93 protein-coding genes, 1 other RNA gene and 4 pseudogenes (2 of these 98 only partly in view) are annotated in these 115,343 nt (G+C 40.2%); 22 read left to right on the top strand and 76 right to left on the bottom strand.

Features of this window, described 5'->3' with window-relative positions; all coding sequences use genetic code 11:
- The 15 genes from MP622_RS01310 to paaA all read right to left on the bottom strand — a co-directional run.
- A protein-coding gene (locus MP622_RS01310) for a hypothetical protein (protein ID WP_243792136.1) crosses the window boundary here: on the bottom strand, positions 1 to 320 show its start. It extends 499 nt beyond the left edge of the window; 320 of the gene's 819 nt are visible here — the first part of the coding sequence; the start codon lies at positions 318 to 320; its stop codon lies off the left edge, out of view.
- Positions 321 to 651: 331 nt separating this feature from the next.
- Positions 652 to 990 (bottom strand): DUF805 domain-containing protein, encoded by a 339-nt coding sequence (locus MP622_RS01305; RefSeq protein WP_243792135.1) that lies wholly within the window; start codon positions 988 to 990, stop codon positions 652 to 654.
- 3 nt (positions 991 to 993) lie between these two features.
- Positions 994 to 1,263 carry a hypothetical protein gene (locus tag MP622_RS01300; RefSeq protein ID WP_243792133.1) on the bottom strand — a complete coding sequence of 90 codons (270 nt, stop codon included), beginning with the start codon at positions 1,261 to 1,263 and terminating at the stop codon, positions 994 to 996.
- 313 nt (positions 1,264 to 1,576) lie between these two features.
- Entirely contained in the window at positions 1,577 to 2,179 is a 603-nt protein-coding gene (locus MP622_RS01295; protein WP_243792132.1) for a gamma carbonic anhydrase family protein, read from the bottom strand.
- 35 nt (positions 2,180 to 2,214) lie between these two features.
- On the bottom strand, positions 2,215 to 3,156 hold the full coding sequence (locus MP622_RS01290) for a PaaX family transcriptional regulator C-terminal domain-containing protein (RefSeq protein WP_016167088.1): 942 nt from the start codon (positions 3,154 to 3,156) through the stop codon (positions 2,215 to 2,217).
- Between the two features lie 65 nt (positions 3,157 to 3,221).
- Positions 3,222 to 4,514: a phenylacetate--CoA ligase PaaK gene (gene paaK, locus MP622_RS01285; RefSeq protein WP_016167089.1), complete on the bottom strand. Its 1,293-nt coding sequence runs from the start codon at positions 4,512 to 4,514 to the stop codon at positions 3,222 to 3,224.
- A gap of 59 nt (positions 4,515 to 4,573) precedes the next feature.
- Positions 4,574 to 5,785 (bottom strand): 3-oxoadipyl-CoA thiolase, encoded by a 1,212-nt coding sequence (pcaF, locus tag MP622_RS01280; RefSeq protein ID WP_243792130.1) that lies wholly within the window; start codon positions 5,783 to 5,785, stop codon positions 4,574 to 4,576.
- Between the two features lie 13 nt (positions 5,786 to 5,798).
- On the bottom strand, positions 5,799 to 7,355 hold the full coding sequence (locus MP622_RS01275) for a 3-hydroxyacyl-CoA dehydrogenase (RefSeq protein WP_243792128.1): 1,557 nt from the start codon (positions 7,353 to 7,355) through the stop codon (positions 5,799 to 5,801).
- A 3-nt stretch (positions 7,356 to 7,358) separates the two neighbouring features.
- Entirely contained in the window at positions 7,359 to 8,150 is a 792-nt protein-coding gene (gene paaG / locus MP622_RS01270; RefSeq protein WP_016167092.1) for a 2-(1,2-epoxy-1,2-dihydrophenyl)acetyl-CoA isomerase PaaG, read from the bottom strand.
- Positions 8,150 to 8,920 (bottom strand): enoyl-CoA hydratase-related protein, encoded by a 771-nt coding sequence (locus MP622_RS01265; RefSeq protein WP_116760248.1) that lies wholly within the window; start codon positions 8,918 to 8,920, stop codon positions 8,150 to 8,152. The genes paaG and MP622_RS01265 overlap by 1 nt, the downstream gene beginning before the upstream one ends.
- Before the next feature lie 22 nt (positions 8,921 to 8,942).
- Positions 8,943 to 10,001: a 1,2-phenylacetyl-CoA epoxidase subunit PaaE gene (paaE, locus tag MP622_RS01260; RefSeq protein ID WP_243792126.1), complete on the bottom strand. Its 1,059-nt coding sequence runs from the start codon at positions 9,999 to 10,001 to the stop codon at positions 8,943 to 8,945.
- A 67-nt stretch (positions 10,002 to 10,068) separates the two neighbouring features.
- Positions 10,069 to 10,569: a 1,2-phenylacetyl-CoA epoxidase subunit PaaD gene (gene paaD / locus MP622_RS01255; RefSeq protein WP_243792125.1), complete on the bottom strand. Its 501-nt coding sequence runs from the start codon at positions 10,567 to 10,569 to the stop codon at positions 10,069 to 10,071.
- 25 nt (positions 10,570 to 10,594) lie between these two features.
- A complete protein-coding gene (gene paaC / locus MP622_RS01250; RefSeq protein ID WP_243792123.1) occupies positions 10,595 to 11,350 on the bottom strand; it encodes a 1,2-phenylacetyl-CoA epoxidase subunit PaaC in 756 nt (251 codons plus the stop codon).
- A gap of 17 nt (positions 11,351 to 11,367) precedes the next feature.
- Positions 11,368 to 11,658: a 1,2-phenylacetyl-CoA epoxidase subunit PaaB gene (gene paaB / locus MP622_RS01245; protein WP_016167097.1), complete on the bottom strand. Its 291-nt coding sequence runs from the start codon at positions 11,656 to 11,658 to the stop codon at positions 11,368 to 11,370.
- Between the two features lie 30 nt (positions 11,659 to 11,688).
- Complete coding sequence (gene paaA / locus MP622_RS01240) at positions 11,689 to 12,633, bottom strand: 1,2-phenylacetyl-CoA epoxidase subunit PaaA (protein WP_243792121.1); 945 nt, start codon at positions 12,631 to 12,633, stop codon at positions 11,689 to 11,691.
- Positions 12,634 to 12,918: 285 nt separating this feature from the next.
- Here paaA and paaZ point away from each other — a divergent pair, with 285 nt between their 5' ends.
- The 4 genes from paaZ to MP622_RS01220 all read left to right on the top strand — a co-directional run bounded on the left by paaZ (position 12,919) and on the right by MP622_RS01220 (position 18,835).
- Positions 12,919 to 15,003: a phenylacetic acid degradation bifunctional protein PaaZ gene (gene paaZ, locus MP622_RS01235; RefSeq protein ID WP_243793425.1), complete on the top strand. Its 2,085-nt coding sequence runs from the start codon at positions 12,919 to 12,921 to the stop codon at positions 15,001 to 15,003.
- Between the two features lie 192 nt (positions 15,004 to 15,195).
- Positions 15,196 to 16,638: an MFS transporter gene (locus tag MP622_RS01230; protein ID WP_243792119.1), complete on the top strand. Its 1,443-nt coding sequence runs from the start codon at positions 15,196 to 15,198 to the stop codon at positions 16,636 to 16,638.
- A gap of 1,127 nt (positions 16,639 to 17,765) precedes the next feature.
- Positions 17,766 to 18,062, top strand: a complete 297-nt coding sequence (locus MP622_RS01225) for a helix-turn-helix transcriptional regulator (protein ID WP_243792117.1) — start codon at positions 17,766 to 17,768, stop codon at positions 18,060 to 18,062.
- Positions 18,063 to 18,283: 221 nt separating this feature from the next.
- Positions 18,284 to 18,835, top strand: a complete 552-nt coding sequence (locus MP622_RS01220; RefSeq protein WP_243792116.1) for a GNAT family N-acetyltransferase — start codon at positions 18,284 to 18,286, stop codon at positions 18,833 to 18,835.
- A 70-nt stretch (positions 18,836 to 18,905) separates the two neighbouring features.
- Here the strand turns inward: MP622_RS01220 and pobA are convergent, their stop codons facing one another.
- Positions 18,906 to 20,120, bottom strand: coding sequence for a 4-hydroxybenzoate 3-monooxygenase (gene pobA, locus MP622_RS01215; RefSeq protein WP_104441594.1), 1,215 nt, complete (start codon positions 20,118 to 20,120; stop codon positions 18,906 to 18,908).
- A 132-nt stretch (positions 20,121 to 20,252) separates the two neighbouring features.
- Here pobA and MP622_RS01210 point away from each other — a divergent pair, with 132 nt between their 5' ends.
- Entirely contained in the window at positions 20,253 to 21,077 is an 825-nt protein-coding gene (locus MP622_RS01210) for an IclR family transcriptional regulator (RefSeq protein WP_243793424.1), read from the top strand.
- A gap of 161 nt (positions 21,078 to 21,238) precedes the next feature.
- Here MP622_RS01210 and MP622_RS01205 read toward each other — a convergent pair whose 3' ends face one another.
- The gene (locus tag MP622_RS01205) at positions 21,239 to 21,835 is read right to left on the bottom strand and encodes a hypothetical protein (RefSeq protein ID WP_243792114.1); all 597 of its coding nucleotides are present in this window, start codon (positions 21,833 to 21,835) and stop codon (positions 21,239 to 21,241) included.
- Between the two features lie 369 nt (positions 21,836 to 22,204).
- On the opposite strand from MP622_RS01205, the gene MP622_RS01200 reads away from it, so the two are divergent.
- The gene (locus MP622_RS01200) at positions 22,205 to 23,074 is read left to right on the top strand and encodes an IS982 family transposase (RefSeq protein ID WP_243792112.1); all 870 of its coding nucleotides are present in this window, start codon (positions 22,205 to 22,207) and stop codon (positions 23,072 to 23,074) included.
- Positions 23,075 to 23,147: 73 nt separating this feature from the next.
- Positions 23,148 to 23,300 (top strand): annotated as a pseudogene (locus MP622_RS01195) (IS982 family transposase); the annotation flags it as partial.
- Positions 23,301 to 23,586: 286 nt separating this feature from the next.
- Here the strand turns inward: MP622_RS01195 and MP622_RS01190 are convergent.
- The 4 genes from MP622_RS01190 to dsdC all read right to left on the bottom strand — a co-directional run bounded on the left by MP622_RS01190 (position 23,587) and on the right by dsdC (position 28,955).
- Entirely contained in the window at positions 23,587 to 24,084 is a 498-nt protein-coding gene (locus MP622_RS01190; protein WP_243792111.1) for a hypothetical protein, read from the bottom strand.
- Complete coding sequence (locus MP622_RS01185; protein WP_243792109.1) at positions 24,081 to 24,911, bottom strand: triacylglycerol lipase; 831 nt, start codon at positions 24,909 to 24,911, stop codon at positions 24,081 to 24,083. Before MP622_RS01185 ends, MP622_RS01190 begins: the two co-directional genes overlap by 4 nt.
- 2 nt (positions 24,912 to 24,913) lie before the next feature.
- The gene (locus tag MP622_RS01180; protein ID WP_243792107.1) at positions 24,914 to 27,667 is read right to left on the bottom strand and encodes a type VI secretion system Vgr family protein; all 2,754 of its coding nucleotides are present in this window, start codon (positions 27,665 to 27,667) and stop codon (positions 24,914 to 24,916) included.
- A 376-nt stretch (positions 27,668 to 28,043) separates the two neighbouring features.
- Complete coding sequence (gene dsdC / locus MP622_RS01175; protein WP_243792105.1) at positions 28,044 to 28,955, bottom strand: DNA-binding transcriptional regulator DsdC; 912 nt, start codon at positions 28,953 to 28,955, stop codon at positions 28,044 to 28,046.
- Between the two features lie 246 nt (positions 28,956 to 29,201).
- Here dsdC and MP622_RS01170 point away from each other — a divergent pair, with 246 nt between their 5' ends.
- Positions 29,202 to 30,536, top strand: a complete 1,335-nt coding sequence (locus MP622_RS01170) for a D-serine ammonia-lyase (RefSeq protein WP_243792103.1) — start codon at positions 29,202 to 29,204, stop codon at positions 30,534 to 30,536.
- Between the two features lie 80 nt (positions 30,537 to 30,616).
- Here MP622_RS01170 and MP622_RS01165 read toward each other — a convergent pair whose 3' ends face one another.
- Positions 30,617 to 30,790 carry a hypothetical protein gene (locus tag MP622_RS01165; protein WP_243792101.1) on the bottom strand — a complete coding sequence of 58 codons (174 nt, stop codon included), beginning with the start codon at positions 30,788 to 30,790 and terminating at the stop codon, positions 30,617 to 30,619.
- 60 nt (positions 30,791 to 30,850) lie between these two features.
- On the opposite strand from MP622_RS01165, the gene MP622_RS01160 reads away from it, so the two are divergent.
- Both MP622_RS01160 and MP622_RS01155 read left to right on the top strand, forming a co-directional pair.
- Entirely contained in the window at positions 30,851 to 32,374 is a 1,524-nt protein-coding gene (locus tag MP622_RS01160) for a cryptochrome/photolyase family protein (protein WP_243792099.1), read from the top strand.
- A 4-nt stretch (positions 32,375 to 32,378) separates the two neighbouring features.
- A complete protein-coding gene (locus MP622_RS01155; RefSeq protein WP_347881056.1) occupies positions 32,379 to 32,519 on the top strand; it encodes a DUF2256 domain-containing protein in 141 nt (46 codons plus the stop codon).
- Between the two features lie 82 nt (positions 32,520 to 32,601).
- Here the strand turns inward: MP622_RS01155 and MP622_RS01150 are convergent, their stop codons facing one another.
- On the bottom strand, positions 32,602 to 32,865 hold the full coding sequence (locus tag MP622_RS01150; protein ID WP_243792097.1) for a TIGR03643 family protein: 264 nt from the start codon (positions 32,863 to 32,865) through the stop codon (positions 32,602 to 32,604).
- Positions 32,866 to 33,111: 246 nt separating this feature from the next.
- Between MP622_RS01150 and MP622_RS01145 the strand changes: the two genes are divergently transcribed.
- From MP622_RS01145 to MP622_RS01135, 3 genes are read left to right on the top strand one after another with little or no spacing between them, the layout of a single operon-like run.
- On the top strand, positions 33,112 to 33,681 hold the full coding sequence (locus MP622_RS01145) for a nuclear transport factor 2 family protein (protein ID WP_044740858.1): 570 nt from the start codon (positions 33,112 to 33,114) through the stop codon (positions 33,679 to 33,681).
- Positions 33,654 to 34,154: a chalcone isomerase family protein gene (locus tag MP622_RS01140; RefSeq protein ID WP_104441585.1), complete on the top strand. Its 501-nt coding sequence runs from the start codon at positions 33,654 to 33,656 to the stop codon at positions 34,152 to 34,154. The genes MP622_RS01145 and MP622_RS01140 overlap by 28 nt, the downstream gene beginning before the upstream one ends.
- A gap of 19 nt (positions 34,155 to 34,173) precedes the next feature.
- On the top strand, positions 34,174 to 34,869 hold the full coding sequence (locus MP622_RS01135) for a response regulator transcription factor (RefSeq protein WP_243792095.1): 696 nt from the start codon (positions 34,174 to 34,176) through the stop codon (positions 34,867 to 34,869).
- On the opposite strand, the gene MP622_RS01130 is transcribed toward MP622_RS01135, so the two are convergent.
- The 17 genes from MP622_RS01130 to MP622_RS01050 all read right to left on the bottom strand — a co-directional run bounded on the left by MP622_RS01130 (position 34,866) and on the right by MP622_RS01050 (position 56,374).
- Entirely contained in the window at positions 34,866 to 36,194 is a 1,329-nt protein-coding gene (locus tag MP622_RS01130) for a HAMP domain-containing sensor histidine kinase (RefSeq protein WP_243792093.1), read from the bottom strand. The two genes, MP622_RS01135 and MP622_RS01130, sit on opposite strands and share 4 nt — an antisense overlap.
- Before the next feature lie 33 nt (positions 36,195 to 36,227).
- Complete coding sequence (locus MP622_RS01125) at positions 36,228 to 37,277, bottom strand: cyclopropane-fatty-acyl-phospholipid synthase family protein (RefSeq protein ID WP_104442340.1); 1,050 nt, start codon at positions 37,275 to 37,277, stop codon at positions 36,228 to 36,230.
- An 8-nt stretch (positions 37,278 to 37,285) separates the two neighbouring features.
- A complete protein-coding gene (locus tag MP622_RS01120; protein WP_243792091.1) occupies positions 37,286 to 38,065 on the bottom strand; it encodes a DUF1295 domain-containing protein in 780 nt (259 codons plus the stop codon).
- Between the two features lie 27 nt (positions 38,066 to 38,092).
- The gene (locus MP622_RS01115; RefSeq protein WP_044740864.1) at positions 38,093 to 39,292 is read right to left on the bottom strand and encodes a cyclopropane-fatty-acyl-phospholipid synthase family protein; all 1,200 of its coding nucleotides are present in this window, start codon (positions 39,290 to 39,292) and stop codon (positions 38,093 to 38,095) included.
- A gap of 6 nt (positions 39,293 to 39,298) precedes the next feature.
- Positions 39,299 to 40,084 (bottom strand): DUF1365 domain-containing protein, encoded by a 786-nt coding sequence (locus MP622_RS01110; RefSeq protein WP_044740865.1) that lies wholly within the window; start codon positions 40,082 to 40,084, stop codon positions 39,299 to 39,301.
- Positions 40,085 to 40,099: 15 nt separating this feature from the next.
- Positions 40,100 to 41,368, bottom strand: coding sequence for an NAD(P)-binding protein (locus MP622_RS01105; RefSeq protein ID WP_243792089.1), 1,269 nt, complete (start codon positions 41,366 to 41,368; stop codon positions 40,100 to 40,102).
- On the bottom strand, positions 41,365 to 42,348 hold the full coding sequence (locus MP622_RS01100) for an acyl-CoA desaturase (protein ID WP_243792087.1): 984 nt from the start codon (positions 42,346 to 42,348) through the stop codon (positions 41,365 to 41,367). Before MP622_RS01100 ends, MP622_RS01105 begins: the two co-directional genes overlap by 4 nt.
- Before the next feature lie 124 nt (positions 42,349 to 42,472).
- A complete protein-coding gene (locus MP622_RS01095) occupies positions 42,473 to 43,033 on the bottom strand; it encodes a lipocalin family protein (RefSeq protein WP_243792086.1) in 561 nt (186 codons plus the stop codon).
- A gap of 434 nt (positions 43,034 to 43,467) precedes the next feature.
- The gene (locus MP622_RS01090; RefSeq protein ID WP_243792084.1) at positions 43,468 to 45,657 is read right to left on the bottom strand and encodes a TonB-dependent receptor; all 2,190 of its coding nucleotides are present in this window, start codon (positions 45,655 to 45,657) and stop codon (positions 43,468 to 43,470) included.
- Positions 45,658 to 45,865: 208 nt separating this feature from the next.
- The gene (locus MP622_RS01085) at positions 45,866 to 46,456 is read right to left on the bottom strand and encodes a GNAT family N-acetyltransferase (protein WP_243792083.1); all 591 of its coding nucleotides are present in this window, start codon (positions 46,454 to 46,456) and stop codon (positions 45,866 to 45,868) included.
- Positions 46,457 to 46,489: 33 nt separating this feature from the next.
- Positions 46,490 to 47,107 carry an RraA family protein gene (locus tag MP622_RS01080; RefSeq protein WP_243792081.1) on the bottom strand — a complete coding sequence of 206 codons (618 nt, stop codon included), beginning with the start codon at positions 47,105 to 47,107 and terminating at the stop codon, positions 46,490 to 46,492.
- A gap of 17 nt (positions 47,108 to 47,124) precedes the next feature.
- A complete protein-coding gene (locus MP622_RS01075; RefSeq protein WP_243792080.1) occupies positions 47,125 to 47,913 on the bottom strand; it encodes a (2Fe-2S)-binding protein in 789 nt (262 codons plus the stop codon).
- A 15-nt stretch (positions 47,914 to 47,928) separates the two neighbouring features.
- A complete protein-coding gene (locus MP622_RS01070) occupies positions 47,929 to 49,857 on the bottom strand; it encodes an IucA/IucC family protein (protein ID WP_243792078.1) in 1,929 nt (642 codons plus the stop codon).
- 2 nt (positions 49,858 to 49,859) lie between these two features.
- Positions 49,860 to 51,710 (bottom strand): IucA/IucC family protein, encoded by a 1,851-nt coding sequence (locus tag MP622_RS01065; protein ID WP_243792076.1) that lies wholly within the window; start codon positions 51,708 to 51,710, stop codon positions 49,860 to 49,862.
- Positions 51,711 to 51,733: 23 nt separating this feature from the next.
- Complete coding sequence (locus MP622_RS01060) at positions 51,734 to 53,170, bottom strand: DHA2 family efflux MFS transporter permease subunit (protein WP_243792074.1); 1,437 nt, start codon at positions 53,168 to 53,170, stop codon at positions 51,734 to 51,736.
- A gap of 14 nt (positions 53,171 to 53,184) precedes the next feature.
- Positions 53,185 to 54,591 (bottom strand): SidA/IucD/PvdA family monooxygenase, encoded by a 1,407-nt coding sequence (locus MP622_RS01055; protein ID WP_243792072.1) that lies wholly within the window; start codon positions 54,589 to 54,591, stop codon positions 53,185 to 53,187.
- The gene (locus tag MP622_RS01050; RefSeq protein ID WP_243792071.1) at positions 54,584 to 56,374 is read right to left on the bottom strand and encodes an IucA/IucC family protein; all 1,791 of its coding nucleotides are present in this window, start codon (positions 56,372 to 56,374) and stop codon (positions 54,584 to 54,586) included. Before MP622_RS01050 ends, MP622_RS01055 begins: the two co-directional genes overlap by 8 nt.
- Before the next feature lie 953 nt (positions 56,375 to 57,327).
- Between MP622_RS01050 and MP622_RS01045 the strand changes: the two genes are divergently transcribed.
- Positions 57,328 to 57,978 (top strand): hypothetical protein, encoded by a 651-nt coding sequence (locus MP622_RS01045; protein WP_243792069.1) that lies wholly within the window; start codon positions 57,328 to 57,330, stop codon positions 57,976 to 57,978.
- Positions 57,979 to 58,115: 137 nt separating this feature from the next.
- On the opposite strand, the gene MP622_RS01040 is transcribed toward MP622_RS01045, so the two are convergent.
- The 9 genes and pseudogenes from MP622_RS01040 to MP622_RS01000 all read right to left on the bottom strand — a co-directional run bounded on the left by MP622_RS01040 (position 58,116) and on the right by MP622_RS01000 (position 76,887).
- A complete protein-coding gene (locus MP622_RS01040) occupies positions 58,116 to 59,306 on the bottom strand; it encodes an HlyD family type I secretion periplasmic adaptor subunit (protein WP_243792068.1) in 1,191 nt (396 codons plus the stop codon).
- Positions 59,303 to 61,432: a type I secretion system permease/ATPase gene (locus tag MP622_RS01035; RefSeq protein ID WP_243792066.1), complete on the bottom strand. Its 2,130-nt coding sequence runs from the start codon at positions 61,430 to 61,432 to the stop codon at positions 59,303 to 59,305. Before MP622_RS01035 ends, MP622_RS01040 begins: the two co-directional genes overlap by 4 nt.
- Positions 61,429 to 62,958 carry a TolC family protein gene (locus MP622_RS01030; protein WP_243792064.1) on the bottom strand — a complete coding sequence of 510 codons (1,530 nt, stop codon included), beginning with the start codon at positions 62,956 to 62,958 and terminating at the stop codon, positions 61,429 to 61,431. Before MP622_RS01030 ends, MP622_RS01035 begins: the two co-directional genes overlap by 4 nt.
- A gap of 150 nt (positions 62,959 to 63,108) precedes the next feature.
- Positions 63,109 to 71,928 carry a BapA prefix-like domain-containing protein gene (locus MP622_RS01025; RefSeq protein WP_243792062.1) on the bottom strand — a complete coding sequence of 2,940 codons (8,820 nt, stop codon included), beginning with the start codon at positions 71,926 to 71,928 and terminating at the stop codon, positions 63,109 to 63,111.
- A gap of 42 nt (positions 71,929 to 71,970) precedes the next feature.
- Complete coding sequence (locus MP622_RS01020; protein WP_243792060.1) at positions 71,971 to 72,822, bottom strand: OmpA family protein; 852 nt, start codon at positions 72,820 to 72,822, stop codon at positions 71,971 to 71,973.
- Positions 72,823 to 73,013: 191 nt separating this feature from the next.
- Complete coding sequence (locus MP622_RS01015; protein WP_044738208.1) at positions 73,014 to 73,196, bottom strand: hypothetical protein; 183 nt, start codon at positions 73,194 to 73,196, stop codon at positions 73,014 to 73,016.
- Between the two features lie 402 nt (positions 73,197 to 73,598).
- The gene (locus MP622_RS01010) at positions 73,599 to 74,363 is read right to left on the bottom strand and encodes a DUF6502 family protein (RefSeq protein ID WP_228155363.1); all 765 of its coding nucleotides are present in this window, start codon (positions 74,361 to 74,363) and stop codon (positions 73,599 to 73,601) included.
- A 735-nt stretch (positions 74,364 to 75,098) separates the two neighbouring features.
- A pseudogene (locus tag MP622_RS01005) lies at positions 75,099 to 75,982 on the bottom strand (IS481 family transposase); the annotation flags it as partial.
- A 77-nt stretch (positions 75,983 to 76,059) separates the two neighbouring features.
- Positions 76,060 to 76,887 carry a hypothetical protein gene (locus MP622_RS01000; protein WP_044738210.1) on the bottom strand — a complete coding sequence of 276 codons (828 nt, stop codon included), beginning with the start codon at positions 76,885 to 76,887 and terminating at the stop codon, positions 76,060 to 76,062.
- Between the two features lie 309 nt (positions 76,888 to 77,196).
- Here MP622_RS01000 and MP622_RS00995 point away from each other — a divergent pair.
- A pseudogene (locus MP622_RS00995) lies at positions 77,197 to 77,343 on the top strand (IS982 family transposase); the annotation flags it as partial.
- On the opposite strand, the pseudogene MP622_RS00990 reads toward MP622_RS00995, so the two are convergent.
- From MP622_RS00990 to ssrA, 12 genes and pseudogenes are all read right to left on the bottom strand, one after another.
- Positions 77,343 to 77,791 (bottom strand): annotated as a pseudogene (locus tag MP622_RS00990) (Arm DNA-binding domain-containing protein); the annotation flags it as partial. The pseudogenes MP622_RS00995 and MP622_RS00990 overlap by 1 nt on opposite strands.
- 400 nt (positions 77,792 to 78,191) lie before the next feature.
- Positions 78,192 to 78,416 carry a hypothetical protein gene (locus tag MP622_RS00985; RefSeq protein WP_168158544.1) on the bottom strand — a complete coding sequence of 75 codons (225 nt, stop codon included), beginning with the start codon at positions 78,414 to 78,416 and terminating at the stop codon, positions 78,192 to 78,194.
- Positions 78,417 to 78,613: 197 nt separating this feature from the next.
- Complete coding sequence (locus MP622_RS00980) at positions 78,614 to 80,452, bottom strand: DUF262 domain-containing protein (protein WP_168158545.1); 1,839 nt, start codon at positions 80,450 to 80,452, stop codon at positions 78,614 to 78,616.
- Between the two features lie 58 nt (positions 80,453 to 80,510).
- The gene (locus tag MP622_RS00975; RefSeq protein ID WP_168158546.1) at positions 80,511 to 85,439 is read right to left on the bottom strand and encodes a type ISP restriction/modification enzyme; all 4,929 of its coding nucleotides are present in this window, start codon (positions 85,437 to 85,439) and stop codon (positions 80,511 to 80,513) included.
- Between the two features lie 566 nt (positions 85,440 to 86,005).
- The gene (locus tag MP622_RS00970; protein ID WP_168158547.1) at positions 86,006 to 87,193 is read right to left on the bottom strand and encodes a hypothetical protein; all 1,188 of its coding nucleotides are present in this window, start codon (positions 87,191 to 87,193) and stop codon (positions 86,006 to 86,008) included.
- 73 nt (positions 87,194 to 87,266) lie between these two features.
- Entirely contained in the window at positions 87,267 to 87,536 is a 270-nt protein-coding gene (locus MP622_RS00965; protein ID WP_168158548.1) for a hypothetical protein, read from the bottom strand.
- Complete coding sequence (locus MP622_RS00960) at positions 87,520 to 87,765, bottom strand: hypothetical protein (RefSeq protein ID WP_168158549.1); 246 nt, start codon at positions 87,763 to 87,765, stop codon at positions 87,520 to 87,522. The genes MP622_RS00965 and MP622_RS00960 overlap by 17 nt, the downstream gene beginning before the upstream one ends.
- A gap of 10 nt (positions 87,766 to 87,775) precedes the next feature.
- Positions 87,776 to 87,949: a hypothetical protein gene (locus MP622_RS00955; RefSeq protein WP_168158550.1), complete on the bottom strand. Its 174-nt coding sequence runs from the start codon at positions 87,947 to 87,949 to the stop codon at positions 87,776 to 87,778.
- Between the two features lie 13 nt (positions 87,950 to 87,962).
- Positions 87,963 to 88,163, bottom strand: coding sequence for a transcriptional regulator (locus MP622_RS00950; protein WP_171525599.1), 201 nt, complete (start codon positions 88,161 to 88,163; stop codon positions 87,963 to 87,965).
- Between the two features lie 146 nt (positions 88,164 to 88,309).
- Entirely contained in the window at positions 88,310 to 89,119 is an 810-nt protein-coding gene (locus tag MP622_RS00945; protein WP_168158551.1) for a hypothetical protein, read from the bottom strand.
- On the bottom strand, positions 89,116 to 90,504 hold the full coding sequence (locus MP622_RS00940) for a tyrosine-type recombinase/integrase (RefSeq protein ID WP_168158552.1): 1,389 nt from the start codon (positions 90,502 to 90,504) through the stop codon (positions 89,116 to 89,118). The genes MP622_RS00945 and MP622_RS00940 overlap by 4 nt, the downstream gene beginning before the upstream one ends.
- A 185-nt stretch (positions 90,505 to 90,689) precedes the next feature.
- Positions 90,690 to 91,049, bottom strand: a transfer-messenger RNA (tmRNA) gene (gene ssrA / locus MP622_RS00935).
- Between the two features lie 129 nt (positions 91,050 to 91,178).
- Here ssrA and glpK point away from each other — a divergent pair.
- A complete protein-coding gene (gene glpK, locus MP622_RS00930) occupies positions 91,179 to 92,663 on the top strand; it encodes a glycerol kinase GlpK (protein WP_243792058.1) in 1,485 nt (494 codons plus the stop codon).
- Between the two features lie 46 nt (positions 92,664 to 92,709).
- Here the strand turns inward: glpK and MP622_RS00925 are convergent, their stop codons facing one another.
- From MP622_RS00925 to MP622_RS00915, 3 genes are all read right to left on the bottom strand, one after another.
- Positions 92,710 to 94,233 (bottom strand): DHA2 family efflux MFS transporter permease subunit, encoded by a 1,524-nt coding sequence (locus tag MP622_RS00925; protein ID WP_151505314.1) that lies wholly within the window; start codon positions 94,231 to 94,233, stop codon positions 92,710 to 92,712.
- A gap of 6 nt (positions 94,234 to 94,239) precedes the next feature.
- On the bottom strand, positions 94,240 to 95,373 hold the full coding sequence (locus tag MP622_RS00920; RefSeq protein WP_044738219.1) for an HlyD family efflux transporter periplasmic adaptor subunit: 1,134 nt from the start codon (positions 95,371 to 95,373) through the stop codon (positions 94,240 to 94,242).
- Between the two features lie 274 nt (positions 95,374 to 95,647).
- Positions 95,648 to 96,145, bottom strand: coding sequence for a thioesterase family protein (locus MP622_RS00915; protein WP_016167246.1), 498 nt, complete (start codon positions 96,143 to 96,145; stop codon positions 95,648 to 95,650).
- 108 nt (positions 96,146 to 96,253) lie between these two features.
- Between MP622_RS00915 and hemB the strand changes: the two genes are divergently transcribed.
- Both hemB and thiO read left to right on the top strand, forming a co-directional pair.
- Positions 96,254 to 97,267: a porphobilinogen synthase gene (gene hemB, locus MP622_RS00910; protein ID WP_243792056.1), complete on the top strand. Its 1,014-nt coding sequence runs from the start codon at positions 96,254 to 96,256 to the stop codon at positions 97,265 to 97,267.
- A 16-nt stretch (positions 97,268 to 97,283) separates the two neighbouring features.
- Positions 97,284 to 98,402: a glycine oxidase ThiO gene (gene thiO, locus MP622_RS00905; protein WP_243792054.1), complete on the top strand. Its 1,119-nt coding sequence runs from the start codon at positions 97,284 to 97,286 to the stop codon at positions 98,400 to 98,402.
- Between the two features lie 15 nt (positions 98,403 to 98,417).
- Here the strand turns inward: thiO and MP622_RS00900 are convergent, their stop codons facing one another.
- Complete coding sequence (locus tag MP622_RS00900) at positions 98,418 to 99,314, bottom strand: TIGR01777 family oxidoreductase (RefSeq protein ID WP_243792053.1); 897 nt, start codon at positions 99,312 to 99,314, stop codon at positions 98,418 to 98,420.
- A gap of 67 nt (positions 99,315 to 99,381) precedes the next feature.
- Positions 99,382 to 99,828, bottom strand: coding sequence for an ABZJ_00895 family protein (locus MP622_RS00895; RefSeq protein ID WP_243792051.1), 447 nt, complete (start codon positions 99,826 to 99,828; stop codon positions 99,382 to 99,384).
- Between the two features lie 307 nt (positions 99,829 to 100,135).
- On the opposite strand from MP622_RS00895, the gene MP622_RS00890 reads away from it, so the two are divergent.
- The 3 genes from MP622_RS00890 (at position 100,136) to MP622_RS00880 (ending at position 105,471) form a co-directional block, all read left to right on the top strand.
- On the top strand, positions 100,136 to 100,513 hold the full coding sequence (locus MP622_RS00890) for a VOC family protein (protein WP_016167251.1): 378 nt from the start codon (positions 100,136 to 100,138) through the stop codon (positions 100,511 to 100,513).
- A gap of 98 nt (positions 100,514 to 100,611) precedes the next feature.
- Entirely contained in the window at positions 100,612 to 101,865 is a 1,254-nt protein-coding gene (locus MP622_RS00885; RefSeq protein ID WP_151505321.1) for an exonuclease SbcCD subunit D, read from the top strand.
- Positions 101,866 to 101,874: 9 nt separating this feature from the next.
- A complete protein-coding gene (locus tag MP622_RS00880; RefSeq protein ID WP_243792049.1) occupies positions 101,875 to 105,471 on the top strand; it encodes an SbcC/MukB-like Walker B domain-containing protein in 3,597 nt (1,198 codons plus the stop codon).
- A gap of 111 nt (positions 105,472 to 105,582) precedes the next feature.
- Here MP622_RS00880 and fur read toward each other — a convergent pair whose 3' ends face one another.
- Positions 105,583 to 106,020, bottom strand: a complete 438-nt coding sequence (fur, locus tag MP622_RS00875) for a ferric iron uptake transcriptional regulator (protein ID WP_016167254.1) — start codon at positions 106,018 to 106,020, stop codon at positions 105,583 to 105,585.
- Positions 106,021 to 106,134: 114 nt separating this feature from the next.
- On the opposite strand from fur, the gene bamE reads away from it, so the two are divergent.
- Positions 106,135 to 106,533 carry an outer membrane protein assembly factor BamE gene (gene bamE / locus MP622_RS00870; protein WP_016167255.1) on the top strand — a complete coding sequence of 133 codons (399 nt, stop codon included), beginning with the start codon at positions 106,135 to 106,137 and terminating at the stop codon, positions 106,531 to 106,533.
- Between the two features lie 45 nt (positions 106,534 to 106,578).
- Here the strand turns inward: bamE and MP622_RS00865 are convergent, their stop codons facing one another.
- From MP622_RS00865 to MP622_RS00825, 9 genes are all read right to left on the bottom strand, one after another.
- Positions 106,579 to 106,899, bottom strand: coding sequence for an RnfH family protein (locus tag MP622_RS00865; RefSeq protein WP_171285002.1), 321 nt, complete (start codon positions 106,897 to 106,899; stop codon positions 106,579 to 106,581).
- 2 nt (positions 106,900 to 106,901) lie between these two features.
- Positions 106,902 to 107,984, bottom strand: a complete 1,083-nt coding sequence (locus MP622_RS00860) for a hypothetical protein (RefSeq protein WP_243792047.1) — start codon at positions 107,982 to 107,984, stop codon at positions 106,902 to 106,904.
- A gap of 174 nt (positions 107,985 to 108,158) precedes the next feature.
- The gene (locus MP622_RS00855; protein ID WP_044738243.1) at positions 108,159 to 108,614 is read right to left on the bottom strand and encodes a bacteriohemerythrin; all 456 of its coding nucleotides are present in this window, start codon (positions 108,612 to 108,614) and stop codon (positions 108,159 to 108,161) included.
- 262 nt (positions 108,615 to 108,876) lie between these two features.
- Positions 108,877 to 109,725, bottom strand: coding sequence for a class II glutamine amidotransferase (locus tag MP622_RS00850; protein ID WP_243792045.1), 849 nt, complete (start codon positions 109,723 to 109,725; stop codon positions 108,877 to 108,879).
- Positions 109,726 to 109,824: 99 nt separating this feature from the next.
- The gene (locus tag MP622_RS00845) at positions 109,825 to 110,607 is read right to left on the bottom strand and encodes a GNAT family N-acetyltransferase (protein ID WP_243792043.1); all 783 of its coding nucleotides are present in this window, start codon (positions 110,605 to 110,607) and stop codon (positions 109,825 to 109,827) included.
- A 145-nt stretch (positions 110,608 to 110,752) separates the two neighbouring features.
- Entirely contained in the window at positions 110,753 to 111,652 is a 900-nt protein-coding gene (gene argB / locus MP622_RS00840) for an acetylglutamate kinase (RefSeq protein ID WP_104441502.1), read from the bottom strand.
- 12 nt (positions 111,653 to 111,664) lie between these two features.
- Positions 111,665 to 113,089 carry a phosphomannomutase/phosphoglucomutase gene (locus MP622_RS00835; RefSeq protein WP_243792042.1) on the bottom strand — a complete coding sequence of 475 codons (1,425 nt, stop codon included), beginning with the start codon at positions 113,087 to 113,089 and terminating at the stop codon, positions 111,665 to 111,667.
- 206 nt (positions 113,090 to 113,295) lie between these two features.
- Positions 113,296 to 113,748, bottom strand: coding sequence for a dUTP diphosphatase (dut, locus tag MP622_RS00830; protein WP_044738232.1), 453 nt, complete (start codon positions 113,746 to 113,748; stop codon positions 113,296 to 113,298).
- Between the two features lie 35 nt (positions 113,749 to 113,783).
- Positions 113,784 to 115,343, bottom strand: the 3' portion of a protein-coding gene (locus tag MP622_RS00825) for a UvrD-helicase domain-containing protein (RefSeq protein WP_016167264.1). It continues 480 nt past the right edge of the window; the window shows 1,560 of its 2,040 coding nt (coding positions 481-2,040); the start codon falls outside the window, past its right edge; it ends in the stop codon at positions 113,784 to 113,786.

Below are 115,343 nucleotides of genomic sequence, written 5' to 3'. Positions count from 1 at the left end.
TGCGAAAAACTATAACTCAGTTCAAGATTATCTTTAGCAGTTCTTACAGGGAATTCTTTATCATTAATTTCTAATGAATCCCAATCTCCATCAAATACCTCTATTAAAGTTACAGCCTCAAACTCTTTATCTGAACGCTCACGTACATATCCTTTAATGACTCTTCCAACAGGTGGTTTCCTCGGATCGTGCTCTACTGTTAAAGGAATATTATATTTGTCTAATGAACTCACTAAAGAATTTAAATTTTCTAATGATAATTTCTCATTTTGTTTATCTAACAAAGTCGTAGCAACTATTGATTTAAGATATCTAGGCATAAGCTTTCTTTCTAATTGTCAAATGAAAAGTAATATTTACCTTAACAGCTAATCTATTACTTAATCGAACAATATAATTTTTTATTCAAAATTTGATTACAAGGCTAGTAATATTAGTGTCACTCATTCATTAAGGACACTCGGAAGTACCCTCTAGTGACCAAAGGATTTTTGTTACTTTTGATCCTTCAAAAGTAAGTTAAAGCACATATAAGAATTAATAACTAAAAATTCACTTATCCTCTTACAGAACAATGTTCTTCATCCCAAAGGGAGAAGGAGCTTCTGAGAGTAGTTTTAAAGTCGCATTATCTTAAATTTGCTAATCAAACTACTTCGCTGGCTCTCCCCACTGGTTCGATTCAGGCTTGGTTTCCATTACAGCCCAAATTAACAATGGAATAAGACCAATAATGGTAAGCGCCAAAAGCATCCACCAACCTGAACGATTCACATCATGCAAGCGACGTGCCCCGACCGCGAGGGTTGGTAAAAAGAAGAACAATGAAAGTAAGCTAGAAATAGCATCGATACCACCTTCACTCACCCCCATAATACCTAGACTTAAACCAAGGATGAGTCCAATTAAAATTTGGAATAAATAGAAGTACCAATATTCTTTACGACGTGCGCGACCTGAAAAATTGACATAATTTTTTAAACATTTCATTGCTCAATCGAAGAAACCAAAGTTTTCTTCGGTTTGTAGTTGTTCTGCATGCTGATTATTTGTTTTTTTAAAAACAGGCTGACGCGCATATGCTTGCACATAAATACTAACCGCCTGATTTAAATCATTCACAGCAAAATCGACATTTTGACCACGTGCAGGTGAAGTATGGTCTTTCCATTCCGAACCCAAAAAGCTGTAGCGCTTTCCATCGTTCCCGTGAATCACACCCTCATTAATCTGGAAGTTAAAATCTACTAATGTACCTTTCATTATAAAGTTCCAATTGATATTCAATATTTTATTGTTGGAAATATCATCATACTGGAACATTTTATTTTATAAAGCAAATTCCTGTAATCCGCTCTAAAATGCCCTACTGGCGATTTTTAAAGACTGTATCCATTCAACTTTTTAACACATCCAATCGATATGAAAAGTTGTCTTCCCCCAAACACAGAACAAGACGATTTTCGCGATCTAAAATTTGAAGTGTTGAAGAATATTAAATATAACAATTTGGAAAAATAGATAATTAAACAATGTTATGGCTCCACGTGAAGCCATATATTCCGAAGTCTCAGCTTTAAACTGCTTTGCTCTTAATTACATGGTCAGTATTAAAATGTGTATGCGTTAAACGCGTTGCTGAGTTTTCCGTTAAGGGTTCAACCTCTTGTAGACTATTTAAACAGCGTAGAGTCAAATCCATATATTGCTGTGTACCCTTAAATTTCCACGCAATTTCTTTTTCATCCAAGCTACGAATCATGCGTGCAGGACTACCGACCACCAAGGAATTTGCTGGAATTTCGGCTTTGGCTTTCACCGTACTATTGGCACCGACAATGGTATTTTCGCCAATAATAGCTTCATCCAAAATTACGCTGTTCATGCCAATTAAGACATTTTTAGCAATACGGCAACCGTGCAAAATTGCGCCATGTCCAATATGACCAAACTCTTCCACCACGGTCACATTATTTGGGAAACCATGAATAATGCAGGAATCCTGCACATTGGCATTTTTATGAATATGAATGCCGCCAAAGTCTGCGCGCAAGGCAGCAAAAGGACCAATATAAGCCCCTTCTTCAACAATTACATCCCCAATTAAAACTGCTGTGGGATGCACATAAGCTTTGGGGCTAACCACTGGAATGACGCCATCGATGGCATAACACGGCATAGTTTGTTCCTTAAACTGTAGGGCTATATTTGAGCTTAGTAACTCGGCTCTTCCTGCTTTAAGCCACCAAAACGCTTATAAAATTGTGGATGTGCAGGTGGCATTGAACCTTCTGACGTCCGTGCGATGTCGAGGAAGAATTCATCCCCTGCCAGCACCACGGTTTGATAGAGATTACTGCTTAAATTACGTGAATTGAGCGACAGCCAATTCGATGGCAATAATTCAAAAGGTAAATTCGGATCTTTCAATAAAATTCGACGATATTGATGAATCAATAAAATTCGAATTTGAAACGCTTGCATCGGATCGAGTTCATCTTCGCTTTCGACCAGATTAAAGAATTCTCTGAAATCACTGATGAACTTTTCATAACGCTGATGCAGTTCTTGTACTGGCCAATTGATTTCGACCATGCGCTTCACAGTTGGATAAGATTCTTGCCATAACTGTAAAGCTTCAGCTTTAAAGATCACCACTTGATCGGTCATTTTTAAGCTAAGCAACAGATTTTGTAATTTGAGATGATCACAACCTGGATAGGCCATGACATTGGTGGCAATGTTGGCAAAACCGAGCCATTCCAACTCTTTTTTCAAGGTGACTTTATTTTCCAGCTCCACCGAACTGAGTAAGACCAAATCCCATTTTTGGTCCCACTCTTGTTGGGTGAAACTATAAATTTTCTGGTCTGCCATAATAAAGCGTTGGCGACTGCTTTCCGTGACACGGTAGTAACTGGTACGTCCAATTTTCTCGGAAATCAGCCAACCATTTTGGACAAGGCGAAATACGGCTGTACGAACTGAACGCTCGTTAAAACCAAACACATCCATTAACTGAATTAAGCTGGCAAGACTAATAATGCCACCACGGTGAAAAATACAGTCACCAAAGATGGTCATAATCAGAGAGGTACCGCTCAGTGCTTCGTTGCTAATGAAATCATCAATAACTTGTTTTAATTTTAGATTCATTTCGTTCAACTATTACCTTGTCAGATCGGAATGATAAATCATGTGATCTATCATTCAACTAAAACTTATGCCGATTTTCGAATATCAAAGACGCGTTGCGCTTTCCCCTCAGAACGTGGCAAGCTGCCTTCTGGTAAAATTTCAACCATCACTGAAATACCCACCATGGTCTTAATTTGGGCTTTCAATAAGGCTGCAATTTGTGGGGTTAAGGTTTCACTCACATCTCTACGCATTTCAGCACGAATATGCAAAGTATCCAAGTGTCCTTTTTTGCAAATTTGAATTTGGTAGTTCGGTACCAATTGTGGAATATGTAAAATTTGCTCTTCAATTTGTGAAGGAAACACATTTACCCCACGAATGATCATCATGTCATCGCTACGACCCACAATTTTATCCATACGGCGCATAGGACGTGCAGTCCCTGGCAATAAACGGGTCAAGTCACGGGTACGGTAGCGAATTACAGGCATGCCTTCTTTGGTAATGGTCGTGAACACTAACTCGCCCAACTCACCATCAGGGAGTACTTCACCTGTTTCAGGGTGAATGATTTCTGGATAGAAATGATCTTCCCAAATGGTTGGACCGTCTTTGGTTTCTAGACATTCCATTGCAACACCCGGACCCATCACTTCAGATAAACCATAAATGTCCAAGGCATTAATACCGAGACGATCTTCAATCTCACGACGCATTTCATTGGTCCATGGCTCTGCACCAAAGATGCCTGTTTTGATTGAACAGTCTTTTGCTGTACCAAATTTCTTTTCTAGCGCTTCAATAATGTTTAAGCAGTACGATGGTGTCACCATCAATGCTGTCGGCTTAAAGTCATGAATCAATTGTGCTTGACGCTCAGTTTGACCACCTGACATTGGAATTACGGTTGCACCCAAGCGTTCTACGCCATAATGCGCACCTAAACCGCCTGTAAACAAACCGTAGCCATAAGACACTTGAATGGTATCTTTATTCGACAAGCCCGCTGCACGTAATGAACGCGCCACAACATCTGACCAGACATTAATATCATTTTGGGTATAACCCACTACAGTTGGCTGACCTGTGGTACCCGATGATGCATGAATACGGATAATCTGTTCTTGTGGTACTGCGAACATGCCAAACGGGTAGTTATCACGTAAATCTTTTTTGGTGGTAAATGGAAACTTTGCCAAGTCTTCTAAAGATTTGAAATCATCAGGATGTACCCCTGCTTCATCAAATTTCTTTTTATAGACTGGGCTATTTTGATAGGCGTGTTGCAGTGTCTTTTTCATGCGCTCCAATTGCACACTACGTAATTCATCTACTGATACCGTTTCGATTTTTTCCATTGCATTGTTATTCATATTCTGTCTCCTAATACAGTCATCCTGACTGTGGGGTATTCCGTTTTTGGATTATTTCCTTAATCCACATTTTCTATAATCAGTGCGACACCCTGTCCTACACCAACACACATCGTACACAGTGCGTATTTTCCATTACGGCGCTTGAGTTCTTTCATCGCAGTAATCACCAAACGTGTTCCGCTCATCCCCAATGGATGACCCAGTGCAATCGCACCGCCATTTGGATTGACACGCTGATCATCATCTTGCAAACCCAGTTCGCGCATCACGGCAAGTGACTGCGCTGCAAAGGCTTCATTCAATTCAATCACATCCATTTGATCAAGACTTAAGCCGGTTTGCTTCAATACTTTTTGTACCGCAGGCACAGGACCAATGCCCATGTATTTGGCTTCAACCCCAGCTTGTGCAATTGCCACCACTTTCGCCAGTGGTTTTAAGCCATGTTTAGATGCAAATTCTTGACTACCCAATAACATACAAGCCGCGCCATCATTGACACCTGAGGCATTGCCTGCAGTCACCGAACCGCCTTCTTTACGGAAAGGCGCTTTTAAAGCTGCCAAGGTCTCAACTGTAGTCTCCGCACGCGGATGTTCATCGGTATCGATGGTAATGCTGTTTTTCTTACGGTCTTGAATGGTCACTGGCAAAATTTCTTCTGCCAACACACCATTTTGCTGTGCCACTGCGTTTTTTTGCTGACTACGGTAGGCAAATAAGTCTTGATCATCACGACTAACTTGATACTTTTCCGCCACATGTTCAGCCGTTTCAGGCATGCTATCAACACCAAAATTCGCTTTGAATTTTGGATTGATAAAACGCCAGCCAATGGTGGTATCGAAGATTTCAGGGGTACGACTAAAAGCTGTGGTTGCTTTCGATTGTACAAATGGTGCACGGCTCATCGACTCCACACCACCTGCCAATACAAACTGCACTTCACCCGATTTAATCGCACGTGCCGCCAGTCCTACCGCATCTAAACCAGAGGCACATAAACGGTTTACGGTAATGGCTGGAACTGAATCGGGTAAACCCGCCAATAAGGATGCCATACGTGCGACATTACGGTTGTCTTCACCGGCTTGGTTGGCACAACCTAAAATCACCTCATCCAGTTCATTCCAAGGCAAATGCGGATGTTGATTTTTCAAATATTGAATCGGCAAGGCAGCCAAGTCATCGGCACGAATGCCACTTAAACCACCAGCATAGCGACCAATCGGTGTACGAATACCGTCTAAAATATAAACTTGTTCCATTTGTCTGCTTCCTTTAGCCTGCAATAAGAAATTGTTGTGATTGCGGGCTGTTTTGCACCTGTCCTCGTGCAGTTTTCTTCGCTAAATATATACTTGGTCTATAGCGTTCTTCACCATAAACACGATACAGATTTTTTATAATTTTTAAAATAGTGTTATATCCTATTTTTTCCGCCCACTGAAATGGACCTTGCGGATAGTTCACACCATATTTCATTGCAGAATCAATATCTTGCTCAGATGCAATGCCATGTAAAACTGCTTCACATGCTTCATTCAGCAGCATGGAAATAGTTCGTAACACATAAAGTCCTGCATGATCCTGTGTCCAAAGTGGTATCACATCCATACCAATGAACAAAATATCAACCATCGATTGATCATCACTTGTACACGCAGATGAAGCCACTATAGGAATCGCTTTGGCTTGCACCCAATCTGCATGCCAATCCATTAACACGACTTTCTGATCTGCATAATCCAGATCAACCGACTCGCCTAAGGAAAGCCGAATTGAAACTTCACCGACTAAGATCTCATCTTGCACGCCTTCTACAAACTTCACCTCAAGGTGCGAGGCATGTGCCAAACGCTGAATCAAGCCTGAAGAATGTTTCCAATCGCCTTTGACCGTGACCGCCAATTTCTCAACCGATTTGGCATAACGTACAGGCAATTCAAACTGTGGGCTTGGCGTTGCTTGCGCATAATCGTAAAAACCTTGTTTGGTTTTACGCCCCAAACAGCCTGCATCGACCAATTCTTTTTGAATGAGTGATGGACGATAACGCGGCTCATAAAAGAATTCTTGATAGACACTTTGTGTGACCGAAAAATTGACATCCTGACCAATTAAATCAGTCAATTCACATGGCCCCATGGCAAATCGACCACATTCACGCAGGATAAAATCTAATTGTTCAGGGCGTATGACATTTTCCTGTAACGCACGGAAGGCTTCCGCATAATATGGACGCGCCACACGATTCACAATAAAACCTGGGGTTGATTTTGCCAAGACTGGCACTTTTTTCCATGACTTCATCAATTCCAACAAAGCATCTGCAATTGCTGCTGAACTTTTTAAACCGCGGATAATTTCCACCAGTTTCATCACGGGTGCAGGGTTAAAGAAATGCAACCCCACTACGCGCTCTGGATGTGGAATCGCAGCAGCAATGGCTGTAATCGAAATTGAAGAGGTATTCGATGCAAAAATTGTTTCTTTAGAGCACACTTCGGCCAACTGTTGAAATAAGCTTTGCTTGACTTCTTTCTTTTCCACAATCGCTTCTATAATCAGTTGTGCGGATGCTAACTGTGACAATTCCTGTGCAATGCTTAAATTGGCAAAGGTACTGTCATACAGCTCCTGCGTCATTTTTCCTGCTTGCACACGTTTCGTGAGTTGCGCAGCAAGTTGCTGTAACGCAGCTTCAGTTTTACTGACATCTACATCATACACAAAGGTTGGATGTCCATGCATCGCAGCCAATTGGGCGATACCAATTCCCATGGTACCCGCACCAATTACAGCGACAGGCACCTGCTGTAAATTGATCTTATCCATGTTTTAGCAACCTTTATATTCTGGAGTACGCTTTTGCATAAAGGCTTGTACGCCTTCACGGTAGTCACTTGAACGGCCTGCCAAACGCTGTAAATCACGTTCTAGAATCAACTGATCATCTAAATTATTGTGTGCAGCCGCATGAATGGCTTTCTTAATCAGGGATAAACCATAAGTTGGTTGTTTCGCCAAATGTTCAGCCAGTTTCTGTGATTCAGCTTTCAAGGCATCATCTTCAACCACTTGCCAAATCATGCCCAATTGCACGGCTTGTTCCGCAGGAATTTTATCGCCCAACATGGCTAAGCCCATTGCCTGCGCACGACCCACCAAACGTGGTAGGAACCATGTTCCACCAGAATCTGGAACCAAACCTAAACGGCAGAAAGCTTGGATAAATGACGCTGATTTTGCAGCAACCACCAAGTCACAGGCCAAAGCAATGTTGGCACCCGCGCCTGCGGCTACACCATTCACGGCGCAAATCACTGGTTTTGGCATTTCCGTAATCAGTTTGATCAGCGGGTTATAATATTTTTCAATCGACAAGCCTAAATCGGGTGCATCTGCATTTGGGTCAACCACACGGTCATTTAGGTCCTGTCCTGCACAGAAACCACGACCTTCTGCCGAAATTACCACTGCACGAATATTGCTGTCTTTAGACCATGCTTTGAGTACGCTCGATACTTCTTTGTGCATGGTTTCATTAAAGCTGTTAAGTTGTTGTGGACGGTTAAAAGTGAGATAGCCCACTGCATTTTTTTCTTCAACAATTACGGTTTGGTATTCCATTACACACCTCTAAATTCTGGTTTTCTTTTCTCTAAAAATGCATTGATGCCTTCTTGACGATCTTGCGTTGCTGCCAACCAAACAAAATGCTGACGTTCTAGCTTTAAACCTTGGCTTAAGGTCACTTCATGAATCGATTTCAAAGATTGTTTAATCACACGAATCGCCAATGGTGCCTGTTTGGCAATTTTTTCCGCCAATTCCACGGCATATTGCACGGTTAAACCGACTGGACACACTTGGCTGGTAATGCCATGTTGCAATGCGGTTTGCGCAGAAATCATTTCACCTGTCATCGCCCAACGCATGGTGAGTTGCTGACCAACCAAACGTGCTAAACGCTGCGTACCGCCTGCGCCTGGCAACATACCTAAGCCAATTTCTGGCAAGGCAAATTGTGCATTTTCACCTGCAAGCACAATGTCACCATGTAGTGCTAGCTCGAAGCCAGCACCAAAAGCATAACCATTGATCGCCATAATCAGCGGTTTCGAAAATTCATCGATGCGTTTCCACAACTGTGGACGCAAATCTTGCTGAATACTGACCACATCTAGCTTAGACAATTCATTCAGGTCTGCACCTGCGGCAAAACATTGTGAATTACCTGTAATCACTACCACTTTGACCGATGAATCTGCTTCTAGCTGTTGTAGGCAGTCTGCAATTTCTTGCAAGGTGGCATTGTTTAAGGCATTGCGTTTTTCAGGTCGGTTCAGTTCAATCAGGATTACGCCCGATTTTGGAGAACTGGTTTTAATGTATTCCATCTTGCCGCTCCTAGATTCAGGCTTATTCGTCAAAGCTCAAACGAACATTGGCTGAAGTTGGCAATGCCTGACAGCTCAACACATAACCTTTTTCCACTTCATCTTGTTCAAGGCTATAGTTGATCGCCATTTCGACCTGACCTTCCAGCACCTTACATTTACAGGTTGCACAAACACCGCCTTTACATGCATATGGCAAGTCCGCACCTGCACGCAGCGCTGCATCTAAAATGCTGTCATCTTGTTTAGACACTTCAATGATCAGTTCACGACCATCGAGAATAATGTTGACCTTTTCTTCGCTACGGCTTTCGATTTGCTGTGCCGTTGCTCGTGGTGCCATGCCAGTATTGAAGCGTTCAGTGTGAATTTTGCTGCGCTCAATACCAAATGTTGGCAGTACTGTTTCTACAGCGGTCATCATTTCTTCTGGACCGCAGGCAAAACAATGATCAGTATCTACCTGAATCAATTGAGCCTTGAACAGTTGCTGTAATTTTTCTGCATCAATACGACCATTAAAAATTTCACTGTCGTTCATTTCGCGAGAAAAGATATTGATCAGTTGCAAACGCTCTTTAAAACGGTCTTTCAAATCCATGATTTGTTCTGCAAACATGGTTTGTTTCCAAGAACGGTTGCCATAGACCAAAGTAAACTGTGCATCCGCTTGGCGGTTTAAGACCGATTTCACAATCGATAAGATTGGGGTAATGCCGCTGCCCGCAGCAAAACCAAGATAGTTTTGACCACCGACTTTCGCGGCTTTCTGGAAGAACACGCCTTGTGGTGGCATCACTTCAAGCACATCGCCTGCTTTTAAGTGATCATTCGCCCACGTTGAAAATTGACCCTGATCAATTTTCTTAATCGCAATGCTCATGTCTTCTGCCACATCACTACAAATGGAGTAGCAACGACGCAATTCACCTTCATCCGTCATATGACGAATCGTTAAGTGTTGTCCTGGTTGATATTCAAATGCAGCGAACTGCTCAGGTGCCAAATCAAATGCAATGCAAATTGCCTGTTCAGTTTGTGGCTGAATGGATTTAATCGTTAATGGTACAAATTGGCTCATCTAAAATTCCCTCTTTCTTTTCGATTTTTCAATGTGTGAGACATGGGTTCTTTGCAAATGTTCTGAATTAAATGCACTTGAAATAATCGAAAGGTTCTAAGCAGTCTTGGCAACGATATAAGGCTTTACATGCTGTCGAACTGAATTCACTTAATAATTTGGTGTGCTGACTGTGGCAACGCGGACACTGAATACCATCGGTCAAAGCGACATGCGTACCACAACTGTGAGCATTCCCCTGCGGTGGTGCAATGCCATATTGCTGCAATTTTTCTTTACCCACTTCACTCATCCAATCCGTGGTCCACACTTCAGAAAGATCCACCACCACTTTTACTGGGGTTAAACCTTTGGCTTCAAAAGCTTGCGTAATATCTGCCGTGAGCACATCCGTCGCGGGGCAACCGCTATAGGTGGGTGTAAGTCGCACGACAATTTCATTCTGCGCGTTGAGTTCAACACCACGAATCATGCCTAAATCAAGCACAGATAAGACTGGAATTTCAGGATCAGATACCTGAGCCAAAACACTCCAGCATTCATCTGCGACATGTCGAATTAAATTCATACGACTCACTCCCTGTGATTTCGTCTTACCAATCCATATTTGGATATGAACGTTGCATATATTGCATTTCTGCGAGGATGTAACCTAAGTGTTCCGTGTGCAGTCCTTGTTTTGCACCACTACGGTAAGCACCTGTTTCTGGCAGACTGAGTTGCATACGAGCCAATTCTGATTGCACAGTCTCAAGCCATTGATCTTTTAAAATTTCAAGATTTGGAATCAGACCTGTATCCACCAACTGCATTTCAGCAGCGCTGAGTTGGAACAATTCTTGAGTAAAACGCCATAACTGGTTTAAACCATTTTGAGTTTTTTCATGCGCTTCGGCAGTGCCCAAGCTCAAACGCTCCATCCATGTGGTCGAGAAACGTAAGTGATATTTCACTTCTTTTAAAGATTTGAGTGCAAATGCAGAAACATCGGCATGACTGCTGTTGGTTAAAGCTGCTAACAACAATGCATGGTAATGATCCATGAACCATTGACGCACAATGGTTTGTGCAAAATCACCATTCGGCTGTTCAGCCAACAATAAATTACGGTATTCACGTTCTGTTCTGAAATACGCCAGTTGATCTTCATCGCGACCTAAACCTTCAATCTGACCAGCAAGGCTTAAGGCTGTGCGTGCCTGACCTAACAAATCCAGACCAATATTGGCTAAAGCAATATCGAGTTCTAACTCTGGCGCATGTCCACACCATTCAGCCAAACGGTGTGACAGAATTAGTTGGCTATCGCCCACATGTAACAGAAATTCTGCTAAAACTTGCTTACTCATCGTTTTTCTCCCTTCCCTTACATGTGCTCAATGCCATCTGGAATGTTGTAAAACGTTGGGTGGCGATACACCTTGTCTAAAGATGGGTCAAAAAATTCTGGTTTTTCATCGGGTTGAGAAGAAGTAATCAGTTCAGATTTTACGACCCAAATACTGATGCCTTCATTGCGACGTGTATACACATCACGTGCATTTTGTAGTGCCACTTCATCATCAGATGCACGCAAGCTACCCACATGACGATGACTTAAACCTTGTTTGCTGCGAATGAACACTTCGTAAAGTGACCAGTTATTCTTGTTATCCATGACCTTATTTCCCTTCATCTCTGATCTGAATTAAGCAACTTTCTGTGCTTGCTGCTGTTCTTGCTGTTTCTTGGCATACACTGCGGCAGATTCACGTACCCATGCACCGCCTTCCCATGCTTTACGACGTGCTTCAATACGCTCGTGGTTACATGGACCTTTACCAGCAATCACGTCAAAGAATTCATTCCAATCCACTTCACCAAATTCGTAGTGACCTGTGTCTTCGTTGAATTTCAAATCTGGATCTGGAACGGTAAGACCAAGCTGTTGAACTTGTGGAACAGTGTTATCGACAAACTTTTGACGCAAAGCATCGTTACTGAATAACTTGATTTTCCACTGCATGCTTTGCGCACTGTTTGGAGAATTATCATCACTTGGACCAAACATCATGAGGGCTGGCCACCAGAAACGGTTCACGGCATCTTGTGCCATTTGCTTTTGTTCTTCAGTGCCGTTTGCCAATTGCATCATGGCTTCAAAACCTTGGCGCTGATGGAAACTTTCTTCTTTACAGATACGCACCATAGCACGCGCATAAGGACCATAAGAGGTACGGCAAAGCGCAACCTGATTCACAATGGCAGCACCATCCACCAACCAGCCAATCGCTGCTACATCTGCCCAAGTGAGTGTTGGATAGTTAAAAATCGATGAATATTTCATACGCCCTGCAATGAGCTTATCCATCATGTCATCACGGTCTGCACCTAAAGTTTCGGCGGCACTATAGAGGTACAACGCATGTCCTGCTTCATCTTGGACTTTTGCCAATAACACCGCTTTGCGTTTTAAGGTTGGTGCACGTGTAATCCAGTTACCTTCTGGCAACATACCCACAACTTCAGAGTGTCCATGTTGACCAATTTGACGAATTAAAGTTTTGCGGTAGGCATCTGGCATCCAATCCTTTGGCTCAATTGAAATGTCCTTTTCAATACGCTGATCAAAAGCTTGTTGTTGGTTATTCATTTTTCCCTCACTTATCCCAAGTGTCGTTACAGTTAAATTAAAACGATACACAAATAAAATCAATATTAATTTTAAGGTATCATTTAATTAAATTTTACACTTAAGCTTAAGGGATTGTTTTTAATAAATTTAGTTTAAATTAAATTTTAGTTTGATTTTTTTACATACGAATTACGATTGACTTTCAGACGTTTTAATACCAAATTATGAAACATCAAAACTAAAATACAGTTAAAAACGTATCATAAAAGGAGTTTTACCATGCTAGAGTTAGACAACAACTCAATGGAGCAACACGATACAACTGAAGAGCACCAAGCTCAGCCCCTTAAAACCCTAAGTTCTTTGGTATATGGACAAGAATATTCTTCTCAGGCGGAATTACGTACGGTTTATCATGCCATTACAGGTGAAGCGATTTATCAAGTGAGTAGCCATGGCATTAACACCAAAGCCATTGTGGATTATGCGAAAAAGCAAGGTGCAGCCATTGCGACGTGGACTTTCCACCAACGTGCCAATGCCCTAAAACAAGTGGCGCAATATTTATTAGAACGTAAAGAACACTATTACGAACTGGCTAAATCAACGGGCTGTACCCGTAAAGATGCATGGATTGATGTTGAAGGCGGGATTGGAACCCTATTTGCTTACTCAAGCCTTGTACGTCGTGAACTGAGTGATGAAACTGTGCTAGTAGAAGATGCATGGATTCCATTATCAAAACACGGCAATTTCGGTGCCAAACATATTCTAACCTCTAAAGCGGGTGTGGCATTGCATATTGATGCCTTCAACTTCCCAACCTGGGGCATGTTAGAAAAAATTGCACCAACGTTATTGGCGGGTGTGCCATGTATTGTGAAACCTGCAACTGAAGGTGCTGAGCTTACCCATGCAGTGGTGAAAGACATATTGGCAAGTGGCTTTCTACCGGCGGGTTCACTACAGTTAATTTGCGGTCAAATTTATGATTTAATTGAACATTTAAATCCACAAGATACCGTAACTTTCACAGGTTCAGCAGCCACAGGGCAAAGCCTACGTGCAAATCCACACTTAAATCACTATTCAATTCCATTCTGTATGGAAGCCGATTCTGTTAACAGTGCGATTTTGACTGAACACGCCAACGACGAAACCATTGATTTGTTTGTGCGTGAAGTGTTCCGTGAAATGACCACCAAAGCAGGACAAAAATGTACGGCGATCCGTCGAGCCTTTGTTCCCGCAGCTTTACTCGAAACCGTACAAACGCGTTTAGTGGCTAAGCTACAAAAAGTCGTGGTGGGCGACCCTGAAATTGAGGGCGTGACCATGGGTGCTTTGGCGAGTGTGAAGCAGAAATTCAGTGTCGCTGAAAAAGTAGAACAACTGAGCCAAGATGCTAAAGTTGTAATTGGTGGACATTTACGTCAAGACTACACGATTCAAGCGAAAAACCCTGAAAAAGGTGCTTTTTATCCACCAACTTTATTGGTGTGTGAACAACCAACTGAAGCGAAGCATATTCACGAAGTAGAAGCCTTTGGTCCAGTTTCAACCCTGATGCCGTATCAAAATCTTGCTGAATTGGCAGATTTAGTGGCACGTGGTGAAGGCAGCTTGGTGGCTTCTGTAGTGCGCAATGTCGATGAAAATATCGAAGCATTGATTACTAAAATTGCACCATGGCATGGCCGTGTACACATTTTGGATGCTGAAAGCGCGAAAGAAAGTACAGGTCACGGTTCGCCACTTCCATACTTGGTACATGGTGGCCCAGGACGTGCGGGTGGTGGTGAAGAACTTGGTGGTTTACGTGCCGTCAAGCATTATATGCAACGTACCGCTTTACAAGGTTCACCAAATGCCATGACCCAAGTCGGTCATAGCTGGACAGCAGGTGCACAAGTGTTTGAAGACCGCGTACACCCATTCAAAAAAGACTTTGATGAACTCCGCGTGGGTGAACGTTTACTTACAGCACGTCGTACCGTGACTGAAGCAGACATCGTCAACTTTGCCTGCCTAAGTGGCGACCACTTCTATGCACACATGGATAAGATTGCAGCGGCAGATTCTCTGTTTGGTGATCGCGTGGCACATGGTTATTTCATTGTCTCTGCCGCTGCTGGTCTGTTTGTAGATGCCGCAGCAGGTCCAGTCATTGCCAATTATGGTATGGATAATCTGCGTTTTGTAGAACCCGTAAAAATTGGCGATACCATTCAAGTCGAATTGACCTGTAAGCAAAAAACACCAAAACCACTACGTGATCCAGAGCAAAAACCGCATGGTGTGGTGGTTTGGGACATTAAAGTCAAGAACCAACGTAATGAATTGGTGGCAACCTATGACATTTTGACCTTGGTTGAACGGGCGGCCTAAGTCTGACGTATAACAAAAGAGAATCATATGATTCTCTTTTTTTTATAATAAAAAATAAATGTATCTTTTTATCACAAAGTGATTGACCCCACCTGATTTAAGCCGTAGATTAAAAATAAGACGATACATAATAAAAACAAAAATAAATATAGAAGTATCAAATAATCTCAAACAGTCAGCACAGGAAGTTGCATGATGAACGATAAATCCATCGATATAGAACTGGTTGAAAGGACGATTCAACCAGAAGCACAAAATTTTGAACACAATCCAGTTTCAGAACATTCACCTACGCATGATGAAACGGTGCAAACTCCTAGTAGCGCCTACCATTGGTATGTGGTGGTCATTTGTATGGTGGCCTACATTCTTTCCTTTGTAGATCGTCAAATTTTATCCTTGATGATTGAACCGATTAAACATGACCTGATGCTGAGCGATACCCAATTCAGCTTGTTGCAAGGTTTAGCATTTTCATTGTTCTATGCGGTTATGGGTGTACCGATTGCGGCCCTTGCCGACAAAAAATCACGGATTAAAATTATTGCGATTGGGATTGCCTTCTGGAGTTTTGCTACGGCAGCTTGCGGTCTAAGCAAGAATTTTCTACAAATGTTCTTGTCCCGCCTTGGTGTCGGTGCGGGTGAAGCGGCGCTTTCGCCAGCGTTTTATTCGATTGTTGCCGATCTATTTCCTAAAGAAAAACTCGGTCGTGCCCTTGGTCTATATGCAATTGGTGCATTTATTGGTTCAGGGCTTGCCTTCCTGATTGGGGGGTACGTGATTGGTTTACTTAAAAATGTAAACTTGGTGACCCTACCGCTGATTGGTGAAATTAAAACTTGGCAACTGACTTTTATGATTGTCGGTTTACCCGGGGTATTGTTGGCGTTATTGATGATTTTGACGGTTCGTGAGCCTGAGCGTAAGGGTTTAAAAATTGGTCAAGATGGTCAAGTGGTAAAAGCCTCTTTCAAAAACTCAATTGCCTTTATCAAAACCCATAAAAAGACCTTCTTCTGTCATTTCATCGGTTTCTCTTTTTACACCATGATGCTGTACGCACTACTCGGTTGGGCACCTGCGTTCTATATGCGTAATCATGGTTTAGATGCCAGCCAAACAGGTTATATCCTCGGGATAATCATTTTGGTTGCCAATACTTCTGGCGCATTATTCTGCGGTTGGCTGATTGACTGGTTCTCTAAACGTGGTTATAGCGATGCAGCGATTCGTAGCGGCATGATCGGCTGTGCAGCCCTTATTATTCCAAGCGTCTTGTTTACCCAAGTGGATAACATTTACCTGTCGTTTGCGCTGATTTTTGTGGCGATGTTCTTCTCGACATTTCCGATTCCAGCATCTGCAGCAGCAACACAAATGCTCACGCCAAACCAGTTACGTGCCCAAGTCTCAGCCAAGTTCCTTTTGGTGTCAAACTTAATTGCTTTAGGCATTGGAACTACGGCTGTTGCTTTAATAACCGACAAATATTTCCAAAATACCGTGATGGTAGGTAATTCAATTTCGATTGTAAATGCCGTAGCGGGCGTACTCGGGACATTCTTATTGTACAAAGGCTGCCAATATTACCGTGACAGTATTCAAGTGGAAAAAGCAGCTGAACACTTATAATCATTTCACATTTTCGAATCCGTTCTAGCGAAAGGTTCTCCTTTCGCTTTTTTATTTACGCACGATAAGACGCCTTGGATCAGTCTATTTTCAACCTATCATTGAGCAGGAATCACTTCTACACCCGTTTACTTTATAAGATGCATACTCTTATTCTAATAAACACTAGATCTCACAAACCAAAGAACAGAGAGTCGTATCTAACTTGGACACTTTAAATAGGAATAACAATTCAATTTCGTATAACCGCGATTATATTAAATTGGGGTGAAATTAGTCTCTAATGAACGAAAATTTTCCAAACCCATCTAAAAATATTGCCAACGCTATTAGGAAATAAATAACCTATAACAAAACAGGAAATTACTGTAAAAATCACAATTTTAACTGAGCTAATCGTAAGGCTAAGATATAGAGATGAAAAAATCGCTAGTCCTAGACCCAAGATAATCCCACCTACAGAGTAGTACAATGCTGTAATGAAACGTTCAGAATTATCCATTATTACCTCAAATTTTAATTATTTTAAAACAAGATAATACGGCTTTTCTGGAGCAAGTAATAGAAGACTCAATTTCCTATAGGAAAACCGTGAAACATCCATTGTATGCCCCACAAAATAGTTAGGATTAAAATTACTAAAAAAGATGATTTCTAATTTCTTCATTTTTTAAATTGTCTAAAATTAACATAATGCAAGTTATACCTAATTAATTTTCTTATTTCATATAATTCAATGTCTTAATTTATTTAATAAACCCCAACACAGATGTATTGGGATTTTTAAATAGTTTATCATGTTCCATGATTACTTATTAAACAAAGTTCCATGGTTTTGTGTAGTCTCATTTACCCCTAAAAGATAAAAAATTGTCCAGATGAAATAAGAATAGATGTCCAAGTAGTTATTGATTTTGCAATAAGATATCAAGCATATTCCATCTCAGCTTTATTCGCGCTTCCTGATGATTTTTAAATAGATGTAAATGATCTACTGTTGATTGATCTCGATTCCCATCTTCAAAACTGTATCTTCAGGATATTGATTGGCAGCATTTTGCGGTAAAAATCTAGTATCTTAAATGATTTCTAACATACTGGATTTTAAATTCTTATCAGATGCTGACATGGATATACATCAACAGAATTCACAGCGTATTCGTGAACTACGTCTAGCACGTGGTTATACTTTGGAAGAACTGGCGAATGGACTCGAAGTTTCACTGGTCAGTTTATTTGGTGGCGTGGAATTCCCTACATCCTTTAAGCCACTGTTACGCCATGCCGAGCAACCCATTTGGCAAGATCCTGAATCTGGCTATATTCGGCGTAGCATTAGCCCACTGGGTTTGAAAATCTCAGTACAACTGGTTGAAGTGCATTTTCCCGCACATGTGCATCACCTACGACGTCACGCAACGTGATCATGCCATGCAACAGCAAATCTGGATCATCACGGGGCAATTAGAGATTCAATTGGGTGAACAAACTGATCAACTGCATTAGGGCGATTGTCTTGCCTTAATGCAGTTGATCATCCCATTATTTTTATCAATCCAAATGTAGAGCCTTATCGTTATGTTTTAGCGATTGAAGATAGAAAAATCCCATACAATATGCGCCTTACACTTGCTTGGAACCTGTGATGTCACAAAGTGAAGCCTCTTTAACCGAGTTTAAACTGATTGAATGCAATGAAACCGAGCATGCCGTTGCTATTTTAGAGATTCTGAATGAGGCGATACTAAATTCCACCGCCCTGTATGACTATCAGCCACGCACATTAAAAAATATGCAAACGTGGTTTGCGACCAAACGAGAGCAGAATTTTCCTATACTCGGCATTATCAACCCGACTGGAAAATTACTCGGTTTTGCAACATGGGGAAGTTTTAGAGCCTTTCCTGCTTATAAATATACGGTTGAGCACAGTGTGTACATTCACCATGAGCATCGCGGTTGTGGGCTGAGTAAAATCCTGATGCAGACACTCATTGAAAAAGCACAACAGCAACAATTGCACGTCATGGTGGGCTGTATCGATGCCGACAATGCTGCCAGCATTCAATTACACCAAAAACTCGGTTTTACCCATTCAGGTACGATTCAACAGGCAGGATTTAAATTTGGTCGCTGGTTAGATGCCGCATTTTACCAACTAACGCTTACGACCCCACTACACCCTCAGGATGGTTAAACTCAATTCCATCTGTTTAAAAATAAAAAAGAGAGCACAATGCTCTCTTTTTTAGAATAGAAAAAATGGTTTAACTAGCTTGCTGAAATTCACTTAAATGCTTAATTTCATAGGGTAAACCGACATAATTTTCTGCCAAAGTGGTTTGTCCTGCCAATGAACCGAGGATATAACTCAATTCAGCCTGTTTAATCTTATGATCAAACTCACTTTCGGTTTCAAAACGATGCAATAAATGCGTCATCCACCAAGAAAAACGTTCTGCTTTCCACACCCGTTGCAAACATTTTTCCGAATATTCATCGATGCCCTGCTCGGAGCCATCTAAATAATACTGAATGAAGGCACTGGATAAATAGGCAATATCTGATGCTGCCAGATTCAAACCTTTCGCGCCTGTCGGTGGGACAATATGCGCCGCATCGCCAGCCAAGAACAGTTTTCCAAAGCGCATCGGTTCAGTTACAAAGCTACGCAGTGGTGCAATACTTTTCTCAATCGATGGACCTGTGATTAATTTTTCTCGACTTTCAGGGTCTAGGCGGTTTTTCAATTCATCCCAAAACTGTTCATCTGACCAATTGTCGACATGATCGGTTAATGGCACTTGCAAATAGTAACGACTGCGCGTTTCTGAACGCATACTGCACAAGGCAAAGCCACGTTCCGACTGCACATAAATCAACTCATCTGCAACAGGTGGTACATCTGCCAACACACCTAACCAGCCAAAAGGATAGACTTTTTCAAAGGTTTTAATCTTGTCTTCAGGCACACTGGCACGACACACGCCATGAAAACCATCACAGCCTGCAATAAAATCACACTCAATTTGATACGACTGGTTTTGATATTGAAAAGTCACTTTCGGCTGCGTATAAAAGTCATCAATCTGCACATTCTGTGCTTCATAATATGAGCTCAAACCCGCTTGCTCACGGGCATGCATTAAATCTTTAGTCACTTCGGTCTGACCATACACGGTCACTTGCTTACCGCCTGTCAGTGCAGCTAAATCCAGTCGATGCTTTTGTCCTTGAGTCAGAATTTCAATGCCTGAATGCGGTAAACCATGCGCCTTGAGGTTTTGATCGACACCAGCTTCGGTCAACAAATCTACCGAAACCTGTTCCAAAATTCCTGCGCGGATACGCGATGACACATAGTCAGCGCTGCGCTGTTCAATAATAATATGATCAATGCCTGCTTTATAAAGTAACTGTCCGAGTAACAGCCCTGCGGGACCTGAACCAATAATTGCCACTTTGGTTTTTACAATTTCCATGCTGTTCATCCTTGTTCGTTCCTTGTTTCAGATTACGCTGGGATGTTTTTTTGAGCTATATCGCCATATTGAAATTGGCCGTATACCATTAGAGTTGTCCGAATATCGGACAAAAACAATTCATTTTTCAGGATAAGCAGTATGGAAGCTGAGCGGAACAAGGTTATACATCCACATTCACAAGACGTGATACTTCAAGCCGACTACATTGCAGGTTTAGCCAAGGGCTTGCATATTTTGGAGGCCTTCGGAGTCGATCGACAGCGCCTGAACGTGACCCAAGTGGCTGAACGCACAGGCATAAGTCGTACTGCAGCTAGACGACATTTAAAAACTCTGAAATTTTTAGGTTATCTGGAAACCGATGAACATTATTTTTGGCTAACCCCGCGAGTGTTGCGTTTTTCCAGCGCTTATTTAAGTTCGGCACATCTGCCTAAAGTGGTACAATCTTTACTGAATTTACTCTGTGCACAGACATCGCTCACCTTTTCCATGGTGGTTTTAGATGAACATGAAGTGGTGCCCATTGCCAGAAGCTATTTACCACAACAAGATCAGTTTCGGGTCAATCCGTATGGCATGCATTTGGGCAATCGCCTGCCTGCCCATGCCACGTCGACAGGTAAAGTTTTACTAGCCGCTTTATCGAAAGAGGAGCAACAGACTTGGGTAGAAAAGTATGGATTAAAGCGTTTAACTCCTTTAACAATTACCGATAGAAATCAATTCTATGCCGACCTCGAGAAAGTGACTTTATCGGATTATTGCCTGTCTAAAGAAGAACATGAGTTAGGTATTATTGCGCTTGCCGTGCCCGTGTTAAACGCACAAGGTCAGACTATTGCTGCCATTAATTGTATGTCGCAAAGCAACCGCACGAGTGAAGAGTATTTAATTCAGCAAGTTTTACCGTTGTTGAGACATGCGGCAAATGAATTGCGTAGCTTAATTTAAAACCTCCTCAGACTTAAACCCTACTCAGACATCTAAATGTTGGATATTTAATCCAGAATATGTACTAAATGAATAGCAACTATATATTCAGCATAAAAAAGCCATGATAATTACATGGCTTTTTTTCAATTTTAAGAGATAAAAATAGGTGCTATATTCGCTTATTTCACAGGAATCATAAGATGTTGATAAGGGGTTCCTGACCACATGATATAAGGAACTGTGGTATCAGGTTGTGCACTTTTTGGATACATATCATAAAAACTTTGTGATGCACCCACAATCATGACATGTGGACCTGTTTGCAGCCAATGATTGTTTGCGGTCGGTTTGGTGGCATAAGGGTCGACATTGCTCGCATCAGTCCCGCCCATAAGCATGTACATAAAACCAATTTTACCTTCTACTGGTTTTTTATGACCAATCCAAGCTTCGGCCCATGCAAGTGCAGCGGGGTCCATACACATCGGATCTGGGCCAGGTGTTGCAGGGTTATCGGGCATGCAGGTAAAATTATTGTGTCCTTTATGCAAAACACGCATTTTTCCATTGGCATCCATCGCAACAATTGTCGCTTTTGCACTGACATTCATTGGTGCTGCACTCATAGCACTCATCATCGCTTTTTTATCATCGACTGAATGCGAGCTATGCATTGTCATGTCCATACCAGAACTGTTGTAATCATCCATAGCAAATGTCATGGGGGACAATAAAGAAATACATCCAGCAGTTATTAAAAACTTGAGGAAATTCATGGCATATCCTCCGATTTTGAGGTTAAGTGTGTAATATAAACTTCCGTTCTACACTACACCTGCCATAGCTTAAAAAAATGGAATGAAACTCAAGATTATCATTCTTATCAAGTCTATTTTTTAACCAAAACAAGGCAAAGTCAATATCATGGACACCTTATATTACAAAACATAAAATTAGATAAAAATCAGTACTATAATGCTTCACTCAATTCATTATGTGTTTCTTTTGCTTTATATAATTTTCGGAATTTTGTATGACTAACAATACTACTATAACCCGAATCTCGGATAAGCAATTGACTTGAAAAAGAGAAAGACTAGAGCCATCAGTTGAGTTACCACACCAAACTAACAACTCTAGTCCTTATGATTGATAGTACCCAATTATTCTGCATAATTAATGATTTCTTTCTAAAATTTGAATCAATCTATTGGAATTTCTTAAAGCAGAACTTTCGATGCTCAAGAGTTCACCCTGCTCAGCTCAGTATTTCTGAAATTACCTTTATTGCAATTTGGTATAAGTGCTCTCATTTCAATAATTTCAAAGCATTCTTTACAGCGTTAAAATATAACAATAGCCATCTATTTAAACATCTACCGTGTTATCAACGCATGATTCATCTGATGAATACATATCAACTGGCTTTACATGCCCTACATTTTGCTTTGATGAAAGATCAGCAAAGCAATTATTTATGGATTGATTCAACCATATTACCTGTCTGTAAAAATCAGCGAATACAACGTCATAAGTCTTTATCGGCTATTGCAACACGTGGAAAAAGCTCAATGGGTTGGTTCTTTGGCTGTAAGCTGCATTTGCTGATGAATCAATCAGGTGGAATAGTAAATACGATTTTATCCAATGGACATACAGCAGATATCAAAATGGTGGAGCAACTCGTCAAAGGAATGACTGCAAAATTGTATGCTGATCGTGGCTATATTAGTCATAAGCTTAAGCGCAGGCTTAAAGATCAAGATATTGATTTGATGACCTATCATCGTAAAAACATGCAAGCGATTAAATTATCAAAAGCGGATAACTACCACTTAAAACAACGTAATAAAATAGAAACATTATTCAGCTTGCTAAAAGGGACATACAACTTAGTCACGAGCAAAGCACGGAGTATTACAGGTTATTTGACAGGCATTTATGCTTCTCTGTGCGCTTATCAACTTTGTCATCAAAATAAGCCAATTATTCGTATTATGGAAATATCGCCTTAAGCAGGATTCGGGTTACTATACAAACAAGCCAATGATTCATCTTGTGAAAACATCGGCTTAAGCAGGATTCGAGCTATTTAGCCTGTTAAAAGGGAAGTTTCATTTGGTGACGAGTAAAGCTAGAAGTATTGAAGGATAATTAGCTGGGATTTATGCTTCTTTATGTGCTTACCAATTATGCCATCGAAACAAGCCAATTATTCGAGTAATGCAATTATTGGATTAAACAGGATTAGGGTTAATTAACAAATTAGGCCAAACTCATACCCAAGTTGTCACATAAATTTGAGTGACTTAGAAACGTTCTATCTTTAAAAGCTTTATGCGACAAAGCCCACTTAAACTATAAATTGAATCTTCACGAAATATTTTTAATGAAAAGCCATTGAATGGCATAAACCTCAGGTTGTAAGTTAAAATTTTTCAGCAATAACTTTAAACAATTATCTTAAAAAAAATAAATATTACACGATATTTTTATTAAAAAGATAAAATCACCCTAACTTAATAATCTACTTTCCTTTGTCAATAGATTGAATAATAGAATTTTTTGATATTATTATATTATCAGCTACTATTTTACTTTTTTTCAAAAGCCCCCCAAAAATAATTTTGCAAGAAAGATCTTTAATTAGCAATTTCTCAACTTGTTGTTTTTCTGCGCATGTATTCATTGACTCATCTTCACAAACTTTGAAATATCCTGATGAAATATATTTACCATTTTCAATTCGCCCCTCATCTATAGCGACTGAGCCGACAATCGAATAATTTTGAATTCCATCACACTTTAAATGTGAATACTTATATTTTTCTCTTTGATAAAAATTACTTAGATTTATTTTTGTTGTCACATCAAATTTAAATACATCACCGCTTAGCCCATCCAAATGAGAGTAAGTTAGATTAATTAGACTCAAGTCATTAACAACGATTTCCTTATCATTCTTATCTAAAGGGCTACACGCGGATAAGAAAATACCTGTTAATATTAATAGGAAAAATTTCATTTTATTTTTTCTAACTCTCTCGATAAAACATCTTGGGCACTTGAATTACCAATAATTTTTTCTTGCATCATCAGTCTAAAATCAGCATGGCTATAATTTGTCACATGATAATAAGAGCTATTAGTACTTGGATAAGCACTCCATTGCCCTCCAGAATCTGCAATCAAATCATTATTCCATTCATAACTTTTAGGATCACAACTTACACTAATCCACCATCTAAATACTGGTTTTGGCCTACTATAATAAATACTAGTTCTTGAGCCAATTCCTATTTTTGACAATATCACACCAACAGGGTCAATTGTAATTAGCAAATTTACTTTACATATATTTTTCTTATATAATGCCTCAGCCAAACCAGCTGCATTCCACCCTCCAAGACTATGCCCAATAATATTGACTTGTGTTTGTGGATTAACTTTTAAAAAAGATTCTATATCCTTAAATGCATTTAATTTTTTACTTTTATTTGTATTTACAGTTATTTCTTGATCTGCTGATATGTATGCTTCTTCATAGCCATAATATTTAACGACTGCATTTTTACTATTTCCTTTTATTTTTGAAAAGTGATTATTAACATAATTTCCAACAACAAATGTTGGCCCAATAGGTCTAAACTCCCCCCAACCAACAGGAATATCTCCTGGAGTAAACACATACTTATCCGCAGCGCCACCAATAAAAATGGTTAAACTATGTGTATAGATTGGAATATGTACAGGGATCACAGATGGTGTCTGGCTCACTTTTCCTTGTGCTTTTTTTAACAAATCATTAGCTTTCTCTTTAATTTCTTTACTTACATCAACTCTATTAGACATTTTTAAACCACCACATGTATTTTATATTGTTTATTAGGTTCATGCGTCTCTAATTTGACTAAGCCTGTTCTATCTAATTTTCCACGTGCAATTTCTTTCTCAGTTTCATCGAAAATAATATACTCTGTTCCATGCGCTAATTTATTCCCTTGCTTATCCATAACATCAAACCATAAACCATATTTTTGTATTTCATTTTCAGGCAAATATGGTAGTGGACAATTGACGCTACTCCCTCCCTTAAACACATGCTGCCCCGCCTTCACTTCAAACTTGCCACTGGTCGTTGGAAAAATACCCGAATCATCTATTTTAAGTTGCGAACCACCTGCGGTAATCACAATCTCTTTCGGACTGGTAATTTCAATACGGTCTTCTGTAGAAACAATCTGAATGTTTTGTTTAGCTAAAATACTCAAGGCATCGCTTTGCGCCTGCATTTCAAACTTCCCTTTGGCAGCAACTTGCTTAATGCCCCCCTGTGCTGCAAATAAACTGGCTTTACCACTGACATGTGTAATCAAATTCTTTTGCGTACTCAAGTTAATGCTGTCACCTGCAAATTGGTTAATTTGTCCATCAGCCGAGACATGAATGTCTGCATTTGTGCTTAAACCAATCCCATCTGGCGAGTTTAAAAGTAATAGCGCCTTTTCAAATTTTGCAATCTGTTCTTGGATTTGATCTGCAAATTCTTTGAGTTGTTCAACCGATTCGATTTCATCCGTCTTTTGGTTTTTGGCAATATCACTCAAGGCTTTACTGTTGGTCTGACTACCCTCAAGTTGCTTTTTGGCAAGCTCTGAATCAAGGTGATCACCTTTTGCTTGGTCTTGTTTGTAAGTTGAGATGAGTAGGCCTTGTCCTGCACGTACTGCTCCCCATTGGTCAGTCCTTAATTCAAATCCTTCACCACGGTCTTCACTTTCTTCGGTGGCTTTGGGATGACTCAGTTTACCTAAATTGAGTTGACTTGCCGCATGGCTGCTTTGCAACTGGGCACTAATTTGACCCGTGGTATCGTCAAATCTCAGTTGGTTAAATCCGCCCCCATCGACTTCTTTAGAACGGATACCACTGAGCTTTTTGGTATCAGGCAGTTGTCCTGCATTATCGAATTTTGTAGGAGAACGCTGTGCTTCATGAAGACGTCCCACCACGAAAGGACGATCTATGTCTCCTTGAAAGAAGTCAATGACTACAATTTCCCCAATTCGTGGCAAGAAACGTGCCCCGTAGCCTTCACCTGCCCATGGGGTTAATACATCCACCCAAGCAGAGTCCGTATCGTTATCATTGCTGCCCGCACCACCATCATGTGTATGGTCTTCATTTCTTGTGAATAAAAAGCGAACTTTGATGCGCCCCCATTCATCGACATGGATTTCTTCACCATTCGGTCCAACCACCTGAGCACGTTGCGGGTGGGCAGCTGGGCGATGCTGCTCGGGATGATAAGCGGGGACAGTTTTAATATGTCGACGTTGTAAGCTCAGCAGATTGCCTTGGCGCTGTTCACTTGCAATGCTGCTCAGTGTAGACGTGAATTGCCAGTGACTTTGTTGGAGAAGTTGCTCCAATTGCTGGTTTAAATCTTTAGGTAGGTTATTTTGGCTATAAAAGGTTTTTTCGGTAATGAGAAATTCTTTGTCTACACCACTGTGTTGATTAATTTCAGGATGATCTTGCAGTTCAAACCAGTAACCCACATGAGCATCTCGCACCGTAGACTGTGCACAGAAATGCTTGGCTTGTGCATTGTAGTAGTCCGATAGCTGCTGGTTAAATTGTTCTAGTTGTGGATTGCCCGATGCTGTTGCACCATCCTCCCCATTCAGGTCTTGCATCCATGCGGGTGAAAAATGCCATGATTGCTCTAGCCCTAAACTTGCAACATCATATTGCTCACTCTGCTGATGTTTGCTTTGCACGCTGCCTGCACCATCATCTTGTGTCAGTGCATCAGCTTGCCAGCGCTGAACATGCACTGCTGTGGGCTGTAACTGGCGTTGTGCCTGCCAATCGATAATGCTATCTGCGGCTTGAACAGCACTACTCTGATGAAAGCGGATAAAACGTCGTGGCAGGGCTTGGTAGTGCTGGTTATCGTCAATTAAGCGTAGCTTTTGTGCTTGAATCGGTTGGTGAATTTGGGCAAGCAGTGTTTGTGCTTCATCAATCAGCCAACTCATCCCTTCACTTCTGAGTAGACGTGTCAGAAAGTCATAATCACTTTCATTGCTTTGCATGATGAAAGGTCGAATGTCGTACTCTCGGCTCAGCCCTGCTAAATCAAGGCTCAGGCTTGCCGCAAATAGCGGACTTTTTTGTTGCCACTCTTGGAACAGTATGTTGACCACATCCACCACATTTTTATTCATAAACACACGACTGTTACGGCGTTGTTTCCATAATGTGGTCGGGTCTTCAAGTGTGAGGCGATATAAGGTCAGTGCACCATCGCTTGCTCCAGCTTGAGCTTGGGTTATGATGCCTGTGATACGGCTCAATTGGCCTGTGTCAGTCACTTGGTCTATAGCGACCTGACAGCCAATAAACTGTTTTAGTGGAATAAATGCATGTGTCGACAAGCAAATTAAACTGGCGGTTAAGCCTTGATTTAAGCCATGCGTCCCGTCTATTCGCTGTAAATAGACCTGCTGATTCAGCAACGCATTGGCAAACTGGATATGCAATACACGTTTTTGTGTAGTGAATCCCAGCTGTTCTAAAGCAGCATAAATATGATTCAACATAATGTTTTTAATAAATATAAAGTGGATGTCGTAATTATAAAGTTTGCCGTATAGTATAAAAATTTAGCGTTTTTGACCAGCGCTAAGCTGAATTTTATGACACTTTATGACGTAAATTGACAATATGGAAAGAAAATTATGCAGTATTGTTGATGCTATAGATGCATGATTTTATAAATAAAAATGCGATAAATATTTAACTAAAAAATATTGAATATCAATAAAAATCAAAAATATATAGTTAATTTTTTCTTAAACTTCTCTCCAACTCCTAAGAGACTTTACAAACTGCGCTGATGAACAGAATATTCAATCTAATTCAGGCTTTTATGTTTATATCATTATTCCACTTCGACCTCATTGAGTTATTCAAGAATTAGGTTTGAACTTTTAACCATCGAATAAAAGCATCAACTTTCGGTAATCGTGGATTCTTTCCAGAAATGGTGTAGTAATGCTGCTCACAAGCTAAAAACATTTCAGAAAATGGCATAATCAACGCCCCACTTTCAAGGTCTTGTTGCACCAAACGCTTTCTGCCCATACAAATGCCCAAATGTTGTTTTGCTGCAAGTAATGCCAAATCCGAACGGTCAAACAGCATCCCCTTCGATAAACCCAATTCCACAGAAAAATGAGTCGCCCAGCTCTGCCATTCATCCATACTAGTCTCATTGTTCCATGCTTGGCTATCGTGCAATAACGTGCAATGCTGTAACTGTTGTAACTTCCCAGTTAAATTCATCTTTTCAGCATATTGCGGGCTACATACAGGAACAATTTGTTCATCCATCAAGTAATCATAATTTAAATGTTGTGATGGTTGATGACCAAAATACAGCGCCAGATCAATACCTGTGCGTTGAAAATTCACCATCTCATTGCCTGTTAAAATTGACAGTTCAATTAATGGATATTGTTGAATAAAATCCTGTAATTTAGGAATCAGCCAACATTGGGTAATAGAAGGTCGTGCATAGATAGTGAGAGAACCCGCCAAAGCCTGATTTTGAATTGCTTTTATTTCTGTACTTAAATGATCGAAAGATAATTGTAAAGCTGCCAGTAATCTATGCCCTGCATGACTCAAGGCTAGCTTACGATGCAAACGTTCAAATAATTGGATATTGAGTTCTTTTTCAAGCAGATTGATTTGATGGCTGACAGCACTCGGTGTCAAACATAACTCAGCGGCTGCCATAGCAAATGATTCGTGTCTTGCAGCAACTTCAAAAGTATAAAGTTTGGATAACTGAAAACCTGTTAGATTGTTATAGGACGTACTCATTTGTTTTATCTCTATTCATGGCTCTCATCTTGATATTGAAATTAAGCACAAGCTTTTACTTAAAATCAATTCATCTAAACAAGTTCTATTCAACACTAAAGTGCATTACAGATGAATTATTTTCACGTATAAATTAAATATCATCATTTGACCCAGTGTAGTAAATGCATTGAAATAAGCTCACAGTCGTTGTCTTGCCACTAAATATTTCTGTTTTTAGCCTGCAAAACCTATATGAGCCATTACATGAATCCTCAACAGATCCAGCAACTCACTCAACAGTACCCCATTGTTAAAACATTGATCGAACTGAAAGAAACCATTTGGTTTAATCCTGATTTCACAACATTAGAAGAAGGGTTACCTTATGTTGGACTCAATCAGGCAGACATTTATGATGCACGTGACCGTTTAGCTCGCTTTGCGCCCTATCTAATGGCTGCATTTCCAGAAACAACCGCAAACAATGGAATCATCGAATCTGAGCTGATATCAATTCCAGAGATGCAACAACAGTTAGAAGCACAATTCGGACAAAAAATTGAAGGAACCCTCTGGCTTAAAAAAGACAGCCATTTACCCATTTCTGGTTCTATTAAAGCCCGCGGGGGAATTTATGAAGTGCTCTATTTTGCTGAAAAAATAGCACTGGATGCAGGTTTACTAACCTTGCAAGATGACTATGCCAAATTAAACTCCCCTGAATTTAAAAAGTTTTTTAGTCAATATCGTATTGCGGTAGGGTCTACTGGAAATCTAGGACTATCCATTGGCATCATGAGTGCGCAACTGGGTTTTAATGTGACAGTCCATATGTCGGCAGATGCTCGGCAATGGAAAAAAGATAAATTACGTGCGCATGGCGTCACTGTTGTCGAATACGCAGAAGATTATGGTGTTGCGGTTGAAGCAGGACGTAAAGCGGCACTCGCAGATCCAAACTGCTATTTTATTGATGATGAGAACTCTAAAAACTTGTTTTTAGGTTATGCCGTTGCAGGGGAACGCTTAAAGCAGCAATTACAACAACGTGATATTCAAGTCGATCAAGAACACCCTTTATTTGTCTACTTACCTTGTGGTGTCGGTGGTGGCCCTGGTGGTGTAGCTTTTGGTTTGAAAATGGCATTTGGCGATCATGTCCATTGTTTTTTTGCCGAACCCACACATTCTCCCTGTATGTTATTGGGCATTGCCACGGGCTTGCATGATCAAATTTCGGTACAAGAGATTGGGATCGACAACATGACCGATGCAGATGGACTCGCTGTTGGTCGTGCTTCAGGTTTTGTTGGTCGCGCCATGCAGCGATTATTAGACGGTCTTTACACTTTAGATGATCAGACCCTTTATCAATTGTTGGGTTTGCTGAACCAAACCGAAAAACTGCAACTCGAACCTTCAGCTCTAGCTGGCATGTTGGGGCCTGTGCTCATTTCCAAACATCCTGAATATGCGGCAATGCATCATTTAACGCCACAACAACTAAAAAACGCCCATCATATTGTTTGGGGTACGGGTGGTGGTATGGTGCCCGAAGAAGAAATGTCCCAGTATTTGGCTAAGGCTGCTCAGCCCTAATATGTTGTCTTTCTAACTCCATTTAAAGATAAAGAAACACGCTGTTAGCCCCTATGCTGAAAGCGTGTTTTGATATGCTGTTAAAAGCAAGTTCGATTCAGCACTTCCGTTTCTTTTTCTTGGTATGGAAAATTACATCTATCCTTGATGATATTTAACGCTTTTTCTCTGTCTGGCACATCAATAACCGTTGTGATGATTACATTCAACAGATGCCCATAATGATCTAAAGGTTTTTCATCCAAACGTTTCACATAAAATTGATCTTTAAAAGTTTAGACTGCATTTAACATAACCTTATATATTAAAAAAATATGCGTTTTGGTTTAATTCTAGGTGATCAATTAAATCACCAACTGGCAACACTCAAGTATTTGAACCGTGAAGAAGACATCATTCTTATGGCTGAAGTACTTGAAGAAACAACTTATGTTGCCCATCATCCGCAAAAAATAGCGCTGATTTTTAGTGCCATGCGCCACTTTGCCAAGGAACTTCAAGCAGCAGGTTGGAAAGTTCGTTATCACCCATTCAAACGGGATAGCGAAATCAAAAAAATAATTGATTTCATCCAGAGTCAACAACAGTTATTTCCTGTATCTACACTGGTCGTCACCCAATGTGGTGAATATCGTTTACAGCATGAAATTGAGACGTCATGGGGCAACACGCTACAACTACCCGTTGTGTGTTTGGAAGATGATCGTTTCTTTTGTCGCTTAGAACAATTTAATCAATGGGCAAACAAATATAAAACGCTGAGAATGGAGTATTTTTATCGAGAAATGCGTAAGCAAACGCAATATTTAATGCATGAACAACAGCCTGTGGGTGGGCAATGGAATTTTGATCAAGCCAACCGTAAAGCATGGCTAGGCAAACCACCTTTGCCTAACCCATTAACATTTGAACATGACCAAATTGACTTGAACGTTATTCAACTCGTTAAAGCAGAATTTTCTCAGCATATTGGTAATATTGAGCAGTTTCACTGGGCAACCACTCGTCAAAATGCGCTGCTTGCTTTAAATCATTTTATTTCTGATCGCTTGCCCTACTTTGGCGACTATCAAGATGCCATGATTTATGGATCAGATTTTATGTTCCATAGTCTGCTTTCCCCATATTTAAATTGTGGCTTGTTATTGCCCAAAGAAGTCTGTGATGCTGCCCAAACAGCTTATTACAATGGTCACGCACCCTTGAATGCAGTAGAGGGTTTTATTCGACAGATTCTTGGGTGGCGAGAATATGTTCGGGGAATTTACTGGTTATATATGCCTCAATATAGCCACCAGAACACACTCGAAAATATAACGCCTTTACCGCAATATTACTGGACGGGTCAAACCAAAATGGCCTGTATGGCAGAGTGTTTTCGGAGTACCTTTAAACATGCCTATGCGCATCATATTCAGCGTTTGATGATTACGGGGAACTTTGCACTTTTAGCAGGTATACGCCCACAGGAAATCTGTGAATGGTATCTAGCCGTATATGCCGATGCATATGAATGGGTCGAATTACCCAACACTTTAGGTATGGTGACGCATGCCGATGGTGGCTTAATGGCAAGTAAACCCTATGCAGCGTCGGGCAACTATATTCATAAAATGTCAGATTACTGCCAGCACTGTAGCTATAACGTTAAGACCAAAACCGAACCAGACAGTTGCCCATTTAACAGTCTTTACTGGTATTTTATGCTCAAGCATGAAGCCATTTTTCGTCACAATCCACGTATGGCAATCATTTATAAACAACTGGATCGTTTGCAAGATAAACCTAAGCTCATTGCCCATGCCCAATCATTACTTCATCAATTAGATCAATTGTAAGAACATGAAAAAACAGCATTTACCAGATAAAATATGCATGTATTGCAAACGCCCTTTTACATGGCGAAAAAAATGGCAGCGTTGCTGGGATGAAGTCAAATATTGTTCAAAAAGATGTAAACGACAAGCTCGGTTAACTCGATGAATAAATCTAGTCATAGCATTACAATAGACTGACCTATATTTTGTTCGAACAAATTTAATTTTTCGATAGCCACGACTTATCGCTATGCATGCTTATACTGACGTGAACAATAAGCCCTACTAATATCTGGTGATCGTAATTGTTGGTGTTTGCTCTTACGACCTGCCATACGTTTGCGCCATAATTTAAAACTGCCAGATTTTAAATTCTGCCGCATTAGACGAATGACCGCAGACTCATCTAATCCGTACTCACGTTGGATTGCTTCAAAAGGTGTTCTATCCTCCCAAGCCATTTCAATGATTCTGGACAACTCTTGCTCAATGAATGTGTTGGTAATATTCATAATACTCTCTTGGATAAAATTCTAAGCTAAAACTATTTTTAGGATGATATTCAAACCTAAATGCTCATGTACTCATGCTCACTTGTATTGAATTAGCGGCTTTCTGTTTGTTGTTAATCTTAAAAAAAATAACATGAATTTTTTGTGATTTTTTTAGTTTTATAACGTGGAGTTGCTAGAAAAAGCTATTCACATTCGCTTCACACCAGCTTTCTTACATTAAATAAAAACCAAGGAAATAGTGTGATGAAAATTTTGACGACACTAATCACCACGACTATCGCAGTTTTCAGTCTAACTGCCTGTAAAAGTCTTCCAAGTTATAGCAGTGACTACAGTCAAGCAGATCAGAAGATAAAAGGCATTCCCTTCAATGATGAACAAGCCCACGATATAGGCTCACGTTTTGTCGCTGCCTTCAATACTTTGGGTACATCCAACTTTGTTACTCAAGCAAGTAGCCTGTATGCAGATCAATTGTATATTAATGATACGTTATCTCAGTTTTCCAATAAGCAAGAGCTGATCAAGCATTTTAAAGGTATGAATAATCGCGTCAGCAACGTCAGCGTCAAACTGATCAGCGCAACCCATCATCAAGATTCAGCCTACATTCATTGGTATATGGCTTACGACTTTAAAATGTTTGGGCGGACTAAAACCATGGCGTCGTATGGAATTAGCGAGATCAAGATCAATTCAAACCAACAAATCATTTTTCAGCAAGATTACTGGGACCCTGCCAACGGTCTATATCGTTCACTCCCTGTTTTTGGAGGTGCATACAAATGGGTATTACCATTCAAAAAATCCTGATTGGCTTGATCGGTGCAACTACATGTATGGTCAACCTTTCCACAAGTGCAGCCAGTCTGGAAAAATGTAACAGCGCACCTCTGGTTGTAACCAAAAAAAATGTGGGTACAGTGAGCTATTTCGCGGTCAACTGCCAAAAGCCGTGGGACAACCAGACCATCCGCTTAGATTTTAACTATAGCCACGACATTCCAGAATGGGCGTTTAAGCAGGCTGCGACCTATTTTTTAAAGAAAAATGTTACGGGCTTTACTGAAAAATCAGAATTAAATCAAATTACCCAACTCTACCGACCTGTTAAAGTCGGAGATCACTATAGTCTGGTTTATCAACATGAAAATCAAAAGCTTGAGCTAAAACTTAATCAAAAAAAGCTAGGAGAAATTCGTGATGCGAATGCCAATCAATATTTTAAAATCTGGTTTGGCAGTGCTCCATTTAATGCTAAATTAAAGCAACAACTATTAAATTAATTGGCATTCTTTTAAGCATATGAGTAATCACTTTATTCTGATGGTCGAGGATCATTTCGAATTGGCAGCAACTGTCTGCGAGTTTTTGGAAGCCCATGACTATGTAATCGATCATGCTCGAAATTTGGATGCTGCAAAAACTTTGCTCAAGTCACAACACTATAATTTATTATTATTAGATATTAATTTACCTGATGGTTCTGGTTATGAGTTGTGCGAATGGCTTCGTCATCAGCAAAATCTGGATATTCCTGTACTCATGCTTACAGCACGTGACACACTAGATGACAAACTTAAAGGCTTTGCATCAGGTACTGATGATTATCTGGTTAAACCTTTCGATTTTAATGAATTGGTCATGCGCATTCGTGCCTTGATTAAACGTGCTTTGGGTGAGGTCACCCATCATAAGTTGCAAATTCATGATCTTGTATTAGATAGTGCCACGCAAACTGTATCCCGTGCTGGACAAGCTATTGAGCTCCCTCCAATTCAGTTCAAACTACTTAAAATCTTAATGCGTAACTCGCCCAAGGTGATTACTAAACAAGAAATTATGATTGAACTATGGGGTGATGAAGAACCAGAAAGTGATGCTTTACGTAGTCATATTTACAACCTACGCAAAATGATTGATAAACCTTTCCCGCAAAAACTACTGCATACTGTTTCAGGTGTAGGTGTAAAAATTTCGTTGGAATCCCAAGATTACTAGTAAAAATAAACCACAACCACCAAACCTGTATTTGCTGCCAAATTAAGTTCAGGATGAATAGACATATAATATTCGCGATCGAACAGTTCCACTCGCCAACCCAACTGTTTACAGAGTTTTTCAACCAATTGTAAACCGATACCATGTCCTTTTATTTCGAAGCCAAGTGCTGTGCTCTTCAATTCTTGCACCTTGGCATCATTTGGTAAATTGATTCCAATGCCATTATCCGCAATCAGCAGACTATGCTTTTGTTGAATAATCTGAATTTCTGAACCTTGCGAATAATTCAATGCATTTCGGAGAATATTACTCAGCACCATTTTAGTCATAGAAGGGTACAAGTTTCTAAGCTGCTCAGATGTATCCTGCTGCACATAAATTTGCATCCCCTTACTTAGACTGACTGCATGCAAAGAATCTACCAAATCATCAATAATTTCAGACAATAACATCTGCTCCGAAGCAATATGCTGAGTGGTGTTTCGTGCAATCGCCAATAGAGTGTCGACCAGAAGCTGCATATCATCAATGGTGTTATTTAAGCGGGTAAATACTTTATCTTGTCCATATCGAGCCTGACAAAGCTGTACATTACCTTTTAAAATTGTCAGTGGCGTGCGTAATTCATGACTAACATCACCAGTAAATTCGCGTTCACGCTGAATAAATTCACTCAAGACATCATGATATTTTTCGAGTGCCTGCTTCAGATATTCCGCTTCCATATTGCCGTTGGTGTAAATATCTTGAAAGGGAGATGCTTGAGTCTTTTGATGTGCCCAATCTATATGTTCTAAAGCGTTTGCAAGCCGAGTAATAGGTGAGAAATAACGTCTAGCACGACGGTTTGACCACCATAAAAAACTGTAAAGAATAAACAGGCTGAACATGAGGGGAGCTAATCCAAATAACCAGACCAACTTATTGACATTACTTTCACCAAAGACCAGCAAAACGTGTTGACCGTTTTTTTCGCCATATACCGTCATACGCTCTTTGCCATCCACCCAAATACGATTGACTCCTATATTTAAGTGCATGTTCTGAAACTGTTGAGGTGGTGTACGAGTATTCCAGCGATAACCATAAAGGTTTTTGGTATCAGGCAAATCGGCGTCAGGATCGCGTGCCACACGCGACCAATAATGCTCCATTTCTTGTTCTAATGCCGTCTTTAATAAGGAACCTTTAATGATCCAAGCACTACAGCCTATCCCGACCACAATTGACAAGGCAATCAGCCCAATTTGCAACCAATAATAACGATTGAAAATTTCAGTTAAGGCATGCTTTTGAAAACTATGTGTCTGGGATTTCTGCATATCTTTTCCTTAGGTATGATCAGCAGCGGTGAGTTAAGGGGTCTTTTTATAAAATAAGAAATGACCAATCACCCACTCTTGCCCTTGTTCAAAACCAAACAGTTCCGCGCATGCCATGAAAAATATTCTCCAGCGTTGCCACCAAGCGTCCGCCTCTTTGCCATAGGTTTGCTCAAAGATCGGTTTAAGTTGCTCTTGATGTGCATCCATATTATCCAGCCAAGCATTTGCAGTACGTTCATAATGCTGACCAGACCATTGCCAATGCTGTTTGAGTTCTAAATGCTCTTGAAAATGTAAAAAGGTAGAGACCGAAGGCATCAGTCCGCCTGTAAAAAAGTATTTTGACATCCAGTCATATTCAGATTTTATCTCAAACGGATAATGTAAAAAACGATGACAGAATATATGACACCACAATAAACCTTCAGGCTTGAGCCAACCATTAATTTTTTCAAATAAGCGCTGATAATTTCGTACATGCTCAAACATTTCAACAGAAACTACCCGATCAAAATGATTTGGCTCAAGTTCCAAAATATTCACATCGCAGGTTAAGACTTCAATATTCTGAAAGCCACGAATTCTTGCCTGCTCTAAAATATGTTCACGCTGCGTTTTTGAATTTGAAACAGCGGTAATATGCGCATTTGGGTAACGCTCAGCCATCCATAAGCTGAATGATCCCCAACCGCAGCCTAACTCTAATATGCTTTGACCATCTTGCAACTTTGCTCGCTCACCGTAGAGTTGCAAAGCAAACTCTTCAGCTTGATCTAAAGTGGTCGTTTCATGCGCAAAATAACATGCACTATATTTCAGCCGCTTACCTAATACTGCCTGAAAAAATTGGGTCGGCAACTCATAATGCTGCTCATTGGCTTTCTCGGTTTCAATGGCGATTTCACTCTGCTTGAGCATATTCAGCACATCCATATAACGCTGTGCTGCCTGTTCAGGATCATAACGACCCTCTTGAATCAAACGCTTTTTGCTTAAGCTACGGATAGCAGCCCGAATGGCTTGGTCTGGAATTAAACCACTTTCAACCAGTTTTAATGATTTTTGAATTATATAATCCATGTGCGTACCTACTTTTTGGGTTTCCACGGAATGAACATTGAAGTCCGCTGTTGATAATCGAGATAATTCTGCCCACGATTTTTAAGTGCTTGTTGCTCGCTAAACGGAATACCCGTGATGTAATACAAAAATAGCCACATCAACACAGGATATACCCAGAGCAAGTGGAGTCCAGCTGCCACCCCTAAAATAGGATAGGCAAACCAATGAATCCATTCAAAAAAATAGTTGGGATGGCGTGAATAACGCCACAGTCCTTGATCCATGGTTAAACCACGATGTTGGGGCTGTTGTTTAAAACGATAGAGCTGCTGGTCAGCAATCGTCTCCCCCACAAACGCGAGGACTAAAATAAGTGCAGCAACAGCCAAAAATACGGGATAGCTAACACTCCAATCCTGTTGAGGCGTTGTTAATAAAGCCCACATTGGCAGGTAAAACAAAACAACTAAACCCGCCTGAAAAATAAAAAACAGTAAAAAACCAAAGTGCTGAAATTTCCCCATAGCACGACGCATATTGGCATAACGCGTATCTTCGTGCTGTTCGGCAAGATAACGTCGTAACAAATGCGCGCTCAATCGAATAAACCAAACACCACTCAAAATGCCAATGAACAGACGGATAGACATCGGAGCTAGATCAACAAAAACAGCTGTCAACATGATATTTAAAGCAAGACAGCCACTCCAAGCAACATCCACAATGCCTACACGGCGGTTGAATGTTGCCCAAACCCAACAACACAACATAATCGCAAGGTTCAAGATTACGAGCTTAACGAGCATCCTCTTCCCCTTTCTCGATTTGCCAAATTAATGACTGCTGGCTTCAAACAGCATATGTACATCGCTAATTACGCCTTCTTTGAAGCCGCCTTCGCAATAACATAAATAAAAGTCCCACATCCGAATAAAGTTTTCATCAAAACCTAACTGTAAAACCTGCTCTTTCGCATTGAGAAAGCGCTCACGCCAATGATGGATAGTCTGGGCATAGCTGAGGCCAATGTCATCAAGCTGTTTCAATCTTAACTTTTGTTGCGACGCTCTCTCTGTCAACACGCTTATGCACGGAATAAAGCTACCAGGGAAAATATAGCGTTTAATAAAATCAACTGTTCGCAGCGCTTTTTGATAGCGCGCATCTTCAATGGTGATGGCTTGAATCAGTGCCAGCCCCTGTGGCTTAAGTAAATCACGACATTTTTTAAAATAGGTGGGAAGATACTGTTCACCTACAGCCTCAATCATCTCAATTGACACCAATTTGTCATACTTACCTTCTAACAAACGATAGTCTTTCAATTGCACATCAACTCGATGACTTAAACCTGCTGCATGCACACGAGCCACAGCTTCATCAAATTGCGCTTGAGAAATAGTGATGGTGGTGACTTTACAGCCATAATGTTGAGCCGCATAAATTGCAAAACCGCCCCAACCGCTTCCAATCTCGACCAAATGATCTAAAGGTTTTAGTTGTAGTTTTTGACAGATCAATTCTTTTTTAAAATCGGAGGCAGCTTCCAAAGACATATCTACAGATTCGAAGACTGCGCTGGAATACATCATGGATTGATCGAGAAAAAGTTTAAAAAAATCGTTACTGAGATCATAGTGTTCTGCAATGTTTTTACGGCTGCCACTCAGGGTATTGCTCCGAGTTCTGTACCAGTTTTTCAGTATAAACTGGCTCAGTTGCGCCACGGCATTTTGATTAATCTTATCCAACACTTCACGATTTCGAGCCAAAATCTGTATCAGTTCGACCAGATCATCACTTTTCCAGTCTCCACGAATATAGCTTTCGGCAGCACCTAATACGCCTTGTTTGAATATCAACTGCATGACATCCGGATTGTGTACCTCAATCACAGCATGCAAATCTGAAGCCTCTCCAACAGTACCATTCCATATGCCACGAAAAGTAATTTGTCCATGACGTAGTCTGAGTAGGCTTCTAAGTAAAAATGGCAATGAAGCTTGCTCACCATAACGTAATGTTTTCATCATGAGGGATTAATCCTTATTCTTTTTCGGATGCCGATAAAATGGAACCTTTTTCAACCATAACCTCAAGGCTTGTACATAAATAGAAGCCATCATTTTTAAAGGTTCTAGACTATATCTCAGAGCATAATAATGTTGTTGTGAAGGAAATGTGATGGGATTCAAACGAAAGCGCATCGTGGCATCAAATATCTGTTTTTGTTGTTCAAAGAGTTGCATGTGAATCACATTCAGTGAGTCTGAAAAGTTAAACCGCCAGCGATAATCAAGTTCCATCGGCATAAATGGCGAAACATGAAATGATTTTTCAAAATTGAACTCATACCCCTTAAAATCACCATGGACTTGTTGTGGCTGGCGACAATCATGCAGATACACCTTGCGTTCATTCCATGGGGTATTGGTGATTTCACTGAGAATAAAAATCGGCTGCTGATGCTGTTGATCAAAAATAAAATAGAAAACTACGGAATTAAACCGAATGCCCAAACAACGTGGCAAAGCCAGAATGCGTATTTGTGAAGTTGGAGATAACATGACATTCGCATATTGCAATACGGCTTTTTGGACCTTTTGTCTAAAACTGCCATGATAGTCTGTTAAAAAGTCGGCACTATACAGATTCAGAATATTCCAGTGCTGAGCGGACCAAAAAGGTGATTTATGGGTAAAACTTTCTAACTGATCTGGATCAAACCATAAATAGCTCAATTTAGATTCAAAACTATGTGCTTTAGGTGCATATCGCCGATGTCGGATGCATGCCTCAGCAATAGCCAGCGGAGTATTCAACATCTGTAAGCTCCTTTATTAATGAGCATAACTGGTCAAATAATCAACCACACGCGCAGCACTACGTGCACCATCTTCATGAAAGCCCCACCCCCAATAAGCCCCACAATACGCAGTACGATTTAGCCCCTGTAATTCATGCCACCGCCCTTGAGCCTGAATCGCTTTTTCATCAAATACAGGATGACGATAATGTCGTTGCACCAGTATTTTGGCAGGATCAATCTTCATATTCGGATTTAAAGTGGCAAAGATTTGAGTTTTACATTTCAAATTTTGCAAATTATTCATCCAGTACGTAAAACCATAATGAGTAGTCGATGAATCTAGCGCTGATTGATCTTTTGGTGTCACATGTACATGCCAGCTTGCCCATTGCGAGCGTTGTTTTGGCATAATTGAAGTATCATGATGAACCACCATATGATTATCTTGATAAGTAAAACTTCCTAAAATTTCTCGTTCTAAATCCGTCGGATTTTCTAATAATGCAAGCGTATCATCGCCATGACTGGCAAATATCACCCAGTCAAAAGTATGTAAACCTGCTTCTGTTTGAACCTGTACGTGGTCAGGATAACGTCGAACCTGCTGTACCGCTAAGTTTTCCCACTGAATTGTGGGGCATTGCTGTTGAATTGCCTGAATATAGCGATTTGAACCCTGTTTGACAGTTTGCCATTGTGGTCTCTCTTTTAACTGAAGCATACGATGATGCTGGAAAAAACTGACCACAAACTTATAAGGAATCTGCCCGACCTGATCGACTGGAGCTGACCATAAAGCTCCACACATTGGATATAAATGTTCATGGCGAAAAGCTTCTGAATAACCATGTTGGTCTAAATAGCTTTCAATACTCATCTCGGCGTCATAGTCACTTACCGATAAGTCTTTATTTTCTTGGTAAAAACGAAGTAAATCGGCCAACATATGTCGAAAGTTTTTATTGAAAAAATTTTGCGGACGCGTGAGCAATGACCATTTTTTTGACGGATTGTATTGTAAGCCTGTGACACAGTTATTGACCGAAAAGCTCATATCACTGGCTTGTGCCTCTACTGCGAGTTTTGCCAGCATCTCACTAAACAATGGATAGTTGTAATCATTAAATACGATAAAGCCACTATCTACAGCGATACTCTGCCCCTCAATTTGAAAATGATGCGTATCGGTATGCCCACCAAAATAATGATTTTTTTCAAAGATTGTGACTTGATGCTGTGCCGATAATTTCCACGCTGCATATATACCTGAAATACCCGAGCCGATAACCGCAATCTTCATAAACAATCTTCCTTTTTTAATTTTTTTGTCTCAAGCTGAAGTAATGTGTTATTACGGCGACTTGCAGTATAAATTCGTGCTGGCACTGGCTTTAAAGCCCAAACCAAGCCTAACCATGACAGGATTTTTAATACGTAGTAAGTCACATCAATTTGCCACCAATAAAATCCCTGTCGGGTACTTCCTGCATAATAATGATGGTTGTTATGCCACCCCTCGCCAAGGGTAATAATCGAAAGAAAAAAATTGTTACGGCTCTGATCTGTCGTGTCAAAATCTCGTGAACCATATAGATGTGCAAGAGAGTTAATACAGAGTGTGGCATGAATCAATAATACTGTTGAAATGACAAAACCCCAGACCAATAATTGAGGTCCTGTAGTTTCAAGCTGTGGATATGCGACAGCCAACCATTCTCCCAACCCATAAATGGCGACTGCCGTGAGTAATACGACAGGGAGACTGAAACGATCCAACCAGACCAATTCTGGATATTTCAACCAATCTTTCACCACTTCTTTACGAATTTTGAAATTGTGATCATTCAAAAACCAACCAATATGGCTATACCAAAAACCCTGCGTTGAAGAATGCGGGTCTTGTTCCGTATCGGTAAACCGATGGTGATAACGATGATGGGCGGCCCACCATAAAGGCCCACGTTGCGCACTCATGGTTCCAATCAAAATAAAAATGAACTGGACAATACGAGAAGTTTGGAAGGTTTTGTGCGATAAATAGCGATGAAAAAATGCCGTGATTGCAAACATTCGAATCAGATAAAACCCCAGCATAAACAGCACTGCGAATTTCGATACTCCCACCCAAAACACGGCAAAAACTGCAAGATGCAATAGAATGAAAGGCGAGATACGCAACCATTGAATTTTTGAGTCTTTGGATGGACTGTCTGGCTGCACTGTTTGGGTTTTTACATCACCCGACCAGCTATCCATCCAGCGTAGAAAAAATTTGGACATTGTTTCTTCCGCATTTTGAGTTTTTATATTTGCTTTTCATTTTATGGAACACGATATGAAATTTATGTGAAGTTCACTCCTAAGTTTCATCGTGGACCAGAAAAATCACAGTGCATTGAATGGGTTAATTTTGATGTGCTGTTCTAACTAATTTAGTCACATCATACCCATATTGACGGGCTGTTTGTAAGTAAGATTGGTAGATTGACTCATCTATTTTCGGATCACGTGACAGTATCCATAAGTATTTATGACTAGGACCGCCCACCAGTGCAACCTTATACTCAGGATCTACTCGAAGTACCCAGTAATCCCCTTGAGTAAAAGGAATCCATCTTAGTCCTGTAGGCAAAAAACTGACCTTTAACTGACTATTTCCTGCATTTTGCGGATAAGCCACCCCTTGAGACGAAATGGTTTCACCTGTTTTGGTACGACAGCTATTCAATACGCCCACGGTCTTATCTAAATTTAGGGAGTAGTTAGCAGTCGTGTCACTGGCACAATTACGTTGAAAGTACATTGGAAAATGTGCGATTTCATACCATTTACCAACATATTTATTAATATCAATCTGAGGGACGGCTTGCGGTTTTGGGTTTTCGGCCTGAACGGCTAATGATGAGAATAAACCGATACTAACAATCGCAGCATGACTCAGAAAGCTTTTTAAGAAATTTTGCATTGCTTAACCTATCTGTAATGTTTCATGCAAAATACATGACTCCGTTGTGAACAGAACGTGAATTCATAAAGACAACCCTGCTACAAAATAATGTTTAGGCAATTGATTATTTTTAACTGGGTAATAAAACCACTTCTAAAAACTGTAGTGGATATTTAGCAACTAAAGCGTATGCAAAAGTAAAAGAATACAAAACCGAATGCTTTGCAGTAAAAGCAATTCGATAATCTATAAGAAGTTGGGTAAATGAAAGATGAACGAGGGAGTTTGCTGTGAGCTGACGATAAAGTTCGTCATCAGTGCAGAACGGTTGGTATGACTGAACCTTTTATTCGATTCGTTGCTCCTCTTGTCGTGGATGTATGTACTATCAGTTGGCTTGAGCAGTTTTTTAAAAGTACCCGTAAATCATTACGGGCACTTTTGCATTCAAATCAATATTTAAAAGTATAACTTAACGCAAAGGTTCGTCCTTCCGCAGGAATTGCCAGAAGTGAATTGGCATTCGTCACTGCAGCTTGTTGAGCAAATACGGTTTTATATTGCTTACCCCATACGTTATAAACCCCGAAATCGACTCGACCTTTTGCCACAGGGAAATGCGCCAACACATCCATGGTGGTATACCCCTTGATCTCTGCCGCGCTGTTACTATCTGTAATTCCAACTGCTTTTAACGCCAGATCATCTTTATAAGCTTTGTCTGTCCCTTTAATGGCTAACATTTGAGCGCGTACACCATAACCTTCAGCATTGCTCCATTCTGCAAATAAAGTGCCTTTCATTGGTGAAACTGCAAAAGCATTTAACTCATGCCAATTATCCGCTGCATCTTTGTACTGACCACGGGTATAACCCAAAGTTCCCCCCACTTTATAGTTCTCCATAAATGGATAACTCACAGTGGCTTCTGCACCATAAATGCGTTGATCGGTATCGACTACATTGACAGATCGGTCAGAGTTAAATTGCACGACTTTATCAGAAGTATTGTAAAAGCCTGTTAAACCTAAATTTAAACCTGAATCTTGATTTAAACGCCAACCCAATTCATAGCTATTGACCGTAATTGGCTCAATACCCGAAGTCGTTAAGGTATATGCTGCGACATCACGTAATACGCGTTGTACATCTGGATAGCTATAGCCTTGAGAGAAATTAGCATAAAGTTGTTGTGCATCTGTCAGTTTGTAAACAGTCCCTAAATTGAACAGAAATTTATCTGAATCTGTCGAATCCGCTGCCATTAAGGTATAAGGCTTACGTGCTGTTAAATAACTGTCAGTATCGGCTTGGACATATTGATAACGTACACCTGCCTGAATGTTAAGGCGATCAGTTAAAGCATAATCCCCTTGTAAAAAAGTCCCGATATTCTGAATTTGAGTATCTGGGCCTGAACCTTGTGTTTCGCCTGTTGGGGTATAAACTAAACCTGTGTTGCTTGGCAGATAAAAGTCTGCCCACTGATGATCTTTTTCCCAGTCATAGTCCAAACCATAAGTCAGTTTTAACTCACGATCTGCCACTTTCAAATCGGATTGTAAGGTCGAGCGAATGCCCGCATAGTCCACATTGGACTGGCTTTGTTTAACACTCACACCATCTTTCGAGTAGCCATAAGGGACAAATCTAGATTTTTCATTTCGATAGTAGGCTTCTACATTTAGTATTTGCCCTAAAAAATCCTGATTTTGATATTGCGTATTAAAAGCATAGCGTTCAGTGAATGGTTGTTTATCTAGGCTCCATCCCTTAATTGCTTTTAAAGAAGGTTCTGTTTTTGTCTGTAAATAAGAATAATCAGGACCATATTCAGTATCTTGTTCATCTTTATAATATTGCGCACCAAAACTTAAACTTTGGCTATCCGTCAAATTAAAATTCAGTCGTCCATTTACATCAATGGTATCAGTATCCATCGTGCTGCCCTGCCACGGGCTTAATGAAATACGATCTCCTCGACCATCAAACTGTGAACCACGGCTGGTATAGTCTACGCCCAGAAAACCATCTACTTTGTCATGGGCAAAAGAGGCGGTCTGTCCAACTTGATAAGCCAGACTATCACTACGGAAATTATCAGCGGCAGTCACACCCAATTTGGTCTGAAAACTGACAGGGTCAGATTTATCTGCTCGTTTAGTAATAATGTTAATAATACCGCCTGTTGCGCCAGAACCATAAATGCTGGTCGCACCCGAAACGACTTCAATATGATCAATCATATTCGGGCTAATACTGTTCAGTTGACGCGCGACATCACGTGATCCTGTTTGAGATACCCCATCAATCATCACCAATACATTACGGCCACGCATGGTTTGACCATAGTTACTGCTTGTTCCGCTACTTGGTGCAAGTGAAGGTACCAGTTGCGCTAAAATATCGGCAACTTTACGACCTGTGCCTGCCTGTTGTGCAATTTCATCTGCTGAAATGGTTTGAACGGTCCCCGCAATTTCCGCAATACTTTTTGGTGTTCGTGTTGCCGTCATCACCAGCGTGGGAAGCTTCGCTTCGGCATTTTGTGTTTCAGCCCCTATCGCAACGGAATCATTTGCATAAAGTTGGGTGCAAATTGCTGTTGTAAGCAAGCAAAGACTAAAGTGTGACAAGCGCATTTTTATTTCCAAATAGTAAGTATTAATATTGGTGCAAATAGTAATCATTATTATTACTATTGTAAAAACTTTTATTCCAATTTTTTATTTTTTTATGGATTTTAATGGCTATGTCTAAATACAGTTGTGGGACTAAGTTTTGTTAAAAATGCAAGCTAAACAATGTCTTCCCAATGGAAGACATTTCTAAAATACCTATTATTTTTTTCTATGAACGAGCTAATGCTCCACACCTTTCATAAAATTTATCTCTAAAACAATGATATAAAATGGCTGTTTTTTCTAACATATGAATTTTTTTCTGGGCTTCAAAAGCAATCTCGTGGGCGACATATTCATAAGATTTCACACTCTCATCGGGCTCCCCTACAATTTTCTCTGCTGGAGAATGCTCAAAAATAAAATAACTCATCATGCGCATTACAGCTTTAAAATGTCCTTTTCCCACCACACTTTCTTCGCCCAATAAGATATGCCACCCTAAATCATGCTCTGATGCAGGATAATATAAGGACAACCGATCCCGTTTAGCCTCGTATATTTCTAAATAGCCCACATCCTGACCTTCAATTTGAATCATATATAAACGTTGATGGTCATCAATCAGCATCTTCTCAAAATAAACAGCCAGCTCTAGTTCGGGTTTGTTCAGTTGCCACTGCGGGATGACATGAGGTGTATGCATCCATTTATAAAGCAATGGAAAATCTTCAGGTAAAACCACTGCGCGCAGCGCATAGGCAATCCCTTTTTCTGCATAAGAAAAATAATGAGGAAGACTTGAGGATAATGTTTGCATAGAAGTCCTTTATTTTTTGTCTTAGACCGATATTTAAATGCTGTGATAATACTGTTCAGTTGGATGCTGACTAAAAAACTGCTCTCTTTTTTGTTGTTCCAAAAGTTCCATTTGTTGGAATTTTTCTGAATGGAGTACAGCCACCTCAGGTTTTAAAATGAAAACGCCATCTGCATCAGCAACGATCAAATCGCCTGTTGAAATGATTGAATCAAAATATTGAATATCTTGATCAAAGTCGACCAGACTTTCTCCTTCTGCTCGGGTGGTTAAACAACTCACCGCTTGAGCAAATACGGGAACTTTCATGGCACGTAAAGCACAAATATCAGTGACTGCACCAAGAACAATGATGGCAGCCAATTCATGGTAAATCGCTGCACGATGACGTTGTTCTCCCCAACAAGCACGGTAACCCAGTTTCCGCGCATCAATCACCAGTACGTCACCTGCTTTGCTTTCTAACAGTGCATTGCGTAGCCGCATGGCATTCATGGAGTTTAAAGTGACTGTTCGCACTCTTCCTACAACATGTTGAACTGAATTAACTGCATGAATTTTAGGTAAATAACCCGTATCTAAAACATGCCCAATGGTTGAGCTGGCAATATTGGCATACTGTGTAAATAAACGATTTAATTGATCTGACATGGACTTTGATCTCTTTCTTAATCCTTTTTAGCTAGAGGACAACTGCTGCAATATTCACGTTTGGATTCGGGGAGTTGAAAATAAAAACAGCACTTTTTCCTTAGGTAAGTTCCACTGTTTAACTTTCGTTTTTGTTCTAACAAAAGAAATGGATTTTGTTTTAAGCCAAAATATTCAACTGGTAAATCTGATAAAAATTGGCGTTGCTGCAAAATTTTTGTCAAAGTCTGTTGAGATGCATTTTGTTTCTGCATCAGGTCATAGAACTGTAAAATTCTGAGCGCTGTGTTTTCCCAAAGCAAAAACTTCTGTACTTTGGCAACTTTACTCATGACCTCAAATACTTGACTTAAATCATCAAAAATCCTCAGCATGGTTGCTTGATACGTTTGCTGTTGCGTCCACCACGTATCCTTTTTTAAAAAAGTGGGTTTAATATTTAAATGGCGGTCCCAATACCACGTTGCTGTTATTTGCACTGAAAGCGCAGACAATTCCCAAGGTAAACTCACCTGTTCCGTTAACAATGCGTATAAATAAGGAAATAACAGCGGAACTGCCCAATATTTCATAAACATTGAACCTGAACAGGTTAAGTTAACAGCCTGTATACGTGTTGAAAATTCAGTCAGTACAATTAAACACTGCTCAGGATCTAATAGATCGGCAAAACTATCTGCATCGTGCATATGCAAATTGATTTGAATATTGAGCCTTTCAGCCAAAACATGCTTGGCTTGAGAAAGCCCCAATGATTCAAATTCAGGCTCCGAGACAACATTTACGACAGAGATATGGGAACGCACGTTCTGCTGACCTGTTCAATCATTCTTTTCAGCAGTCTGCAACTTCTTGAAGAAATTACAGGTTTGGCCCATACGGCTAGGCATGCTTCCAGTTCGGTTCTCTTGCTCAAGTAAAGGGCGAATAAGCTGTTTATATGGCCAATGCTCTTCTTCAAATAAAATATGCTGTAAGGCTGAACGGGCTTCATCACTGAATGGCACGACATTTAGAACCTCCTGCAACGCTTGAGCCAAAATCTGCCATAACTCGAAGGCATTGAGCTGATAATATTCAGCAACTGACTCCAATATGCTGGCTAAATTAACTTGTATCCCTAAGGTTTGTAGGTACGAAATAAGATCTTCAATCGAATCATGATAAAGCGTGATTCTGAAATCATGTGGGCTTAAATACTGTGGATCTTCCAGCCCCTGTTGTTGTAGCCAAGGTAAATAAATGCGTAATGAGTCATGATCACGCAACATAAACCCAGCAAACTGCCCCTGTTTAAGCACAATACAAATATTCTGACCATGAATTTCCCCCATTAATCCCAGACTGAAGAGCCTTAAATTCACGTCAAAAAAATCTCGACACAACATCTTGAAAGTCGCCATGATATTTTCTTTGGTCGACTGAAGTTTTTGCGCTTTTAAAATAAACTCAAATGGATATATTTCTCCCGCTAAACATTGTCCTAAAGTAGCCATCGGAATAATTTGGTAAGGCTGTTGTAAGAGTTCAGCAGGAATACGGCGCCTTTGTACCGCTAAATGCATGGGCTGCTCATCAAATAAAGTCAAATTATCTGGAGTTAAATTTTCAGGCTGATGAGGTAAATATGCCCACCACTGATTTTCATCACACAACCATAAACGCGTGTTTAAAACCTCGTCCAGTTTCTTCGCATCTTGCAACAGCTTTTGGTTTTTTTGCCCATTGATCATTTTCACAATCGGCAAAAAACGCAGTGAACCCAAAGACTTCACGGCCAAAGGCAGCTTTAGACTGTCCTGTGGTTTTGAGGCTGATAATAAGCTTCTTAAGGACGAACTCGCATACATTTCGGTAGATTGAAATTCCAATGGAATCATCACGCCATCTGCCAATTCTTGAGCAAATTTCTCCGACAAAATATGCTTAAATTGCCAAATATGCATCGGTAAAACCAGAAACTCAGCGCCGATTTCTTTTTGATTTAATTCCTGCTCTAAGGCTGCATATTGCTCATGATCTAAAAAAATTTTAGCGGGTTGCTGGGTTTCAATCTGTGTTACCGCCTGACCATAGACCAGTTTTGCTTTTTTAACTGCGACCCAACGCAAAGGAATAGGCTGGGAAAACTCTGGACTAAATTGCAGATACTCCTCTGCCGAAAAACCATCTTTTAATTTGGCCAGCGGATGATATGGACGATCCCTAAGTCCAGCATATTGTTCAAGTTGAATAAACAATTCGGCTGGATAATCTAAACCCCATGTTTCGGTACGAATCTGATGATGTGCAGTGAGCTGACTTTGCATCATGGTCAGTTGCAGATCATCTCTAAATGTCTCTAACTTTGCAGTTTCACAGTGAGAAAAGTAGCCAAAACGCTGCATCACATCAAAAAAATCTAATGCACTTAATGCGCGTAATTGATAATTTTGCTCTGCTTGAATCCATACTTGGTAAGCAGGCATATGCGGTTGAATAACCCAATCCTGTTGAATTGCCTGCTGTAATGGAAGAACTATAAATTCTGAAAAATCGGCGTGAAATAAAAGTGCGAAAGAGGTTTGATCGAGATACGTCTCGAACAAAGCATTGAAATTCTGCTCAAAACGATCTTTTAACAGTGCCAATGCTTGCGGCTTAGTAAAAATGACATGCTCTGGAATATAACCTTCCACCAAAAAACTATTCACCAAATCCACCAAAATCATTTGGGTCGTTACGGTTGGTGAAAACAACATCGTATTCATCTTTAACCCTCTTGAGCAGTTGGTTTACGGAACTGATAAAGTGGATTATTCACCAGACGAAGTTGTACCTCGCCATCGCCAAACAAACGTCTTTTGGTTAAAGATTCGATGCAGAACTGTGCAGCAAATACATCAAATTTTTCATATCTATTTTGATGTTCAGGATTTTGTTGTTGAAAATGATGAATAATATTGGCCGCAATTTGCCAAAAGTGTTGTTCAGGAAAATTGATTTTCTGCTGTAATGTCATCGCAATATCGCTTAAAGCAACGAAAAATAGGCAGGCACAACTAAAATCTCGTACGGCATTTAAATCATCAGTCAAAATAAATGACATGCGATTGGCTTTTGCATGTTCTGCGGGTAAGGCATGTAGTTGAGGATATTCATGAGGATGAGTTAAATGTTCTGGACTAAAGCGAACACCATCGTGAAAATCTTTCAAAATAATGCGCGTAGGCCAGCCATTTTTATGCACTAAAATAATATTTTGACCATGCGATTCCGAGCCAATACCTTCTGCATGTAATAGAAATAAAATCGGTTGAATCACCACAGAAAGGAATTGTGTAAGCCACGCTTCCGTACCATATTTTTCTAGCCACGGTTGAATAAGCAATTGCCCATCACGTTGCACATGACTGACGCCATTGAGCGGAATAGCATCTTCTTCTGGCTTTAAGTAAGCGTGAACACTTTCACGCCATAAACTCCCAATCGTGCCATAGGCTTGTTTGGCGTGTGACGCAGGTAATTTGCTAAAATCAACCGCAGTGGCATGCACTTCTCTTAAAATCGCAAAATCTAAAGACTTTGCCAGTTCACTATTTTCGATTAAACGCTGTAACCAATCCGTAATTAACGGACCATTCATTGCAGCATGTGCCGCTAAAATTCGTGAACTGGAAGTATTGGTTAAACTCATTGCAAGTTTAATGTAGGGCTTTTCTGGATGCTGTAAATTGGTCAAAGTTCTTAGGGACTGTTGCGCTATGTACGCATCACTTCCGTGACCTAAATAGACAATTTTTTGTTTCGCAATTTCTTCAAAGAATGTATGAACCAGCGTATTTTCCCACTGCCAAGGATGTACGGGTAGCCAGGTATATTCGCTGGTATTTAAATCCTGAGCTTTCAATGTTTGAGCAAACAGCGCTTGATCTTGCTCAGTTAGTTGTTGCTGTAAAAACTGTTCCGCATGAATAGACTTTGAAGCATTTTCTGAGAGCAAGGAATGATGAATGGCTAACCATACCAAGTGGATCGGTTGTGCGTATTCCACCCCATATTTCAGGTTGTCCTGTAAGCTAAAACCAACACGTGACTTGTAACAAGGATGATAAGGATGACCATCCATTAAATATGTTTCTAGAACATCATAATTGTACTGTGTCGCAGGAAGTTGAAATTGGTTCTGACAGTGTTGCGATTGCACATCATGAATAAATGTCCGTTTTAATTCATAAATGAAATCTTCCAATTTAGCTGCGTTTGGAATCGCACGGACAATTTCCTCAATCACTTGATTTAGTTGAGCCGCTGACTGTTGTCCTGCATGGTCTTGACGAATCACCTCTTGTTCATCCAAACGAACTAAACCAAAGCTCAGATAGTGCTTGCCTGCTGCATGGTACTGAATTTCTTTTTGATTTTGATCGAATGCTTGGATGATAAATACGTCATTTTCAAATTTTGCATCAATCACTTCTTCAAAAATTAAAGCCTGAAACAATTGTTTGATGACACGTTGTTCTACTTTCTTCATTGCAGTTTGATCGGGTTGTTGCCAAGCTAAAGTTGCGACATAAGAGGCATTGTTTTTGTTCGTTAATGTGGGATGTAAATGACCCATAACCGATTCCTTCATATTAAATTTTAAATGTGTATATGTTGCTGTTTTTGATGTGGAAACTTCCATGCAAAAGGCAGGGCCAAGAGCGTTATGCAGGCGCAGAAGAAAAATAGCTCTTGAATGACGTGCCTTTGTACAATGGCTAATTCATGACTTTCTAAGAAATTTTGCGTGTGTATTTGCAAATAAAGTGCGGCAATGACGACTGCAATTGCAGCGCAAAGCCTACGCAATAAGTTATTTACCGCCGCACCATGTGTCACAAGTTCTGGATTGGGTAAATGATTCAGTCCTGCTGTGGTCGCAGGCATATAAGACAAGCCAAATCCCAAACCATGCATCACCATGCACAGCATTAATAAAACGATAGAGTGATTAGCTGCCAACCCTAAGCCGACAAAGGATATTGCGGTCAGCACGATACCCACAGTTAACAGCCGTTTTGCCCCATGCTGATCTAAATAGCGACCAGCACGTTTACTACACAAGCTGGTGGTTAAGGCACTACTCATGAGTAACAGCCCTGACCAAAGTGGACTTAACTGCAAACTATTTTGAATGAGTAAAGGAATCAAAAATAAGCTCAAAAATAAGCCGATGGTATGCACAACCGATAACATCAAACTGTAATTAAACTCACGACTTTGAAATAAAGACCAAGTAATAATGGCATCTGGCTTTTTTCGGCTAGCCCAAAAAAATCCAAACCCTGCAAAACCACTCAGTCCCAATAACCACCAGAACGTAGGCTGATAGACATCCTGCAATTGTTGAATGAGACTTAAGGCCAACACAAAGCAAATAATGAAAATTGACAATAATCCAAAACCAAGCCAGTCAAATTTTAAATTTTGAATAGCTTGTTGCCGAGGTAGATAAAACCACCCCACAATTAAAGCAATGATTGCCAAGGGTACATTTAATAAAAATAAGGCATGCCAACTAGACACAGCGAGCATCAAGGCACCTAACATTGGGCCACAGGCTAAGGTCAGCATAATCATTGCTCCCCATAGCCCCGTTGCGGCACCCCTCTGTTCTTTCGGCGTAACTGAAAAAATAATTCCCAATGACAAAGGAATCATCAATCCACTGGCAAATCCTTGTAAGGCTCGGACCGTTAACACTGTCTCAAATTGCGAAGCGAAAGTCCCGAACATCGAGCTCAACATAAAAAGACTTAATGCGGCTAAATACACATGACGCTTGCCCCAACGTTGGCTGAGAAAACCTGTCAGCAGCAAGCTTAGACTCATGGTCAAAAGGAAAATCACCATGACCCAACTTACTGTTGCTTCAGCAATTTGGAAATCTTGCATTAGTTGAGGAATAGCAGGATTAAAACTGCTGTTATTAATACTTACTGTACCTGTACCCAGCATCACTGAAAGCATGACGCAACGTTGCGACAGCAAAGCATCAGAAGTCGCATGAGAATCTAACTTTGACATTTCAGCCATGCCTATTCCCAGCCCTACTTCATCAAATATTCAGGATAGTGATCCGCAGCTTTTCTTGAAATCTGCGATGACATCACATCCGTACGAGCATGGGTTTTAGATATCGCACTCTTCGCAAATGGACGATCGGATTCTGGGTAGTGAAAATCCTGAAAACTTTGTCGCCCTTCGATATTGAAATAGGACTCACCCAAAATCTGATTGGCAATTTTTGCAGAACGAAAAGCCCCTAATCCTAGGTCAGGTGTACCCACGCCATGATGTCGCAAATCAGTATTCTGAATATAAATTTTGCCTTCACCGTGATAGTTCAGTTGATGGTGTTCATTGATCTCCCAATGATTTTGTCCATCTAAGGGAATATCACGACTCAACTTAGTTAAAAAATCCAACGAAGGATATTGATAACCCGTTGCCGCAATCACCATGCTGGCCTGAAGGTTCAAAACTTGCTGTTTCTGGGTTTGGAAAAATTTCAGTTGAATATTTCTTTCATTGATTATTTCTGCATTTTCAAGCTGATGATGTCCTGCAATCGTGACATGTATCTCTGCATCTCCAATGCTACGCTGATATAAGCGCTCATAAATATCACGAATGGTTTTAGCACTAATGCCTTTATATAAATTTGCCTGTGTCACAGGTATAGTATCTTTGAGTTTTTTAGGCAAGTGATAAAAATAAGACATATAGTCTGGGCTAAAACTTTCCAAACCGAGTGGGGTATTTTCCATCGGGAAAAACCCAGCCGAACGCGTCAGCCAATATAAATGAAATTGTGATTTACCCGTTTCAGGATGTATCTGCTTATCAAATAAATCTATGAATATCTCAGCGGCAGACTGACCTGAACCAATCAGGACTACATTTCCTGATAAATGATCCTTACACTGATCGATATAATTTGATGAATGTATACACTGCGGTGTTTGCTCAGCCACCCTTTGTAGGGGCTGCGGTAACTTAGGTATGGTACCTGTACCTAAGACCAACTTTTGGGTTTGTTGCACCGACAAACGACCTTTATGCTCAGTAATCACCTGAAAACCACCTGAAATAGGTGCAATGTCTGTTACGCGGCTTCCAAACTGTAGATTGCGTAATTGTTTGACCACCCACTGGCAATAGTGATTATATTCTTGCCGTGGAATATACATATTTTCCCGAAAATAAAACTTATATAAACGCTGATGTGCTTTTAAATAATTCAGAAAACTATAGGGGCTGGTCGGTTCGACTAAACTGACCAAGTCTGCCATAAAGGGAACTTGCATCATCGCATTCGGCAACTGTATGCCTGAATGCCAGTCAAACTCATGCCGCTTATCCACAAATTGATATTTGAGTGAAGCATGTTGATTGAGCAATGCAGCCAAACTTAAATTAAATGGTCCTAAACCAATACCGATAAAATCAAGCATGTTCAGTCTCCACTACAGTTTGCGCAACATACAGTGGGTTTTTTAAATTGACATAAATCGACTGTTGAGAAATATCGGCTTGTAGTTCATCTAGTTCATACAAGCGCGTCATCAAATTGCCCTTATAAGGGAATGTCGTTTGATGTAAAACTGTCTTTAACAATTGGCTTTCAGGATATTTTTGATACGCTTGAATCAAATAAGATTGTAGTTTTTCAAGCAGTTGCTGTTCTTGAACGACACCTGTTACGCCAATTGCATTAATCAAGCCAAATAAGGTATTCCCAATAAAGTAATATCGGAAACGCTCATCCACTAAAGCCTGCGGGCAAACTGCCTGACCATCTGTCGCCAAGGTCGGAAAACGTGCCAAAATTTCGTTGGCTAATTCTTGAATATAATAAAAACCTTGATTGTCTCTAAACCAAACATTTTTTGGCATTCCATCTTCAAGTTCAATCAGTGTATTTTGCTGATGAGCTTCAAATGCCATACCAAACTCTTGGTACAACTCCATCAGGGGTAAAATTGTAATTTCTAAAAAACGCTCGAACCACTGCAAAGCCACATCTGTTTGACTCAGTCCTGTCTGCTTTGAAACTTCAGCAAAAATTTGACTAAAACGATTTTTGGATTCAAACGGATGATCTTGGCACAACGAAGCGATACAGGTTACATCATCACTTTGCTTGAATGGATTTTCCCGTAGAATACAGATGGTTTCATCCAGAACTTGACCATTCACTTTTAATGCAATCCAAGCTGGATCACTGATGGTCTGTAATCGTGGATTACGTTGTCTAAAATCTGCAAGACAGTCATCATTCCATAATTGATAGCTCAATAAACCACGATGGCACTCTTTATAGAGATTCACACGAATCGAATTGGTCACAGCCACAGTCATTGAAGCCTTAAACATCCAAGGTGCTTGCTCACTATATAAAGTTCGCACGGATGTTGTGGCTTTCATTTCCCACCCCAATGCACCAAAATCAATTAATTTCCCTTCATGTAAAAGCTGTTGATACCAGTCTTTGTCTTTTAAATATCTTGCCTGCCACGGATGCAAAGGTAGCAACGCATAATTAGGATGCTGCGCCATTTTTTCATGATGATAAGTATTAAAGTATGGTGCTAAATCTTGTTTTAATTGGCTTGGAATCGATAAATTACGCGCATTATCATGAATGACATAATCTGGATGCACATATAAAAAATGCATTTTGAAAGCGGTCTGAGTTTCTGGTGAATAATGCTTCCAATCATCTTGTACAAAACCCTGACGGCTTTTAGGTGACGGATGCATACTATGTCCAAGAACAAGCGCCTGCTCACTTTGAACAAAGTTTTGCTTCGGCGCAATGACATCATCCATTTGATCTTTTCGATGAGTTAAAAACTGTTGTAATGCTCGACGGCTTTGAATCCAGCACTCCAATAAAGAAGAGGTATCTAACGCTTTTTCATTTTCTTTTAGGGTTAGATTTTCCAATAAATTGGCAGCCAAATTTACTGAACTAATTTTTAAAATTTGATGGTCTTGCTCAACCCATGGTAAATCAGCCAAACGATGCCGCCCCACTTTACTCATATATTCAAGCGGTGCATAAACATATCCAGCAATGCTATCCAAAGGAATACAGACCAAAACCTTGCCCCGACTCTGCTCACGTAAATGTTGTGATTGCTCTGCGACAGGAATTAAATATCCATTTCCTGTTTCTTGTAGATATGAATTAATTAAATGTTGTAAAGCGATCTTATCCGTAATTGATTTCATCGTTATCACTCTATCTATTAAGTAAAAATAGTGTGATGCGTAAGATATACCGATCAAACATAAATGTAAATGATAATTATTATTAATTGTATTATCGATAATTAACTCAACCCAACGAATTATGTAAAGACTCTCTCATCTCTTTGAACTTATTATGGATATTAGCCAATTGACTCTTGATTTACACAATCCCAGAACTCAAGTATGGAATCCAACCTTTGTTCAAAAATAGATCACCTCTAAAAATAAACTGTGAGCATCAGAGAACGATATTGTTTGTATTTAGACTACGTCTTTTACATTCTCCATCTGTAAGTGATGTAATAATTTTTCCTTATTTCAGCTAAAAAGATTGAGTAAAACTGCTTTGAATCGCTTCAGAAAAATAAAGTAATACAAAGACTTTAAATATTGATTTAAATAAGTTTCTACTAAAAATTTCTGCATCCAATTTTGATGGAAAGTAACTGAAGTTCAACACAAATCCCAAGCTATTCATTCAAACTTCTATTCTAATTAATAAAAAAAGACCCAAATTTCCCTTTAACCTAGTTTAGTTTGCTCAAGTATTTAGAATTGAGTTCACCCACCAACCATTAAAATTGACTAAATATCATCTAAATTATGCTATTGAGATCATTCTATATTATGGCTAGACCACATTATGTGATCGCCTTAATCGACTAAAAAGTTATGTAAGCAATAGCTGTTACTTGTACAACTTTTTTTAGAAGAATTTTTATTAAACAGAACTAATCTTATTAAAAAAAATGAAAAAATTAGTTAAAGTGCTACATATCTTATTAAAAATTAAAATTCACAGATATTTTATGACTTCACCATATATTTGTAATTTGATCAACCTTGTAAAATACTAGATAAAGGTATTAAATTAAAATCTATCGATTAATGATATAATAAAAAATATATCTTTAATAACTATCGTACAGCAAATGAAATCTCACCATAGTTTTTTTTATTTGAGTCTTATATTCTTAGTGGCTTGTGGTGAAGGTGATAATTTTTCTGTTGGAGTGAGCTTAGGTGGGTCTGGAACTGGACCAGTACCAACAGGCTCAACACCAAGACCCTCGGATGGCCAAGATCCAGAGATTGAACTTATTGAACAATATATAATCTGGTCGAATGGACAAATAGCAACTCAGTGTGGCGATGTAAAAATCACTATGCAATTACTACATAATCAAACAAAACAACCTCTTAATCATGGTGAGGCAAGTGGCGTGTTACTACCTACTCAAACTGAACCAAACAATGTTTCAATACAAGTGATTACTGAGAATTTAACTGAACACCCTATATTTGAATATTTCACAGAATGTAAATCCAACATTAAACTAGAAGATCAATTTGGGAATGAATATAAAAACACTCAAGAATATATTTGTCCAAATGACAGTCTGGTTAGAAAATATGACCCACTTCAAACTCATACTTATCAATATAATTTTTCAGTCCCTTTTGCAGAAGGACAAAGAAAAATTATCTACAAAGCTGATTTTTCAACAGAAATACAAACACCTAAAGAGCAACGATTAAATTGCAATGAATTAATCTACGAGATTAATATTGAGAAATATTAAATATTATTAAAACTTTAAAATTATCGCCTAAGATGAATAATAAAAAACATTAGAACCCTGAACTTGTGTCTTTTACAATTCATCATGTTTTTTTAATTATAGGATGATGCTCTATACTCAAAGCATCATCCTTATTACTATCTTTCTCTTAACGCTTCTTGAGCCTTATTGAATGGCTTGATTAAATAATCCAAGACCGTTTTCTCACCTGTTTTAATATCTACCGTTGCAACCATACCTGGGGTGATATTGAATTGCTGAGCTTCTTTATTAACCAACTTGTCTGAATCCGTTCGAATATAAACACGATAGTAATACTGATCTTGCTTAACTTCATCTCTTAAAGTATCAGGGGAAATAATGGAAACTTTCCCTTTCAATCCCCCATAGATTGAATAGTCATAAGCAGTAATCTTAACAAGTGCTTCTTGTCCTGGATGAATAAAAGCAATGTCTCGTGGAGAAATACGAGCTTCAACCAAAAGCTTTTCATCAAGCGGAACAATTGTCATCAACTTACCATTCTGAGAAATCACTCCACCAATAGTCATCACATCAATTTCTTTGACAATCCCACGCACAGGGGACTTAAACAAGGTTCGGCTCAAAGAATCTGACTTGCCTTTCACCACTTGAGACTGAGTTTCAATATCTGTATTTGCTTTTGCCAGTTCTTCCCGAGCTTTTACTGAATATTGGTTTCTGACATCACTCATCTGATTACGTAAATCTGTCGCCTGTCGTTTCAGTCTTAAAACCTCTACCTCACTTGCTGCACCTTTTGCAACCAATGGTTCCGTCATTTGCAACTCTTGCTCAACCAGAATCAATGCTTGTTTTAAACCAGCTAAGGATTCTTCTAAGTTAGATCGACGTGAATGGTATAGTGCTGTTTCTTCCTCTACTAAACCACGCTCTTTTAATACTTCATTTGGAAACACCAAAGGCGTCCCGTTTACTTCTGCACGCAGTCGTGCCGCAGTTGCTTTAGAAGCAAGTAATAAAGATGCAGATTCACCCACATTTGATGCAAAACGAGTTGGATCAAGCTGAGCCAAGATTTGACCTTTTTGAATGATTTCCCCTTCGTGCACATAAAGCTTCGTTAAAATTCCACCTTCCAAAGACTGTATAGTTTGCTCTTTTGAAGATGGAATCACTTTACCCGTACCTGTTGACACTTCTTCAAGTTTAAAAAGCCAAGCCCAGATCAGTAAAACGAGAAGGCCTATACAAATAATCCAAATAAACAGACTGGTTCGTGGTAAAGGTGGTTCAAATGCTTGAGGGTTTAGAGCATTTTTTTTTTCTGTAAGTTTTCTACTCATGATGCTGTACTCACTGCTTTAGCATTTGAATTGTTTAAGACTTGATTTTTAGGACCATCCATCACAATTTTTCCATCATGAACCACAATAATACGATCCACCAACTCCAGTACCGCGCGACGGTGTGTTGCAATCAACAACGTTTTGTGCCCCAACCAACCTTTCAGGTTTTCAATAAGTTGTTTTTCAGAAACATCATCGATTGCAGCTGTAGGTTCATCCAACAATAGAATATTAGGCTGACGAAGTAGTAAACGTGCTAACAGCAAAGCTTGACGTTGGCCACCAGAGAAACCCATTCCACCTTCTAAAATCTGATGGTCTAAGCCTTCTTTCTTCTCAAGTACAAAACTTAATGCTCCTGTGAGATTCAGCGCATTTAAAATCTCTTGATCAGTCGCCAATGGAGCACCTAAGGTCAAGTTTTCCCGTACAGATCCAAAAAATAAATGCGCATTTTGATTAAGCAAGCCCATATCACGACGTACGTCCATAGGATCAATCAATCGTAAATCAACCCCATCTAGTTTAACTTTTCCTTGTGTAGGCTCCTGCATTCCAGACAACAACTGTAGTAACGTTGATTTTCCGGCACCATTACGACCTAAAATTGCAATTTTCTCACCAGACTGAATTTCCAGTTTGGGAATAATCAATGTCGGTTTGGCATCATCATTACCATATTTAAAGACCGTATCTTTCAGTTCATAATGTCCAGTTAACGCAGGACGATGAATTAAATGTGCCTGTGGTGCTTGGTCTACAGGTTTCTTCATCAATTCATCCAAGCTTGTTTTGGCAACCTTGGCTTGTTGGAAACGCCCTAGAACACCCGAAATTTGTGCAATTGGCCCTAACATTCGTGATGATAAAATCGAGCAAGCAACGAGTGCACCTGTTGTCATTTCCCCTTTCATTACGGCAAAACACCCAACCAATACCACAATCGCAAAAGTTAAACCCTGAACTTTCTGTGTCCAAGCCCCAACAACTCCAACCAACTTACGCTGTTGCATAGAAATATCCGCAGCAGCTTCATTCATGTGATTCCATTGATTCTGAAAGCGAGACTCTGCACGTAATAACTTAATATCTTCTATGCCTTGAACAGCTTCCACCAGTATTGCATTCCGAATAGCACCTTCACGCATACCCTCAGATGCCAATTTCGCCAATGGTTTCTGAATCAAAATGCCGGGCACAATCATTAAAGGAACAACTAAAACCATTACCCAAAAAAGATTGCCACCGATGAGCCAGAAAATTGCTAAAAATAAAAAGAAAAAAGGGAGATCTGCAATGGCTGAAATTGTTGTAGAAGTAACTAATTCACGTACTCCCTCCAATTCACGTATTTGCGAAATAAACGTACCCGTTGATTTAGATCGCTCTTTATTTTTAATTCTTAAAGCATGACCAAATACTTTATCTGAGATTTTCAGATCGGCACGCTTGCCAATAATATCGGATAAATAAATACGTGCTACTCGCAGACAAAACTCAAATATTGCAGCAATCAGCACTCCCCCAGCCAATACCCATAAAGTCGGAACAGATTGGGCTGGAATGACTCGGTCATAAACATTCATCGAAAATAAAATTGTTGCCAATGCCAAAATATTTGCCATTAACGATGCAAACATCACATCTAGATAACGCTTCCAATCTCTGAGTACTATCGACCAAAACCAGCTTTGCTCATAAGGCTTAATATATTCATCAACACGTACATCCGAGATGGACTTTTCAGGTCGTAAAATATAGATATTGGCTGCGTTTTGTTTTAATAGCTCTACACTGAGAACTTGTGCTAACCCCTGATCACCGCTGAACTGAATATTGGCATTACCATTTATATCGAGTTTATCTAGCACCCCGACTTGACCATCTTGCATCTCTATAAGTATTGGTAAGCGCCAAGGATTCAAAACTTCTTCATTAAACTCAATTTTCCGTATGCTCATCCCTATTTGACGGCTCATTACAGTCAAAATATCATCAATTGACTGATTTGGATTCCAATCAAGTTGAAGGCGTAAGCGTTCTTCCGATGGCTCAATACGATAATGCTTTGCAATCGCTAAGACGGCTTGAAGCCATGGCTGATAATAAATAGTTTTGCTCATGGTTGAATTTCAAACCCTTGAATTGAAATATTATTTAATTGATATAAATCACGAGTACGCCCTGTGATCTTGATGTATTGAACTAAATTGTCGTAAATATCATATTTTGCAGTTTCTATTTCTTGCGCTGCACTGTGAATAGCTTGTTCTGAATTCAATAAATCAACCACAGATCGCGTACCCAATTTATATTGTTCTTGATACAGCTCTTTCGTTCGAGTTGTAGACTGCTGACGAGCAGTTAGAGTTTGAATCTGCTTTTGCTTGTTTTCTATTTCTTCACGAATTAACTGAACTTGATCCAATACATCAAGATAGACAGCATTTAATTCAGCCTTTGCTGCTTCTTCTGCATAACTTGCTGAGCGCTGCTTAGAGCGAATAGCCCCACCTTGAAAAAAATCACTGGTGGCTTCAAGCATGATTGAATTGTAAAAGCCGTCATCTTTATTGTTATTTGGATTTGTGCCATTTAATGCCTGACTTAGGCTCCCTTTTACATTAATTGTTGGATAAGCACTTAATTTAGTTTGTTCTTTTTGGAATTTTGCAACTTGTATTGCCGCCTGAGCTGCCATCATCTCAGGAACCAAATTAAATTGCGTTTGTTCATAAAGACCCGCATTTTTTACAATGGATTCAGGTATTTTAATTTGCTGATTAGAAACATCACGCCCCAACAAATTACGTAACTTTTGTTGATATTGCTTTAGCTGATTTTCTTGAACAATTTTATTAGATTCTGCTGCTTCCAAGTCTGATTGAGCTTGTACTGGATCTGCTTGGCTACTGATTCCCGCATTTGCACGTAGATTCGCAATTTCCGCAATACGAGCTATTCCTTTAATTTGCTGATCGGCAATCCTTACAATCTCTTGATATCGCTTAATATTTACAATCGCATTTGCCGTCTGGTAAGCAATATCATCTATATTGACCAAAGCATTTGCTTGTTCTTGTAAAAGTTTCGCTTTTTCAATATCCACTGAACTTTTAATTTTTCCAAAATCATAGAGCATTTGTGTTGCCGAAAGTGTATAAAGCTGTCGACCACGCTCACCCGTAGTTAAATCGGCTGTGGTGATTCCACCTGAAACCTGCGGAAAATATTCGGCTTTTGCTGCATCAATATTTGCTCCCTGTCCTGCTATCATCGCAATACTTTGAGTAATCTCTGGACGATGGCGTAGCGCCTGATGCACAGCTTCCACAAAACTTATTTCTTGGTTTCCCTCTAACCAAATTTCATTTGAAGCAATTGTCTTTGTTTGTTGATTAACCTGATTTTTAGATGATGTCACTAGAGGAAGATCTTCACGCATGGATGTGCTTGCAAGGTCGAATTCACTCAGCTTTCCAATGTTTACTTTGTAAAAAGAATCATTCGACTCTTTGCCAAGTATTTGGTGTATTTCATCTTTTTTATGACTTAAATAATCATAAAAAGTGTCTGCTTTTACTGGCGTGACTAGAACGAAGAATGGAGATACTAAAATCCAGCCTAATCTCGATTTAATGGGAGTCATTTTTAAACATCTAAATAGAATCAATTACTTATAAATTGAAAAAGTTGATCTCATATTTGCAATTACGGTTCATCTTTATTGCAGAATTAAACAAAAAATAAAGATTAAAAAACGGCTATAGATCCGAAGATCTATAACCGTTTTATTTAGTTAGCCAATGACAAGCTGATTATTATCAATTAAATCCTGCAAGCTTAAACCTGCTTGATTTTCAACGATTAATAAATCAGACATCGTATGAGTTACAGCGCTACCATCACGATCTACCTGAATAACCGCATTGCCATTTCCGTCAGTTACGACAGTAATATAGTCACCTATATTACTTTTATCTGCCAATAAACCATCGAAGAAATCCGCAGCAAATTCAATTTTATCGTTAGCTTCGTAATCAACCCAAGTGTCTGTGCCATTTCCACCTTTTGCATCCGCAGCATTGAGCACATCATACATAATGGTGTCATCACCTCGTCCAGTTGAGATAATGTCATTGCCTGAACCACCATAAATAATGTCATTTCCAGCACCAGCAATAATAATGTCATCACCTGAACCACCATAGATGGTGTCATTACCACCTTTTGTTGCTGGATCAGCAGCATCAGCAGCAATAAAGTCTCGATAATTAGCTTTTACAAAATCATAGATTTGTTGTTGTGTTGGTTCTGCTCCACCTGTTTCAGTCGCTTTTAAATGTGCAATTAGTTTCGAATAACCTGAATACTTTGGATATAAAAGTGGATCTAATCCAGTAATCCAATTCGTGTTCATTGAATCACCGAAAAGTATATCTTCACCTTCCCCACCCTTCACAACATCGTTTCCAACGTCAGCAGGGATAAAGTTTTCAGATCCACCAATCAGGTAAGCAATAAGTTTATCGGCATCTCCTAATTTCTGCGCATTTCCATGATTTGTTGGAGACCAATTATCAACCTTATTACCATTCGCATCTGTATTGTCATAACGTTCAACCCAATTTAGGGAAACATCAAGCCCAACGCCTACAGCAAAGACTTTACTATTGGCTGCAAGATTTGCAAAAGTAGTATCGCGAGATGGTAAATTCGTATATGTCGGATCTCCATCTGTTAAATAATAAATCTGATTCTCGTAACCATTAGTTTTGCTATTCAACCAGCCTTGAACATCCGTAAATGCTTTTTCAGGTTGTGTATTTCCTGCCGTTACAATACTACTTATCGTACTATTAATAGAACTTATAGTCCCATTGCTTACCACAACATCTTGTATCACAGCTGTAGCATCTGATCCAAAAGTTGTAATTCTTAAATTAATTACTCCATCATGTTGCGCCATTTGATCAACAAATGCTTGTAATGCTGTCTTTGCAACTTCAAGACGAGTTTGTCCGTTCGTCATGGTTGCACCCATACTTCCAGATATATCAAGAATTATTGATATATTATAATTATGTCCTATCTCGAAATTAGTTTTTAAGCCACCAATATCACCAGCTAGAACGTCATTACCCGAAGTACCTGTTACAGTATTATTACCATTATTTACCTCTGTTTTTGAATCAGCTTTAACGACTGCCTCTAATTGATCATTATCCTGATGTAACATTCCATTTCGATCATCTACTTTTGCAATAACTTCAGTAGCATTACCTTCTGCAGAATTAAGAGTGTAACTATAATTGCCATCAGCATCTGTTAGCACTGTTTTAGTGAATTTAAGAGTTTCACCATTTTCATCAATACTTGTAATTTCCAATGTCACATTACTATTAGGTTCAACATCTACTGTGGAACCCTTAATTAATGTACTGTCGGTATCAACGATATCTACGGTAATTGCACCCGCCACCAGATCAAGACCTGTGTCTTCTGGAGTACTTGGATCATTGTCGTTGTTACCTTGCGCAGCAATGCTATCAGTCGCTGGACCAACAGCTTGACCATTGCGGTCTGTGGTCGTTGCCACAACCGTCACACTTGAACCATCCACAATGCCATCGGCTGGCGTCAAGGCACTGTTGTAGTGGCCTGAAGCATCCGTGGTCACGGTTTTGTTCACGGTTACTGGATTGCCGTTGGCATCTTTACCGGTGATGGTCAATACAACATTGCTACCTGGCGCGACATCGGTGGTGGTCCCCGTGATCACACCGCTTTCTACGATATCTACGGTAATTGCACCCGTCACCAGATCAAGACCTGTGTCTTCTGGAGTACTTGGATCGTTGTCGTTGTTACCTTGCGCAGCAATGCTATCGGTCGCTGGACCAACAGCATGACCATTGCGGTCTGTGGTCTTCGCCACAACCGTCACACTTGAACCATCCACAATGCCATCAGCTGGCGTCAAGGCACTGTTGTAGTGGCCTGAAGCATCCGTGGTCACGGTTTTGTTCACCGTTACTGGATTGCCGTTGGCATCTTTACCAGTGATGGTCAACACAACGTTGCTACCTGGCGCGACATCGGTGGTGGTCCCCGTGATCACACCGCTTTCTACGATATCTACGGTAATTGCACCCGTCACCAGATCAAGACCTGTGTCTTCTGGATGAGTTTCCCCTTGCGCAGCAATGCTGTCGGTCGCTGGACCAACAGCTTGACCATTGCGGTCTGTGGTCGTTGCCACAACCGTCACACTTGAACCATCCACAATGCCATCGGCTGGCGTCAAGGCACTGTTGTAGTGGCCTGAAGCATCCGTGGTCACGGTCTTCGTGACTGTAACGTTGTTACCGTTGGCATCTTTACCGCTGATGGTCAACACAACGTTGCTACCTGAGGCGACATCGGTGGTGGTTCCCGTGATCACACCGCTTTCTACGATATCTACGGTAATTGCACCCGTCACCAGATCAAGACCTGTGTCTTCTGGAGTACTTGGATCGTTGTCATTGTTACCTTGCGCAGCAATGCTATCTGTCGCTGGACCAACAGCTTGACCATTACGATCGGTAGTATTCGCAATGACTGTGACCGCTGAACCATCCACAATGCCATCGGCTGGCGTCAAGGCACTGTTGTAGTGGCCTGAAGCATCCGTGGTCACGGTCTTCGTGACTGTAACGTTGTTACCGTTGGCATCTTTACCAGTGATGGTCAACACAACGTTGCTACCTGGAGCAACATCGGTGGTGGTCCCCGTGATCACACCGCTTTCTACGATATCTACGGTAATAGCACCTGCCACCAGATCAAGACCTGTGTCTTCTGGCGTGTCTGGATTGTTGTCGTTGTTACCTTGTGCGGCAATGCTGTCGGTCGCTGGACCAACAGCTTGACCATTACGATCGGTAGTATTCGCAATGACTGTGACCGCTGAACCATCCACAATGCCATCGGCTGGCGTCAAGGCACTGTTGTAGTGGCCTGAAGCATCCGTGGTCACGGTTTTACTCACGGTTACTGGATTGCCGTTGGCATCTTTACCGGTGATGGTCAATACAACGTTGCTACCTGGAGCAACATCGGTGGTGGTCCCCGTGATCACACCGCTTTCTACGATATCTACGGTGATAGCACCTGCCACCAGATCAAGACCTGTGTCTTCTGGCGTGTCTGGATTGTTGTCGTTGTTACCTTGTGCAGCAATGCTGTCGGTCGCTGGGCCAACAGCTTGACCATTACGATCGGTAGTATTCGCAATGACTGTGACCGCTGAACCATCCACAATGCCATCGGCTGGCGTCAAGGCACTGTTGTAGTGGCCTGAAGCATCCGTGGTCACGGTCTTCGTGACTGTAACGTTGTTACCGTTGGCATCTTTACCGCTGATGGTCAACACAACGTTGCTACCTGAGGCGACATCGGTGGTGGTTCCCGTGATCACACCGCTTTCTACGATATCTACGGTAATTGCACCCGTCACCAGATCAAGACCTGTGTCTTCTGGATGAGTTTCCCCTTGCGCAGCAATGCTGTCGGTCGCTGGACCAACAGCTTGACCATTGCGGTCTGTGGTCTTCGCCACAACCGTCACACTTGAACCATCCACAATGCCATCGGCTGGCGTCAAGGCACTGTTGTAGTGGCCTGAAGCATCCGTGGTCACGGTCTTCGTGACTGTAACGTTGTTACCGTTGGCATCTTTACCAGTGATGGTCAACACAACGTTGCTACCTGGAGCAACATCGGTGGTGGCCCCCGTGATCACACCGCTTTCTACGATATCTACGGTGATAGCACCTGCCACCAGATCAAGACCTGTGTCTTCTGGCGTGTCTGGATCGTTGTCGTTGTTACCTTGTGCAGCAATGCTATCTGTCGCTGGACCAACAGCTTGACCATTACGATCGGTAGTATTCGCAATGACTGTGACCGCTGAACCATCCACAATGCCATCGGCTGGCGTCAAGGCACTGTTGTAGTGGCCTGAAGCATCCGTGGTCACGGTCTTCGTGACTGTAACGTTGTTACCGTTGGCATCTTTACCAGTGATGGTCAACACAACGTTGCTACCTGGAGCAACATCGGTGGTGGTCCCCGTGATCACACCGCTTTCTACGATATCTACGGTGATAGCACCTGCCACCAGATCAAGACCTGTGTCTTCTGGCGTGTCTGGATTGTTGTCGTTGTTACCTTGCGCAGCAATGCTGTCTGTCGCTGGACCAACAGCTTGACCATTGCGGTCTGTGGTCGTTGCTACAACCGTCACACTTGAACCATCCACAATGCCATCGGCTGGCGTCAAGGCACTGTTGTAGTGGCCTGAAGCATCCGTGGTCACGGTTTTACTCACGGTTACTGGATTGCCGTTGGCATCTTTACCGGTGATGGTCAATACAACGTTGCTACCTGGAGCAACATCGGTGGTGGTCCCCGTGATCACACCGCTTTCTACGATATCTACGGTGATAGCACCTGCCACCAGATCAAGACCTGTGTCTTCTGGCGTGTCTGGATCGTTGTCGTTGTTACCTTGTGCAGCAATGCTATCTGTCGCTGGACCAACAGCTTGACCATTACGATCGGTAGTATTCGCAATGACTGTGACCGCTGAACCATCCACAATGCCATCGGCTGGCGTCAAGGCACTGTTGTAGTGGCCTGAAGCATCCGTGGTCACGGTCTTCGTGACTGTAACGTTGTTACCGTTGGCATCTTTACCAGTGATGGTCAACACAACGTTGCTACCTGGAGCAACATCGGTGGTGGTCCCCGTGATCACACCGCTTTCTACGATATCTACGGTGATAGCACCTGCCACCAGATCAAGACCTGTGTCTTCTGGCGTGTCTGGATTGTTGTCGTTGTTACCTTGCGCAGCAATGCTGTCTGTCGCTGGACCAACAGCTTGACCATTACGGTCTGTGGTCGTTGCTACAACCGTCACACTTGAACCATCCACAATGCCATCGGCTGGCGTCAAGGCACTGTTGTAGTGGCCTGAAGCATCCGTGGTCACGGTCTTCGTGACTGTAACGTTGTTACCGTTGGCATCTTTACCGCTGATGGTCAACACAACGTTGCTACCTGAGGCGACATCGGTGGTGGTTCCCGTGATCACACCGCTTTCTACGATATCTACGGTAATTGCACCCGTCACCAGATCAAGACCTGTGTCTTCTGGAGTACTTGGATCGTTGTCGTTGTTACCTTGCGCAGCAATGCTATCTGTCGCTGGACCAACAGCTTGACCATTACGATCGGTAGTATTCGCAATGACTGTGACCGCTGAACCATCCACAATGCCATCGGCTGGCGTCAAGGCACTGTTGTAGTGGCCTGAAGCATCCGTGGTCACGGTCTTCGTGACTGTAACGTTGTTACCGTTGGCATCTTTACCAGTGATGGTCAATACAACGTTGCTACCTGGCGCAACATCGGTGGTGGTCCCCGTGATCACACCGCTTTCTACGATATCTACGGTAATAGCACCTGCCACCAGATCAAGACCTGTGTCTTCTGGCGTGTCTGGATTGTTGTCGTTGTTACCTTGTGCGGCAATGCTGTCGGTCGCTGGACCAACAGCTTGACCATTGCGGTCTGTGGTCGTTACTACAACCGTCACACTTGAACCATCCACAATGCCATCGGCTGGCGTCAAGGCACTGTTGTAGTGGCCTGAAGCATCCGTGGTCACGGTTTTACTCACGGTTACTGGATTGCCGTTGGCATCTTTACCGGTGATGGTCAATACAACGTTGCTACCTGGAGCAACATCGGTGGTGGTCCCCGTGATCACACCGCTTTCTACGATATCTACGGTGATAGCACCTGCCACCAGATCAAGACCTGTGTCTTCTGGCGTGTCTGGATCGTTGTCGTTGTTACCTTGTGCAGCAATGCTGTCGGTCGCTGGGCCAACAGCTTGACCATTACGATCGGTAGTATTCGCAATGACTGTGACCGCTGAACCATCCACAATGCCATCGGCTGGCGTCAAGGCACTGTTGTAGTGGCCTGAAGCATCCGTGGTCACGGTCTTCGTGACTGTAACGTTGTTACCGTTGGCATCTTTACCGCTGATGGTCAACACAACGTTGCTACCTGAGGCGACATCGGTGGTGGTTCCCGTGATCACACCGCTTTCTACGATATCTACGGTAATTGCACCCGTCACCAGATCAAGACCTGTGTCTTCTGGAGTACTTGGATCGTTGTCATTGTTACCTTGCGCAGCAATGCTATCTGTCGCTGGACCAACAGCTTGACCATTACGATCGGTAGTATTCGCAATGACTGTGACCGCTGAACCATCCACAATGCCATCGGCTGGCGTCAAGGCACTGTTGTAGTGGCCTGAAGCATCCGTGGTCACGGTCTTCGTGACTGTAACGTTGTTACCGTTGGCATCTTTACCAGTGATGGTCAACACAACGTTGCTACCTGGAGCAACATCGGTGGTGGTCCCCGTGATCACACCGCTTTCTACGATATCTACGGTAATAGCACCTGCCACCAGATCAAGACCTGTGTCTTCTGGCGTGTCTGGATTGTTGTCGTTGTTACCTTGTGCGGCAATGCTGTCGGTCGCTGGACCAACAGCTTGACCATTACGATCGGTAGTATTCGCAATGACTGTGACCGCTGAACCATCCACAATGCCATCGGCTGGCGTCAAGGCACTGTTGTAGTGGCCTGAAGCATCCGTGGTCACGGTTTTACTCACGGTTACTGGATTGCCGTTGGCATCTTTACCGGTGATGGTCAATACAACGTTGCTACCTGGAGCAACATCGGTGGTGGTCCCCGTGATCACACCGCTTTCTACGATATCTACGGTGATAGCACCTGCCACCAGATCAAGACCTGTGTCTTCTGGCGTGTCTGGATTGTTGTCGTTGTTACCTTGTGCAGCAATGCTGTCGGTCGCTGGGCCAACAGCTTGACCATTACGATCGGTAGTATTCGCAATGACTGTGACCGCTGAACCATCCACAATGCCATCGGCTGGCGTCAAGGCACTGTTGTAGTGGCCTGAAGCATCCGTGGTCACGGTCTTCGTGACTGTAACGTTGTTACCGTTGGCATCTTTACCGCTGATGGTCAACACAACGTTGCTACCTGAGGCGACATCGGTGGTGGTTCCCGTGATCACACCGCTTTCTACGATATCTACGGTAATTGCACCCGTCACCAGATCAAGACCTGTGTCTTCTGGATGAGTTTCCCCTTGCGCAGCAATGCTGTCGGTCGCTGGACCAACAGCTTGACCATTGCGGTCTGTGGTCTTCGCCACAACCGTCACACTTGAACCATCCACAATGCCATCGGCTGGCGTCAAGGCACTGTTGTAGTGGCCTGAAGCATCCGTGGTCACGGTCTTCGTGACTGTAACGTTGTTACCGTTGGCATCTTTACCAGTGATGGTCAACACAACGTTGCTACCTGGAGCAACATCGGTGGTGGCCCCCGTGATCACACCGCTTTCTACGATATCTACGGTGATAGCACCTGCCACCAGATCAAGACCTGTGTCTTCTGGCGTGTCTGGATCGTTGTCGTTGTTACCTTGTGCAGCAATGCTATCTGTCGCTGGACCAACAGCTTGACCATTACGATCGGTAGTATTCGCAATGACTGTGACCGCTGAACCATCCACAATGCCATCGGCTGGCGTCAAGGCACTGTTGTAGTGGCCTGAAGCATCCGTGGTCACGGTTTTACTCACGGTTACTGGATTGCCGTTGGCATCTTTACCGGTGATGGTCAATACAACGTTGCTACCTGGAGCAACATCGGTGGTGGTCCCCGTGATCACACCGCTTTCTACGATATCTACGGTAATTGCACTATCAACGCGATCTAAACCACCTTGATCTGGGGTACCCGGATTATTGTCATGATCTGTCTTTTCAAGACTATCCTCTGCTTTTACCGTATTACCATTACGATCAATAACTTCAGATTTTACTTTAAGCTCACCATCTGCAAAGTCCGGTGGCACGTCTGTTGTATAACTCCCATCTTTATCTACCTTAACAGTTTCTTCATGAGTAATTAACTTGCCATCTTTGTCTTGCCCCGTAATAGTAATCTTGACCTCAGTCCCTTCAGGTACATTCTCTGTTTGACCTGTGATAGCACCGTTTGTTTCTACTCCAATTTTGTTTGTACCGTTAGGAATGTTCTCTTTTTTATCATCATCATTTGTAGCAGCAATTACACCACCTATAACTCCAGCACCAACTAGCCATGGCAAGAGTCCTATGAGCTTACTACCAGCTTCTGGTAATAAAACTTCTAAACCGGGAATATGATTAAAACCCGAAGCCCCATCAAACCAATAGAGAACACATCCATCTTCTTCAAAAACCAAGTCAGAAGAAACGTCGTCATATGTTATAAAAAAACCTTCTATAACAATAGTTTCTCCATTTTTAAGCTTAAGTACTAAATTATTTCCATCGCGTACAAACTCAGCTACATCATCGCGGCTCATTTTAGTATGAACAATAGATGCTTCATTTAAGCTAATATGTGCTGTATCAATCGTTGCTTTATTTAAAGAATCTTTTTCTATTACAATAAACTTAGTCATGCTTCACCTAAAATTATATTTACTTATATTCTAATGATTCAATTACTTAGTAATGCCTGTGATTTCCACACTCACACGACGGTCTGGCTGTAAACAAGTTTTTAGCTCTTCACGTTGTTTTACATCAAAACAACCATTCGTGACGGGTTGGTGTTTACCAGCGCTCTCTGCCGAAATAATATTTCCAGCTACACCGTTTTGAACTAACAAATTCCGTACGGTATTTGCCCGATTTTGACCTAATTGCAAGTTATAACTATCACTACCCAAACGGTCTGTATGACCTTTCAACTTAATTTGACTCACAGAAACAAAATTATTTGAAATTTGAGAAGCTACGTTTAAAACTTCTTGGCGACCTTTCGGAAGTAAGTCATTTAAAGAAGAACCGTTAAATTTAAATAAAGTGTCAGCAGCTAAATCTAGAGTTAATGTTTTTTCAGTGATGCTTTTAGCTGCTTTTGCTGGTGTTTTACAAACCAGAGGAGTTCCATTATTTGAAATAAATGGTTTTCCAACATTGTCTACCGACAACACAAATTCATTACTACTCAACTGACCAACAGCCAAATCGACATCACAACTTTGACATGATGCTTCTGTGCAATTCTTAACCTTAAAATTATAAGATTCTGATTTTAATTGGTAATTAGCTGAATTATTTATATAAAAATTTCCAGCTTTGACGCTATCTATATAAAACTCAATTGGGCAGTTTTGAGACTTCTCAGTATCTTCAGCACATAACACCCCGTCTCTTTTTACAATTACCGTTTGATTATTTTCTGCTTTTTTATCTTGAAAACGTAAATCTGATGGATGTGTATAGTGATTTGATACACAAGCCGTTAACCCCAGCGATATCGAAGTTATCCATAATGAAAATTTGTACATTAACAACCCTCCACAACACCTAAACAATGAACATAAGAATTCTTAAATTATGTGAAACAATTCACACTATTGTCGGTTTTAACATATTTTAATTAAAAAATGTGCAAATTGCACATTTTTTTCATCATATATTAGCTGCTTGATATTGTTGTTTTAGAAATTCTTCATAATTGGAATCAAACGTTACGCTATTAAAGTTTTCGACTCTTAGAGGAATCAGTTATTAGTTCGGATTTTTCTGGTTTTTGATCTTTATCCGTTTCTGTTCCCGTTCCCGTACCAGTTCCCCCTAATCCAGCACCACCACTTGTGAGTTTAAATGATTGTTTTTTTTTCAAAAAGACTAGGAATTTATAGATTTTTAAACTCAACATTTTTCCCCCACCCAGGGCACTTAAAGCAGTTGAACCACTTTTAATGCTATAGCTCTAATTATAAAATGTGCATTTTACACATTTTATAATAAACAACAAACAAGCTTCTTCCGATTGTTAAATAAGTAAATGCTATAGAAAGTAAAATTATCAATTTGAGGGTTTATCTGCCGTAGCTTAGAAACTTTTCCATTTCAAATTTTTAAGGTAATAAAATGCAGTATTTTATTTTTATACAGATAAGAAATTTATGAATAAATTGGAATAAAAAGTCAGATATGTATATCAAGTCCAAGAAGTTCCTGAATCAAAAACAATACAGATTCTCAATAAACAATTGATATTAAAATATAAATTTAGAAGGAATAGCCTTTATAGCTTAAATAATTTATGTGCGTTACTTTAAAGCTCATTTATCGAAGAATCTTTTTCATCATATTGGTAAATACCAACCCGAAATCGATGATTTGCATTTAATCTTCCTTCATCTATTTTGCAACGCTGAATAGCTTCCGCTAGGATAGATTTAGAAAATTTTTCCCATAATTCCGCAGTCTTTTCTTTGAGGTAATCAATAGATTCCTCAGATAATTCATTTGCAAAAAGAGCTTGCTCTAAAAAGAGATTGTTATGCTGTGTTAAGTTATTCACCCCCGCTGCAATATGATCTGCCACATTTTCAGCAAAAATTTGTTTGGTAGCATTCGCTTCTGGTAGAGGAGTAAAACTTTCTTGATGTAAAATCACATTTCCATTCGCCTCGCTCACTAAGCCAAGCCTTTTCAATTCTGACAAAATTGAACGTGGATGTTTCTCAGTAGATATTTGTCTAACTAAATACTCGAAACTATTTTCAGCACCCACAATACTCAATACTTTAGGTAACTTTTTATATACCCACAAACCAATTACCCGAGCAGGAACACTTATAGGCAACGTATCCGTAAAGCTTTGAATAACCTTATGATGCCCACCATTTTCTATACGAAAACTGCTTACATCACGTCTATTCAGCCCAGCTAACAAACTAATAGACGAGTCCGTTTTTTTTTGATCTAAAAAATCAAGTTCTTTTATTGATTCATTATAGAAAAGTACCCGTAAAGAAGCAGAAAATTCTGCATGACCCACACCTGATTTCACCAACCAATGAACAAGCTCAGACATAACTTTAAGAGAATACTCTAAAGTTGACTCTGTGTTCTGTGGCAAATAACCTGCTAATTTAGTTTCGTCTAAATTATGGTCTTCAAAGGCATTTTTTGTCATATACCACTATTTATTTACAAACAATTAAACATAAAAATCAAAATGATGATAACAAAACCGTCCCTGAGTAGAAAATAATTTTAATATTTTCATTATTAAACATTGACTTATTTCACATTTCTATGTAAATGAGACGTATTTATAATATAATTTTATTCCAAGAAGTTTAAGAACCTATGTTTTTTCATCGCATGTCTTTTATGGTGACTTTTCACTGACTCAAACTATACACGCCCCCATTCATAGCAACAAGCTATAAGCTCATTCATATACAGGCATAAAAAAGGCTTAAACCCATACAGTTTAAGCCTTTCTACTTTATATCACTTTAAAATCTTGTTCAAATCCTATGTTCGGATTTGAAATGGTGTACTGATCTTAATATGTACAATCTCAACATAAAGTCAATATATTATAAGATCTCTTTCATAAATCAAAAAATGATCCTTTTTTTGATTGATATTTATACCGTATATTTCAGAGCTATCGTGCATAATCTTCAGATAAAATATATCGATTCAAAGAAGCTTTTCGAAACTGTGTGATTCATAGAGATCGTTTTCAATCTAGCGATCTCTAAAAATCCATCTTATAATTGGCATGTTGAATTCGTTCATTTGATGGGTCTTATTACTTTTGGACTTCATCTGAGAAAAGAGTTTCTTCACTTAATTCCAAAGTACCTTTCCATCGGTGTTTTACCTTTCAAAGCTGAATGCGGCCTCATCCAGTTATAGTAATTCTGCCATTCTGCTAGTTTGTCTTGGATATCTTCAGAATTTATATCTATGGTTGCGTAGAACTCAGATTTATCGGTCTTTTGTGAATGCTCTACCTTCCCATTTAAATGAGGAGAGTTTGGTTTATTTGACCTAAATTTGATTCCATGTTGCATCAATTTTTTTGTACTTTTTCAGCAAAAATTTCCCGCCCACGGTCGGTCTGTATTCGTGGTATAGGGAAAGGCATTTCTTCAATTACACAGTCTAAAAAGTCGAGAGTATTCGCTGCTGTTCGACGTTTATATATCCTTAAAACACGATATTGTGTGCAGTTATCAATCGATGTGTACTGATAGACAGACCCAATTTACAGGTATCCATTTGAATTTTATCACCTAGTAGAGGGCGTCCATAACGAATGAAATCAACTTTATGACGGAGTTTTTTTAATCGATTTGAATTGATGGGTGGATAACACTTTATGAATAGTCGCTAAGGACAGCGAAACTCCATGCAGTCTCATCAATTCTATTTGCAAACGTCGCCCCCCAGATTTCAAGCCGAGTACATTTCCAATATTAATACTTCTAGCTCAGCATTGACTTTAGTATTTTGAGATTTTAACGAACGTTTTTTCTGACTACTTAATCCATCAATACCTTGCTCAGAATATCGTTTCCACCACTTGCGTAACGTTAGTCTAGAAATACCACATCTCCGACAGACTAGACCAGCATCATTGGTTTCTTCAAATAACTCACCCCATAAGAATCGTTGTTGTATTTCTTTGTTCAAAGACACCAATTATGTTGAAAGGATGTCTATGAATCACACAAATGATCTCTAAGAGTTTTATGTCTTCTGAAATTTAACTAAAGTTCATCACCTAAGCCAAACCCACCAAAAATAGGACTTTCATCAGACCCACTTTGTGATGAGTCATCAGTATTAGAGTTTTGCGATCCAGTATTAACACTTGCTGTTCCTGAATCTTTATCAGGTGGAGCCCCATCCATTGACGATGGATATGGATCTACAACCAACTGTGTACTTAACGTTTCACACTGATTTCGTTGTACTGAATCTGAATAAAAAGCGGTTGAATATTCTGCATGATAACTTGCCGTCCATGTCTGTAAAATATTCGGTAAATTAAAAGCATAATAATATGTTCTTTCCTCATTAGGCTGATATACATTTACCGTTTCATCATTGAGACAATAATCGCTTTGTGTGGTTTTTACTGTTTTACTACCACTTAGCTGAAAAGCAGCCTTACAACTATCGATATATTCATAGACTCGTGTTGGTAATGTATTTTTTATAGTCACTCGTAATTTAAATTTGATTGGCGGTAAGGTTTTGCTATTCACCCCAAACAAATCTTGCCTATCACCAGCAAAAACAGGGGTTTCGTTATAGTGTTCTATAAACTGTATCGTTCTTTCAACCCCATAACAGTTTTGCACCACAGGATCTGGATAAGCAACAGCATATTCTGCATCATCTTCCATTCTATCTGGTTCAACATCTGGTCGAGGATTTGGAGTGGGGTTTGGAGTTCCGATCGGAATTCCACTACCAGTCCCAGTTCCCCCCAGACTCACTCCAACACTAACATTTCCATTTTCATCTACGCATCCTGATAAAGCTAAAGTACCCATGAGGATAAGGTGGAATCTTAATTGTGATTGCAACATAAAATTAACTCATATTTACTTTAGATTAATCAAAATCCATACAGAACCATAAAATACTTTTTTAGTCTTAACAAACCCGTAAATCGTAAAAAGGAGCTTTCATTTTCAATAATTAGTAATGATTAGAAAAAGCCCTTTTACCGTTTATAAAAGATTATCTCAACTATTTTTTCACTTAGCTATAAGTAACCCCAATAGCAGATAATAAATTAACTTGAAAAATAGGAGAACTAGAGCCATCAGTTGAGTTACCACACCAAACTTACAACTCTAGTCCTGATGTTCAATAGTACTTAATTATTCTGTGTAATTGATGATTTCTGTCTTAAATTTGAAGCAACCTACTGGAAATTCCTCAAGCAAAGTAATCACTATTTAAGAATCCAAACGGCATAACTGAGTATCTCAGAAATCACCTTTATCGCTATTTGGTATAAAAATTCTCACTTCAACAATACTTCAAGTGAGCCTCTTGCCTCAATTTTTTTATGTTCTGCAAAATTTCAGGTGATTGAATCAGATTAATACACTTATTTTCTAATGAAAGATACACTTCATCCAGAGATACTCGAACATTCAAAATATGTTTATGCGACCACCTATCTTTTTGGTTATTAAACCAATCTTCACCTACTTCACGAAATAATGGTTTAAGCTCATCTAATTGTTCAGCTTTAGAATATTTATATTTAAGTTCATAAGCTATTTCTCTAGCTTTTTTCAAACTAAGTACTGGGTATGGTCCCAATGACTCAGATTGACGCTGCCCATGAACGATATAGCGGACATTCCAATACTTCTGACCTTTAGTTGTAATAATCAGCAATAAACCATGTGAATCTGATAGACGATATTGCGTGTCTTTCGGTTGAGCTTTTCTACATTCTGCATCTGTGAGTGACATATCTTTAACCAGAATTTGTTGTGTTAATTTCTGGGTAAATTTTGCCAATTTTTACCCACACAGAGCAAAAATAGGGTCAAATCGCTTAGGACAGCATCGGACAATACAGCCAATAAAAAAGCCCTTAAACATTGAGTTTAAAGTCTTTTTTAGATTCCGATGGATTACTTCGAAAAGAATTTTGGGGTGGCGTCTACTGAATTAACAGCTTAATATCTTGATTTATATAAATTTTAAATTTTTATAAAAATCAGCCATACATAACACCATACAAGATGCCAATTACTTAATATATCAGTAACTTAAAAGCCTATTTATCGAGTTCAATTCTAACAATCGAAATTGAACTCGTCTAGGTTATGTATATCTTATAGAAGCTATTGAGCAATAATTCGAGAGGCTAACGATTCCAGACTCCAAATGTATTCCCTTCATCATCCATATAAATTCCATCTCCAAGATAAATAGCTCCATTCGCATCAGGAGCACAATCGCCAAAAATTTCTAACAGTTCAGCATTGACCGTATTCATTAGAATATTCCGTGAGAACTCCTTTTCATCCGAGTTAAAACAGTTGTAATCAGTTACCGGATACCCTAGTCCCTCTAATTCATCATCGGTCATTACACCTAATTTATGCTTCAAGCGACCTATTGAGAGAATCCATTTACGATCATCTTTAACAAAAACTTCTCCACCGTATGCTTCAGTATCTTCAAAAGGCTCATAGCCATTTTCAACTGCTCGTTGCTAGCTCACCTCAAGCCATTCAGGAATATTCATAGCCATTCCAACATTAAAACCTCTTAAAATAAGTCAACTTAAGACCAAATATGTGTAGCCATTTTAAATAAAATTTTCTGCCTAGTTTCTAAAGCATCACGGTCAAATACATTGATACTTTCTAACTCATTGAGATCGAATTTTTCTCTAAACGCTTTAAAGTCTAGATTTGATTTATAAAAATCTTCTCGTAAAGTTTCATTCCATAAAAGCGTACCTGAGTATGTCTTCAACTTCTCGTCATAAGTTTCATTATTGCTCGAGATATTATCCTTACCTTTTAACAATAAGATACCACCTAGACGATTTCGCTCATTCACGAATAAGTCTTCTTGGTTATCAAATAACGCTAGGCTTTCTGCATTCCTTGAAAGTATATGTTCTATATGAAAACCGTTAACTGAGCCCGTGTTTGAAACTAAAGGTTGGTATGAATGTCTCATCTCCACATTCAGATTCTTTGCTAAAAAACCTTCAACCCTAGCAAAAAAATATCTCTTGAATCTAGCATTTAAATTATCACCAGTATTTTTAAACAACGAATAATCAAAAGGATTCTCAGGTTGAACCTGTCTCTTTTTCTCTATTTGAGACTTGAGTTCGTTATCAAATACAGAACGTATGATAGACAAATCCTGCTCACGTATTTCACTTGAAATGCGGTAAAGAGATTCTTGAAAAGCATTACTTTCATAGCAATTCTGAAGTTGTAAAAGAGCAAAAAACCGATCTATCTCTTTAGCTATATTGTTTAACTTCTCATCTTCTTTCGGATCATCAATGCTACAAACTGACAATCCTAACAAAAGGCTGCCATCTAAATCATTCAAAGAGTTGAAAGTAAAATAAGAATTTGAATCATTTGATAATTTATTTAAAAGATTGGCATAAACTTTAGAATAGTAAGTAAAGTCTGCATCTAAAAAATCCACAACCCCCTTAGGATTGTGATCTAAGCATAATTTACTTTGAAAACTCGATGAGAAAATGATTCTATGGTAGTCACCATCAAACTTTTGCCCCTCGGCTCTCGTGTCAGCAAATTTAGATTTCAAATAGAATCTGAAGAATCTATCCGCCTCATCCTCGCTAAACTTGTTAATTTTTTTTAGGCTAGTTTCCCAAAGCTCATTATAATTTTTACTTTCTAAGAGTAATTTATCAATCTGTCCTAATAGTTTCCCTTTAAGAATCTCATAAGGCTTGAGTTTTACGCCCCTATCATTGATAACCTCAAAAACCATAGGAACATCTGTCTGCTCTACTGAAAGATTGATTAGCACTAATCGTCTTAAAAAGTAAAATACAAAAGTTTCCAACTTATGGTGGTTATCACCAATATATGTATCAAACCATTCAGATATAACTTTGTAGTTTTTTACCATATTGAGTGCAGTAAGACCCGAGTCTATTGGTGCTGTATCTGGATCACCTGAGTAAAGTGCATCTAGAGTCTTTAGATGCCCCTTATGATTCATCCAAAAGGTATTTTCAAAACCAACCTGTCCACAAATTTTTGCATCAACCCATTTACTTAATTTACTTTTGTTATCTACCAATCTACGGTACATATTAATAATAATTAAAGTAATGGTTGTAAGACGTTGCTGACCATCTACAACATACACTTCACCATCAATAGTGTTGGTCACATAAGTATTGAGGTAATACCAAGGATATTTAGTATCTATCACCTTTGGTTCAGGTGGTAAATCTGAATTAGCCGAATAAACTTCGTTAAATTTATAAAACACATCATCCAACAACCTATTTACTGGCTCAGAACCCCATTTATAATCTCTTTGATAAAAATCAATGTTGTACTGCGTATTTGAAAATAAAGTGTCAATGTTTTGTTTATCTGGAGAAACATCCATTAATTAAATACCCTCAAAAAAATAAAAAAATGGCAGATAATTACCTGCCATATAGAAGTTAAATATCCAATTTAGGCAACGACTTCACAATCTTCATCGTTTCAAGGCTAACCGTAATAACACGCAAGAACAATTCAAGCGGGTAAGCTGGGTTGTTCATTGTTTCAATTGCCCAATCGTTTGCATCATTTACGATACCGCTATCCTTGTGTGTAGAAACGCCCTGACGCTCCATAACCCACTCAAGGGCAGGCTTACCATTCACCACGTAGTCATACGCTTCTAATGGGATATCCTTGATCGTGATACGCTTGTTGTAAACGACCGTACCTTTTTCACCCTTCTTAGCAAACTTCATCTTTTCGACATAGAAGTCTTCAGCGGTCAATTGATTGTACGCCGTGCTACCTGTATCCAATGTCGCCTTGTACGGCTCAATGGTTTCGTAGTTCAAATGCCAATGTGCAAGCTCACGACCTGCTTTAGAGAATGCCCAAAAGTCCTCAGCTTTCTTCACACATGGAATACGTGGCAACTCTTTGGTGAGGTTGTCCGCATAGCGTGTACGGTATTCTTCACTGTGCAGTAAACCGTAAGTGTAATAGAAGATGTCTTCCTTCGTGATCTGTTCGTTAGGATACGCAGCTTGGAAGTGCTGTAAGCCTTCGTCACTTATGCCGTCTTTACGCTCGTACTTTGTTTCAGTCACGGTTAAATCGAGCGATTCATCGAATAAATCACCTGAACCTACACTTTTATCTTGGATCACTTCTTCATAGACATATAAAGGAAAACATTGCCCTGTCTGCATTAAATGTAAATCCGGTAAACATGAGCTTATTACAGTCGAGAAATCTTTTTGCGCACCAACTCCATTTAAAGCGATAACCAAATTGGTAGTTTTAGACGTAGGGAATATTTTTGGCATCAAATAAACCATATTATTCATATTTTTATGAAAATATATATTTGACTTATAAAAAGGTCTATAGCTCGCTGTATATACAGCATCAAGTTCAAAACTATAATACTTACCCTTTTCTAAATCCCATTTGTTCGCTCTATCCCATGAAAACTTTTTCGAATTAAATTCTACAAATTTTTCAGCTTTAAGTGCTTTTCTATCAGCTAAAGAAAAAGACCTCTCCACTTCTGCATTATAGAAATTAATAGAATCTTTAATATTTTCAATTAATTTTTGTTTAGAGGCGTTATAACACCACGCATCTCTATTCGTTTTCACCCCACCCGAGTAGACTTTAAAAACTGAACTGCTTAACTTATTCTTTTTATCACCAATCGAGATATGATTATTAAAAGAGTCATCTCGTTGATTAATCCAATCGCCGTGCTCGTTAGGCGTAATTGCCATCCAACCACTAGCTGCACTAATCCCTTGTAAGCTCTTAAACTCAGAAATTTTTTGAAGTTTTTCTTCTCGGCTAAGATAGTCACCAATATCACTATAATATAACTTCCCTTGATCCACAGCTTTAGGATTTTTAACTAGAATTGATATGGCAATTGGAGCACGGCTTCCACTACCAAAAATTTTTCCCCCCTCTTTGCGAGATCGCTCACCTGACGTGCGTTGATTACCACGCAAATGAAAGATATAAAGACTGCTAAATTCATCAACTAAGCATCTTCGCAATCCGTCTGCGGTATTCGAATCAATAAAATTGGCATTAGTCACAAAACCAATCACACCACTATCTTTAATACGGTCTGATGCCCATCTTATTGCTCTTATATAAGAGTCATATAATCCATTAATATTTGTTGCTTTAGTGTCTTTTGCGTAAGTAATTCGAATTTTTTCATCTAACACAGGATATTTCACGTTCGCATTATTGTCATTTGCAGCATCTTGCCCAGATGAATATGGTGGATTTCCAATAATCACTTGAATATCGAGTGCTTTCTGACGTTTACGTCGTGCGCTATTATCCACAAGAACCTGATCAACTAAATCCTCTTTCTCATACATTTGGAACGTATCAGTTAAACAAATCCCTTCAAATGGCGTGTAATCATCAATGATCTCGTGATGGTAGACCGCTTCAATATTAATGGCTGCAATGTAATAAGCGAGCAACACAAGCTCGTTGGCATGAATCTCATTCTTGTACTTGTAGGTCAACTTCTTCGGTGGAATTAAACCACTTTGCAACAAGCGAGAAATGAACGTCCCCGTACCCGTAAATGGGTCTAGAACGTGTACACCTTCATCAGCAAAGCTCTTCCCGAACTCTTGTTGAAGTACATCGTTAACGCTTTGAATGATGAAGTCCACCACTTCAACAGGCGTATATACGATGCCTAGACGCTCGGTCATACGCGGGAAGGCATTACGGAAGAACTTGTCATATAACTCAACAATAATCTTCTGTTTGCCTTCCGCACTATCAATACCCGATGCACGTAGCTTCACGCTGTCATAGAAGCGTTGTAATGCTTCAGTTTCGCTGTCGAGTTGGTGCTGATCTAATACATCCAAAACCTTCTGCATGGCAACTGCCATCGGGTTATTAGCTGCGAAGCTGTACTCGTCGAACAAGGCATCAAAGACAGGTTTGGTAATCAAGTGCTGTGCCAACATCTCAATGATTTCAGCATCCGATACCGCATTGTTCAGGTCATCACGAATCTCATGTGCAAATTCTTCAAAAACGGCGCGTTCTTTTTCGCATTCAGAACGTGCAAGAATATCTGTAATGAGCTTAATGTGGGTCTGTGCAATCTTGGCAATGTCATTTGCCCAATCTTCCCAATGATGGCGGTTACCGACCTTCTGAACCACTTTTGCAACAATAGCTCGCTCAATCTCACCTGATTCAAAACTGAATGAATTTTGCGCATCCTCCAATTCTTCTTTCTTGGTCTTTTTCTTTGCTGTACCAATCGTTGTACCACCTTTACCCGCAGCTTTCTTCTTCGCTTTCGCGGTTACTTTGTCAGTAATGGCAATTACTTCCATTTTCGAGCGATCAATACCCGTTAAGTCCATCTTATTGATCATGGCATCAAAGCGGTCATCGTGCGAACGTAGTGCATTCAGCACTTGCCAAACGACTTTATAAGTTTGGTTATCATCAAGGGCTTTATTGGCATCTACATTCGGAGGAATAACGACAGGTAAAATTACATAACCGCGTTTTTTTCCTTCAGCAAGGCGCATCACACGCCCAACAGATTGCACCACGTCGACTTGTGAATTACGTGGTGTCAGGAATAACACCGCATCAAGTGCAGGCACATCTACACCTTCAGACAAGCAACGTACGTTACTTAAAACACGACAAATTGGACGTTCTACGCCGTTTTCATCGACTTGTGGTTCAGGTGTTGCTTTTAGCCAATTCAGCTTTTGCTCTTTAAGGTCTGCACCCATACCGCCGTCGACATGCTGTGCTTCGCAAATTAAGCGGTGTGAAATTTCGTTACCTTCTTTGGCTTCGGCTTCTTGATAGGCTTCAACTACAGTTTGAAAGATATTAGCAATACGTGTTGAACTGACCTGATGCTTACGCGCTTTCTCGGTTTGGTCAATGACCTGACAGAAAGCAAGGGCGCGTTGCATCGGGGTGATGTCTTCTTCAACATCCGCATGAATGCCTTGTTTAGACAAAGCTTTCCAACAGCCGACAATGCGTGCCGCATCATCGACAACGATTTCACTATTCTCGGTAATGGTGCTTCCGATCTTATTAATGATCGTGTCTGAATCAACCGTGAGAACAATGACCTTATAATCGACCAATAAGCCACGCTTCACCGCTTCTGAGAAGTTGATGGTATAAAGCGTTTCACCGAATAGCTTCTCATTGTCCATTGAATACAACGTGAAATCGGTTGCGTTGTTCTTCACTTCATCTGAGAAGATACGTGGCGTCGCAGTCATATACAGACGCTTCTTACCGAGGATAAAACCGCCGTCGTGAATTTTCACGAAGTTTGAATCATCTTCGCTGTCGTGTGTAGAACCTGTTGTGCGGTGTGCTTCATCACAAATGATGAGGTCAAACTCGTGCATTTGATGCTCGTTTTGAGCATCACTCACAGTATTAATCGAATGGTAAGTTGAGAACACAACAGTCATGTGCTCGTCGTCATGATGCTTCTCTACATTTTCTGCTAATTTCTTCGCATCTGTTGTCGCTGGATATTGCAGTTCATGTTCAAGAGTTGTGACTGCATCAATGACAGATGCTTTTTTCTTTTTGCCGACTTCTGTATCTGAACATACAGCATAGCTATGCAACGGCGTTGTTGATTCTTGTGTCCATTCAGTCAATGTTTGGGACAACAAGGATAAACTTGGTACAAGGAACAATACGCGCTTGCCTTTGCCCGCACATTCTTCAGCAATTTTAAGACTTGTAAAGGTTTTACCTGTACCACAAGCCATGATGAGCTTACCGCGCTCTAGATTCTGATCGTACAAGCCAATTTTCACATTCACTAGAGCGGCTTTTTGATGATCTCGAAGGTCTTTTTTCTTTTTAAAAACAACTTCTTTCTTTTCCGCGAACAATGACCAATCAATCACACTTTGTTCTAATGTTTCAAGATCAATCTTAGTGACAGGCGGGTCTTGATTATTTAAGGTGTCTAAAGCATTGGCTGACCATTCATGAGTGGTACTGACAATAATGCGACGTGAAAAGTCTTTCTTAGATGCCGCGGAAATGAAGCTATCAATTTCTGATTTACTTACCTTGCGATCTGCGTCATAGAGCTTACATTGAATGGCATGAAATTCGCCGTCTTTGGTCGTTGCGACAAGGTCAATCCCTGTATCTTTACCCGATTTTCCTTCTTGTTTTGCCCATTCAGAATAGGTTTGTACCGCCGTGAATAGGTCGGCATAGAAAGGTTCATTTTCAAAATACTTAATACAAAGTAATTCGAAGTAAGTTCCTTTTTCTCGTTCTGTTTTCGCTGTTGTTCTATAGCTGTTAATTAGGTCAAAAAAAGCTGACATGACAAAGTCCAAAAGTGCCCCGATATATACCGCTATATTAGGCAAAAAATTCATAAATCCAAAACTTTAATTACACCCTGAATATTATTGCCTAGCTTCTCATATTTGCGACTTTACCCCGTAACAATACACTTTCATGGAATCATTCAAACATAGCAAATAGGCGCAAATGAGAGCTTTCTAGAGTGTGTATTTACCATTCTGTTAAACATCTGATTATTCAGAGATAAGTTTCAATGAAGCTTATGTTAAGTTTAGACTTAGAAGTATAAGAACAACGTCCGAAACACAATTTTTTTGAATACTAGGCATACAAGGATTTTTATTTCTTCTAGGACTTCACTCACATCAATAAATCAAGTCAACTTATTAATCGGTACAAATTTTAGCTATCGTTAATTTAAATACTTTTCATCTTAATAAATGAATATTTCCTTCATTGTTTTAAATAAATATACATACCTAATGTTATTAGGCAACTTTAACACTATGAACAAGCCCTAAACCATACTCTATATAGCTTAGAGCTAAGTGCTCTCAGAAATAAATGATCCGAAATTTGCGAATTAGAATTTCTGTGCTAGTGCTTTTACTGCTAGTCTTTTAGCCTCATTGAAAGCTCCATTTGTAGCGATTGCATTCAATAAAACACGCTTATGCCTATTAACCATAATAGAAGCATGTTCTTCTCCGAATGGCTTTACTCGTGTGTAGTACACATCTTTTTCCTTGTATGTTGCTCTCTTACTAAGCTTGGTAAATTGCATTTTCTTAAATCCAAATTTGATAAGCTGTGACAAATTCAGAATGTTTCGGTCAACAGTTTCATTATCAAAAATTGATTTTCTCAAAGTAATTTCAATACGTGCTCTGTGCTGTTTTTGAGATAAAGGCTGACCTCCTTTATCCGTACGTTTGAAATACAACCTCACACAAAACTCATCATACCGATGATCGCCTACTCCAATGTTGTAGCCACCTTGTAGTAGATCATACAACTCTTGCATTGATTCAGGTATATCACGCTGAGTCCCTTTCGTTTTATATACTCGAAATAACCTAGCGGTTTGAGGATATTGCATTGCTTTATGCAATTTTATGACTACCGCAGAACTATCTCCTCCATAGAGGTCAAATGAGAGTTCAATTGCTTCAACCATCATAAGCTCAATTTTCGCACCGTACTGTTTTTGCAACAAATCAGTGATTTTCTTTAAATCTTTTTTGTTCTGTACATCATGGAGTCGGATTGTAAATGACATACCATCCTGAGTAATTTGACTTTCATCCTTCGCAATATAGTGCCTTGTACCAGTATTCCGTGTAATAAATGCTTTGATATAACTACGAGCTTTGGGATCCTTATAAAATATACATAGGTTAGGATCTACCGTAAAACGAAGATCAAGCCAGTCAATTACTGCTTTCATTTTCAAAGTCAAAAAAGATGTTGTATTCACTTTTTGATAGACTTCGGCTTCTTTTACATTATTCGCCAAACGTAATTGATAGTTATCTAAAAGCTGATTTAGATATGAACTAGAACTATTTAAAGTAATCGACCCATACATATTTTGACGCACATATACATCTTTGGATGAGTCTTTAATTTGATCAGCATTAACAGATGATTCATCAAACAGTCGATCAAGCTTTTTTCGCTCTAATCTCTTTTGGGCTAGAGCGAACCGAATAGAATGTTGAATTTCCGCAATATCTAATGACTTAATATGTGCAGTTAAATCTTTTCTCATATTTTATAAAACCTATGAACAGACTATAAAAAAGGAGATGTAGAACATCCCCTTTTAGTAAATCTCTGTTTTGTTATTTACTTAACTTTAACTGTCGATGAATTTCCTCAACAATGGATGATGTATCAATTTTTAATTGGGTTGCGGCTTCAATGTGAAGAGCAATCAATTCCGCTGCTCCTTGAATACCTTCTGATGTATGCAAATCAACCGTAATATCACCTGTATCAGCATACTCGATGACATTATCCACTTCAGACTCAATGAATTTTTTCATTGCTTCTGCACCTGTAACAACTGTGTTGTCACGTAAAATTACTTCAAGTTCATTTAAAGCGTCCATGCACTTCTCCGTTAGTTTCTTGCTTATGAGCATTAATGAAGGCTTTTAAACCTGCCTCTGTGTAGAACAGCTCACCATCAATCAAGTGATAATTGATGAGAAAACCGTCCTGTTCTTGCCACTTTCGTGGATTATGTTTCAAATAAGACCACCACTGTTTTGTAGTACGCTTTTTTAATTCCGCTGTTAACAACAGTGCCGCATTCCAAATGCTATACATTTCTTTCATCGCACTTTTCCTAACTCACACTTTGGATTAAGTAACTTTCAAACGCCGTATTAATGAGAATCACTTTTTCACCTTGATACAGTGCACTAAACACAATCGAAGCATTTGTTGTAACTTCACTTGTAATCTGACAGTCTGAATAAACTTCAAAGTATTTATTTAAAGTAAGGACTGTTACTTTCATTTATCACTCCTGCTTATACCGCCAACTTTTGAGACTCATGCCATTTCAGAATCTCTCTATAATCAAAATATGACTTTGACTGCATTGAAGAGCCGAACTTGTACGCTTTTGGAAATGTTGAATCTCGTTTCATCAACTTATCCAAGCCATCAGTGCTTAACCCTAAAGCTTTAGCAGTATCTTTTTTGGTTAGTCGAATTGGTTGGATGTTCATAGTTACCTCAATTACAGCGTTTTACCGATGAGGCTAGTATGAGATAAAGATAAGTGGGTGTTCCAAGATCACGGAAGGCTTACTCCTCCGTAATCTTGAATACTTTTTATTCAAAAAATATTTTTATTGTTTTCTTTGATTGTTTTTTATTCTTTAGAGAAAGGTAATGGTAAATTTTCTTCCTTACACCAATCAATAATAGTCTGGAAATCACGCTCCTGATTGAAACATCTCAACGTGCAATTTACTAAATTCACCAAGTCTTCTTGATTATTAGCCATCTTGAAAGGTAAAACATTTTTAATAAACTGAATACCCAATTTCCTTCCTAAATCCATTCTTTTATTACGGATGTCAATATTAGTCACCTTCGGATTCAACTGAATAATTGGCTTATTCTGTAATTTTTTAATTTGTGCAAGACTGAATTTAATATCATTAAAAGAAAAAACCATATTTTCAACTAATCCTAATACAGCGACTACGGTTGAAAGTTCAACTGGAGAAGCATTGTCTTTATATAATTCCTCAATACCTTCTGATAAGTTAATTCTTTTGATAATTATATTTTTATCTTGAGGATGTGAATAATTTGAAATGAAATGAGCTTTTTGAAAATGATAATTTTCCTTCAACAATACGCAACCTAGATTCTTAGACTCGTGTTTAAATTGAGTAATAGATAAGCTAGACGAGCTACTGATACAATTAAATAAGTCGATATTAGTTATATCAGAAATATCTAAACGCACATAACCAACATATTGTTTTTTGATCGAGTAAGCTAAATCTTCTGCTATTGAACACTCACATAAATCAAATTCTGTATTTAATTTAACGTATAAATCCAACAAACCATTCTTAACATAGTGTAAGAGGGTAAATTCATTACATTGCTGTTTAGTCATTTTTGATATTTCATCTAAAGCGACGGCGTAATCTACATAAGACATCATGCAGCCTCCTCTTCAGACATATCATCATCTTGAACCATAGCTTCAATAAAAGACTGAAGCACTCTTAGTTGTTTTGCATTGAATTTATTTTTTTCCAAACCAATATCATTCCAAGAATATTCCGTCATTTTATCCATTTCAAAATTATCAAACTCAAATGATTTACCATGTGCTAAAGCATCTAAATAGTCAGACCAAATTTGCATCATCTTTCTACGTTGCTCCAAATATAATGCTTTGTTGTATACACCTTCCACACCACCCAACTTATGAGCCAAAGCTGATTCAACCCACTCACGTCGAAAACCACGCTCACGCAATGCAGTACTCATAATATGTCGAAAACCATGTGGTGTTTGCTTACCGTTATAGCCCATTTTTTTCAAAGCATTACCCAATGTTGCATTCGAGATAGGCTCTTTACCTGAATTTCGCCCTCTAAATAAGTAAGGGCTTGAACCACTGTAAACTTTTAACTCATTTAACAATTCAATAACTTGAGATGAGAGTGGAATTGTATGTTCAACACGCTTCTTCATTTTATGAGCAGGAATTACCCATAATTTTTCTTCAAAATCGAATTCAGACCATTCAGCACGGCGAATTTCATTTGGTCGAGTACCCAACATTAATGCTAGCTGTAAACCAATTGAAGTTTGTCGCGTTGGATAATTCACAACCTTAACCAAAAGATCAGGTAATTCTTTTTCAGAAACATGAGGCATATTTACACTTATATGCTTCTCTAGATGTTTATGAATATTAGAAACTGGATTCTGTTCTATTCGACCAGTCACTTCAGCTAAATCATAAATATCACGGCATAAAGCACAAACACGTTGCCCCATCTCAATAATTGGCTTCTTTGTTTTAGGATGCAGTTTTCTTTGAACCGTCTTAAAAAGCTCAAGCCATTCAACTTTTTTAATTGTTCGATAATCACGACTCCCCATAAGAGGATAAACATGATTTCTTAATGCTCCTTCATTCCGAACACGGGTATCATCTGTCCAAGTTTTACTTGCACAATATTCCTCAGCAAGTTTTTGAAATAAAAACTCACCACTACTTTCTTGCATCTGATTTTGTTTTTGTTGATCTTTAGCATCTTTCGGATCAATACCATCAGAAAGTTGATTTCGAGCCTCCTTAGCTTTTTGTCTTGCCAGTTTTGCACTCACTTGGGGATATGATCCTAGACCTATAAATGTCCATTTTCCTGTAGATGGCTTTTTATATCTGAATTCCCAACGTTTTTTACCATCATTTTTGATAACAAAATATAAGTTATCGCCGTCGTTAATACGCTCTTCAGCCTTATTTGTCTCTAAAGCTTTTAGAACCGTATCAGCCATAGGGAATTTTGAAATATCTTCTTTAAACACAATAAACCTTTTCTGTGTATGGTCACACACAATCGAATTCAAACATACAAAGCACCATACAAATGATCCAATGCTATGTTTACGAATAATGCAGAATGTAAAGGCATAAAAAAAGCCCTAACTATTGATAGTTAAGGCTTTTAGATTGATATGTCATCATGTGAACGAATGACAATTAAGAATTTTGGTGGAGGTGGCGGGAGTTGAACCCGCGTCCGCCAGCACTACGCTCGAGAATACTACATGCTTAGATATCGTCTACTGTTTTAACTCTTTGTGACCCGACGAACAGGGTACAAATCGCGATCCTTTTAATTTAGTACGAAACCCCAAGGCTTGATTTCATACGGACTTGTGTGCGTGCGCTTCAGTCGGACTCTCTAACCACAAGTATTCGGAGAGGCGGACAAGCTGCCCTTAGGCAGCTAGAGCGTATGATTCGTCGTTTGCGACTATTAAAATGCAAATTTTATTTACGAGAGAAAATGCGCTCTCGGCATGCATCTATGAGTTTCATCACCAGCGTCGAAGCCAGAAACACCCCCAAAGTACACCGCAATCATAACATAAATATCGAAAATTACGAGGTAATTTCACAGTATTTACAGGAGTGACTGCGTTCTATTACATTATTGCGGTAATCTTTCATATTTCAAGAGTTAAAAAATAAAAACATGAGCTATTTACTTGCACTTGATCAAGGAACAACCTCGAGTAGAGCCATTATTTTTGATGAACAGGGAAAAATCTACGCAACAGCTCAACATGAAACTCAAATTCGTACTCCTCATTCAGGTTGGGTCGAACAAGATGCCCAAGAAATTTGGAGTACCCAAATTGCCGTCGTGCAACAAGCCATTGCCTCTGCAAATCTCTTAGCAAAAGATATTAAAGCCATTGGGGTAACCAACCAACGTGAAACAACGGTTGTGTGGGACAAACGCAGTGGTATTCCACTTGCGCCTGCCATTGTTTGGCAAGACCGTCGTGCAACAGAATGGTGTGATCAACTCACTAAACGCAACTTATTAGCTACTATTCACAAAAAAACAGGTTTAAGGATTGATCCGTATTTTAGTGCAGGCAAACTGGTTTGGTTACTTGAAAATGTCCAAGGTTTAAGAACTCTGGCAAATCAAGGACATGTTGCTTTTGGCACGATTGATAGTTGGCTGGTTTGGAATCTGACACGTGGCGCTGAACATGTCATTGAAGCCAGTAATGCCTCTCGCACCATGCTCATGAATTTAGCAAGCCAACAATGGGATGAAGAATTATTAGAATTATTCAACATCCCTGCTTCTCTGCTTCCAACCATCATTTCGTCAGATCAGTACATTGCCAATACCGCCCCAGGATTATTGGGTGCAGAAATTCCAATTGCAGGAATTCTGGGCGATCAACAATCTGCTCTATTCGGACAATCTTGTTTTGAGGCAGGCACCGCGAAGAATACCTATGGTACAGGTTGCTTCATGCTGTTTAATACGGGTAACCAAATTCAATATAGCCAAAATCAATTGCTCACCACACTGGCTTGGCAATGTCACCAACAAAATACCTTTGCACTGGAAGGTAGTGTATTTATGGCAGGTGCGATTGTGCAATGGCTCAGAGATGGACTCGGGATTATTCAACACAGTTCAGAAGTTGAAAAGCTGGCCTGCCAAGTACAAGATTCTGACGGCGTGGTTTTGGTTCCTGCATTCACAGGCTTAGGTGCACCTCATTGGGACAGTAATGCGCGTGCATTACTCTGTGGCATGTCACGAGGAACCTCAAAGGCACATATTGCCCGAGCTGCATTAGAGTCAATTGCCTTTCAGGTTTCAGATGTTCTGAGTGCAATGCAAGCAGATATTAGCCAACCACTCAAAGAGTTAAGGGTTGATGGTGGTGCCAGTCAAAATGACATGTTGATGCAATTCCAAGCCGACATGCTGAATGTACCAGTACTGCGCCCCAAAATGCTGGAATCTACGGCATGGGGTGCGGCTGCAATGGCAGGATTGAAGATGGGGATTTTTTCTAATGTTTCTGAAGTTGCTGCATCTTGGCAATTAGATCGAATGTTCGAGCCTAAAATGTCGGAAGATCAACGTCAGCAACACCTGCACCAATGGCGTACAGCTTTAAAACGCGCTAAATCTGAAATTTAGAGATATGAGCACCACGAATATTCTATTGCGGTGCTCGGGCTAAACCTTAATGGCTCGGTCCTGTGACTTTAGTTTTCGGTTTTGGAGCAAGCCAAATCAATAAACTTGCCACAATAAACACCAAGGTTAAGATAAAGAAAACATGATCGACCGACATGGTCATGGCTTCTTTATCGACCAAGTTGGAAATCACACCCAAAGCCGTTTCATTAGTCATACCATTTTGCACTAAAGTATTTTGGACTTCACTGGTGTGCAAATTTGCGACCATTTCAGTACGTGCTACTTTGGCATGGTCATCCCAAATGGTCACGGCAATGGAAGCTCCTATAGCCCCTGCCATAGTTCTTAAGAAATTCATTAAGCCTGCCGCCGAGGCCATTTCAGAGGTCATCACGGAACCAAGTGCAATATTGGACAAGGGGATGAAAAAGAATGGTACAGCAAAACCCTGCAAGATCTGTGGCATTGCCAAAGTCATAAAGTCAGCATCGGTTACCCAAAAGGCACGCATCAAAGTTACAATCCCCATCAGCAGCAAGCCAAAACTGGCCAAAGCACGAGGATCATGCTTGTTTGCCAGTTTTGCCACAATTGGTGACATGGTCAAACTACCAAAGCCCATGGTGGCAGTCAGATAACCCGCCCATGTCGCAGTGTAGCCCAAGTTGACCTGAACCCACTGCGGAATTAAAACAATACTGGCAAAAAAGCCACCAAATGCAAAAGCTAGAGATAACACTGAGATGCTAAAGCCGCGATAACGGAAAATTGCAATATTCACAATCGGGTGCTGCTCAGTCAGTTCCCAAATGATAAATGCAATTAAACCAATGACCGTGATGACCGCAAGGAAGCAAATAAAGGTACTGTTAAACCAGTCATTTTCATGCCCCAAATCGAGCATGAGCTGTAAAGCTCCAATCCAGAGCACCAATAAACCTAAACCTATCGCATCAATTGGTAAGCGAAATTTATCTGTTTCTGCAGGCTTTAATAAACGTATTGCCGCTAAGGCACAAATAATGCCGACAGGAATATTGATAAAGAAAATCCAGTGCCACGACCAATTATCACTAATTGAACCGCCCAGAATTGGACCTAAAATGGGACCAACAACCGTGGTCATGGCCCACATGCCCATCGCTTGCGATTGTTTTTCAGGTGGGAAAATACGCATGAGCAAGGTTTGACTGAGCGGCATAATCGGACCACCAAACAAACCCTGTCCTATACGACAAAACACCAACATTTCTAAACTGGTGGATAATCCACACAAAACCGAAAAAGTGGTGAAACCAATCAGGCTAATCACAAATAATCGTACTGTTCCAAAACGCCCTGCCAACCAACCTGTCAAAGGCACACAGATTGCTTCAGCAACTGCATAAGAGGTAATTACCCAAGTACCCTGCGAGCTTGAAACAGCCAAACTCCCAGTAATATGCGGAACCGAGACATTGGCGATGGTCATGTCGAGCACCACCATAAAGTTCGCCAATGCCAGTACAAAGGCAGCGAGCATTAAGCGGCTACCTTGTAAATCACCAAAAGGACGATACTGGTTCATGAGCGATTACTTCGAACGTAAATCGATTTTGGCTTCCATTGAAAGTCCAACACGTAGCGGATGTTTCGCCAACTCTTGTGGATCAAGGGTAATTCGAACAGGTAATCGCTGTACCACTTTAATCCAGTTACCCGTCGCATTTTGCGCAGGAATGAGGGCAAAAGCAGCGCCTGTTCCACCAGAGAATCCCTGAACCGTACCGTGAAACTCAACAGCATCCCCATACAGGTCGGAAACTAAAGTGACTTTTTGCCCTGCACGAACTTTTTCTAACTGGCTTTCTTTGAAGTTGGCATCGACATAGAGTTGTGACACTGGTACGACCATCATCATCACAGTGCCAGGGGCAACACGTTGACCCACTTGAATATTTCGGCGTGTCACTACCCCATCAAGCGGGGCTTTAATCTGGGTACGTTCTAAATCTAGAAGCGCTTGTTTTAATTTGGTTTCAGCAATCAATACATCAGGCGTTGAGTTCTCATTACTGTCCTGAATCAAAGCATCATTAGCCGCCAAAGTACTTTGTGCCGCTTTTTGATTTGATTTTGCTTGGGCCAATGTTGCTTGTGAAACTGCCAAACTTGCTTGTGCATTTTCTACTGCAATTTGCGCTGTGCTTAATTCTTCTTTAGAAATAGCACCTGAAGCACTGAGTTGTTGACGACGCAGTAATTCTTTTTCCGCCTTGCCTAAATCCACTTGTGCCTTTTGCACCTGTGCCTCAGCGCTGTGAATACCATCATCACTGACAAAGACTTGCGAATTCAATGCACTACTGTTGGCACGCGTTTGCTTGTATTGACGCTTGGCTTTGGTGAGTTCTGCCTGTGCCGCGGCAACTGCAATTTTGGCATCGCGATCATCAATTTGAACCAGTACATCACCTTGTTTAACCGTTTGTGTATCTTTAACCAAAACTTGTTGTACTTGACCATTCACCATTGAGGTAATGGAAGCCGTTTCTGCACCAACATAGGCATTGTCTGTACTGACAAAATGGTTTAAAAATAATGCCCAAACTGCATAAACCACGGCAATAATCGCCAGTATTGCTCCAAATATCGCAAAGGACTTTTTACGTTTAGCTTGCATATTTGCGGCATTCGATTGTGGTGGAGTAGTTGAAGCTTCTGTCATCATTTCTTCCTTCAGCCAGACAGACTTGGTCACCACAAAATCCACAACTCAAACAGTTTTTTACTTATTTTTAAAAACTGAAGATTCGTGTCGATGAGAAAGTCATTTCTTTAATATAAATTTGGCTAGGAATTTTAAATAAAAAACTCATCATTTGAGAAATGATTTTTTAGACTGATCGGTTTATTAATTGATTCAAGCTGCCCTTATCTTGGCAGCTTAAAACTTATTTTGAGAGAAAATTTCAAATAAAATAATTTACTTTTCAACTACTTTAGAAAGCATAAGATGCAATCGCAGTCGCAATTGGTTTATCTTCATCATTTACCAAAGTCATACGCATGGTGCAACCTTTACGTCCTAAGCGTAAGGTTTCTGCACGGGCAACAAAGAATTTGCCACGTCCAGGAGCTAAATAATCGACTCGCATGTCCACCGTTGCCAGTCGCGTCACTTTCTTAATAGTGTCAGGCAATTGCTCAGGCTCAGTGCGTTTATACAGCTCGCCCATTGCCACGATTCCACCTACACTGTCTAGAATTGTTGCGGCAACGCCACCATGTAGAATTTGAAAAGCAACATTTCCAATCATGTACGGCTGCATTTCAATATAGCCTTCAATCTGCTGATCAACCACACGCATCGTCATGCCATTATGGGAGAAAAATGGCGAACTATTAAAGGCATGACATAATTGTTGCAATACCACATCAATATCGACTTTCGAACCCAAGTGGATTCCTCCCGTCCATTTCTTTTCCATATCGCTCATAAATCACTCAAACACCTAAAATTTTGAAAAAACGACCGCATTTTGCCCCTAAAGCTGTGTGATGGGTCTACAATACTGCCTAGTTTAATACTGATCAGTGAGATTGTTATGACTTATACGTTCAATCGTCCAGCATTTCCTGCCACCCGTATGCGTCGTATTCGAAAGAATGACCAATTACGTACCATGGTTCGGGAAACTCAACTCACGACTGATCACTTGATTTATCCTGTATTTGTACTGCCAGGTCAAAACCAAACCCAAGATATTCCAAGTATGCCGAAAATTCAGCGCCTTTCTGCTGATCTATTATTAAAAAAAGCGGAAACGTTATTAGAACTTGGTGTGTCTAAATTGGCACTGTTCCCTGTTACGCCACAAGAAGATAAAAGTTTAACTGCTGAAGCAGCATGGCGAGACGATGGTTTAGTGCAAAATACCGTTCGCTTACTTAAAAAAGAACTGCCTGAAATGGTGCTCATTACCGATGGTGCGCTCGATCCTTATACCACCCACGGTCAAGATGGCATTATTGATGACACAGGTTATGTTCTGAATGACGAAACCGTCGAATGCCTGATTAAACAAGCTTTGAGTCATGCAGAAGCAGGCGCAGATGTGGTTGCACCGAGTGACATGATGGATGGTCGTATTGGTGCAATTCGCCATGCCTTAGAGGCCAATGGACATATCTATACCAATATCATGGCGTATTCGGCGAAATATGCATCGAGCTTCTATGGTCCATTCCGTGATGCGGTTGGGTCTGCAAGTAACCTAAAAGGTGGCAATAAATACAATTACCAAATGGATGTCGGCAACCGTGCCGAAGCCTTACATGAAATTGCACTGGATATTCAGGAAGGTGCAGACATGGTGATTGTTAAACCAGGAATGCCGTACTTAGACATCGTGCGTGAAGTCAAAGATACCTTTGGTATTCCAACTTTTGTTTATCAAGTCAGTGGTGAATACGCGATGTTAGCGGGTGCCATTCAAAATGGCTGGTTATCTGATCAAGTCATTATTGAATCCTTGATGAGCTGTCGTCGTGCGGGTGCAGATGGGATTTGGACCTACTTCGCGGAAGAAGCAGCGCTTAAACTTAAAGCCATGAACTAATTGATCTCAAATTTTTATGAATATCGTCATTATTGGTGCTGGCATTAGTGGTCTATTATCAGCTTTAGAATTGGCCGAACAAGGTTGTCAGGTCAATATTTATAACCAAACCTATGCAGGGCAAGCCTCATGGGCGGGTGGCGGTATTCTTTCTCCAATGTACCCTTGGCGCTATCCACGTGCAGTCAACCTCTTGGCACAACATGGTAAAGCGCTATACCAAACATGGAATGAAAAATTACAGCCCGTAACAGGCATAGATTTCGAAATTCATGAAACAGGGATGTTAATTTTGGACGAAACCGATTTCGAAGTCGGTTTAAATTATAAAACTCAATTCCAAGACCCCATGCAGCACTGCGAATACTTGCAGCGGGAACAACTAGATCAGGTCAATCCACATCTTTCCGAACAGTTTCAACATGCGATTTACTTTCCAGAAATCGCCAATGTACGCAATCCTCGACTATTACAATCTCTACGTCATTATTTAGAACAACATCCGAAGGTTCAATTTTTCGATCAAATGCCTATTCAGAAATTTCATATTCAGCAGGACAAAATTGAATATGTAGAAACTGAAACAGGACAGAAAGTTTATGCAGATCAATTCGTGCTAACCACGGGTGCTTGGTCTGGTTTATGGTCAGCACAACTGGGCTTGGAACTACCCGTTCGCCCAGTACAAGGGCAAATGGCACTCATTAAAACCCCTGCCCACTGGTTACCAACCATGTGTATGAATCGGGTGATGTATCTCATTCCACGGATGGATGGTCATATTGTCTGTGGTTCTAGCATGCAAGAGTGTGGGTTTAATGCTAAAACCACCAAGCAGACTCAACAGAATATTTTAGAAGCTGCTTATGAAATGGTGCCTGAGTTAACCCAATTCCCTGTAGTGCAAAATTGGGCTGGATTACGTCCTAGTTCACCCGAAGGTATTCCTTATATTGGTCAGTTACCCCATCTCCATAATGTCTGGGTCAACCTCGGGCATTTTAGAAATGGTTTATGTATGGGACCTGCATCAGCGCAACTGCTACGTCAGCTTATCTTGAAGCAACCTACATCTGTAGATTCGACTATTTACAGTCCAGAACAATTGCTTAAACCAGAAATAATGACCAGTTAAAAACACTGCTCCACATCAAAGCAAATCATTTAATGCTTCTTTTAAAGTCGGAAACTTGAACTCAAACCCTGCTTGCTGAAGGGCTTTAGATTGCACGAATTGACCATTTAAAATCAATTGTGATTGCTCCCCCAATAGGCTTTTAAAAACCCAAGCTGGCATACTTAACAACGGATGTCGTTTTAAACTAAGTGCTGCAATATTCACAAATTGACTCTGTGTGACTTTTTCTGGTGCAACCACATTAAAGACTTTCTGTTCAGTCTCATGGGTCAGAATAAACTCCATCGCACGTAGTACATCCTGAATGTGTACCCAGACCACAGGCTGCCGCCCATGTCCTATACGTCCGACCAAATTCCATTTAATTGGAAACAACATCTGCGGCAATATGCCACCACCACGCCCAAAAACCACACCAAGCCGCATAATTTTAGTGTGCTGCGTCGTATCTGCACGAGCTGCCTGTTCCCACTGTTGGCAAAGTTGCGACATAAAAATGTCTTGAGCAGGTGATTCTTCTGTACAAACTTGCTGCCATTGCTCCGAAGCATCAATACCGTAGTATCCCACCGCAGAACCCGACAAAATACATTTCGGGAAAATTTGTCTACGTTGTAAAAATTGGTAGAGGGCTTGAGTTGTGTTGACCCGACTTTGAATCAGTTTCTGTTTGCGCTGTGCAGTCCATCGCCCTTGCGCAATACTTTCGCCCGCCAGATTAATCACATAATCAATAGAGTGCAGTTGTAGTTCATCAAAATGCTGAATCCAGCTTAAATCAGGATGGGTTCGGGGTTGTGGTTTCCGAGAAACACCAATCACCTGATAATCTCGCTCCAGTAAATAAGGCAACAAATGGGAACCAATAAACCCTGAAGCTCCCGTAATCAACACCACAGGTTTGTACATAAAACAATCTCTTGGCTAGATGTTTTATCTATAAATGAGATAGACAATAAATACAAGTTTATATGCATTAACCCAACATTTTGTTTGCCATACGTTGTGCTTGGGTACCATAAAACCAATAGGTGAGCAAATATAGTGGAATGGCAATTAACAAAAACATAATCAACACCACTGCCATAAATTGCGGTTGTTGCAAATACAGCAAAAGATCTTGCCAAATGGTTGGATTACTGCGTGAGAAGAAATAAATCCCACCGAGTAAGCCCAGTAAATTATAGCCCCAGAAAATCAGGCTAAACCCCAAAGTAAAATGCTTTCGTTCTGTCTGCGTTGGGGCACGCTTTTGTTCTTTCAGGAATTTGAATAATACCCAAATCATTGCCACCAGATAAGGCACCGCTGTCAGTACCCCTCCCATCCCTCTTGGCATCAATGCTGCCAAAACACCGCAAATACATGTGAACAGAAAGCACAGTACAAAAAACCAAATAAAATAGCGGCGCAGTGGTATCATGAATACAGCTCAACAGGGGCAAAAAGCCATTATAAAAAAAATTTCAATCTTTTTTCATTTTCTTGTCAACCAATTCAAACTTGTTCACGTTATTAAGAGTACAAGGTTCGAAACCGTCAATTTGTACTGGCATCCACAATATTTTCGGCGACCTTCTACCTAAAGCAATAAGCTTGGCGTGAATGTCAAACTTTTAAAACAGCAGCTTAAAAGTTTGGTGTATCCACCGTTTTTTGACCGACGATTTCATCATCACTCGAATCGTCGGTCTTTATTTTTTAGAACAATAAAAATAGGAACTCAGATCATGCAGCCATTGGTCTACTTTGAAATTCAATCATCAAACCCTGCACGTGATCTTCAATTTTACCAAGCGGTCTTTGGTTGGACATTTACCAAGGTTGAAGGTCTTCCCATCGAATATTATCAAATTGATACAGCGAATATACATGGCGGTTTATTAAAGCGCCCTGCGGAAATTCCTCCGACACATTGCGGCACCAATGCCTTTACCTGTTCCATTCAAGTGGAAGATTTTGATACAACTGCGGCAAAAATTTTAGCGCAGGGAGGACAAGAAGCCATGCCCAAATTCGCTATTCCAAATAAATGTTGGCAAGGCTATTTCATCGATCCAGATCACAACACTTTTGGCTTGGTACAACTCGACCCAAATGCAGCGTAAGGAATAATTTTCGCGACTAAAATTGTCATCACCTACAGCATATCTGGGCATGTAAAATATGCTAAGTTATACACGGCATTTTCACGCTTTGAGATCATATGACTGTTCGCTTTTTTCATACTTCTGACTGGCACTTGGGACAATTTTTTTATAACCACTCTCGTCAGTATGAACATGAACAGTTTTTAACGTGGCTGATTGATCAAATTAAATTAAAACAGCCACATGCCCTACTCATTGCAGGGGATATTTTCGATGTGATTAACCCCGCATCTAGTGCGCAAAAACAACTCTATCAATTTTTGGCGGATGCACATGCGGTGGCTCCGCACATGCAAACGCTCATGATTGCAGGTAACCATGACTCAGGTTATCGCATTGAACAGGTCGAGCCATTGCTGTCTAAATACAATGCCAAAGCTGTTGGAGTCATTCATAAAAATACCGAAGGACAGCTCGATTTAAATCGCTTACTCATTCCTATTTATAATGAACAGCAGCACATTGTGGCTTGGTGCCTAAGCCTACCATTTTTACGTCCTGCTGAAATTACAGGAATCAACGAACAAACCAACGATAGTAAAGCGGCTATCGCCCATTTGCATCAACAGCTCATTGCGGCAGCTAAACAGCGTAAAACGAAAGATCAAGCCTTAATCCTGATGTCGCATGCCCATATGCAAGGTGCAGAAACCTCAGACTCAGAACGCCCGATTATTATTGGCAATGAAGAAGCACTTTCAACGGCGCTGTTTGATGAGGTCATTGATTATGTAGCATTAGGTCATTTGCATAAACCACAAAAGGTTGGACAAGACCATATTCGTTATAGTGGCTCTCCCATTCCACTGTCCTTTAGTGAAGTCAATTACAAACACCAAGTCTTAGAAATTACCATAGATCCACAACTCGCTTCTCCAGAACGCGTACAACTCGAAGTGTTGCCTATTCCACGCAGTATCGCCCTACACCGCATTCGTGGCGAAATGCATGATGTATTGCAACAACTTAGCACTTTAGCGACGGGAGAAATTGAGAATATTGATCAACGTGAATATATCGATATTGAATATCATAGCCTGACACCGCCTCCTCCCAATTTACGCCAGCAATTTGAACAGGCATTACCTGAAAATCGCTATCGTTTAGTCAGAATTTCACGCCAATATTTATCTTCGGAGCAAGATGGATCAAATACACAAGCGATACAGCTTGAACCACCAACCCCAGCACAACTTTTTCAAAATGTATGGCAGAAGCAGGGCTATTCCGCCGATGATGAAGTTCTGAATGACTTTATGAGTTTGGTACATGAAGCAGAAAAGATTTTAGAAGATGAACAAAATAGTTAAAGGGTTGCCATGAAAATTTTATCCATTCGAATTAAAAATCTGGCATCTCTTGCAGGCGAACATTTAATTGATTTTTCTGCTGAACCCCTTGCCAACGCAGGCCTCATCGCGATTGTAGGTAAAACAGGCGCAGGGAAATCGACCATTTTAGATGCGATGTGTTTGGCACTGTTCAATAAAATTCCACGTTTAAAAGACAGTGATGGTAAATTGCTGGATAGCGATGGCTCAGAGTTACTCACCAATTCGCCACTCACGGTTTTGCGTCGCGGTACAGGGCATGGTTTTGCGGAATTATGTTTTATCGCCCAAGATCAAAAATGTTATTTGGCGCGTTGGGAAGTCAAACGTGCGCGTGAAAGTGCCTCAGGCAAACTTCAAAATGTACAACGTTACTTAAAATGTTTAACTGACGATGTCGTGATTGCTGATAAAAGTAAAGCCGTCGAAACTCATATTCAACAACTTACCCAACTCAGTTTTGAACAGTTTACCCGTGCAGTATTATTAGCACAGTCAGAAGTGACTGCTTTTTTAAAAGCCCGTGACAATGAACGTGGCGAATTATTAGAATATCTGACCAATTCCAGTATTTTCGGTAAAATTGGACAACTGGCTTATGAAAAAACCAAATCAATTGCAACACAACGCAAGGAACTGGAAAATGTCTTAGGTCATATTGAAATTCGCTCAGAAGAAGAAATTACAGCGCTATGCAATCAATATGAAACTACTCAACAGCATTATCAAAGACTTGAAGAGGAAAAATCACAATACCTTCAACAACAGCAATGGTTTGCACAACGCTATAAATTAGAACAAGATATTATTCTGAAACAGCAACAGTATGAAATCCAGCAACAAGCCCATGCTAACTTAGCGCAAAATCGCCAACAACTGAATCAACTCGAAACTTTTTCTGCCATACGTCCCATCGTATTTCAACAACAACAGATTCTAAACACGCTACAACAGCTTGAACCGCAAATTCAGCAACAACAACATCATTTTATTAGTTTAAGTCGCCAGTTTGAGCAAGAACAAAATCGTTTTCAACATGCCGAAACTACGCTACATCAGTTACAAGATTTCGAGTTGCAACATCAGCAAGAACTGAGCGATGTCCGTAAATATGTACAAGAACGCGACTATATTGCGGATGAATACAAAAAGACGAAAACTCGTCTGCAACAACTAAGTATGCAGCAGCAACCCCTACTCGAACAGCAACAACAGTCTGAACAACAACTACAACAATTGATCACTCAGCAGCAATTCTGTGCTACTCAATTACAAAATAGCGATCAATTTGCAATTTTAGATCAGGGTTTACAGGCTCATCTTCAGCAAATCAATCAATTTATTGATTACTACCAAAAAGTTGAATCAAGCTTAGGGAATATCCCGCAAGCACAGCAACAACTTGATCAAGACAAAATTCTACTACAAAAATTAGTCGCAGAATTTGGGACGACGGCTCAAATTGAAACGCAACGAGAACAACAACAGAAGAACAAAGAGCAACAACTTACTCGACTTAATCAACTGGATTCAGCTCAGCAAAAATTGGCGTATTTCTTTACTTTAACCGATGAAATCCTGAGTCTAAAGAACAAACTAAACAGCATTCAACAACAGCAGCAACAATACGAGCAAAACACGAAACAAGCAGAAATCGAGTTTCAGGTGGCAAAAGAGGAACGAGAAAAATTACAAAGTTTCTTACAACAACAACGCTTATTACATGCTGAAAATGTTGAACATTTGCGTGCAGCATTACAACAAGGTGAAGCCTGTATGGTCTGTGGTAGTACAGAACATCCTTATCGTGATGATGAAAATCAAGTTTCCAAAGCATTGTATGAACTGCAACAACAACAGGAACAACAAGCGATTCAACAGGAACAACTATGTCTACAGCTTTGGCAAACCACTCAACAACAATTGACTCAAATTAGCGCTGAGCAAGTCCAACTACAGCATTCATTACAACAACTGAATGAAAAATCAGAACGACAAAGAAATGAATTACAACAACATCTCACACTATCCGAGCTAGTTCTAGATTTAACTCATCCTCAACAGGAAATCTTGACTACACTACAACAAAGCGTTGCCGAAAATACCCAACTCAAACAACAAACTGAATTTTATTTACAACAGCTCAATCAAGCCTATAAAGAGCAGTTGCAACTCACACAACGCATTCAACACCATACACATCAACTCGCATCGGTGCAGCAGTGGCAACAACAAATCCAGCAGATTATTGATTGTCTAGCACCGCACGAACAAGCTACGTGGGTAGAACAACCGCTACTGACTGCACAACACACAATGCAATGTTTACAGCAACGCGTACAGCAAATTGCACAACGTGATAGTTTAAATAAACAGAAAGAACAGGCTGAACAACAACTGAACATTCTCAAAGCGAATCTTAATCATTTGAATGTACAGCTCATCGATTTCGAGCAACAACTTAAAGCGGTTGAAGCGAAAGGCAAACACAATGCTGAAGCAGCTCAGCAACTTATTGTTAGCATGATTGGCTCAACCGAGCTCAAGGCGAATGAATGGCTTCAACAGCATGATCAACAACGTCACCACTTACAACAACAATACCAACAGCTCAAACTTAGTTTTGAACAGGCACGTCAAAATTTTGAACAACATAAAAATGCCTTGGAACAATTAAAAGCACAACAACAACAACAACAACATGCACTCGAGCAAACTCAAACAGAAATTTCAACATGGTTAACGCAGCACAGTGAATTTACTGAGCCATTATTAAAAACGCTACTTGCGATTTCCTCAACTCAGGAACAACAACTGCGTTTATCTTTACAACAGGCAGACCGTCTATTGAATGAAGCTGCCTATGCTTTGCAAACGCTGCAAGCGCAGTTACAGCAACATCAGCAGCAGCAACCTGAAATTGACCACGATCAATTGCTCCAATTACTTGAACAAAATGCTGTGCAATTACAACAACTGTTGGAGCAACGTGATCAACTCAAATTAACACTGGAATTGCATCAGCAAAATTTAGCTAAGCAACAGCAATTCGCGACCCAAATACAACAAATCCAGCAACAGGAACATCGTTGGGCTAAAATTTCAGGTCTCATGGGTGATGCCACAGGGAAAAAGTTCCGCGACTTGGCACAACAATATCATCTTGATATTTTAATTGAATACGCCAACCAACAATTAGCCCTTCTATCACAACGTTATACCTTAAAGCGCTTGGATAACTCGCTCAGTCTCGCCATTATTGATCATGATATGGATGGTGAAACCCGTTCGGTTGCTTCGCTTTCAGGGGGAGAATCTTTCCTAACCGCATTGGCTTTATCCTTAGCTATTGCCAATATGGCAGCAGGCTCGATGAAAATTGAGTCGCTATTTATTGATGAAGGTTTTGGCACTTTAGATGCTTCATCTTTGCATATGGTCATGAATGCTTTTGATCAATTACAAAATCAAGGACGCAAAGTCGTGTTGATCTCACATATTCAAGAAATGCATGAGCGCATTCCAGTTCAAATTCAAGTACAACCCATGGGTTCTGGCTCGAGTCGTATTCAGATTGTGTCTTAAGTGTTTATAAGTAATATTCAGTCAATTCAACCACCTTTCTTAATCCATCAGACAATAAAAAAGGCTTCGTTTTAGAAGCCTTTTTTATGTTCAGCAAGTGCTTAAGTTACATTACTTTTTACGTAATGCATCCTGACATTCTTGCTCATCACAGTAGCCATACAGATTTAATGAATGTCCTGTTAAGGTAAACCCATGTTTTTCTGCCACTGTATGTTGTTCATGTTCAATAACTTCGTTAGTAAATTCAACAACTTTATTGCAGTTTTGGCAAACCAAGTGATCATGATGATCATCTTGCATAATTTCAAAAACAGAATGATTATTTTCAAAATGGTGACGCTGAATAATACCAGCAGCTTCGAATTGCGTTAACACGCGGTAAACAGTTGCTAAACCGACATCTTCACCCTGTTCGAGTAAAGTCTTATAGATATCTTCCGCGCTTAAATGATGTTGCTTTGAATTTTCTAATAATTCTAATATTTTAATTCGTGGAAGTGTAACTTTAAGTCCAGCTTTGCGTAAGTCTTGGTTTGAAATAGGCATGTAAAAAGGTCTCTCTCAACAAATTTAAAGTTGGAATATGCAACAAAGTTAAGATGCAGTATGATCTATCCGTGGATCAAATGCATCAAAATTAATTTGGGATAGTGTAGCAAAATGCAAAAAATCATGTTGACGTTATTCGTCACTTCACTGCTCGCGGGCTGTTCGACCTTGGGCGTTTATAAAGTAGATATTCCTCAAGGAACACCATTAACACAAGCCCAAGCTTCAAAAATTCAAGTTGGCATGAGTTACCAACAGGTGCGTTTTTTACTCGGTAGTCCAACCATTACAGATCCATTAAATCCATTACGATGGGACTACGTCTACAATTATATCCCAGGAACTTATGCTAAAAAAGCCAAGATTCCCGCAGCGCATGGTCAGCATTTGAAAATTTACTTCGATCAAAACGGTATTGTGAACAAGATTGAAGGTCTAGAAACGATTCCAGAATCACAACCTGGTTTACCTGGATCGAAAGAAGCGATTTTAACTGCGCCTCCACTATAGACGCTTTAAAATAAAAAGAAACCCCTCATTGAGGGGTTTTTCATATCATTTCAATTGTTTAAAGCGATTGCCTTTGGCATAGCGTCCTACAGGGTTATTGGCTGCACGGTTACGTCGAATGTCCTTTGGATTAATGGTCAACGCCCGATAAATCTCAACCCGATCACCCGCTTGCAGCAATTGTGCAGAGTTTTCAAGACGTACACCAAAGATCCCCAACTGCAAAATTTCAGGTAATTCAACCTGCTCTCGAATTCCACTTTGCTCGATTGCATCTAATGCAGTCATACCCGATTGAAAGGGAACTTCTAGATGAAATTGTTGTTCGGAGGTCGCATAAGCTACCCAAACTTTGGCTTGCTCCACCATCAGATCAATTGTCCTAATACCGACACAATTGCAAGAATGATCGCCAGTGGAAGTACAATGCGCACCGCAATACGCCAGAGATTGTAAAATAGCTCACTACTAAAATTCATCGCTTTGCGCAAATGGCTAATTTTCATAATCCAGCCCGCAAAAATCGCATAGATTAAGCAAATGACTAGACCCCAAAGCACCAAAACAATATGGAATACGGGTGTAATTTCTGGAATAGCCCACACGAACACAGCAGCGACGAGAATTGCCCATTGCACTGCCACCATCACTTGACGTTGTACCAATTGCTCACGTGCAAGCTGTAGTAGCAGTGCCGCCCCTACAACAGTTGCAACCAACAAAGCAATCACAGGTAATTGTGCCGCTACAGCAAAATAGGCAAATGCCAACACAGCCACCAACTGGGCAATCCAAATAGGCAATACAGTTTTGCTGGCAACATCATCTTGATTCACTTGAACTAAGCTGGTTTGCCAATACAGCCCCAAACCTAAACCGCTCGCAACCAATGCCAACACGGTTGCACTGCCCCACTCGCTAAACTCAAGTGCAGTCATTTGCCAAGTAGGTAAAGCTGTTCCACTCACTTGTGCAAAAACCAACGCGGCAATGACACCAATAGCGGTGATTAATGCCAAAATCATACGTGGGGCTAAAGATAAAATAACAGCTGCAATAGCTGATCCCACAAAAAGATATTGTGGGGCAATGCCTTGAGCTACCCATTGTGCGCTGTATTGACTGACACTAAATAACATCGCGCCCGCTAGAAATGGAATAAACACCACCGCCATCCAACCGACTAAACGCCATCTTGGAGATGCATCTGCATCACGGGTTAAATTAGATAGTGCATTTAATGCTGTAGTTTTCGAACGCTTAGCCAAAGCAATTTCTAAATAGCAAATTGGCAAAGCCAAAACCAACATAGTGCCTAACCAGAGCAACCAGAAATCGAGTTGACGCTCTGTTTGTATTCCCACTATTGGTGCCACAGTGGCAATAATGATGAATGACAAACAAAAAGCCATCAGCGGCGATAACCATCGTGACATAGCATTGTCCTGCATGATGCATTCCTAATAAAAATCTATCGCTATTTTGCCTTTGTCATGCATGAAAATCAAAAAGAAAAGCAAACCACCGTATTCGATGGCTTGCTGCGCCAATGCTTTTATTTCTTTTTTTAGCTTTTTAATTCTTTTGCACAGCTTGTCCTTGCCGAATCTTAGACCCTGCTGTACTTAAGAGAAGAACCGAGCAAACCAATTCTTACCTTTTTTCTTCTCTTTTTCTTTAATAATTCCCATCATGTTTTCTTTGACAGCACCAACATAATCAGCATCATCGTGTTGGATATGGTTAATCAACCATTTCGCCAAGACTTCATGTAATTCTGCTTCAATCGAGTGCCCCATTTCAAAACGGTCACGGTACGACTCAATTTTTTTAATAAATAAGTCATGCACACGTTTATGCGGTACACGGTATTTATAACCCGCTTCTTCTTGTAGAGACTCTTCAAAAGTAAAATGCGATTGGGTGTAATCAATAATATTATCGAGAATTTGTTTAATGCGATCACGGTCGGTGTGAAGAGCAATATCATTAATTTCATTAATATAATCAAGGATTCGCTTATGCTGATCATCAATCACATCGATACCAGTATTATATTCTGGAACCCATTTCATCTTGATACGCCCCCATTTAAAATTCATCATTCGTTACTTGAAAAGGATAGTAACGGTATTAAATTTAAATAAAAAACAAGTAAATCAGTCTGGATTCAAGTTTTTAGCGAAAATCATTGACTAAGATAATGATATATATATATTAATTTGTTTATACCCGACTAAAAGAATAAGATATTTTTTAACCAAAAAGTTTATTTTTTCTTTAATTATGAAAACCTTAATTTTAACAATCAAGTAGCATCATTCTGCAATTCTCGCGCCACTCTCAATATTGATCAGCACGAGTGATGCGTTTTAAAGTCGGATTAGCTTTCTCACGAACTAAGCGCTCGACCTGAGTAAATGCACGCTGAATTGGTTGCCCGTACTGGAATAAAATCATTTCGCCAGGTTGAAATGCCTGCCAGATTTCATTTTGTGTCAATGGTTCGGTTGTAATGACGGCTACGCGATCTTCAGGAGTTGTCACTTGACTAAAATCAACTTCGACATCGAGATCAATTAACTGTGCAGGTTTAAATGGGTATTCACGTACCAACCAATGTAATTTGGTAATGGCATAGCTAAATAAAGCCTGACCATTGGATAAACAGAAATTAAAAGTTCCGTGTTCTGCAATTTTTGGAGCAATTTCTAAGAGTAGCTCAAATACTTGAGCTAAAGATGGTTCGACATAACCAAATTTTGCGACCAATTGATCCAATAAAAAACAAAATGCGCGTTCACTGTCCGTATTGCCAATCGGGGTAAAGTGTCCAGTTAATGGCGGATCAAAATCAAGCAAATCCCCATTATGGGCAAAAATCCATTGACGTCCCCATAACTCACGCATAAACGGATGTGAATTTTCTAAGTTAATTTTGCCTTGTGTCGCTTTACGAATATGCGCAATCACATTGCGTGATTTAATCGGATAATTCCGCACCAGTTCCGCAATTGGAGATTCAACCGCCGACTGATTATCCACAAATAAGCGGCAAGCTTTGTCTTCAAAAAAAGCAATGCCGAAACCATCACAATGATCTGAAGTAATGCCCGCACGCTGTGAAAAACCACGGAAAGAGAAGGTAATATCCGTTGGGGTCGCACAATTCATTCCGAGCAACTGGCACATAAGCAACTATAAACACTTTAATAGATTATGGGTTTATTGTGCATGACGACAGCAAGGCTTGTAAATCTTAATCTGTGCTAGGTTCAGTAATTTTAATGCTTAACGCTGAATCAGCTTTTTCATGACAAAACTCTTCGCCATTTTATTCACTTCGAGTAACACAAAATAATCCAGACAATTAAATTCACGATCATAAAATGCCTGCTGTGATAATTTGGCATGCATTTTTAAATACACATCAAACAATTTGGGAATTTTTTCATCTTGCGCAAAACTATATTCTGGATATGTGGGTTCATATGCCTCTTGGGGTTGAATCGCACACGTTTGTTCAGGACTGAGTTGTTTTAAATATTGATGCGTATAATACGCACGTGCCTGATTGCCTTGTAAGCGGATACTGACACAACCAATCAAATATTTTGCCCGCATCTCCCAAAGTACCTTAGGAACAAGATTGAGCCACAATATGGATAAGGCGCGACTAGAACGATAGCGATGATGTACACATGTTCGTCCAATTTCTACAATATTGGATAAATGCCCAAGTTCATCAATAATTTTAAATTCTTGCGCGCTATAACTCTGTGCCAAATCTTCTCCTTGCAAGAGTTTTAACCGTGTATAAGCAACAATTTCATTGCTGTATTTATCGCGCAGTACTGCATGTTCACAGCCAAAATCATACAAGTCCTGATCGATGTCTTGATCAAATTGAATCCCGAATTGTTGGGAAAATTGTGCTGCTCGGAATTTCTGGACTTCGTGCAATTGCTTTAAATCTTCTACCCATTCAAAGTGGTATTGATGAGTCTGTTTTGTCGCTTTTTTTTGTAATGGCAAAGTAAAGTTTTGACGATATAGATTCAACTTTTCAAACATTGTTATGTGCTCTTCTGGCTTTTTTCATACACTAGGCAATCCAGATGACAATACAATGACCAAAAATGGACGGCTGTTAAATAATCTCCACAATAAAAAACCAGTCCTTAAGGACTGGTTCTAAACATAAGATAAAGCGAATGGGTTAGTGTTTGGCACGATTGGTAATTAATGTACCCACACCATGATCGGTAAAGATTTCTAATAACGTTGCATGTGGAACACGACCATCCACAATATGTGCGCTCACCACACCACCTTTAACCGCATCTAAGGCACAGCCCACTTTTGGAATCATGCCACCATAAATCACGCCTGTTTCAATCAGACGGTCAACTTCCTGCGTGGTTAAGCCCGTAAGCAAGTTTTTATTTTCATCCAATACGCCCGAAATATTGGTCAGCAAAATCAGCTTTTCTGCACCGAGTGCTTCAGCAACTTTGCCAGCAACCAAATCTGCATTGATGTTATAAGTATTCCCTTGATCATCGACACCCAACGGCGCAATTACAGGAATAAAATCACTTTGAGTAAACATTTCCAGTACATCAGTTTTCACACCAATGACTTCACCCACCAAACCTAAATCAATTTCTTTGACTGAACCATCTTCTTGGTTTTTCTGCATCAACAATTTTCGTGCGCGAATTAAATTGCCATCTTTACCCGTTAAACCAATGGCACGACCGCCATGTTGATTAATTAGATTGACGATGGATTTATTCACACTGCCACCCAGCACCATTTCCACCACTTCCATGGTTGCAGGGTCAGTCACACGCATACCATCAATACGGTCAGACTCACGCCCCAATTGTTTTAGGAAAGAGTCAACTTGAGGGCCACCACCATGCACCACAATTGGGTTTAAACCGACGGTTTTTAATAACACAATGTCACGTGCAAATGAGCTTTCCAACTCAGGATCGGTCATTGCATTGCCGCCATATTTTACGACCAGCGTTTTACCCGAAAAACGTTGAATATACGGCAAAGCTTCTGTCAAAATTTGTGCTTTGTCGATGCCAGTCTGCTGATGTGGCATTCGCCTCTCTCCTCAATGAGCATTTAAAATGTCGTGCGCGATTTTAGGATATCGATCACTTAACATGGAAACAAAAGATTGCCGAATATCGTTTAAACGAGCAGGATTATCGGCGTCAAAACGAACAGTAAAATATTCGCCAGTATTGGATGCTCGAATAATGCCAAAACCATCTTCAAAATCAAGCCGTACACCATCAATTTTACTTAATTGAGCAGCGATATGATGGCTCTGGACTTCAATATCAGCCAATAAGGACTTAGGATCAGCACTATAAGTACTGATATAAGTATCTTCAGTACCACAACGTTCAGGGTATTTGACCAGTGCTTGCGAAAGGGTGAAATCTGGACGTTGACTTAAAAATTCGAGTACGCGTAAGGCGGCATATAAGCCATCATCATAACCAAAACCGCGCCCATCATTAAACACGTAATGTCCAGCATATTCCCCACCAAACACAGCTTTTCCGTGTGATTGCATGAGATATGTCTTTAAGAAACTACTGCCAGTGCGAATCATTTTGGCTTGCCCACCCAATTCACACACCGTATTGCGTACCATCGTTGAGCATTTTACATCAAACACCACTTCATGCTGAGGATGAGTGGCTAAGCACATTTCAGCGAATAAAGACAATAATCGATCTGCGCTAATGATGCTGCCGTGTTCATCGACCAATACCAGTCGATCACCATCTCCATCGAGCGCAATGCCTATATCTGCATGTTGTTGTTGAACGGTTTCGGTCAAAGTAATTAAATGACTAGCTTGCGATGGGTCTGGGGCATGATCAGGAAATTCGCCATTCGATTCACAACGCAGTGCCGTCACCTGACAACCTAACTTTTGTAAAACTAAAACGGCACAGCGACCTGCTGAACCATGTAAACCATCAATCACGATATGGAAAGGTCGTTTCAGTTGAATATCTTCTAAGATGGCTTGCTGATATTGCAAACAATAGCTCACATCAAATTGATGCTGAATATGGGCTAAAGGTACTTTACGTTGTGGTGAAAACTGTAAGCTCGCGACATAACCAACTTGTTGGATCATTTCAGGGCACGGCGGTTCACCTTGCATAATCCATTTGATGCCATTGTCACTTTTCGGATTATGGCTCGCGGTGACCATAATGCCATTGCCTGCAAATTGGCGCGCACTGTAATACAGCATTGGGCTAGAACAACAGCCCACATTCACGACATGAAAACCTTGTTTTTCGAATATTGTTTGTATAATTTGGGCGTAAGCAGGACTACTCAAACGAGCATCATAGCCAATCACCACAGTGGTTTGAGCAGCTTGTTGATACTGGCATGCCAGACCATAGGCAATTGCTTCGACCAACTCTGGTGTTAATAACGTTATTTTTCCACGAATATCATAGGCACGAAAGACCTGCCATGGAAATATAGGTTGTTGAATATTCATATATTTGTAACTTCTGAATCCAACGAATACTTTAAAAGTTCGTCTTATTCATACAACGTAAATGTTTTAAAATATTTCTAGTTTATATCTGAATAGAATTGAACTGTTAATACTATTTAAGTGTTGTTGACAGCTTATAAAGTTGTATTGAATAAAATCTTTTATATTTCAGAATGAAAGAGCCGTAAGGCTCTTTCATATCAACATCAGTTTTTACCTGTATGTCCAAAACCGCCTGCACCGCGCTCAGTCGCTACAAATTCGTCTACTTGTTCAAATTCTGCTTGCACCACAGGAACAAGTACATACTGTGCCAAACGCTCGCCTGGTTCTAAAGTAAATGCAGCTTGACCACGGTTCCATACCGAAACCATCAATTCGCCTTGGTAGTCGGAATCAATTAAGCCCACAAGGTTACCTAAAACGATGCCATGTTTATGACCTAAGCCCGAACGCGGCAAAATTAAACCTGCAAAGCCTGTATCTTCGATATAAATGGCTAGGCCTGTTTTCACCAATACCGTTTGACCCGGTTCAATCACTGTTGGTTCAGTTACACATGCGCGCAAATCCAGACCCGCTGAACCTTGCGTCGCATAAGTTGGCATTGGCCATTCTTGTCCTAAACGTGTATCTAGAACTTTAACTTGAACCTTCATATTGTTTCCTACTGTTTCAAAAATAAATATCGGGATTAACGCTTAATTAAAGCGCGTAAATTTTCAAGGTAGTGTTGTGCTTGCTGCTTGGGGTCAACATTGCCCGCGAGCTTTTTCTTGCGCCCCAACCACTCCAATTCATCTTGTGGCAATTCATCTAAAAAGCGGCTTGGGGTCATTTGGCGCATTTGCCCACCCGCCTTGCGCTGTTCCGCTAGCGTAATGGTCAACCCCTGACGCGCTCGGGTAATGCCCACATACATCAAACGACGCTCCTCCTCGACCGTTTCAGCCACAATCGAGTTTTTATGTGGCAGTAGCTCTTCTTCTAAACCAATTAAATATACGAATGGAAATTCCAGACCTTTAGATGCATGCAGAGTCAACAAATTGACTTTATCAGTGTCTTCTTCTTCCTGTTGTTGCTCCAACATATCCAGCAACACCATTTTGCGAATTACACTTTCAATGTTGCGCTCATCCACATCTTCAGCACGGTTAATCAAACTTTGAATACTGGTGTATAACACTTCAATATTGTCGAGTTTGGTTTTTTCCTGTGCAGGTGTAGCCGCAGATTCTTTGATGTAGTCGATATAACCCGCTTCGTGCATCATTTGGCGAATAATCGGTACAGGTTCATCATCTTCTAGCAATTCACGAGTAAAGTTACTAATGAACTCAGCAAATTCAGCCAGTTGTGTGGTTGCCTTTTTCGGAATCGCCATAGTCAAACGTTGATCGCCTGCGGCCGCCAATAAAGACAGATGATTTTCTTGGGCAAACAAACCGAGCTTTTCTAAAGTTACAGGTCCAATCGCACGTTTTGGTGTATTAATAATGCGTAAGAATGCACTGTCATCTTCTGGGTTAATGATCAGTCGCAGATAACTCATGATGTCTTTGATTTCTGCACGCGCAAAGAATGATTGACCACCTGACAATTTATACGGAATCTGCATTTGACGCAGTTGCGTCTCTAAAATACGTGCTTGGAAATTACCCCGATACAAAATGGCATAATCTTTCCAATTTTTGCCATTCATCAGTTTATGGGTAATCAGGTCTTTTACCACGCGTTCTGCTTCATCATCATCATTACGGCAGGTAATCACGCGAATGACTTCGCCATGACCTTTATCTGACCAAAGTTTTTTATCAAAAATATGTGGGTTATTCCCAATCACCGTATTCGCTGCTTTTAAAATACGGCTGGTCGAACGATAGTTCTGTTCCAGTTTAATGACTTTTAAATTGCGAAAATCTTCATTTAGCAATGCCATATTTTCTGGCTTTGCTCCACGCCATGCATAGATCGATTGGTCATCATCACCCACAGCGGTAAACTGCCCCATTACACCGACCAAAAGTTTCACTAAAATATATTGTGCGGTGTTGGTATCTTGATATTCATCGACCAACAAATAGCGAATACGATTTTGCCAACGATCTCGTACTTCTTGATTCTCTTGTAACAAACGCGTCGGCATCACAATCAGATCATCAAAATCTACCGCATTATAAGCACGCAAATTACGCTCATAAAGTTGGTACAAATGCGCCATTTGAATGTCTTCAGGTGTTTCACATGTGGT

Source organism: Acinetobacter sp. PK01 (assembly GCF_022819285.1).
GTDB classification, from domain to species: domain Bacteria; phylum Pseudomonadota; class Gammaproteobacteria; order Pseudomonadales; family Moraxellaceae; genus Acinetobacter; species Acinetobacter tandoii.
The sequence above is the reverse complement of the archived record's forward strand: the minus strand, read 5'-3'. Positions and strand labels throughout refer to the sequence as shown.

Bases quoted from the DNA above. Each gene is read 5' to 3' on its own strand.
- MP622_RS01305 (WP_243792135.1), bottom strand. From the start codon at position 990: ATGAAATGTTTAAAAAATTATGTCAATTTTTCAGGTCGCGCACGTCGT.
- MP622_RS01300 (WP_243792133.1), bottom strand. From the start codon at position 1,263: ATGAAAGGTACATTAGTAGATTTTAACTTCCAGATTAATGAGGGTGTG.
- MP622_RS01295 (WP_243792132.1), bottom strand. From the start codon at position 2,179: ATGCCGTGTTATGCCATCGATGGCGTCATTCCAGTGGTTAGCCCCAAA.
- MP622_RS01290 (WP_016167088.1), bottom strand. From the start codon at position 3,156: ATGAATCTAAAATTAAAACAAGTTATTGATGATTTCATTAGCAACGAA.
- paaK (WP_016167089.1), bottom strand. From the start codon at position 4,514: ATGAATAACAATGCAATGGAAAAAATCGAAACGGTATCAGTAGATGAA.
- pcaF (WP_243792130.1), bottom strand. From the start codon at position 5,785: ATGGAACAAGTTTATATTTTAGACGGTATTCGTACACCGATTGGTCGC.
- MP622_RS01275 (WP_243792128.1), bottom strand. From the start codon at position 7,355: ATGGATAAGATCAATTTACAGCAGGTGCCTGTCGCTGTAATTGGTGCG.
- paaG (WP_016167092.1), bottom strand. From the start codon at position 8,150: ATGGAATACCAAACCGTAATTGTTGAAGAAAAAAATGCAGTGGGCTAT.
- MP622_RS01265 (WP_116760248.1), bottom strand. From the start codon at position 8,920: ATGGAATACATTAAAACCAGTTCTCCAAAATCGGGCGTAATCCTGATT.
- paaE (WP_243792126.1), bottom strand. From the start codon at position 10,001: ATGAGCCAATTTGTACCATTAACGATTAAATCCATTCAGCCACAAACT.
- paaD (WP_243792125.1), bottom strand. From the start codon at position 10,569: ATGAATTTAATTCGACATGTCGCAGATGAATGCTGGAGTGTTTTGGCT.
- paaC (WP_243792123.1), bottom strand. From the start codon at position 11,350: ATGAGTAAGCAAGTTTTAGCAGAATTTCTGTTACATGTGGGCGATAGC.
- paaB (WP_016167097.1), bottom strand. From the start codon at position 11,658: ATGGATAACAAGAATAACTGGTCACTTTACGAAGTGTTCATTCGCAGC.
- paaA (WP_243792121.1), bottom strand. From the start codon at position 12,633: ATGAATAACCAACAACAAGCTTTTGATCAGCGTATTGAAAAGGACATT.
- paaZ (WP_243793425.1), top strand. From the start codon at position 12,919: ATGGAGCAACACGATACAACTGAAGAGCACCAAGCTCAGCCCCTTAAA.
- MP622_RS01230 (WP_243792119.1), top strand. From the start codon at position 15,196: ATGATGAACGATAAATCCATCGATATAGAACTGGTTGAAAGGACGATT.
- MP622_RS01225 (WP_243792117.1), top strand. From the start codon at position 17,766: ATGGATATACATCAACAGAATTCACAGCGTATTCGTGAACTACGTCTA.
- MP622_RS01220 (WP_243792116.1), top strand. From the start codon at position 18,284: ATGTCACAAAGTGAAGCCTCTTTAACCGAGTTTAAACTGATTGAATGC.
- pobA (WP_104441594.1), bottom strand. From the start codon at position 20,120: ATGGAAATTGTAAAAACCAAAGTGGCAATTATTGGTTCAGGTCCCGCA.
- MP622_RS01205 (WP_243792114.1), bottom strand. From the start codon at position 21,835: ATGAATTTCCTCAAGTTTTTAATAACTGCTGGATGTATTTCTTTATTG.
- MP622_RS01200 (WP_243792112.1), top strand. From the start codon at position 22,205: ATGATTGATAGTACCCAATTATTCTGCATAATTAATGATTTCTTTCTA.
- MP622_RS01190 (WP_243792111.1), bottom strand. From the start codon at position 24,084: ATGAAATTTTTCCTATTAATATTAACAGGTATTTTCTTATCCGCGTGT.
- MP622_RS01185 (WP_243792109.1), bottom strand. From the start codon at position 24,911: ATGTCTAATAGAGTTGATGTAAGTAAAGAAATTAAAGAGAAAGCTAAT.
- MP622_RS01180 (WP_243792107.1), bottom strand. From the start codon at position 27,667: ATGTTGAATCATATTTATGCTGCTTTAGAACAGCTGGGATTCACTACA.
- dsdC (WP_243792105.1), bottom strand. From the start codon at position 28,955: ATGAGTACGTCCTATAACAATCTAACAGGTTTTCAGTTATCCAAACTT.
- MP622_RS01170 (WP_243792103.1), top strand. From the start codon at position 29,202: ATGAATCCTCAACAGATCCAGCAACTCACTCAACAGTACCCCATTGTT.
- MP622_RS01160 (WP_243792099.1), top strand. From the start codon at position 30,851: ATGCGTTTTGGTTTAATTCTAGGTGATCAATTAAATCACCAACTGGCA.
- MP622_RS01155 (WP_347881056.1), top strand. From the start codon at position 32,379: ATGAAAAAACAGCATTTACCAGATAAAATATGCATGTATTGCAAACGC.
- MP622_RS01150 (WP_243792097.1), bottom strand. From the start codon at position 32,865: ATGAATATTACCAACACATTCATTGAGCAAGAGTTGTCCAGAATCATT.
- MP622_RS01145 (WP_044740858.1), top strand. From the start codon at position 33,112: ATGAAAATTTTGACGACACTAATCACCACGACTATCGCAGTTTTCAGT.
- MP622_RS01140 (WP_104441585.1), top strand. From the start codon at position 33,654: ATGGGTATTACCATTCAAAAAATCCTGATTGGCTTGATCGGTGCAACT.
- MP622_RS01135 (WP_243792095.1), top strand. From the start codon at position 34,174: ATGAGTAATCACTTTATTCTGATGGTCGAGGATCATTTCGAATTGGCA.
- MP622_RS01130 (WP_243792093.1), bottom strand. From the start codon at position 36,194: ATGCAGAAATCCCAGACACATAGTTTTCAAAAGCATGCCTTAACTGAA.
- MP622_RS01125 (WP_104442340.1), bottom strand. From the start codon at position 37,277: ATGGATTATATAATTCAAAAATCATTAAAACTGGTTGAAAGTGGTTTA.
- MP622_RS01120 (WP_243792091.1), bottom strand. From the start codon at position 38,065: ATGCTCGTTAAGCTCGTAATCTTGAACCTTGCGATTATGTTGTGTTGT.
- MP622_RS01115 (WP_044740864.1), bottom strand. From the start codon at position 39,292: ATGATGAAAACATTACGTTATGGTGAGCAAGCTTCATTGCCATTTTTA.
- MP622_RS01110 (WP_044740865.1), bottom strand. From the start codon at position 40,084: ATGTTGAATACTCCGCTGGCTATTGCTGAGGCATGCATCCGACATCGG.
- MP622_RS01105 (WP_243792089.1), bottom strand. From the start codon at position 41,368: ATGAAGATTGCGGTTATCGGCTCGGGTATTTCAGGTATATATGCAGCG.
- MP622_RS01100 (WP_243792087.1), bottom strand. From the start codon at position 42,348: ATGTCCAAATTTTTTCTACGCTGGATGGATAGCTGGTCGGGTGATGTA.
- MP622_RS01095 (WP_243792086.1), bottom strand. From the start codon at position 43,033: ATGCAAAATTTCTTAAAAAGCTTTCTGAGTCATGCTGCGATTGTTAGT.
- MP622_RS01090 (WP_243792084.1), bottom strand. From the start codon at position 45,657: ATGCGCTTGTCACACTTTAGTCTTTGCTTGCTTACAACAGCAATTTGC.
- MP622_RS01085 (WP_243792083.1), bottom strand. From the start codon at position 46,456: ATGCAAACATTATCCTCAAGTCTTCCTCATTATTTTTCTTATGCAGAA.
- MP622_RS01080 (WP_243792081.1), bottom strand. From the start codon at position 47,107: ATGTCAGATCAATTAAATCGTTTATTTACACAGTATGCCAATATTGCC.
- MP622_RS01070 (WP_243792078.1), bottom strand. From the start codon at position 49,857: ATGAATACGATGTTGTTTTCACCAACCGTAACGACCCAAATGATTTTG.
- MP622_RS01065 (WP_243792076.1), bottom strand. From the start codon at position 51,710: ATGGGTCATTTACATCCCACATTAACGAACAAAAACAATGCCTCTTAT.
- MP622_RS01060 (WP_243792074.1), bottom strand. From the start codon at position 53,170: ATGGCTGAAATGTCAAAGTTAGATTCTCATGCGACTTCTGATGCTTTG.
- MP622_RS01055 (WP_243792072.1), bottom strand. From the start codon at position 54,591: ATGCTTGATTTTATCGGTATTGGTTTAGGACCATTTAATTTAAGTTTG.
- MP622_RS01050 (WP_243792071.1), bottom strand. From the start codon at position 56,374: ATGAAATCAATTACGGATAAGATCGCTTTACAACATTTAATTAATTCA.
- MP622_RS01045 (WP_243792069.1), top strand. From the start codon at position 57,328: ATGAAATCTCACCATAGTTTTTTTTATTTGAGTCTTATATTCTTAGTG.
- MP622_RS01040 (WP_243792068.1), bottom strand. From the start codon at position 59,306: ATGAGTAGAAAACTTACAGAAAAAAAAAATGCTCTAAACCCTCAAGCA.
- MP622_RS01035 (WP_243792066.1), bottom strand. From the start codon at position 61,432: ATGAGCAAAACTATTTATTATCAGCCATGGCTTCAAGCCGTCTTAGCG.
- MP622_RS01030 (WP_243792064.1), bottom strand. From the start codon at position 62,958: ATGACTCCCATTAAATCGAGATTAGGCTGGATTTTAGTATCTCCATTC.
- MP622_RS01025 (WP_243792062.1), bottom strand. From the start codon at position 71,928: ATGACTAAGTTTATTGTAATAGAAAAAGATTCTTTAAATAAAGCAACG.
- MP622_RS01020 (WP_243792060.1), bottom strand. From the start codon at position 72,822: ATGTACAAATTTTCATTATGGATAACTTCGATATCGCTGGGGTTAACG.
- MP622_RS01015 (WP_044738208.1), bottom strand. From the start codon at position 73,196: ATGTTGAGTTTAAAAATCTATAAATTCCTAGTCTTTTTGAAAAAAAAA.
- MP622_RS01010 (WP_228155363.1), bottom strand. From the start codon at position 74,363: ATGTCTGAGCTTGTTCATTGGTTGGTGAAATCAGGTGTGGGTCATGCA.
- MP622_RS01000 (WP_044738210.1), bottom strand. From the start codon at position 76,887: ATGTTGCAATCACAATTAAGATTCCACCTTATCCTCATGGGTACTTTA.
- MP622_RS00985 (WP_168158544.1), bottom strand. From the start codon at position 78,416: ATGACCGATGATGAATTAGAGGGACTAGGGTATCCGGTAACTGATTAC.
- MP622_RS00980 (WP_168158545.1), bottom strand. From the start codon at position 80,452: ATGGATGTTTCTCCAGATAAACAAAACATTGACACTTTATTTTCAAAT.
- MP622_RS00975 (WP_168158546.1), bottom strand. From the start codon at position 85,439: ATGTCAGCTTTTTTTGACCTAATTAACAGCTATAGAACAACAGCGAAA.
- MP622_RS00970 (WP_168158547.1), bottom strand. From the start codon at position 87,193: ATGAGAAAAGATTTAACTGCACATATTAAGTCATTAGATATTGCGGAA.
- MP622_RS00965 (WP_168158548.1), bottom strand. From the start codon at position 87,536: ATGGACGCTTTAAATGAACTTGAAGTAATTTTACGTGACAACACAGTT.
- MP622_RS00960 (WP_168158549.1), bottom strand. From the start codon at position 87,765: ATGAAAGAAATGTATAGCATTTGGAATGCGGCACTGTTGTTAACAGCG.
- MP622_RS00955 (WP_168158550.1), bottom strand. From the start codon at position 87,949: ATGAAAGTAACAGTCCTTACTTTAAATAAATACTTTGAAGTTTATTCA.
- MP622_RS00950 (WP_171525599.1), bottom strand. From the start codon at position 88,163: ATGAACATCCAACCAATTCGACTAACCAAAAAAGATACTGCTAAAGCT.
- MP622_RS00945 (WP_168158551.1), bottom strand. From the start codon at position 89,119: ATGATGTCTTATGTAGATTACGCCGTCGCTTTAGATGAAATATCAAAA.
- glpK (WP_243792058.1), top strand. From the start codon at position 91,179: ATGAGCTATTTACTTGCACTTGATCAAGGAACAACCTCGAGTAGAGCC.
- MP622_RS00925 (WP_151505314.1), bottom strand. From the start codon at position 94,233: ATGAACCAGTATCGTCCTTTTGGTGATTTACAAGGTAGCCGCTTAATG.
- MP622_RS00920 (WP_044738219.1), bottom strand. From the start codon at position 95,373: ATGACAGAAGCTTCAACTACTCCACCACAATCGAATGCCGCAAATATG.
- MP622_RS00915 (WP_016167246.1), bottom strand. From the start codon at position 96,145: ATGAGCGATATGGAAAAGAAATGGACGGGAGGAATCCACTTGGGTTCG.
- hemB (WP_243792056.1), top strand. From the start codon at position 96,254: ATGACTTATACGTTCAATCGTCCAGCATTTCCTGCCACCCGTATGCGT.
- thiO (WP_243792054.1), top strand. From the start codon at position 97,284: ATGAATATCGTCATTATTGGTGCTGGCATTAGTGGTCTATTATCAGCT.
- MP622_RS00900 (WP_243792053.1), bottom strand. From the start codon at position 99,314: ATGTACAAACCTGTGGTGTTGATTACGGGAGCTTCAGGGTTTATTGGT.
- MP622_RS00895 (WP_243792051.1), bottom strand. From the start codon at position 99,828: ATGATACCACTGCGCCGCTATTTTATTTGGTTTTTTGTACTGTGCTTT.
- MP622_RS00890 (WP_016167251.1), top strand. From the start codon at position 100,136: ATGCAGCCATTGGTCTACTTTGAAATTCAATCATCAAACCCTGCACGT.
- MP622_RS00885 (WP_151505321.1), top strand. From the start codon at position 100,612: ATGACTGTTCGCTTTTTTCATACTTCTGACTGGCACTTGGGACAATTT.
- MP622_RS00880 (WP_243792049.1), top strand. From the start codon at position 101,875: ATGAAAATTTTATCCATTCGAATTAAAAATCTGGCATCTCTTGCAGGC.
- fur (WP_016167254.1), bottom strand. From the start codon at position 106,020: ATGCCTATTTCAAACCAAGACTTACGCAAAGCTGGACTTAAAGTTACA.
- bamE (WP_016167255.1), top strand. From the start codon at position 106,135: ATGCAAAAAATCATGTTGACGTTATTCGTCACTTCACTGCTCGCGGGC.
- MP622_RS00860 (WP_243792047.1), bottom strand. From the start codon at position 107,984: ATGCAGGACAATGCTATGTCACGATGGTTATCGCCGCTGATGGCTTTT.
- MP622_RS00850 (WP_243792045.1), bottom strand. From the start codon at position 109,725: ATGTGCCAGTTGCTCGGAATGAATTGTGCGACCCCAACGGATATTACC.
- MP622_RS00845 (WP_243792043.1), bottom strand. From the start codon at position 110,607: ATGTTTGAAAAGTTGAATCTATATCGTCAAAACTTTACTTTGCCATTA.
- argB (WP_104441502.1), bottom strand. From the start codon at position 111,652: ATGCCACATCAGCAGACTGGCATCGACAAAGCACAAATTTTGACAGAA.
- MP622_RS00835 (WP_243792042.1), bottom strand. From the start codon at position 113,089: ATGAATATTCAACAACCTATATTTCCATGGCAGGTCTTTCGTGCCTAT.
- dut (WP_044738232.1), bottom strand. From the start codon at position 113,748: ATGAAGGTTCAAGTTAAAGTTCTAGATACACGTTTAGGACAAGAATGG.